This window comes from Lacrimispora sp., assembly GCF_046972725.1.
GTDB lineage: Bacteria > Bacillota > Clostridia > Lachnospirales > Lachnospiraceae > Lacrimispora.
In genome coordinates this window covers 632,274-747,616 of sequence record NZ_JBKVXF010000002.1, presented here as the reverse complement: position 1 = coordinate 747,616, position 115,343 = coordinate 632,274, and the positions used below count along the sequence as shown (strand labels likewise).

Genomic DNA, 115,343 nt, shown 5'->3' with positions numbered 1-115,343 from the left:
TGGATCTGATCCACCGGAATTCCGTGAGTGGATAAAAGCTGGGTCAATGTCAGTATTTCATCAAAGATCCGGCTGTTCTCCACAGGCAGGGGTTGGTGCAGGGCAATATGCCCATACTCCAGCCCCACAATCCACGGAACTCCGGGCAGCTGCCCGCTGGAGCTCTCTACGATGATTCCATCCTTATCAAAATACATATAACTTCCCATATAAGAAACATATCCCACTACGGACTTCTCATATACGATCACTTCCACTTTAACCGGGCTCTGGAATACGATTTTATAGTCTTCCACGAAAGGAATCTGCTCATGCTCTTTCAAACGGTCCTTAAAGAAACAAAAAATCGCATTCCGATCCCAGCTGTCCTTAAACAAGAGATCAACAATCTGTTCGGAAGTATATTTTTTATTGCCGGTCACTGTAATTTCCTTAATTTGAAGTGACATAAAAGCGACTGCTCCCAACAAAACCACCGCTGCCGCGATTGCTATTTTCGTTTTTCTTCTGCTGCTTTTTAGATATCTCATTCCATCCCTCTGATCACCGCACCGAGACTGCTTAAATCCCGGCAGATATCTTCATATCCACGTTCAATGTGATAACATTCATGGATTTCCGTTATTCCTTCACACGCAAGGCCTGCGATCACAAGAGCCGCCCCGCCCCGAAGGTCAGGAGCCGTTACCCGGTTTCCTGATAACGGATAGCGGCCATGAATTATGGCATGCTTTCCTTCAATTTCAATGTCTGCTCCCAGCTTTTTAAGTTCCTGCGCAGTTCCAAACCGTCCTTCAAAAATAGTTTCCGTTAATTTCGCTCTTCCCTGTCCGGATGACATTACCGCCATCATCGGAGACTGCAGGTCTGTAGGAAATCCCGGATATGGTTCTGTTACTGCATCCACGCAGCGGGGTCTCCCTTTCATGGAAACCTCCAGACCGTATTCATAAGATTTAAGCTTTGCTCCCATCTTCTCTGCAAGAGACAGGGCAGCAGCCAAATCCGCCGGCCGGATTCCATTGATAAAGACACTCCCTTCTGCGGCCATTACAGCCGCTAAGTACGTTCCTGCCACAATCCGGTCACCTGCAACAGTAAACTCTGAATCATGAAAATCTGTTACACCTGTGACCGTCAGCTTTGAGGTTCCAATCCCCTCAATTTTGGCACCCATGTTGGTTAAAAATTCGCAGAGAGCAGCGATCTCAGGCTCTTTTGCAGCTCCCTTTATGATCGTGACTCCCCGGGCATTGACGGCGGCCAGCAGTGCATTCTCCGTGGCACCCACACTGGGAAATGGGAATTCGATCTCAGCACCCGTCAGATTCTCAGCTGACACAATCAGCTTTTCATCCTTTTCCTCCACCGCCGCCCCCAGCTTGCGGAATGCAGACAGATGCAGATCAATGGGCCTCTCACCGATGGAGCAGCCTCCCGGAAAACTTGTGACTGCAAGACCGGTCCTTCCAAGAAGCGGTCCTGATAATATAATGGATGAACGCATGCTTTTAATATAATCTTCCGGAATCTCCGCCTGAGTAAGTGTTACTGCGTTGACAATCAATGTGTTGCCCTCCAGCCGGCAAATACAGCCAATACGCTGAAGTATCCCCAGCATACAGAACACATCCTGTATCCTGGGGACATTATGAATCACTGTTGTACCTTTATGGAGAACCGCCGCTGCCATCATTGGCAGAACAGCATTCTTGGAACCCTGAATTTTTATCTCACCTTTTAAGGATCGTAACCCCTGGACCTGTATGACTGACAATCCGGTACCTCCCATGGCTTCTTATATACTATCCTATGTTAAAAGTGAGAGAATGGTATCAAATTTTATCATTTTTCCAGTTTTATCTGGTTAGAAACACTTAAGACCATCCCCATTTCGATCATAAGAAACAGGACCGAAGTACCTCCGTAACTGATAAACGGAAGGGTAATACCGGTATTTGGTATGGTGTTGGTAACTACTGCAATATTAAGAATTACCTGAATGGCAATATGCCCCATGACTCCAACAACCAGCAGAGCACCGAATAAATCAGGCGCATTATCTGCAATCAGCATGAAACGGTAAATCATGAAAAGAAAGATCAGTATCACGGACACCGCTCCAAAAAGGCCAAGTTCTTCACAAATAATCGAAAAAATCATATCATTCTGGGCCTCAGGCACAAATCCCATCTTCTGTATGCTCTCTCCCAGGCCCCTTCCTACAAGGCCCCCGGAACCAATGGCATAAAGTCCCTGAAGAACCTGATATCCTCCGGTAGAAGGATATGCCTCCGGTTCCAGCCAGACCAGAATCCGGCCAAGCTGATAATCATGAAGAATATTCATTTTTTCAAGGATTGTAGCTAAAGGACCTGCAAATGCCAATAGGCCGACTCCCGCAAATCCACAGGCGAAGAAAGGCCATTTCTTTTTGCACGCCACAAACAGCATGACAAAGGCGATTCCGACAATGATAATACCGGAACTTAAATTGTTTGCCGCTACGATTCCTGCAATAGGAAGTGCCGTTACAATTACAAGAACCGCTCCATTTCTGGTATTGATATTTTTACCCATCTGCACAATCATAGCTGCCAGCATGACAATCAGGGCGATCTTAACAAATTCTGTGGGCTGAAAGGAAAGGGCTCCAACTCCCAGCCATCTTTTTTTACCGTTACGCTCAATTCCAAATAAGGAAACGGCAATCATAAGAACATAGGAAAGGATATAAGCAAATAAAGCAAACTTCCCATACCAGTGATAATCCATTTTGGATATCACAATCATTATAACAAAACCTCCCAGCGCTATCTGGGCCTGCCTCATCATAAAATAAGCGGCGTTGCCAAATTTAAGCTGGGCTGCATAGGAACTGGCACTGTATATCATTACCAATCCAAAAACAGTCAGGAATATTACAGTAAATAAAAGGCTGTAATCATAAAAACGGCGCGGCTTATTTTTCTTCCTCACTGGCCTTTTTTCCGCCATATCATTCCTCCTCGCCAACTATACTCCAATGCAATAGCAGCATTACAGATTGCGGACGCACTCTTTAAAGATCTCACCACGCTCCTCATAGCACTTAAACATGCCCCAGCTGGCGCATGCCGGTGAAAGAAGCACATAATCTCCAATATTGGCATAGGAGGCACAGACGCTGACTGCCTCCTGCATGTCTTCCGCATACATGACATTGGTAAAGCCATGCCTGGAAGCGCATTCGGCAATCTTTTCCCTTGTCTGCCCAAGCAAGACCATATAACGGACTTTTCCTTCAAAGGATTCGATCCATTCATCATATTCAGAGTTTTTATCGTATCCTCCCGCAATCAGTATGGTTGGTCCCGGCATAGCCTTGATCGCCTGAATCGCCGCATCAGGATTGGTTCCCTTTGAGTCATTATAATACTTGACCCCTGCTTTTTCAGCTACAAACTCAATCCGGTGCTCCACCGCTTTGAACTCACAGATTACCTTTTTGATAATATCCATAGGTACTCCCATCTCTGAAGAGATGGCCACAGCAGCCATAACGTTCTCATGATTGTGGCGGCCAAGGAGTTTTAAATCTTTTACCGATACAATCTCCTGCCGCTTTCCAAGATGGTTAAAGATAATCATGTCCCCATCCATACAGTAGCCCTCTTCAAGTTTCTCACGGCTGCTGAAGTAAACAACTTTGGGTTTTATTGTTCTGCCAAATTCACGCAGAACAGGATCATCATAGTTTAAAATACAACATTCCTGTTCTCTCTGATTTTGTGTAATGCTTTCTTTTACTTTTATGTAGCAATCCATAGTTTTATGACGATTTAAGTGATCTGGCGTTATATTAAGAATGGCACTGACATCAGGTCTGAAATCGGTAATGGTCTCCAGCTGAAAGCTGCTGATCTCAGCCACTGTCACGGAATCTTTTGTCATCTTTAAGGCTTCTTCCGTATATGGAATTCCAATATTGCCCACAACAAAAACCTGATCATAATAAGCTTTCATGATCTCTCCCGTAAGAGCCGTAGTAGTTGTCTTACCATTGGTTCCCGTGATAGCTGCCAGTTTTCCTTTGGCATAATGATAAGCCAGCTGGACCTCACTCCAGATGGGAATATCCGCCTCCTTGATTATTGAGACAAAAGGCGCATCCAGAGAGATTCCCGGACTGATAACACAAAGATCCACATCCTTTATATCTTCCTTGTGCAATTCTCCCAGCAAAAGGCGAATGGTCCCTTCTCCTTTGAACTGGCTTAACAGCTCATCCGCATTTATGGCATCATTGCTGTCATAAAGAACAACTTCATCCCCTGTTTTAAGTATCAGCCTGGAGGCGGCTGCACCACTTTTTCCACTGCCGGCAACTAAAATTTTCTGACTCATATGGTTTCTCTCCTATAATCCAAGGTATGCAAGCAGACAAAGAACCGCTGTTATAATAGCAAACACTGCGACCACCCGGGTTTCCGACCATCCGCAAAGTTCAAAATGGTGATGGATGGGAGCCATCTTAAAGATTCTTTTCCCGCCTGTTTTTTTAAAATATGTCACCTGAATGATGACCGATAAGACTTCAATCAAATAAATAAAACCGATGATGGCAATAAAGACCGGTATCTGCATCATAAAAGCACTGGATGCAACAAAACCTCCAAGTCCAAGGGAGCCGGTATCCCCCATGAATACTCTCGCCGGATAAACATTAAACAATAAAAAACCAAGAAGGCTTCCGACAACCGCACCGGTAATAGGGCTGATGCCAGTCCTTTCCCCGATCGCCACAACAGTAAGGAATGTCGCAACCAGAATGGTCACACTGGTGCATAGCCCATCAAGACCATCGGTAAAGTTCACACCGTTGTCCGTTCCGATCACAATGAAAAATACTGCGGGAATAAAGAACAGTCCCAAATTCAAATACAGTCCCTTATCAAAACCGCCGGTAAACGGAATTAGCATACCGGTGCCTACATCCTTTGAATGAACCAGATAGTAGGCAAAAATTCCTGTGATGATTAACTGTCCTGCCATTTTCTGAAATGGGGTAAGACCTTCGGACCGTTTCATCACGATCTTGATGTAATCATCAAGAAATCCTACAATTCCAAACCCGACGGTCATAAAGAGCACCGGAATGATCTTTGGATAATCCCTGATATAGAACAAGGACGTGATGATAACGCTGGTTAATATAATGAGTCCTCCCATCGTCGGAGTACCCTGTTTTTTCAAATGACTCTCCGGCCCTTCCTTACGGACCTCCTGGCCAAATTTCAGCCTGTGGAGAAATGGGATTACAATGGGACACAGCATAGCGCTGATGGCAAAAGCTATGATAATAGCCAGAATCGTTTCGTTAATCATGTCACACCTCAATATTTTATGTATTCGTATATCAAAAGTACACAGTAAGTAGTATACGTCTTTTCTTCCGAATAATCAACCACTGATTCGAAACGTAGAAACAGTTTTTTCCTCTGTTGGCTCAATTCCCAGATACGGAAGAATATTCTTAAAAATGTCCGCAATGACCGGTGCTGCAATGGTTCCTCCATAGTAGATACCCTCTGGTTCATCAATGGTAATAAGTGCAATTACCTTGGGATTATCTGCCGGCGCAAAACCTACAAAGGAAGAAATATATTTTTTTAAGCTTCTTGGAAGCTTTTCAGACGTAGCAGTTTTCCCACCGATCCGGTAGCCTTCGAGTTTTGCTCTTTTACCGCTTCCCTCGGACACTACCTGCTCCAGAATATAACGCATGGTTTCACTTGTTTCAGCGGATACGATTCCCTCTTTGACGGGATAAGTAAAGTTGTGGGCAGATTCTCCATCTGCGCTGACTGCTTTTACTCCAAAATGAGGCGTGATCCGGTTGCCGCCGTTTACAATCGATGCGGCAGTTGTGATAAGCTGCATGGGCGTGATCTGAAATGACTGGCCGAAAGACACAGTTGCCAGCTCCACCAGGCCCATATCCTGCTTTTTATGCATGATTGTTGATGCTTCTCCGGGAATGTCGATTCCTGTCTTCCCCTTTAAGCCAAACTGTTCAAAATACTTGTAGTAATTATCCACCCCCAGCCGCTGCCCTACATCGATCAGAACCGGGTTACAGGAATTCATCATTCCCTGAAGAAACGTTTCAGAGCCATGACCGCCCACCTTATGGCAGCGGATCTTCCGGTCCTCAACCACCCGGAATCCGGGGCAGGAAAAATGATCGTCCAGCTTAACCACGCCTGCTTCCAGCCCGGCTGCCGCAGTAATGATTTTAAATGTTGACCCCGGCTCATAAGTATCGTTGATGCTGGGATTTCTCCACATCTGGTTTAAGAGATCCTGCTTTTCTTTGTCCGTGACCGGAACCTCAGCCGTTGTATTTAGTGTAAACGGATCATTCAAATTAAATTCAGGTGCATTGACCATAGCCATTATTTCCCCATTTTGAGGATTCATGACAATAATTGACACCTTTTTTGCACTTTTTTTCTCCATGACCTGATAAGCAGCCTGCTCACAATATCTTTGTATATTCACATCCAGACTGATCTGCAGATCCTGACCTGCAACGGGTTCGATCCGGTCTTCTGCCGCATTTTCAATCTCGATACCTGCTGCATCAGACATGGTTAAAATTTTTCCGTTGGTTCCTTTTAAATACTGTTCGTATTTCACTTCCAGACCAATGATTCCCTGATTATCTCCTCCGGTAAATCCCAATACCTTTGAGGCAAGGGTATCATATGGATAATACCGTTTATAATCTTCATCCACCTTCACGCCTGCCAGATGATACGTACGGATCTGGTCTCCCAACGCCTTGTCTACATTGGTTTTAATTATTTCCCTGGAACTGTACTTCTCTACCTTCTTGCGTACTTCGTCTTCGCTTATCCCAAGTTCCCTGGATAAGACCGCCACAACCTCATCCGGCTGCTTGATCTGATTATGAATGACCGAAATCGTACACACCGTTCGATTGGTGGCAATGACGGTGCCATTGGCATCAATGATATTTCCCCGGGCAGCCTTTATGGTCCTCTCCCGTTCATGGAGATCCTCAGCCATAGCGCTGTAATGCTCGGAACGGAATATCATTAGAAAAATAAGCCGTCCCATAAGTCCTGTCATGGCAAGAAATAACAGGAAAAACAGGAGGGCTATTTTCTCTCTGTGATGTGTTTTGTTTGAATTCATACACTGCTCCACCGCCATTATTGTTACAGTATATGAATATCTGTCTTTTTTATGAGCCCTACACGCATTTTTCTACTGGGCTGCAGTTTCTTCCTCTGACGCCGGCTGGCTTTCAGAGGAATCTCCTGTCTCTCCCGGTACTCCACCAGGTAAAACGGAATCCTCTCCCTCTGGTCTGTTGACGTATTCCTCCGAAGGATTTAAATATTCTTCCGGAACCTGCTGTCCATTTTCCATAGTAGGCGCCGCTTGAGAAGAAGTCTCAGTGCCTGCCTCTTCCGCTGCAGTCTCTCCCTCAGAACCAGCTTCTGTTTCCCTGGTGATTCCTTCCTGCTCCGGAAGCTTTGATGCCTCATCCGAAGGAAGAGCCTGATCAACATCCGTATCAGGGAATACATTTAAATAAGGTAGAATCTCAGTCATGATTTTGCGAAAAACCTCGCTGGCATAAGTGCTGTGAGGCTGGTCTTCCACATGCGGTTCATCAATCACTACATATACCAGAACCTGAGGGTTGTCCGCAGGTGCATATCCGCAAAAAGACACAACATAATTTGTCTTATCACGGGGGAATTTCTCGGCAGTTCCTGTCTTTCCTGCAATTTTATAGCCTGCCACCTTTGCCGCTCCGCCGGTACCGCCTTCTGCGTTGACTGTTTTATACAAAGCTTCGTTAATAAACTTGGTGGTAGATTCAGACACCGTTTCCCGGACGAGCACAGGGTCAACTTTTTTAATGACGGATCCCTGCTCGTTCAGTATCTGCTTTACCACGTGAGGTTCATAATATGAACCGCCGTTAATCACAGAGCAGTAGGCAGCTGCCATCTGAATCATCGTGGAGTTAAAGTTCTGGCCAAATGAGTTCGTAGCCAGGTCTGCATCGCCAGCCGTGTCCGCCTGATATATATTTGTCTTATTATCCGCCTCCCCAGGAAGATCAATTCCGGTTTTCGAGCCAAATCCAAAAATCTGCTGATACTTATAGAACTTTTCTTTTCCCATCTGACTGGCAATGCGCATCATGACAACATTGCAGGACTTCATAAGTCCCTGTTCCACTGTAATAAGACCATGTCCATATCTGCTGACGCAGTGGATCTTATGTCCTCCCACTTCCAAAAAGCGGTTGCACTCATAGGTTTCTTTTCCCGTAATGGCTCCTTCCTCCAGGGCAGCAGACACGGTAAATATCTTCTCCGTAGAGCCGGGCTCAAACCCATCACTAATGGTAAAATTCCGCCAGGTCTGGTTCCATGCCACCTGAGTGCCCAAAGACAGGATCTGTTCATTATTATAATGCTGGAAAACCGTTTCCGCAGTGAGAGGTTCAGCATCTTTATTTTTTCTCTTATAATCATCTATGGCTTCCTGGATTCCCAACTGGCGCAGCACATCTTCCGTATATTCCGGTCTTAAAGCTCTGGGATTATTTAAATCAAATGATTTTCCATCTGCCATAGCCAGTACTTCTGCATTATTTGGATCCATAACAATAACACCGATCTGTTTACTGCCCGTCTGCTGCTGCCATTCATTTATGTACTTTTCCACAATTTTTTGTATGTTGACATCAATGGTAGAAACCACAGTATTTCCGTTAGAAGCAGGCTTAATCACCCGTTCCAGATTAGAATCATCATTCAAATATCCATATTCTCTTCCATTGACTCCCATAAGAGTGGAATTATAAAACTGTTCAATACCGCCGGTGCCGCTCATACTGTCACTGTTTGAAAACCCAATGACTTTGCTGCCCATGGAATTGTACGGATAAACCCTCTTATATTCATCTTCAAACCAGATGCCCCTGATGCCTTTTCCGCTTTTTTTCAGTTCTGTGGCCTTATCAGATTTATATTTTTCATATTTGTCTTTGTCATCATATGTCAGCTGTTTTGCATAGCGTACATATTGCTTATCCTTCTTTTCCTGGATCAGATTCAGGATTTCCGTACGGTCATAACCAAAGCATTCCGTAAGCGCGGTGACGGAAGCCTCCAGGTAGGCATCCGGATCTGACATGATCTGCTTGGGATCAAGGATTAAATTATAGACCTTTTCACTGGCTGCCAGATAAGTTCCGTTGCGGTCCATAATATCGCCCCGTTTAAAGGGAATCACACGGCTGTCATACTCCTGCTGGGACAGCACAATCTGATTATAATCTTCTTTTTTATTGGCCATCAGATTATAAAGGATCATAACTAATGCAAACAAAGCCAGCGTAATTACAAGAACCGTAATCGCCAGCTTTTCCTGCATATAACGTGGGAATACCTTACTTTTTTTATTCCTGTATTTGTTAGTGTTTCGGGATGTCCTCATTCTGTCTTACATACTCACTTTCCGTTTTATCATAGTGAAGGATCTGGTCCTTGTTCGCATAGACCATACCAAGTTCCTCAGTGGCTACTTTATACACATGATCCAAATCAACGGAAGTATTTATACTCATTTCCAGTGCGTTATTTTCAGTTCTTAATTTTTCCAGTTGTGCTTCATGTACCTCTATTCCGTGAATGTTGGTTGTAATAGATGCTTGCAGATGCAGGTATCTTACACATAAGCAGAGAGTGCAGACCACGGCAACCGTCAGCATGAGAACGTAAGGCAGATCCATTTGCAGAGCTTTTTCACGATTCCGCCGCACTCTGTTATTGACAGATGACCGTCGGACTTCGTCTGGCGTATGAACCGGCATACGGGCCGGCATGGCTTTACGGACAGTGTTTCCATGTACATAAGCCGTATTCCTGTAGGAATGCATATTCTTTTTGGCAGCCACTCGAATTTCCTCCCTTATTTAAACTCGTTCAAACACCCGAAGCTTTGAACTCTTTGAACGCTTATTCTCTTTAATCTCTTCTTCTGTCGGAATGACAGGCTTTCTCGTCACAACTTTCCCCTTGCTTTTTCTGCCACATACACAAATAGGGAAATCCGGCGGACAAACACACGGATTCTCATTGGTCTTAAACCTTGTTTTTACAATTCTGTCTTCCAGGGAATGGAACGTAATAACGGATAAGCGGCCGCCTGGATTCAACAGATCGATCATGGCATCAAGGGATTTGCTTAACACTTCCAGTTCCTTATTAAGCTCAATCCTTATGGCCTGAAACGTCTTTTTGGAGGGATGTCCTCCTACTGCTCTCACCTTTGCAGGAATCGCTCCTTTGATGATCTCGGTCAATTCTCCGGTTGTCTCTATCGGTTTTAATTCTCTGGCCTTTACAATATGCTTTGCAATATTCTTTGCGAACTTGTCCTCTCCGTAATCCCGAATGATACGGTAAAGATCAAATTCACTGTAATTGTTGATAATGTCGGCCGCCGTCTGATCATTTCTCTGGTCCATCCTCATATCAAGAGGTGCCTGATCTTCCCGATAGGTAAACCCCCGCTCCGGCGTATCCAGCTGAAAAGAAGATACTCCCAGATCCAGATATATCCCGTCTACTTTTTCAATTCCCAAATCCTTTAATACCGTCTGTATATTCACGTAATTGCTTCTTACGACTGTCACTTTATCCTTGTAATCCTTCAGCCGTTCTGTAGCTGCCAAAATAGCATCTGCATCCTGATCAATTCCGATTAATCTTCCGTATTCTCCAAGGCGCTTACACACTTCCAAAGCGTGTCCGCCGCCTCCCAGTGTTCCGTCCACATAAATTCCGTCCGGCTTTACATTCAGGCTGTCAATGGTCTCATAAAGCAGCACTGACTTGTGTTCAAACATCATATACCAAGTCCTTCCATAGTTTCCGCAATTTCTTCCATATCATCATAGGTATTGGCTGCTGTCCATGCATCCTTGCTCCAAATCTCAATCCGGCTCCCTACACCTACAAGGACTGCATCCTTATCAATGCCCGCATGTTCCCTGAGCACTGCCGGAAGCAGAATTCTTCCCTGCTTGTCCACTTCACAGGAGGTAGCACCCGCCAGAAAAAACCTTGAAAACTTTCTGGCATTGGTATTGGTTAATGGCAGGCTTTTCAGTTTTTCTTCCAGGGCTGTCCACTCATTATTATCATACACAAATAAACAGCCGTCCAAGCCCTTCGTCACGACGAATTCTTCTCCAAGCTGCTCTCTGAATTTTGATGGGACAATGAGACGTCCCTTCGCATCGACTGTATGATTGTATTCACCCATGAACATACCAATCACCTGCTCGTACAATGGCCGGAGGTTTCAACCACCTTCCCTCCATTTTCCACCACTTTGTACCACTTTCCTCCACTTGTAACTTAATTTTAGTACATTTACCAGGAAATAGCAAGGAGATTTTCTATTAATTTTCAATGATTCCGGTTACAAACAGCCGAATACACACGAATTTCCAAAACTTACCATAATTAGACAAACCATGGGGTGTTTTCCACCCCCACAACAGTTACTTCTTATTATAATGAGCATTATCAATAAAATTATTATAGTATTTGGAGAACATAAAAAAACACGGGGAGGTTTTTCCTTCCCGCGTTCTGATAGATTGCTCTGAAATCCATAAAACTTTTGATTTCAATAACCAGCTTCAATATATTGTTCAATTAATTTATCCAGCTCTACACTTCTAAGATAAATAACATCTCCGTCATCATGATCAATACTTTTATTTAATCTTTCCCTTGCTTCTTCGATATTTCTTATTAACTCTTCTTTTGAAATCATCATATCATGTTTCTCCTTTGCTCTTTTTTCTAATCTGTCTGTGTTGGAAGAAGAGCACAAGAGTTGATATCACTACCAGAATAAATGACAGTGCCTGAGACACCGCAATGCCAGTCCCAAAGAATATTAGCTGGTCCGTACGGATCCCTTCGATCCATACCCGTCCCAATCCATAGCCAAGCAGGTAGATAAGAAAAATCTCCCCATCAAATCGTTTGCGTTTCCTGTACCAGAGCAAGAATGCAAGTACACAAAGATTCCAGACTGATTCATAAAAGAAGGTTGGATGTACTTGTATATACTCTATGCCATCTTTCACGATCAAATGGTTCAAAAGTTCCTTCGATATCATATTCTCATTAACCAGCGCCCTTCTGATTCTCATAGCAAACAGGCCGTCGGTGTATCCGCCAAATGCTTCGCAATTAAAGAAGTTTCCCCATCTTCCTATAATTTGCCCGGTTATCAGTCCAAGACATCCTGTGTCCGCCAAAGAAAAGAAGGAAAGTTTCTTTACCTTGGTATAGACGATCAGAGTTATGGCGGCTCCTATAACGCCTCCATATATTGCCAGTCCCCCTGCCCTTAAGTTGAAAATTTGTAACAGGTCATTTTTATAACTAGTCCAGTCAAAAATTACATAATATATTCTGGCACATATAATAGAAACTACGATTGCATACAGGGCAAAATCCAGATAAACTTCCGGGTCTTGTCCTCTTCGTTTTGCATCATTCGTTGCAACCCAGAGGCCTGTTAAAATTCCAATCCCAATGATAATCCCGTAGAATGCAATGCGGAACCCAAATATCGAGATACTGTTTCGCAAATGGTCAATGGTAATTCCCAAATGCACAAAACTAATATCTGCCGTATTTGCCATTCGTCTTCTCCTTTCGATGTTTTCTTTATTTTACCCCGTGAAAACACAAAAATCAAACAGATTCGCCCGACATATTCGACTATATTTCGACATAGAAAATGATTCTTGCGTTTTTCTCTTTTTTTTTTACGGATAATATGATATTCTATATTAGTTGCAAAGAAAAATCAACCATGAATATAAACAATATTAGGAAGGTAATTGCTATGAAATTAGGTATTGTCGGATTACCGAACGTAGGTAAAAGTACTTTGTTCAATTCTCTTACAAAGGCCGGAGCAGAGTCTGCCAACTATCCATTCTGCACCATTGATCCGAACGTAGGAGTCGTTCCTGTTCCGGATGTACGCTTGGGACAACTGGCTGAACTATATAATTCCTCTAAGATCGTTCCAGCTGTCATCGAGTTTGTGGATATTGCAGGTCTTGTAAAAGGCGCATCCAAAGGAGAAGGTCTGGGCAACCAGTTTCTCTCCAACATTCGTGAAGTGGATGCCATTATCCACGTAGTCCGCTGCTTTGAAGATGCCAACGTCATTCATGTAGACGGAAGTGTTGATCCGCTGCGCGACATTGAGACCATTGATCTGGAGCTGATCTTTTCCGATCTTGAAATCCTGGACCGCCGCATCGCTAAGACTGCCAAGGGTGCCATGAACGACAAATCCCTTGCAAAAGAACTGGACATCTTAAAGAGAATCAAATCCCATTTAGAGAACGGCAATCTGGCAAGAAGCATGGATATAGAGGATGCAGACGAAACAGAATTTATAGCCTCCCTCAATCTTCTCACCTACAAACCGGTGATTTTTGCTGCCAACGTATGTGAAGACGATCTTGCTGACGACGGTATGTCTAATGAATATGTAACAAGGGTACGGGAATTTGCCAAAGAAAACAACAGTGAAGTATTCGTTATCTGCGCACAGATCGAACAGGAGATCTCCGAGCTGGAAGAGGATGAGAAAAAGATGTTTTTAGAGGATCTCGGCCTTACCGAATCCGGTCTTGAGAAATTGATCAGTGCCAGCTATCAGCTGCTAGGTCTTATCAGCTACTTAACTGCCGGTCCTATGGAGACAAGAGCCTGGACCATTGAAAGAGGGACAAAGGCCCCACAGGCCGCCGGAAAGATCCACTCCGATTTTGAACGGGGTTTTATCCGGGCGGAAGTTGTAAACTTTCAGGATCTTTTGGACTGCAAAACCTATAATGCAGCAAAAGAAAAAGGCCTGGTTCGTTCCGAAGGCAAAGAATATGTCGTTAAGGATGGGGATGTCATCCTGTTCCGCTTTAATGTATAAGAATACTCGCCGGCGTTTGACAGCGCCGGCGTTTTTTGTCCTGTTTTGGGGGATTATGATAAATTATGTCATTAGTCCGATTGTCCTTGTAAACTCCTTTTCTTATGCTATAATATGACGTGGCGAAAGACAAAAAAACTTTCTTACGCTCTGGCAGAAGGTTTAAAGGAGAAGGAGTATTGGAATGAAAACATTTATAAAAGCAATTGTTGCAGGAGTCTGTATCAGCATGGGCGGAATTATTTATCTGACTCTTGACAATCACATTGCCGGTTCTTTTTTATTTTCCATCGGTCTATTTACGATCTATACATTCGGTTTTAATCTTTATACAGGTAAGGTATGTTCCATCGTCTATGAAAAACCTTCCTACTTATTGAATGTTCTTATCGTATACATAGGGAATCTGGCAGGAACTGTTGGTTCCGGTTTTATTTTCCGTCATACAAAGCTGGCAAAATTAACAGGGCATGCCTCTGAAATCGTGGATTTAAAGCTGACAGATACTATTTTCAGCACTTTTGTTATGGCCTTTATGTGCGGAGTCATGATGTGCATAGCTGTCATCGGCTTCCAGACAATCAAAGACAGTGTCGGAAAGCATCTTGCTCTTACCCTTCCCATCATGGTGTTTATTCTTTCCGGCTTTGAGCACAGCATTGCGGATATGTTCTACTTTACAATGGCAGGTGCCTGGGGAGAAACGGCAGTCCTTTACATGCTCATCATTTCCTTAGGAAACATGGCAGGAGGAAGCATCATTCCCTTGCTGAAAAAATGTTTCAAAGAAGAATTTCCGGTCCTTCATGAATGAATGGTTTATAAGAGCACAGACTAACAATCTTGTGCTCTTTTTCATATTCAAAGACTGAGCTTTGATTTTCTTTGTTAATATTTTGTTATTTTCTCTTATGTTGTGAAGTTATTTGGAAATTCAACTGTTTTTTCGTCGTTTTTATGCTATAATAAATCAAATAATTTCAACCAGATCAGGAGTTCTTATGCAAATAAAAATAGTTGTAGATAACAATACTTTTGTTGACCATTTTTTATGGGAGAACCCGCCTCAAGCTTCTACCTCGAAGTTGATGGTCTTAAAATCTTGTTGGATACCGGATACTCCGATATTCTGCTTTCAAATGCCCGCAAAATGGGAATCGATTTATTTCAGTTAACACATATTGTTTTATCCCTGGGACATAATGATCATTCCAACGGACTTAGATATCTGGATAATACCATACCATTATCCGGCTTAAAGGTAATCTCTCATCCGGGCTGTTTTAATCAAAAAACTGTTGGAAACCAATCCATTGGAGCCCCCTTTTCAGAAGAAGAAATCCGCAGCAAATCCAATTACATCCCCTCGGAGACCCCTTTGTTCCTCTCCGAAAACTGTGTATTTTTAGGTCAGATTCCTCAAAAAAATGACTTTGAAATCCGCAGCCCTTTTGGCCGGGTGAATGTAAACGGAGAATGGCAGGATGACTATTTGTTAGATGATTCCGCAGTTGCCTTAAAAACTCCCAAGGGATTGTTTCTTATCTCAAGCTGTTCCCACAGCGGCATCTGCAACGTAGTGGAATATGCAAAGGAGGTATGCAAAGAAGACAGGATTGCCGGAATACTGGGAGGGTTTCATCTGTTTGATGTGAATGACCGTCTGACCCGGACCATTGAATATCTGGAAAGCTGCCACTTGGAAAGAATTTATCCCTGCCACTGCGTATCTTTGTTGGCTAAGGCCAAGATGATGGAAAAACTTCCCGTATTTGAAACCGGCGTAGGATTGACTATTGACTTATAAGAACTGATTGTCATAAGAAGGGGCTGTTGCAAATTGATCTTGCAACAGCCCCTTCTTTTTACTATTTATGCCAGATTGGAATAACCCATCAGGTTTTTATCCACTTCCTTAGCAACCTCACGCCCTTCCCTAATCGCCCATACCACCAGGGACTGACCTCTGTGCATATCTCCTGCCACAAAGACCTTATCAACGTTGGTTTTATATTTACCCTGTAAGGTTTCCACATTGCTGCGCTCATTTAACTTTACGCCAAATGCTTCGGCAACATACTTCTGTGCTCCAAGGAATCCGGCTGCAATCAGGACAAGGTCAGCAGGAACCTCCTTCTCGCTTCCAGCCACCGGCTCCATGATCATACGTCCGGTTTTTTCATCCCTTTTCGGCTCCAGATTCATTAATACCGCTTTTATCAACTTGCCGGACTTATCTTTGATAAACTCCTTTACCGTTGTCTGATAAAGTCTCGGATCCTTGCCAAATACTGCAATTGCTTCTTCCTGGCCGTAATCGGTTTTTAACACTCTGGGCCATTCCGGCCAGCTGTTGTCCGGAGTTCTTTTTTCCGGAAGTTTAGGCATCATCTCTAACTGAGTCACCGATGCACAGCCGTGGCGGATTGCAGTTCCCACACAGTCATTTCCCGTGTCTCCGCCTCCGATTACTATGACATGTTTTCCTTTTGCAGAAAGGAATAAGTTATCCTGCAAATTAGAATTCAGCAGGCTTTTGGTGGTAGACTTTAAAAAGTCCACGGCAAAGTAAATTCCCTGTGCATCTCTTCCGGGAACTTTTAGATCTCTTGGTTCCGAAGCACCGCAGGCCAAAATAACACGATCGAAATCTTTCAATAAATCTTTGGCTTTCTGGTTTTTACCTACATCAGCCCCAGTTACAAAGCTGATGCCTTCCTGCTGCATGATCCCCACCTTCCGGTCAATCACATGCTTTTCCAGCTTCATATTTGGGATGCCGTACATCAAAAGGCCCCCGATACGGTCTTCCCGCTCAAATACGGTCACACTGTGTCCCCGTTTATTCAGCTGATCTGCGGCCGCCAGCCCCGCCGGACCGGAACCGATAACTGCTATCTTTTTACCGGTGCGGATCTTTGGAGGGTTAGGGCCTGCGATTCCGGCTTCATAAGCCCGTTCTATAATGGCGTATTCATTTTCCTTGATGCTTACCGGATCTCCGTTTAAGCCGCAGGTACAGGCAGCTTCGCAGGGTGCCGGACAAACTCTTGCAGTAAATTCAGGAAAACTATTGGTCTTTTTCAGCCGGTTATAAGCCTGCTGCCATGTACCGCTATAAACAAGCTCGTTCCATTCCGGTATCAAATTGTTAATCGGGCAGCCGGAGACCATCCCCTTGATGATCACTCCGGACTGACAGAAAGGGACACCGCAATCCATACAGCGTGCGCCCTGGCATCTCTGCTCTTTTTCGGAAAGAGGCAGATGAAACTCGTTATAATTCTTGATACGAGTCTTGGGATCTACCGTTTTTCCTGTTTTTCTGTTAAATTCTAAAAATCCTGTTGGCTTTCCCATTGTCTACTCCTCCTACCCTTTCGTATTGGCATAAAATGCTTCGATCTGTGCCTGTTCACTGCTCAATCCCTTTTCTTCCATCTGAACGATAGTATTCATCATTCGTCTGTAATCATGAGGCATGATCTTTTTAAACTTTGGAAGGTATTCCCCGAAATTATCAAGAATCTTCTTTCCTTTTGCGGAGTTGGTATATGCCACATGTTCCTTGATCATTTCCTTTAATTCCAGAACATCATACTTGTTTGTAACTTCTTCAAAGGAAACCATCTCCTTGTTGAGTCTCTTATAAAGATCTCTCTTTTCATCCAATACATAGGCAATTCCGCCGCTCATTCCTGCAGCAAAATTCTTACCTGTGGAACCAAGAACCACGACACGTCCGCCTGTCATGTATTCGCAGCCATGATCGCCTACCCCTTCCACAACTGCAGTCGCACCGGAATTCCGTACACAGAACCGTTCCCCGGCAATTCCGCAGATAAATGCTTTTCCGCTGGTAGCACCATATAAGGCCACGTTACCGATCACGATGTTGTCTTCCGCTTTAAATTTGACGCCCTGAGGCGGATAGACCACCAGCTTTCCTCCGGAAAGGCCCTTACCAAAATAGTCATTGCTGTCGCCTATGAGCTCCAAAGTAAGGCCTTTTGGAATAAAGGCTCCAAAGCTTTGGCCGCCGCTTCCGGTACAACTGATGGTAAAGGTGTCTTCTGCCAGTCCTGACGGATAAAGTTTTGTAATTTCGGAGCCAAAAATGGTTCCAAGCGCGCGGTCCGTATTGGAAACATCGATCTGGAGTCCTTTTTTCTGTCCGGACTGCAAAGCCTGCTTTAATTTCTTTAAAATAGTCTTTTCATCAATGGTCTTTTCCAGTTCAAAATTATAAACCTGTTTTTGATTATATCCGGCAAGCTTCTGTCCGGCATAAGGATTACCTAAAATTGCAGATAAATCCACCTTGCGGGCACGCTCAGAGGGCAGGTTTTCTTTCTTCTTTAAAAGATCGGTTCTTCCCACCATCTCATCCAATGTACGTATTCCCAGTTTCGCCATGTATTCTCTCAGCTCTCTTGCTATAAAATACATAAAATTAACGACATACTCCGGTTTTCCTCTAAAGCGCTTGCGAAGTTCCGGATTCTGGGTGGCAACACCGACCGGACACGTATCCAGATTGCAGACTCTCATCATCACACAGCCTAATGTTACTAAGGGGGCAGTAGCAAACCCGAACTCTTCTGCGCCCAGCATACAGGCAATCGCAACATCACGTCCCGTCATCAGTTTCCCGTCTGTTTCAAGAATTACCTTGTCACGAAGTCCATTCATAATCAAAGTCTGATGAGCTTCCGCTACGCCCAGTTCCCATGGAAGCCCGGCATTATAGATGGAGTTTCTTGGAGCTGCTCCGGTTCCTCCGTCAAATCCTGAGATAAGGATTACCTGGGCGCCTGCCTTTGCAACACCTGCTGCAATCGTACCTACTCCTGCTTCCGAAACCAGCTTTACGGAAATTCTGGCATCTGTATTGGAATTTTTCAGATCGTAAATCAGCTGGGCCAAGTCCTCGATGGAATAAATATCATGATGAGGAGGCGGTGAAATAAGTCCCACACCGGTTGTTGAATGTCTGGTTTTTGCTACCCACGGATAAACCTTCTTTCCCGGGAGCTGGCCGCCTTCTCCTGGTTTTGCACCCTGAGCCATCTTAATCTGTATTTCTTTTGCACTTACCAGATATCTGGAGGTCACGCCAAAACGTCCGGATGCTACCTGCTTAATGGCAGAACAACGGTTGATCCCGTCTGCACCGGTTGTCAGACGTTCCAGACTTTCCCCGCCTTCTCCGCTGTTTGACTTTCCGTGGATCCGGTTCATAGCGATTGCCAGCGTCTCATGAGCTTCCTGAGAAATAGAACCGTAGGACATAGCGCCGGTCTTAAACCGTTTCACAATGGATTCCTCACTTTCCACTTCTTCAAGAGGAATCTCTTTCGTCTTGGAGTAATCAATGTCCAGAAGGCTTCTTAAATTCACCATCTGGCCTTCCTCGGTAAGCGCATGAGTATACTCTTTGAACGTGTCATAACTTCCGGTCCTGGTAGCCTCCTGCAGAAGATGAATGGTTAGAGGATTATAAAGATGCTCCTCCTGTCCCGCCCTCTCCTTATGGCTTCCCACGCTGTCAAGCGTCAGATCCACATCAAGTCCCAGAGGATCAAAAGCTGCAGAATGCAGAGTATCCACATCGCTTGCAATATCCTCAAGAGCGATTCCGCCTACCCGGCTGACCGTATCCGTAAAATATTTATCAATTACATTTTTTGAAATTCCAACTGCCTCAAAAATCTGCGCTCCCTGATAAGACTGTATGGTGGAAATACCCATCTTAGATGCAATCTTAACAATACCATGAAGAACCGCAGAATTATAATCTTCCACTGCCGCATAATAATCTTTGTCTAACATGCCGCTCTCAATTAAGTAGTGAATGGATTCCTGAGCCAGATAAGGATTGATGGCACATGCTCCATAGCCCAGAAGGGTTGCAAAATGATGCACCTCTCTTGGTTCTCCGCTTTCTAAAATAAGAGCTACGGAAGTTCTCTTCTTTGTCTTTACCAGATGCTGCTGCAATGCAGATACGGCAAGCAATGACGGAATCGGCACATGATTTTCATCAATATCACGGTCAGATAAAATAATGATATTTGCCCCATCCCGGTGTGCCCGGTCCGCTTCCAGAAACAGTCTGTCTATGGCCTTTTCAAGGGAAGTATTCTTATAATAGGTAATCGGAATCACTTCCACTTTAAAGCCCGGCTTTTTCATGTGTTTAATTTTCAAAAGATCCGTACAGGTAAGAATCGGATTATTCACTTTCAGGATTTTGCAGTTTTCTGACTTTTCTTCCAGAATATTGCCTTCCTCCCCTACATAAACCGTCGTAGAGGTAACGATCTCCTCACGGATAGAATCAATGGGAGGATTGGTAACCTGTGCAAAAAGCTGTTTGAAATAGTTAAACAGAGGCTGATGCTTTTTACTCAAAACCGCCAGAGGGCTGTCAGCTCCCATTGCGGAAACTGCTTCTGCTCCATTTAACGCCATAGGGAGGATCATGGTCTTATATTCTTCATACGTATAGCCATAGGTCTTCTGCATTTTGGCACGTTCATCTCTGCTCATGACAGGAACACCCTTATTGGGAATCGAAAGATTCTTAAGTTCAATCAGGTTCGAATCCAGCCACTCTCCATAAGGCTTGCGCTGCGCATAATATTCCTTTAGCTGTTCATCCGTAATAAGACAACCTTTTACCGTATCAATCAAAAGCATCTTGCCCGGACGGAGACGCTCTTTTCTCACCACATGGCTCTGCTCAATATCAATGGCACCGACTTCCGAAGCCAGAATCATGTGATCGTCATCGGTAATATAGTATCTGGAGGGACGCAGACCGTTCCTGTCCAGAACCGCGCCAACCAGGTCGCCGTCACTGAACACAATAGAAGCAGGTCCATCCCATGGCTCCATCATGGTAGCGTAGTAACGGTAAAAATCTTTGATTTCCTGGGGCATGGACTTGTCATGCTCCCAGGGAGCCGGAATCGTTACCATCACCGCCAGAGGAAGATCCATACCGCTCATCATCATAAATTCCAGCGCATTATCAAGCATGGCTGAGTCGGAACCTTCCTGGTTAATAATAGGAAGAACTTTATGCATATCGTTCTGAAAAAAAACAGATTCCATGTTCTCTTCCCTTGCCATCATCTTATCCACATTACCGCGAATGGTATTAATCTCCCCGTTATGTACGATGAGGCGGTTTGGATGGGCTCTCATCCAGCTTGGATTTGTATTGGTACTGAACCGGGAATGGACAACTGCAATGGCAGATTCATAATCCTTATCCTGCAGATCCGGGAAAAACTTCCTCAGTTCCTTCACTAAAAACATTCCCTTATAGACAATGGTTCTGCTGCTTAAAGAAACCACATACGTATTATCATTGCTCTGCTCAAAAATTCTTCTGGAAACATACAGCTTCCGGTCAAATTCCAGTCCTTTGCTGACACCTGCCGGTTTTTTAACAAATCCCTGAACAATATAAGGCATGCAATCCACTGCCTTCTTGCCGATTAATTCCGGATGAATGGGTACATCTCTCCAGCCTAAAAATTCAAGTCCTTCCTTCTGAACAATGATCTCGAACATTTTCTTTGCCTGGTTTCTCGCCAGCTCATCCTGAGGAAAGAAAAACATACCGATTCCGTATTCTCTCTCATCTCCAATCTCTATAGAAAGAGATTTTGCCGCCTTTTTAAAAAACTTGTGAGAGATCTGAAGCATAATGCCTACACCGTCACCGGTTTTTCCTTCCGCATCCTTACCTGCCCTGTGTTCCAGATTCTCAACGATATGAAGTGCCTGTTCAACTGTCTTATGGGTCTTTTCGCCTTTCATATTGGCAACCGCTCCAATACCGCAGTTATCATGCTCAAAGCGGGAATCATAAAGTCCCGGAGTCACTGATTTATTCGGGGAGTATAAACTTGTATCCATAATCTCATCCTTTCCTGACTGCCCGTTTTACTTTCAAATGCTAAAGTGTAACAGTAAATTTTAATTGATAATACTACATTTTTCGCGCTTTGTAAATGCGTTTTATTTTTAAATTTTCAGATAATTCGATAATAATATATTTTACTATATATTTATCTGATATCTATTATTTTTTACCCGGTTTTTTTAAGCCTATAGAAACAATTTCAAAGCCATTTTCCTGATTTGGCATAAATTCCTAATTAAATTAAGTTATCGCTTTGTATCATTAAGCAATTATCTTATTTAATAAGATCAACTGGAAAATAAAGGGAATGATTGAACCTTTTGACTTCACAAAAAAAGCACCAGGAAATAAATTCCCAGTGCTTTTTACAGCGTTCTGATATAATTAACGATACGTATTACATCTCTCCAAGACCGCTTTCAATGGCTTCTGACATAGTTTTCATAGCTGCCTCTTCATCTTCTCCGTCACAAATCAAATTAATCTCTGCACCGCTTTTGATTCCGGCTGCCATAACGTTTAATACGCTCTTGGCAACAATCCTTTTCTCCCCATACTCAATTATGATGTCAGATTTAAATTTCATAGCTGTCTGAGACAGAACTCCTGCTGGTCTTAAGTGAAGCCCCGATGGATTTATTACAGTCAGTGTTTTAGATAACATATCGTACTCTCCTTTATCCTCAATTTTAATATACTCCTTGAAGTTAATTTTATTACAATATCCAGTTTGTGTCAAGACAAACCCAGTATGTCTTTCATTTTTAAGTTCCCCTTTAATCCGCTTCTCTCCGGGAAAATATACAGCCGCAGTAATCCTGACGGTAAAGGCCATATTCCTTTGACAGTTCCACGGAACGCTTGTACCCATTTCGCTTTTTAAAATCAGAGGAAAGATAAGAAACACGGTATTCCTTAGCCAGCTTTTCACCGATTTCATTTAATTTATCCGCATTCTTAAGAGGACTGACGGATAAGGTTGTTGTGAAATAGTCAAAGTGCTCTGCCTGGGCAACCTTTGCCGCCTCCTGTAAGCGCAGCTCATAGCATTTAAAGCACCGTTCTCCACCCTCAGGCTCCTTCTCTAAGCCTTTTGCAATCCGGCAAAACTCCTGGGGCTCATAAGCTCCCTGCTCCACCGTAACCGGATGAATAAAATTCATATCGGAAACAAGACGTTCCTGTTCAACGACCCGCCTTCCGTATTCCTCCGGAGGATAGATGTTTGGATTATAAAAATAAATGGTGATTTTAAAATATTGGGACAAATATTCTAACACATAGCTGCTGCAGGGTGCACAACAGCTGTGTAACAGAAGCCTGGGAACCTTTTGCTGTTCCTCTAATCCAACGATGACCTGATCCAGTTCCTTCTGATAATTTCTCCGGTTCATGATGTCTCCCTTTCGCTGTATGAAAAAAACGCAAAAAAGGCGTAGATAACCACTGCTACGCCTATGGTTGCTTATAAGAAATCCCGGATCCGTTTGCTCCGAACTGGGTTTCTTAACTTTCTAAGTGCTTTTGCCTCGATCTGCCTGATTCGTTCGCGGGTGACATTAAACTCCTTGCCCACCTCTTCCAAAGTCCGGGGATGGCCGTCTTCCAATCCGAATCGGAGCACAATAACCTGACGCTCTCTCTCCTTTAAATCACCGAGAAGGGCATCAATATGCTCTCTTAACATCACAGATTCTACATTTCCTTCCGGAGTCACTACATTGTTGTCTGCAACAAAATCCCCAAGGTTTGAATCGTCTTCCTCACCGATCGGCGTCTCCAACGAAGCTGGTTCTCTGGCGATCTGCATAATCTCCATAACCTTGTCCTCAGTCATTTCAAGTGCCTCTGCAAGCTCTGTTACAGATGGCTCATATCCAAGTTCCAGAGTAAGCTTCCTCTGCATCTTGGACATTTTATTAATTGTCTCAACCATATGCACAGGCACACGGATCGTTCTTGCCTGATCTGCAAGAGCACGGGTCACAGACTGACGTATCCACCAAGTAGCATATGTACTTAATTTATAACCTTTGGTATAATCAAATTTTTCAACACCCTTGATAAGGCCTAAATTACCTTCCTGAACCAGGTCAAGAAAGCTCATTCCACGGCCAGTATAACGCTTGGCAATGCTGACCACGAGACGTAAATTTGCTTCGATTAAACGCTCTTTGGCATCATCGTCGCCATCTGCTTTTCTCTTAGCCAGGCGGAGTTCTTCCTCTGCGTTTAAAAGTGGTACTGTACCGATTTCCTTTAAATACATGCGGACAGGGTCCTCTGTGCCGATGCCTTCCAGCAAATCAATAGCGTCAAGATCAATATCCTCTTCGTCCGCATCCTTGATGAATTCTTCTTCAAGATCATCATCCAACAAGAGGTCCTCTGACATGAGCACATCATCAGTTAAAACGGAATCGTCAATGACCGGGATCACGTCTACGCCGCGATTCTCCAGGTACGTATAAATCTGATCCATCTGCTCTGCAGTCAGTTCTTCCCCTATAAAGAAGTTATTAATCTCCGTTACGTCCAAAGCATTATGCTTTGTTTTTGCAAGATCGACAAGCTTACCCAGCTTCTCTAAAAAATTATCCTTTTCCACTTAATAACGTCCTTTCGCTAAGAAGTATACATAAAGCCCACACAACTTTTCATTATATACTACCACAATCCATATTTCAACATATTTCTTATTAAAAAAGAGGATTTATCACTTTTTTTGCGGATTTCTCAAAATCCGGATTTGTTTCTTTAAATTGGTTATTTGAACTTCCCTTCTTGTTCCGCCAAACTCTCCGTCAAGAACCCAGTCAACGGGTTCTTCCGGGAAGATTTTTATGGACCTGGTCCGAAGCTTGTGGACGTATTCGTTAGGTTCTTCCCTGAGAAACATGTAATTAATGATATTCGTAAAATCAAGAGGCGTTTTCGGAGTCCGTATCAGTAAAACCTCAAATTCTCCGTCATTCAGCGCCACGTTCTGGGCCACCAGGCCTTTAAAGCCTCCGACGCTTATGGTATTGGTGACCATGCCAAAGATAAATTCCCCTTCTAAGACTGCAGAGTCACATTCCACCCGTAGTACATAGGATTTTATTGATGCAAGGCTCTTCATTCCCTCCAGCATATAAGCCTGATGCCCCAGAACATTTTTAAAATCCTGGGGTGTTAAATAGGCTACTTCCGTAAAAGCACCAAATGCTGCGATATAAACAAAGTATCTGTCCCCGCAGAAACAGCCGATATCTACCGGATAAGGTACGCCGGTTACAGCTGTCCTGGCCGCAGTTATCATATTCTTCGATATCTTTAAGCTGGAAGCAAAATCATTGGTTGATCCGGAAGGAATGTATCCCAGATCCGGAATGCGGTCCAGCTTCATAAGACCGCTTATGGTCTCATTTAAGGTGCCGTCTCCTCCGCTGCAGACCACTAAATCCGCACCGGCTCCGTAAGTTTCGGCTGCTTTTACAGCATCACCGGGTCCCTGAGTCACATGCACCAAAAGTTCATAGCCTGCCTTTGCAAAAATATCAAGTATCGTAAGTAACTTATTTTTGATCTGCGCTTTCCCTGAACGCGGATTAAATACAAAAAGCATCTTTTTCATTATAATCACCTGATCAACTTTGTATACGCTTTAAATGCGCCTGGCAGAGAATAAGTTTTTTTGATATCTTCCGGAGTGACCCACAGATAATCTTCTTCCAGCCCATCAGTCAAATCAATACGGTAGCCTGTCATATGCCATTCCACGTGGCTGAATATGTGCCTGGAAACAGGCAGGGCCGTGATTTTTGCATCTTTTGCTCCAAGTACAGAAAGGACGTCCTCCTCCGACAAATGCCCCTCCAAATTGGGGAACTCATACAGAGATGCCAAAAGGCCGCTGTCTTCTCTTTTTCTAATGGCAACTCTTCCTTCCCTCCATAAGAGGAGAACTGTTTTATCTTCTGATTTTCTGGGCTTTTTAGGTGTTTTTACCGGTATGATCCCTGTCAGATTTCTGGCTCTTGCAACACAAATCGAAAAAAGGGGACATTGACTGCACAGAGGATTACCGTTGGGAACACAGACTATTGCACCGATTTCTATCAGGCCCTGATTGTAGGAACTTGCGGCATCCTGGGGCATTACCTCTTTTAGTTTTTTTTCCATTGCAGATTTGACCGACTGTTTTAATATATCCTCCATGCTTCCGGTAACTCTTGAGATTACCCGAAGCACATTGCCGTCAACCGCCGGCACAGGTATTCCAAAAGCAATGGAAGCAATGGCTCCGGCCGTATAGGAGCCGATCCCAGGAAGCTTCTTCAGCTCCTCGTAGGACGCTGGAAGTTCACCTCCATACTCTTCTACAAGAAGCTCTGCTGCTTTCTTTAAATTCTTTGCCCTGCTGTAATAGCCAAGACCTTCCCATAGTTTTAAAAGTTTATCTTCCGAAACGGAGGCAAGACTCCGGATGCCGGGCAATTCCTGCATAAAACGTGCAAAATAAGGTTTCACAGCTTCTACTCTTGTCTGTTGAAGCATGATTTCCGATATCCATATCCGATATGGTTCCGGTTTTTCCCGCCACGGAAGAATTCTGGCGTGCTCCCTGTACCAGGAGAGCAGAGGGCGTTCCATGGCCTTTAACCGTTCCAGGTCCTCAAACTCTTTTTCCAACGGTTCAAGAATTTGTAACTTATCATAAAGCGACTGGTTCATTCTTATACATATCCATATAGCCCCCGGACCGAAACTTCTCCGGAGATCACATGTTTTACCTCTCCTGACTGCATTTCAACAAGAAGCTCTCCCTTCTCGTTGATTCCCAAAGCCTTACCCGTATAGTCCCCTTCACGGTCAAGAATCTTTACTTCTCTTCCTGCATTGACCATACAATCATTATAGACACTTATCAGCCCGGATAAATCACCCTGGCTGATAAATTCTTCATAATACCGTTCAAACGCTTCCATTACAGAAGCAATCAAAGAACTTCTCCTTACCTTATTCCCTGTTTCCAACCACAGAGACGTGGCCATAGAGCCTACCTCTTCCGGGAATTCTTCCGTATTGGCATTGATCCCGATTCCCACTACCACGTAATGGATTCCTTCCAGTTCCGCACTCATTTCTGTCAAAATCCCGCACAATTTTCTGCCGTTCGCCACAATGTCATTGGGCCACTTGATGACAGTAGTAAGCCCTGTCTCATGTTTAATGCCATCCCTGACAGCCAAAGCGGCCACCAGAGTCAGCATGGATGCTGACCCTGGTAGTATATCCGGTCTTAAAATCAGACTCATAAAAATATTTTTGCCGGAAGGGGATATCCAGCCTTTTCCTCTTCTGCCCCTGCCTGCATTCTGACAGTCCGCCACAACAAGAGTCCCGGAAGCCGCCCCTTCCTCAGCCAGGCGCTTCGCTTTAATATTAGTGGAATCAACGATATCGTAATATTCCACCCTGCTGCCAAACGACCCTCTGATGCAGCTTTCAATCTCTGTTTTCGTCATTATATCACAAGAATCGATGAAATGGTACCCTTTATTTCGTACCGCTTCAATTTTATATCCATCTTCTTCCAGATGGCGTATCACTTTCCAGATTGCCGTTCGGGAAACCCCAAAACGCTCGCAAAGTTCCTGACCGGATACGTAGCCCTCATGTTCCTTCAACAGTTTTAATATTTCCGTTTTCAATCCCATCACCCCCACCATATGCTTATCGCACTGATGACGGCAAGGGCAGTCAAAACTGACCCGAACAGGATAACAGCTAATGCGGCGGCTTTCTTCTTCTTCTCCCGTCCGCTAAGCCTTACCTTGTAAATTCCATGGATCAGATTAAGCGCTCCTGCAAGGAAAAAGATTGCAGGAAGAAGGAACATATATTCTTCCGCATTCAAAAATGCAACAACTGCCAGCACTACAATCAGAATTCCTACCACGATATGGACAAAATCCACTATCATGGAAGCGTTTCTTAAATTTCTTCCTCGTTCCTGTATATACATTTTACGCTCCTAAGGTAGCAACCATTACTGCCTTAATGGTATGCATTCTGTTTTCTGCTTCATCGAATACTACGGATGCGCCGGATTCAAAAACCTCCTCTGTTACCTCATACCCTTTGACGGCCGGCAGACAGTGCATAAATATCGTAGTATCCTTGCCTGTTTTATTCATAAGTTCCTCGTTGACCTGAAAAGGCTTTAAAAGAGCAATCCGCTCTGCTGCTTTATCTTCTTCTCCCATGGAACACCACACATCGGTGTAGATTACATCCGCATCCTTTACCGCAGCCGTATCCTCTGTAATGGTAATGGTACTTCCGCTTTCCGCCGCAAATCCCTGGCACAAATCCACAAGTTCTTTTCCCGGCCACAGGGACTTTGGCGCAAGGATGGTAAAATGTACTCCCATTTTACTCATCCCCATCATCAGGCTGTTCGCCATGTTGTTACGGCCGTCACCTGCATATACAAAATGCAGTCCCTTTAAATAGCCAAAGTGCTCTTTCATGGTAAGTAAATCAGCCAGAATCTGGGTCGGATGATCATCATCCGTCAATCCGTTCCACACCGGAACACCTGCGTATTTCCCTAAGTCTTCCACAGTCTTATGTTTAAATCCCCGGAATTCAATTCCATCAAACATTCTGCCAAGAACCCTGGCTGTATCTTTCACACTCTCTTTATGTCCAAGCTGAATGTCATCTTTTCCTAAATATTCAGGATGAGCGCCTTCGTCAACGGCTGCTACCACAAAGGAACATCTGGTGCGGGTGGAGGGTTTCTCAAAGATCAGGGCAATATTCTTTCCTTTTAAGGAGTTTCCTGTAATGCCCTGTTTCTTTTTAGATTTCAAATCCGCAGCAAGATCCAGCAGATATCCGATCTCTTCCGGTGAATAGTCTTTTAAAGTAATAAAATTCCTTCCCTTTAAATTCATAGCGCTTCCTCCATTATATCATGTATTTTTATACACCATTATAGTATATCATGCATAAACATGCAACATCTTTTTCCAAAACATCTTTATAACAGTTTCAGCTGATCCTGCAGTTTTATTTTTCTCCGGATTTCCTTTAACAGCTCCTCCACCGTATAGATTTTGAACCGCTTGACTTTTAACCGTTTTGCCAGATCTTCCAGGATTCCCAGATACATATCCTTATAATCCCAGCCTTCTTTTAATTTAAATTCCTCTGCCAATTTAGGAAATATTCCTTCTGTAAATGACCGGTAACCATTCAAAGCCTCCATACCGTCTTCCGTCAGTACATCTTTTAAATAGTATTTCAACAGCTCCATCTCAGACATCATGCGGTCGAAATAATAAGGCTCTGAATTGGGAGCATCGATATAATAGCCCCGTCCGCAAAGGCCGTATAAAAATCTCTGCGCATCAAAATACCCCAGAACCATATTTTTTCTGGCCAGCTTTTTGTCAAATTCCAGAATCCCTCCCAGGTCCTGTCTGGGGGCAATATGAAATACGTTCACTCCCTCCGGGATCTTGACCACCCGTTCCTTGTCAAACCCCCAGCCATAGATACGAATAACAATAATATCCTTATATCCACGCCCTAAAAGCACATCAACCGGGACATTGTTAAAGCCTCCGCCATCCATATAGCGTTTTCCGCCCAGCTTCTGGTTTTTAAATGCCATAAAATAAGCGCTAGCTAAAAGCATATCCTTGATGGAACCTGGTTCCACTGCCCGGATGTCAACTGCCAGTTCTTTCCGGTCGGTTACGGAATAGGTGACTGCATATAATTCCCTTTCTGAATTGCGAATCCTTTCTTCATCTCCTACTACTTCCGAAATAAGATCTTTTAAAGGAGTAACATCAAATCCCCCCTCTTTTACAATCTGCAGACCGCTGTTTATCAGATCAGGCAGAGTAAGGGATTTGAAACCTTTGTTCTTCAGTGTTTTTACGGTTTCATCGCTGACCTTCATGACTTTTGAATAATCGATATTTTTCCAGATCTCCTCTGCCCGTTCCAGATCATCCATACAGATGAGTGCGCCGTTTAATGAACCAACAGACACTCCTGCCACACCTTTTATCTTAAGGCCGGCTTCCCTGAGTGCTTTCCATACACCGATCTGGTAAGCGCCCTTTGCACCTCCGCCTTCCAGTACAAGTCCATACTCCTTCTCTAAATCCAGTTTCAGTTCCATAAGACCTCCTAAAAACGTTCCAGTGACCGAAAAACGCAGCAAGAGACTCTGGCCTCCTGCTGCGATATCTTTAAACTCCGACTATTGGGGATCTTTTGGAATCTCTGTAATGGAGGAAACTAATCCTGCCAATCCCTGAATCTCAGATGGGATGATGATTTTCGTCGCCTTACCGTCAGCAGCTGCCGCAAATGCCTCAAGGCTTTTTAATACCAGAACAGACTGGTCAGCTCCAGCTTCTTTAATCATACGGATACCATCTGCTTTCGCCTGCTGAATCTTAAGAATTGCCTCTGCCTCACCTTCGGCCTCACGGATTCTTTTTTCCTTCTCAGCCTCAGCCCGAAGGATCGCTGCCTGCTTCTCGGCCTCAGCATCCAGAATAGCGGACTCTTTATGGCCCTCTGCCACAAGAACGGTAGACTTTTTCTCACCTTCCGCTCTTAATATGGACTCACGCCGTTCACGCTCTGCCTTCATCTGTTTCTCCATGGCATCCTGAATAGCTGCCGGAGGCATAATATTCTTAAGTTCCACACGGTTTACTTTAATTCCCCATGGATCCGTTGCAATATCAAGGGTTTCTCTCATCTTCGCATTGATGGTCTCTCTGGAGGTCAGGGTCTGATCCAGCTCCAGATCACCGATGATGTTACGAAGAGTAGTGGCTGTTAAGTTCTCAATGGCCATAATGGGATTTTCCACACCGTATGCATAAAGCTTCGGGTCTGTAATCTGGAAAAAGATTACCGTATCAATCCTCATGGTAACATTATCCTTTGTGATTACCGGCTGAGGCGGGAAATCTGCCACCTGTTCCTTTAAATTCACACGTTTTGCCACACGGTCAATGATCGGCATCTTAATATGAATACCTACGGACCATGTTTCCAAAAAGGCTCCCAAACGTTCAACCACCAGTGCCTGAGCCTGTGGCACGATCCTGACACATGACGCCAAAAGTGCCAGAATAATAATCAATATTATAATGACTGCTGTAAATCCAATTGTTCCCATACTATTGTTCCTCCTCTGCCTTGCTTACAATCAATTTCACACCTCGTATATCTTTTACTTCCACCATAGTGCCTGACGGATATATGGTTTCATCTGATAATGCCCTTGCAGTCCATTCCTGTCCGTTAAGCAGAACAGCACCCTTTGCCTCCATATTATTAATTTCGACTGTAACTTTTACACGCTTACCGATCAGACTGTCTAAATTTGTCTTCACAGTATTCTTGTTTACATATCGAAGCGCAAATGGTCTGGTAAAAAATAAAAGAACAAAGGACACGATTACAAAAAACGTCAGCTGTACCTGTACATTGACTCCAAACAAAGCAAGCAAAAATGCAACCAGTGCACCTCCCGCAAACCAGATGGTGGTAAGAGCCATGGTAACCGCTTCAATTCCCAGAAGCACCACGAAGGCAATCAACCAATAGATCGCTTCCATCTTATCATTCCCCTTCCCTGCCGATTACGGCAAATCTGTCTGTAATACTATCATACTATATGTTTGAATATTTCTCAATATTTCTGACTATGAAAAGCCTTACATTTTTCTGACGATTATTGTCTGCGCTGCCTTGCTGTCTCAAACATCAGTACAGAAGCAGCTACTGCCGCATTTAATGACTCAACTTTGCCCATCATTGGAATCTTTACAAAAGCATCTGCCAGAGCAGCAGTCTTATCGGTCAGGCCATTTCCTTCATTTCCGATTAAAAAGCCTGTATCAACAGTATAATCCTCTTTTTCATAATTATTCCTGCCATCAAGATGGGCCGCATATATTCTGACACCATCTGCTTTTAACGACTTTAAAGCGGCAGACAGATCATTTGTATACACAAAAGGAACACGGCAGATAGAACCCATGGTAGAGCGGATCACCTTCGGATTATAAATATCTGCAGTCGTATCATCCATAAGAACCCCTGTAATCCCTGCCCCTTCCCCTGCACGGAGAATGGTTCCAAGATTTCCTGGATCCTGAATATTTTCCAGGATCATGAGAAATGCCGGTTTCTTTTGGCTTCGGAGATCTTCCGTTTTGTAGGCATATTGCCTCACCAGTGCTAAGATTCCCTGCGGTGTCCGGGTATCGGACATGGTGCCAAACACATCATCCGCCACCGTCTCACAGGCCAGACCGGACACAAGCCTTCTGTGGGATTCCTCCTTTAAAAAACTTTCTGAAACAAAAACACTTTCGATCCTGTCCTTTGGTATTTCTTTAAACATGCGCAGGCCTTCTGCTATAAAAAGACCGCTTTGTTTTCTGGCTTTGGACTTCTTTGCCAGGTTCATCACCTGCTTTACCTTTGCATTGGCACTGCTGGTTATCATAATGTACCTCTTTCTATAAATTATCCAGTTCTTCCAGCCACAACCGGCTCACCGCGTCACTTGGCATCCGTAAGTCTCCTCTCGGCGATACGGCAACAGACCCAACTTTTGGTCCGTCAGGCATGCAGGACCGCTTAAACTGCTGGCTGAAAAATCTGCGGTAAAATACCTTTAACCATTTTAAAATAATTTCTTTTTTATAATCATCCTTAAATGCATAGACTGCCATCCGGTATATCTTTTCCGGATGGTATCCAAATCTCAAAATCTGATAAAGGAAAAAATCATGAAGCTCATAAGGGCCTACCAGATCCTCTGTCTTCTGGGATATCTTGCCATCCTTTGGCGGCAGAAGCTCAGGGCTTACGGGAGTATCCAATACATCCATAAGCACCTTTTTCAGTGCTTGTTCCCCGCAGGTGTCCGCATAATACCGGACCAGATGGCGTACCAGGGTTTTGGGAACAGAAGCATTGACTCCATACATTGACATATGATCTCCGTTATAAGTGGCCCATCCAAGAGCCAGCTCTGACATATCTCCGGTTCCGATTACCAATCCGTTCAGGCGGTTTGCAAGATCCATAAGAATCTGAGTCCGTTCCCTTGCCTGGGAATTTTCATAGGTCACATCATGGACATCGGGATCCTGTCCGATATCCCTGAAATGAAGATTCACGGCTTCCTTTATGTTTACCTCGATCAGCTCGGCATTCAATTTATTGGTCAGCAGGCAGGCATTCTGGTAGGTTCTGTCTGTGGTTCCAAAACAGGGCATGGTCACTGCATGGATTTGATTTCTTGGAATCTCAAGCATATCAAAGGCTCTTGCGGTTACAAGAAGAGCCAAAGTGGAATCCAGGCCTCCGGAGATACCGATCACCGCATGTCTGCAGCCCGTATGGGAAAGCCTCTTTTTCAGACCCATAGCCTGAATGGACAGAATCTCTTCACATCTTCTGCTTCTCTCTGCTTCATTATCAGGCACAAAAGGCCTTGGATCTATATAGCGTTTGAGCTCTAGTTCTTCCTTTTTTATATGGAAATGAACCACCGTATAATCATTCATGTCTGCAGCCGGAAAGGTACTCATCCGGCGCCGCTCATGATTGAGGCGTTCTAAATCCATATCTCCGTACACCGTTTCATTGCCAAAGCGCTTGGATTCTGCAAGGAGGGTTCCGTTTTCACAAATAAGGTTCTGCCCTCCAAATACCAGATCCTGGGTCGATTCTCCTTCTCCTGCATTGGCGTAGATATAACCGCATACAAGGCTGGCGGAATGTCCTGTGATCAGGCTTCTGCGGTATAGATCCTTGCCTGTTGTCTCATCACTGGCGGAGCAGTTTACAATTACGGTTGCACCGGCCAGAGTATGACGTATGGATGGAGGATTGGGTACCCATGCATCCTCACAGACTTCTGCAGCTATTACAAGATGAGGAATCTCCTCACAGGCAAACAAAAGGTTGGTGCCCATGGGAATCTCCACGCCATCCCATTTTACGGTCACCGGCCGTTCATTCCCCGGCTGGAAATAACGCAGTTCATAAAACTCCGAATAATTCGGCAGATTGGTCTTCGGTACAATACCAAGGATCCTGCCGTCCTGAACAGCTACCGCACTATTATACAGTTTCCCCTTATTTTCCCATGGCATGCCAATAAAAGCGAGCAGATCATGACCTTCGGTAGCATTTAGAATTTTCTTAAGTTCTTCCTTTGCCTTAAAAAGCAGCGCATCCTGTCCAAAAAGATCCCCGCAGGTATAGGATGTGAGACACAGCTCCGGAAACACCATTATTTTCACATGATTTTTAATTCCTTCTTCAATCAGTTCACAGATTCTCTCCCGGTTGAATTCCGGATCTGCCACTTTCACATCAGGGGTCGCCGCCGCAACCCGGATATATCCATGTTTCATCCTAATTTATCTCCTATCTGTTGATCAATACCGTTCGGTATCCAATTTGCTTTTAACGGGTATACGGAGTCCTTGATCATGGTTGTTATCCATGAAATAGGATAACACCACATAACCGCTTCAAAACTGGAAAAAAGCGGAACAGGCTTACCTGATCTGACTTATGTTTGTTGCTTAAAAATTATCCACCTGCAATTTCCCAATTCTTTCAATGTTTATTAGTATACATCCATTTTCCCAAATTGGGAAGCCGGAGAATTTGAGGTTTACTTTTTAAAGTGTTTCGTGTAGAATATTTTAATATCCTACTAAACAGATAAGAATAATTGGGAAGGAGACTTTTAAGCAATGACATTTTCTACCAAGGGGCGCTACGCTCTTCGTATGATGCTGGAATTTGCACTTCATCCGAATGAGTGTACCAAGATCAATCAGGTGGCGGAGCGTCAGGAGATATCGGACAAATATTTAGAGCAGATCGTTACGATCCTGAGCAGAGCCGGTTACGTGAAAAGCCGCAGGGGCGCAAAAGGCGGCTATTTTCTTACAAAGGACCCTTCTGAGTATACCGTAGGTATGATTCTGCGTCTTGCAGAAGGCAGTCTTGTCCCTGTCGCCTGCATGGAGGATGAGGTGAACCACTGCCACCGTGCAGATATCTGTGCAAGCCTTATGGTATGGAAAAAACTGGATGAGGCTATCTCCGGTGTTATCGATAACATTACGCTTGCCGATTTGGTGGAGGAACAGAAACGGCTGGATGAAGAATACTGCCATTATGAGATATGAGTATCTGTAAAAAAGAGGCTGGCTTAGGGAGTCCTTAGTAAAACAGTATGATTTTAGAAGTATGGCGCAGCGTAAAAGCTACGCCATTTCTTCATGTATGAGGTAATTTAGTTCTGGCAAAATCCACACCAAGTCATAGATGATATGAGTGTTCTGCCGGCATTATCCGTCCGGCTTATCCGGGGATTCTACAAACTGGATCTGGTGACTGAAAGGTTGCCGGCTGCTGGGAGCGCGTCCTCAAAATTACTCATTAACAAAAGACGAGATTTCAATTAAATTTCCATCCGGGTCGGCAACATAGCTTGTCCGTTGCCCCCAAGGTTCATCTGTGGGAGGGAATACTGGCATTGCACCGGCTTTCACGACTTTTGCATATTGGATATCGACTTCCATAAAATTGGCAACATCAAAAGCTAACTCGATTGTGCCGTTTAATCCATTTGGATAGGTATAGGTTCTTGACGTCATATTCTCAAAGTTTTTCCTGCTGAACATGATTAACCGGGCGTTATCAGAATACAATTCCGCATTTGCGTCCCCTGTCCAATCTGTTTTCATGCCCATTACATCTCGATAAAAAGAAACCATTGTTTCCATATCGTTGACAAATAAGCCGATTGCATTTAATTTTAGCATTTTCCTGTTCCTTTCTTTTTTGATTTAGAGGCATGTAAGGCTTTACATGTTGCAAATGCCAACTCGCGAAAAAACTTTTTATCCTCAATATCCGCAATTAAGAAACTTGGCTTAGTTCCTTCATAAGGGGAGCAATTTTAGAATTTTGGAGATTTGCCGACTTTGTTCCTGCCTCTTAATACAATATAACAGCACGAACCAGACAACAGCATGTCCTGTTACTTATAGTGGATTAAAAAAATTTTACGTTTTTCTTTATTACATTCCTTAATTTGAAAGGCGCTATTACTGTAATACAACACGCGAAACGCAAAACCCACTGTACCAAATTTTTCAACACTATAGATTGAAAAAAGTGCATTATCTTTTTGCGTCAGTATTGGTTTTGTAATTCCATTAAGGATATTTCTGCTTTATTAGGAATTAGTAAAAATCGTGTATCTGCAAAATTATCCCGTATTCGGACACATTTAAAAAATAAATTTATTTAGGAGGCTTTAAATTTTGAAAATAAATTACTTACCAGAAGCGCTAAGCGAAGTCAGTAATGAACATATTGAAGAAGCCACATATGTCAAACGGAGTGATTGTAAAACTCATCGGAAACGCTATGGAATTTTTGCTGCTTGCCTAACATTAGCTTTTATAACTTTATTTTTAATTGTCTTTAATAACAATAACAAAATGGAGATTATAACTGGATATAGTGTAAACAATCGCGCGGATAACAGTTATTTTTCATCACCTCAACCCGGGCAATGGTTTTGTTACAATGATGTAATCAAAGCCCGAGAAGATTATGCAATTGTAGTCGGATTATTTACCGGGGCCCAACTTGATGCGTTTAATGCTAATCCAGAATATGGTTATGCTTTCCGTTTTGTTTATAATGGAGATCATTCTAACATAAAATTTAATGAACAAGATGCAATAACACTTTATCCCACTAATCATAGCTGGTTTACGAATATTTTGTCTAATTTTTTATTGGACTATGTCAACAACTCGAAGTTGAAACGAAGTTCAAATCTCCATTTATAACACCTGATTAAGCTTGCTATCAGGTTCTTCACCGTTTTTTATATGCTTAATATTCTTCACAAAGAAATCATATCTTTTTTTATGCAACTTGACTCCATCTGGCATCCCGGCAGTATGGGGAGTAAGTATGACATTATTCAAGTTCCTTAATTCACTGTCCAATGGAAGCGGCTCAGATTCAAACACATCCAAGCATGCGCCCGAAATTTCTCCTTCTTTTAAAGCAGTAATTAAATCACTTTCATTGACAATTCTGCCTCGAGCTGTATTGATAAAAAGAGCTGTATTCTTCATTTTTTTAAATACTCCTTTATCAATCATCTGCGCAGTTTGTGGATTCAATGATACATGTACCGTGACTATATCGGAGGTGCTTATAAGATGATCGAAATCCACCATTTTTACAAAGCTGTCGGTGTGCACGATTGCATGTCTAGTATTAACAAGCACATTCATATCAAAAGTCTTGCAAAATTCAGCTACTTTTTTACCAATAGCACCAAAACCTATAATTCCTACTGTTTTACCCGCTAATTCACTTCCTGAATAATTCAACTGCTTTTCGTCGATCCTGTTTTTCATAAAGCTATTAAGGTAAGGTATGTTTTTATAATAAGACAACATCAGCGCCATTACATGCTCGGACACCGCTTGCGCATTCACTCCCGCTGCATTAGCTACCCAAATACCAAGTTGTGTACAGGCATCAATATCTACATTATCATACCCTGCACCAGTCTGTACCAATTTCAAATTTTTCGCCTTGGAAAGCAGGTCGTGATTTACTTTGATATGTTCGGGTATGATTACCTGACAATCTTCAATATGACTCATCATTTCTTCCCCTGGTGGCACAATTACAACATTCCAATCATTAGGAAAATATCCTTTTATATTCGTTTTTGTAGACTCCGTAAAATAACCTACAATAAGAATTTTCATAGCCTAGTCACCTCCAATTTTTTTAAGACCATAATAGCATTTTTAGTGGTATTTGTAAAATTAATACTTTAATTAAACTCTATAATAATTATTATATACCGCTGAACCTGCTTGACCGTCATTTTGTTGCGCTCGGCTACGACCTCATTAGAACACTGTCCATTGCCGGTTCGTGCGCTCTGCTTTTTTATGGCTTCCAGCTGCATTTGCAACTTGACATTACCTGACTGTTATGAAACAATAGTTATGCAACACTTGTTGCATAATAAAACATTAAAAGTGAGGTGAACTCTTGTGCCACCTAAAGCAAAAGTAACGAAAGACATGATTTTGAAAACTGTTTTGGAAATAACAAGAGAATCAGGATTTGAAACTGTAAACGCAAGGAGTATTGCAAGTAAGCTCCAATGCTCTACCCGACCCATTTTCACTTGTTATGAAAATATGGAGGAATTGAAAACGGAATTTCTTAATTTTGCTTACGAATACTACGAGCAATATGTCACTAATTATAAAAATTCAGTTAATGTCAGTCCATATTTAATCCTTCCTCTTTCTTACATTGAATTTGCTCAAAAAGAGACACAATTATTTAAACTATTGTTTGTAAATAATATGGATCTGAAAATGTCAGAAGCAAAAGACTTTTATAGGGAAATCGATAATGAGAAAAAGGCAAAACTTTTTTCGGAAAGTATTGGAATCGGGTTTGAACAATCAAAAACCATATTTTTAGACTTATTTCTTTACACGCATGGCATAGCAGTTTTGGCTGCAACCCAAAAATTTGTATTGGATAGGGATAAGGCTGAAAAAATGGTAACAAACATTTTAACAGCTTTTGTCAGACAAGAAAAACCGGGTTGGAATCCATCTATTTAATTTTATTATCGACAGAGGGAGTGCACTATGAATACAGACCAATATCTTATTGACCATTACAACAATTATGATGAAGATCGCCGTCTTGTTCCAAAACATGGTTCCGTTGAATTCCTTACTACAATGAAATATATCAAGAAATACATAAAATCTGACGATCGTGTGCTTGAAATCGGTGCTGGAACAGGTCGCTATTCCCATGCACTGGCACGTGAGGGATATGATGTTGATGCAGTGGAGTTAGTTGAACACAATATTGAGGTTTTCAAACAAAATACTCAGCCAAATGAAAATATAACCATTACAAAAGGCAATGCTATGGATTTATCTGCGTTCCCAGACAACACGTATCATATAACTCTGCTGTTAGGACCGTTGTATCATCTTTACACCAAAAAGGATAAACAAAAAGCTTTAAGCGAGGCAATTCGTGTAACAAGACCTGGAGGCATAATTTTTGCAGCATATGTTATATCCGATGGCTGTCTACTTGATGAGGGGTTCCATCGTGGTAACATCAATGTTGCTGAATATATTGAAAAGGGATTGATTGACTCCAAAACATTTGTTGCCAAGTCCCAGCCAAAGGATTTGTTTGAACTTGTCCGTAAAGAAAACATCGACGATTTGATGTCTGTGTTTTCCGTATCACGACTGAACTACGTTGCATCAGACGGTTGTGCCTTATTTATGCGTGAAGCGGTGGATGCTATGGACGATATAACATTTGAATTGTATCTGAAATATCACTTTGCAACTTGCGAGCGAGAAGATTTATTGGGGATTTCGAGCCATGCAATTGACATATTTAGAAAATAAGTGCTTTAATTCCTGTTTTCCAAACGAAAAGGAACACAAAAATTTCCCTTAGTATTCTCCAAAGGATAAACTGGCAACACCAATAAGTATAAAACAACTAAATATGTCTTATCAAAGATCCAGACGCAAAGATGAAGAGCCGATAATCAATGAGTACCTATCTCTTGATTACCGGCTTTTTTCACTTGGCAGATGCCTATTAGTGGTTTCAGCTTTATCAGACTTTTTTTGTTAATCAGCAAAAACAGCAGAACTTAAAATCCATTTTCAAAAATCCTTATACCCCTGCACTTTCCGCATATCTTCTGATGTCAGAAGTATTGGTGATTTTTTGAATCAGGCCATTCTTTACGACAACAAGAGTTGGTGCCTGCAGGATTCCAAGCTTTGCTGCCAGTTCTGCATTCTCTTCCGCATCTACGGTTTCATATTTTACATGCTGTAAAAATTCCTTTGCCGTACGGCAGTTGGGACAGGTCTTCGTGGTGAAGAGATAAGCACCGGAAGAAATCTCTGTTTTTTTAACGGCAGTCTTCTCCGGCTGAACCTTAGTTTCTGCCTTTTTTGGAGCAGAACCGGCAAGCTCATACGTGGTTCTGTTTTTATATTCCTGAGTCTTTCCCTCATTCCAGTTCTGTACAGGCCGGTAATATCCGGTAATCCGGCTGTATACCTCTGCGCCTTTTCCACAGATCGGGCAGGTGCTGTGCTCTCCTGCAAGATATCCGTGCTCGGAGCAGATAGAATAGGTCGGAGACAAGGTATAATATGGCAGCTTGTAATGATCCGCAATGGTTTTTACAAGCTTGGCCGCTGCCGCCCAGTCCGGAAGTTTTTCACCAAGGAATGCATGAAATACCGTTCCGGAAGTATAAAGGGTCTGCAGCTCATCCTGAATATCCAGAGCATCAAAGACATCAGCGGTAAAGTCTACAGGAAGATGGGAACTGTTGGTGTAATAGGGAGTATCGCCTTCCTTGCCGGCAGTTTTAATTGCAGGGAAACGTTCCTTATCATGCTTTGCCAGACGGTATGCGGTGGATTCTGCCGGAGTAGCTTCCAGGTTGTAGAGGTCTCCATACTGCTCCTGATAGTCTGACAGCCTCTCCCGCATGTGATTTAACACATCCTTTGTAAACATCTGAGTCTTAGCTTTGGATAAATCCTCTCTTAACCATCTTGCATTCAGCCCGACTTCATTCATTCCAATGAGACCAATGGTTGAGAAATGGTTTTCAAAGGTCCCAAGATACCGTTTCGTATAAGGATAAAGCCCCTGATTCAAAAGCTTTGTAATAACCTCTCTCTTGACCTTTAAAGACCTTGCGGAAATATCCATCATATGATCCAGGCGGCTGTAAAAATCATCTTCATCTTTGGCAAGATAGGCAATTCTCGGCATATTAATGGTCACAACGCCAACAGAGCCGGTGCTTTCCCCAGAACCAAAGAATCCGCCGGTCTTTCTTCTCAATTCCCGGAGATCAAGTCTTAACCGGCAGCACATGCTTCTTACATCGCCTGGCTCCATGTCACTGTTGATATAATTTGAAAAATAAGGGGTCCCGTATTTGGAGGTCATCTCAAAAAGCAGCCGGTTATTTTCCGTATCAGACCAGTCAAAGTCCTTTGTAATGGAATAGGTCGGAATGGGATATTGGAATCCCCGTCCATTGGCATCGCCTTCGATCATGGTCTCAATAAATGCTTTATTGACCATGTCCATCTCTTTTTTACAGTCTTTATACTTAAAATCCATCTCTTTTCCGCCTACAATGGCATTTAACTCTGCCATATCCGATGGAACGGTCCAGTCAAGCGTAATATTGGAAAAGGGCGCCTGTGTTCCCCAGCGGCTTGGCGTATTTACGCCAAAAATAAAGGTCTCAATGGACTTTTTTACTTCTTCATAGGATAAGTTGTCAGCCTTTACAAACGGTGCAAGATATGTATCAAAGGAGGAAAAGGCCTGGGCGCCTGCCCATTCGTTCTGCATGATGCCGAGGAAATTCACCATCTGGTTACAGAGTACGGATAAATGTTTTGCCGGGGATGAGGTGATTTTACCCGGTATTCCGCCAAGTCCCTCAAGGAGCAGCTGTTTCAATGACCAGCCGGCACAATACCCGGTCAGCATGGATAAATCGTGGATGTGCACATCTGCATTTCTATGAGCGTCTGCAATCTCCTGGTCATAGATCTCTGAAAGCCAGTAATTTGCAGTAACAGCTCCGGAATTGCTTAGGATCAGTCCGCCTACGGAATAGGTGACGGTGGAATTCTCTTTTACGCGCCAGTCTTCCACCTTGACATAACTGTTCACTACATCCTTGTAATCCAGGATGGTGTTTTTCATATTCCGTATCTTTTCTCTCTGTTTCCTGTATAAAATATAAGCCTTAGCAACATCCGTATATCCTGCCTGTTCCAGAACATGCTCGACGCTGTCCTGAATATCTTCTACCGATATCTCTCCCTCCGTCATCTTTTTCTGAAAATCAGCCGTTACCCGCAGGGATAATAATTCAAGTATTTCCTCATTGTACTCTTTTTGGGTCGCTTTTAATGCTTTTCTAATCGCCTCTGTAATCTTATTCAGGCTGAATTCAGCATGTTCCCCGTCTCTTTTTACCACTTGGATCATTAGAACCAAACTCCTTTCCTCTGAGAACCCCTTAATGACTTCATTTTTTCAATACATTGGTATTATAACAGAGCGAAAACAAAAACACAATATGTAGAATAATTTTTAACATTATTCTACATATTGTGTTTTTTAGTCACTAATATCATCGGTGCTGTCTGCCAGACTGGCAAACAGTTCCGACGGCACATAAGCACTTACAAAAATACCCTCATCCCGGTATTCTTCCGTTAAGAGTTGACCGTATTTACGGATCAGCTGGATCTTGCCTGCTTCTTTGTAGGAATAGGTTTTTTCCAGATATATCTTCTGGTTTCTTAAGATGGTTTCTAACAGACTTAACAGTTCTAAAAGTCCTTCTCCGGTCTTTGCAGATATCTTTATCTGGTAATCCGATGTTATATCGCGGAGGGAAACCTCCGGGTCTGCGGCATCCATCTTATTAAACACAGTAACCACAATCTTATCGCTGACGCCTAAATCACGGAGCGTTTCATAAACCACATACATCTGCATGTCCATCTGGGGATTGGATGCATCCACTACATGAAGGATCACATCGCTGTACTTGGCTTCTTCCAGAGTGCTTTTGAATGCTTCAATCAGATGATGGGGTAATTTCCTTATAAATCCTACCGTATCCGTCAAAAGTATCTGCTGGCCTCCGGGAAGATTTAAATTCCTTGTCGTCGGGTCCAACGTGGCAAACAGCTTATCTTCTGCAAGTATTCCTGCATCCGTTAAGCGGTTGAGCAGCGTAGATTTTCCTGCATTGGTATATCCAACAATGGCTGCAACCGGAACATGGTTTTTATCCCTCTGCTGCCTTGCCACTTCCCGGTGACGCTTCACATCCTCAAGTTCCGATTTTAATATGCTGATCCGGTCGTGGATCAGACGGCGGTCCATCTCAAGCTTTTTCTCTCCAGGTCCCCGGGTCCCTATTCCGCCTCCAAGACGGGATAAGGAACTGCGAAGTCCCACCAGCCTGGCGGAACGGTATCGTAACTGCGCCAGCTCCACCTGGATCTTTCCTTCTCTGGTGGTAGCTCTGGAAGCAAAAATATCCAGAATTACCATGGTGCGGTCCATCACCTTGATATCCAGTGCCTGTTCTAAATTTCTCATCTGGGCCGGAGACAGTTCATCGTCGCAGACAACACCGGTCGCATCAAGCTCCCAGACACGTTCCCTGATTTCCTGGATCTTTCCTTTTCCCAGATAAGTGCCCGGATGGATCCGTTCCCTGTTCTGGATCATCTTATCTGCGGTGGCCGCTCCTGCAGTCTTCACAAGCTCCTCCAGTTCATCAAGCGAGGCGGCGGCATCTGCACCGTCCCCGGTGCTGACTGCAACCAGGATGACTCTCTCTTCTATATCTTTTAAATCAATCAGTTCTGCCATAGATTCTTCCAACCTATCTCGTTTCTAAAAATGTGATCTCCCGTTCTGCCGCTTCATCCGGGCCGTGAACGGAGACATACTTCTGCATCAAATCAAGGGCCTCTTTAAACTCCCCTTTATACTCTTTGGCAACTGCCTGATTAAACAGCAGTTCCGGTACCTTTGCACTGTCCTCTGCAGAAAGCCCCTGTTCAAAGTAATTGACCGCTGAATCATAATCCTTTTTTGATATACTGCACAGTCCCATACGGTTAAACAGCCGGGCACTCGTTTCTCCTGCCTGCAACGCTTCCTGATAAAGAGACATGGCCTCATCTGCAGACCCCTTTTCTTCCAGAAAAGCTCCTGCAGTAAGAAGCGCATGCAGCCTTCCGGGTGCCTTCCCCTCCTTATCAAGCTCCCCACTTTTCCGGTAATCCTCCAAGGCTCCGTTTAAATCTCCGTTTTCCGCTTTGGAAACGGAACGCATATTCAAATATTCCGGCTTTTGCCCATCCGCTTTGATAAGCTTGTCGTAAGTATCCACAGCCTCCGCATAATTGCCGGATAAATACTCTGCTTCCGCCCGGTACTTGAGTATATCCATATCCACTTTTCCTACCAGACCTTTGGAAGAGTGGATGGCTTTATCAAAGGATTCGATTGCTTCCTTGTAATTTCCTTCATTCAGTGCCGTAATTCCGGCTTCCCGGTATGAATACTGGCTGCCCCTGTCTTTGCAGCCTGCAGCCAGAGGAAGCATCAGGCTTAGCAAAAGGACAGCTGCTGCATATCCAGTTTTATTTCTCATGCTATTATCTCCAACTTTATAAAAGCTATGAATGTTATTGTTTTCCCGTACTTCCGTGTCCGCCCCGGTCTTCATGAACCAGCTTGTCCACCTCCTGAAATTCGATTGCCGGCTGGTGTTTCATAATGCGGAACTGGCAGATTCTGTCATTGATGTGGATCACAGTGTCACGAAGCGCATAAGCAGGAAAGAACCACTGATCATTGTCTCCGCAGTAAGTTTCGTCAATGACACCCATGCTGTTGGTCTGAATCACTCCGTAATTTTTAAATGTACTGCTTCTTGGAACCACGTGAGCCTCATATCCCTCCGGGAGCTCCATGGCAATGCCCAAAGGAATGAGTTTAAACTCTCCTGCTTTTATCTCCACCTCTTTTGCTGCCCGCAGATCAATCCAGTCAGATTTTCCTCCCACATAGCAAAGGCGTTCAATCTCATCGGTAAAATACTTTATCTTTATGGCTTCTGTCACGTCATTCCTCCTGAAATTCATCTTCATTCTTTTTTTCTTTCGGCAATAGCTCACCGGCATCAGACAGTTCCTCTTCTACCTCCATGCGGATCTCAGCCGCAACCATGGGATCTGCAACCGGCAGGTTCTGTGTCGAGCCAATACCAAATCTTCTTAAAAATTCTTCTGTTGTTGCAAATAATGCGGGACGCCCGGGTGCGTCAAGCCTTCCCACCTCATAGACCAGATTATATTCCACAAGTTTATTCACGGCATGGTCAGACTTTACACCACGGATCTTCTCGATCTCAAGCTTTGTTACCGGCTGCTTGTAAGCAATAATGGACAGCGTCTCCAAAACAACATCTGATAATACCTGCTTTTTAGGTGCCGCAGCCACCCGGATTAAATTCTCATAGTATTCGGAACGGGTACACATCTGATAACTGTTCTCCAGTTCAATGATCTGCATTCCCCGCTTCCCTGTATCGTAACGTTTTTTTAATCGGCCCACAATTTCCTTTGCGGTATTCTCATCCTGGCCGATGGCTGCCGCCAGACGGCTAAGCTCCACGGAATGGCCCATGGTAAAAAGGACGGCTTCTATGGCAGCTTCCCAGATTTTTTCCTCTTTTGTGATCTTTTTGGGCCCTTCTTCTAAAAGAGTTTCTTTATCCATCTGTATCCTCTCCCCCGAATCCTGCTCCATCTTCCATAATATCCGTTAAATCAAGCTCCCCTTCTTCGCCTTCCGCCTCCAGGGTTTCAATCAACATATCATCAAACAAATGCTCCTGGGTCAAACGGATCTTTCCGATCTTCATAAGCTCCAGAAGCGCTAAAAATGTTACAACGACCTCGATCTTGTCCGCCTGCCTCTCAAGCATCCGGCGGAATGAAAATCTCCGGTGCTCTCTGGCATATTGCATGACCGACTGTATTTTATCCTCCAGACTGACGGATTCCTTTCGGATATTGCCAAAACGGCTCCTGATAGGATCCACACGGTCCGACTTACGCTTTGTGACCGCCCGGAAAATCTCCTGGAGCTTCGCCAGGGTAAGCCCGTCAAGAAGCTTATCAAGATCCACCGGAGGCTCGTATTTTGCCACTTCCGGCGGCACCGTAGAATCTTTAAAAAACAGCCGCTCCGCCCCTACCTCCCGGTCCTTCAGTTCCAGAGACATGTATTTATAATATTTATATTCAAGAAGACGTGCCACCAGTTCTGCTCTGGGGTCCTCTTCCTCTCCCTCCTCATTCACTTCCTTGGGAAGAAGCATGCGCGCCTTAATATCAATCAGTGTTGCAGCCATAACCAGAAACTCACTGACAATATTCAAATCCTCTGTCTCCATATGGCTGACATAGTCTAAGTACTGCTGGGTAATGGTCACGATGGGAATATCATAAATATTCACTTTATTCTTTTCAATCAAATGGAGCAGCAGATCCAGCGGCCCCTCGAAATTATCCAGTTTATAAGAGATTCCCATAATTTCCTCCAAAGCAAAAGTAACGCACTATGGACTAGTATAGCAAATCCCGCTTCATCTGTAAATATATGCCAGGCCCAAAATCATGTTTTTGCTTTTAAATCCACTACTGCCAGTTGGGGTTTGTTGTTCAGACGGATATTAATAGAATGAGTACCCAATCCTCTGCTGACGATCATGTACTTTTCATTCATTTCAAAAAAGCCGGCACAATACGGGTGAAAGAACTGAAACTGGGGAGTCATTACGCCTCCAAGCAGAGGAAGCCTTATGGTACCCCCATGAAAGTGGCCGGAAAGAGTCAAATCGGCTCCCCAGTCCACGCATCCGCGAAAATAAAGGGGGGAATGGCAAAGAAGAATCTGAAACCGTTCTTTGTCTGCCTTTCCCACCTTTTTTTCTATCTCTTCCTTTGTCAATATCTGGCGGCTGAACTTTTGGTAAAAACGTGGCTCCAGATCCATACCGGTCACTGCCAGATCATCACCAAATGGTTCTGTCCCATCTTCCAGAACTGTCACCCCAAGACTTTTTAAACTGTTTGTGTACGCTTCATACTGGAGGCCATAGACGGACCGCTCCAAACGCATCCTGTTTTCATGATTTCCATTCCCGCAAATCACAGGGTACTTGGCTGCAAGTGCTTCCATCAGCGTTAAAGGAACGGATGTCTCTGCCGTTCCCTTACTGACTAACATATCGCCTCCAACCAGAATAAGATCCGGATTTATCCGGTCCACCGCATCAAGAAGCCTGCAGTTGTCCTCACCGAACTGATGGTTATGAAGATCAGAAAGAAAAAGTATCCTTTGATCTTTCCCTATCTTATGGCTCTTAATAACCATCCGCTCCTCGGACAGCTGTTCTTTTTCATATTCGGAACGAAGCAGGAAACCTGCTGCAATTACAAGACAAAAAGCTCCAACAGCCAACAACATCTGTTTTCCTCAACTTCCATCATTTATTTTCTGCTGTTTTTTCATCATACAATGAAGAGCCTGTCTGCGTCAAGCCTAAGAAAACCAGTCACCGGCCAGATATTCAATGACCAGATTCGGCAGTATCACCATCAATCCGATGCCAATACTCATGATAAGAGTGCTGAACAAATACTCTTTATATCCCGGCGTTCCTGGCTGGGGCGGAACCGTAAATGCAAGCCGGTATATAGAACAGCAGATAATAAAAAAACAAGTCAGATAAAAGATTGCATTAAAAACATTTCTTTTCATTCGTGTATTCCTCCTTTTTTCATAATATATACCAATTATGGATAATATGCAATACCAGATGCTCACGGTTTAATAAAGATTAGAGGTGACACATATGATTGTTTATGACAGACTGTGGGAGACCATGAAAAAGAAAAATGTCAGCCAGTATCATCTGATCAAATATTATAAGGTCAGTGCAGGACAAATCGGGCGGCTTAAGAAAAATAATTTTGTATCCACTCACACCATTGATATGCTCTGCAGAATTCTCGATTGCAGTGTAGAAGAAATTATGGAATACCGGGCTGATATCTGTGAAGTATCTGAAGGACCCGATGAGAATGAGGCAAAAAAGGAGTAACTGCACCAAGGCATAATCTGACATAGAAAAAAGAGCCATTCAGGCTCTTTTTTTCTATACCGGAACATCTTCTATTGAATCCATACTCCGGCGGCATCTACCTGATATCCGTCAGGCGTGGCGGCATCTTTCAGCATCTTGCCATCTCCACCCATATAATACCACTTGCCGCTGCTTTCCACCCAGTAATTACGGGCCATAGCGCCGCTTGACCGGAAGTAATACCACACATTACCGGGAAATTCCCGCCATCCGGTAGCCATAGTACCGTCAGAATCGAAATAATAGTCGATTCCATCCACCTTCAGCCATTCGTTACCGGCTTTCCTGCCATCCTGTTTTTTATAATACCATTTGAGACCGTTCTTTTCCCAGCCGTAGGAAGCATTGGCGGAAATGCCGTTTCCTCCCGTCTTAACGGCAAATCCGTAATCCAGCAGGGCTTTAGTATCCGAATAATGGGTGGATTTGCTCTTCATAACCACCGCCACCAGACGGACTCCGTTCTTTTCCGCACAGGTAACCAGAGTATTCCCTGCAAGGGACGTGTAACCTGTCTTTCCTCCGATCACACCAGGATAATAGCGTGAATCCGAAGAATTGATCATCTTATGCCCCATGGTAACGGTTCTGGCCCCGGCTTTTTTTGTAGCAGGTATCTGGTATCTTACTGTGGAAGCTACCTTTCTTACCGTATCATTCTGGAACGCGGCCCGGGCAATCAGTGCCATGTCATGGGGAGTGGTATAATGACTGGAATTATTAAGGCCATTGGGATTGACAAAATTGGTGTTGGTACAGCCAAGTTCCTTTGCCCTGGCATTCATCAGCGCAGAAAAAGCACTTACACTGCCTGAAACATGCTCCGCCAGACCATTGGCTACTTCATTGGCCGATTTTAACATCAGGCCGTAAAGGGATTGTTCCACAGTCAGCGTATCCCCTTCTACAAGCCCAAGAGTAACGGCCCCGGACTCCAGATTGGTTGTAGCAGTTTTTGAATATGTAACCGTATCGGAAAGGTTGGCCTTTTCTGCAACAAGAAGAGCTGTCATAAGCTTTGTAATGCTGGCAGGATAATATCTGGTTTCCGCATTCTTTCCATAAAGGACCTCTCCGGTGGAAGCATCCAAAACAACAGCTCCCTCAGATAAAATATCAGGCTGCGCCACATCGGCCGCCCCGCTGCCTTCCTTTGTCTGGGAAGATGTCTCAGCCGGATTTTGATTTGTCAGCGATGCACCTGGTCCTGTAGCGGTTCCGGCTGCATGTTCCGTTGTCTGACCGGTGGAGCCTGGGAAGGGTTGTACTACGGGGATATTCCCATAAGCGGGGATTGACGCGATTATACTGAAACTGATTGCCAGACTCCACAGCCTGTGTGATTTCTTAGTCATTTCCATTCATCTCCTGTATCTTTATCACTGCATGTAACAATTCTTCCAACAGTATAGCATATAATCCAGAATTTTCCGATTAAGTTTTTCTTACAAACAGCCAAAAGCGCATCACCCTTATGAGATGATGCGCTTTTATTAAAAGTCCTGTTCCCTATATTCTTTTTCCAACTCTTCCAGACGGTCCATTGCCACATTCAGAATTTCTGCATGGTCAAATGCCAGCTTCTCCTGGTCAAGCATATCAATTGCCGGCAAAAGTTCAATGTCCGTCTCCTTCTTCCACATAAGACCCTGACGTTCATAGGTTTCCGTGATCCGGTATGTCATGTAAATATGATCTTCGTCATTCTCAACCGTCAGAGAATAGGTGGAACCGTTTTCCAAATCGGACAGCTTCTTTTTCTTTACCTTAAACCAGCCCGCCATTTCCGCATCATCGCCTGCCACGGGATTTAGCTGGTTCTTTGGAACTGCAGCAAGGTAAGATACGGAGATCACTCTTGTCCGCGGGTCTCTTTTTACTGCTCCCCATGTATAGAGCTGTTCCAGGCAGATTCCCTTTAATCCGGTCTCTTCAAACAACTCTCTGGACGCTGCTTCTTCCAGTGACTCATCAATGCCTGCAAAGCCTCCCGGTATGGCCCACTGGCCAATGCAGGGGTGATCTTTCCGTCGGATAAGCAGCACCTCTGTTTCCGCCTCTGCATCTTCCTCGTCCACCGCAAAAATCAGCACATCAACTGTCACCGACGGACGTTCGTAGTCTCCGGGACGGTACTGTAAAAGAAACTCTTTCTCTGTCAATCCCGCTTCATTCTTTCGTTCCATTCTGTCCTTCTTCCTACCAGAATCTTAGAATGCCATGAACAAAGACCTACAAAAGCACGCCTCCCGCCACAGCTAGAATACTGGATTTCCTATCAATATCAAACAGGCACACTGAAAAAACCATCAAAAAGCTTCCGCCTGCAATTTTTACCGTTATGTTTTCCTGATTTCATTGTCTGCTCACAAAAGTCTGCTTATATACTATACACAAAGATTGTCTCTCTATCAACCATTTTATAAAAAGATTATATTTTTGTACCGCCATTACGCTCTGTCTGCCCGATAGATGCAATCTGTTTTTCTGCCATGGTTTGTCCCGGAAATTAATCTTCTCCGAATAAAATATTAACATTTCTGAAATACTATTGTACAGTTAAAACGAGTATGATATAATCCTCAAAAGTTGATCAAATGAATCCTGACCACAAGAACGGAGAAGGGTGACTGAAATGAATAATATAATAAAGAAATACGGGCATGTCTGGATATTGGGCTACGCTTTTATTTATCTTCCATGGTTTCTTTACCTGGAAAAAACAGTAACGAGTAATTACCATATCATGCACATTTCCCTGGATGACTTTATTCCTTTTAATGAATATTTCATCATTCCATACCTTTTATGGTTTGTTTATGTAGCCGGTGCTGTGGGATATTTCTTTTTTACGGATGTGAAAAATTATTACCGGTTATGTACCATGCTTTTTACGGGTATGACCATCAGCCTGATGATCTGTACTGTGTTTCCAAACGGAACCGATTTCAGACCTGTCATTGATCCCGGTAAGAACATTTTTACAAAAATCGTTTCCATGCTTTATTCCGCGGATACCTGTACCAACGTATTTCCCAGTATTCACGTTTACAATTCCATCTGTGTCCACCTTGCCGTCTTAAGAAGTGAGCGGCTGAGCAGACACCGCCTGATAAAAGCAGCTTCATTTGTCCTTATGGTTTCCATCTGTCTTGCCACTGTTTTCTTAAAACAGCATTCTGCATTTGACGGCCTGGGATCCATGGTAATGGCTTATATCATGTACCAGTTCGTATATGCAGGAAGTTATGAACCAAAGAGAAATAAGGTTACGGAAAAAGCAATCAGTTGATTTTAAGAAATCCCCGGCGGTATGATTCCCGCCGGGGATTTTTTTAATTGAAACCAAAGAATTTCTGGGTCATTTTATAAATTGCTATAGGGAATTTCCTGCCGCTTTTTCCCGGAAGATTGACTCCCTGGCCTAAAAATCCCCATCGAAGTCTTAAATACAGCTTTAGATTCTCTTTCCTTAAGTACTGCCATAATTCCTTTTTCTTCTCCAGGTTCTCCTCAGAACCGGATTTGATGGCAAGAATAGAGGAAACGATCATCATGATCTCCAGATACCTTACCATATAGTGGCGCAGCTTCCACTGCCTGATCTTTGTCACATCATAGTAGCCAAGCATCAGTTTGGTCACCAGGATCTGCTGGTCGATCCGTCCAATCATTACGGTTTCATTGACAGACTGATCTTCTCTTCCGATGAAATACCGGTAAAAATTCACATTAAGGTAATACATGGTCTTAACATGGGGCAGCGGCTGATACACAAAGATGTTGTCCACATAAAAGGTATGTTTGGGAAGTTCCAGCCCGCACTGCCTTAAAAGCTCTGTCCGGTAAATGACCGAATGCATAAGAATATACTGTCCAAGCATAAATACCTTTACATCATCCCAGTCAAACAATTCATTCTGAGGAAGTGCCGTACGGTAATGCATTACCTTTTTTCTCTTGGCTCCCTGCTTTTCATAAACGAAATTGCTCACCAGCATATCCAGCGTCTTTTCTCCGTATACAAAGCCTCTTAATGTATCCAAAATCTCCATATAGGAAGATTGATCCACCCAGTCATCACTGTCCACTACCTTAAAGTAGATTCCAGTCGCATTCATAAGTCCCGCATTGACCGCAGCTCCATGGCCACCATTCTCCTGATGGATCGCACGGCATATATTGGGATATTTGCTTTCGTATTCATCTGCAATCATCGCAGTGCGGTCTTTGGTAGAACCGTCATCTACAATGAGAATCTCAACTTCATCTCCTCCCGGCAGAAGCGAGTCAATGCAGTGCCTCATATAAGATTCAGAATTATAGCAAGGAATTGCCACAGATAAGAGTTTCACACCATATCCTCCTTTAATTTGTTTTTGCTGTAAATCCGGATTGCACATACGATCGATACAGCAAAAGACAGGGCCGCCGCAGCTGCCACAGCTGTCTTTTTTTCCGTTTCAAACAGCATCCCCGCAAATACGGTATTCGTCACAAGCAGTGACAATAAATTGGCTGACATATGAAGCAGTATGGCTGCCAGTAACGTTTTTGTAATCTCGTACAGCCAGGCAGCTGTCATGCCAATCAAAAAAGCATACACTCCCTGAGGGAGATTTCCATGATAAATACCAAACAGAGCAGCTGATAAAACTGCAGAAGGCAAAAAAGAAAGCCTGTCCCGAAGCGCCGGAAAACAAAGTCCTCTGAAAATCAGTTCTTCTGTGACAGGAATCAAAAAGCCAGAGGCCAGAATCTGAACCGGCACAGGCGGCGTGTAGAGTGCAGCTCTCACCTCATCATAGGTCTGTGAGCTGTCTGTCAGCTTTAAAAGTGCAATGAGCTCATTGCCGCACACACAAAGGGCTGCCCCAAATAAAAGAATAAGGAAAAAGCAGCCGTGAAGCTTCAGGCTGATTGCTTTACCTATTCCCCGTTTCTTCTGATCCATGCCGTATATGCCGTAAAATAAGGGAGCGCAGACCACCGCAGCGAATGCCGTAGCAGCCAGAGCATCCATCTTTAAGCCCAGAAACAAAAAGCTGGTCACTCCTGAATAAAAAAACATTGGAACGATCAGATGCAGGATCAATGATAACATGTCTATGCAGTCCTTTCATATTCTGTTGCTACCTAAACATTATACCACCTGATCTTAAGATATCCATAAATATTTTTTAAATTCTTTTGAAAAAATATAAGATAATTTACCGCATATTTCCTGAATACGGAAAACCAGTTGCTTTTTTTTCTGCCTGATAATATAATATCCTTATCTTTTTTAATAAAATTACAACGAACTGAGAGGGAACAGATATGGCAAAAAAACGTATTGTTATGGCTTTGGGACATAACGCTTTAGGAACGAACCTTCCCGAACAAAAAGAAGCTGTCAGCAAAACTGCCAGGGTGATCGCAGATTTTATTGAAGCCGGCTGGCAGGTTGCTGTCACTCACAGCAATGCCCCCCAGGTTGGCATGATCCATACAGCTATGAATGAATTTGGAAAACAGCATGACGGCTATACCTCTGCTCCCATGTCCGTTTGTTCTGCCATGAGCCAGGGCTATATCGGATATGATCTGCAGAATGGAATCCGTGCGGAGCTTATGAAGCGCGGCATTTATAAATCCGTTGCTACTATTTTGACCCAGATGATGGTAAATCCTTATGACGAAGCTTTTTATACTCCCTTAAAGCCCATCGGCCGTTTTATGTCTGCGGAGGATGCAAAAGAGGAGGAGGAAAAAGGGAATTTTGTGGAAGAAGTTCCAGGAAAGGGCTTTCGCCGAGTGGTGGCTTCTCCAAAGCCTGTTTCCATCGTGGAAATCGATATTATCAAAGCAGTTTTAGATGCGGACCAGATCGTCATCGCCTGCGGCGGCGGCGGGATTCCGGTCATTGAACAGGGCTATGTGTTAAAAGGGGCCAGCGCGGTCATTGAAAAAGACCGGGCTGCCGGGCTGCTGGCAAAAGAGATCGATGCCGATGTGCTTATGATCCTGACAAACGTGGATAACGTGGAACTGAATTACGGCAAACCGGATGAAAAGCCGATTGCCCATATGAATTTGAAAGAGGCCGTTTCCTACATTACGGAAGGCCAGTTTGAGTCTTCTTCCATGCTTCCAAAGATCGAAGCCTCTGTGGATTTCATTGAACACGGAAGAAACAGAAAAGCGATCATTACTTCTATGGAAAAGGCGAAAGCAAGCCTTGAGGAAAAAGCGGGTACCATTATCAGCGAATAACAGCCGGGACAATAATCTCTCCGAATAGTGACAGGCTAAACCTTCATATATTGAAACAAACGTACGTAACGGAGCTTATTCAATATGAAGTTTTTGCAGAATCTAAAGATAGCGGAAACGATCAGGCGAATTCCTGTTTCGCCTGAAACCGGCAAACGATCAGCCAAAATATTCCTGCTCTTTCTCTGCGCATTCCTTGCAGGGCAGATGGGCGCTATGTTTACAGAACATCAGAAGGCAGTCACTGCTGCGGCCGATGGGAACTGGGGATTAAGTTTCCAGCAGGAGGGGCAGCCTCCGGTGGCCAATGCCACAATGGATTATCTAAAGCAGTTTGACTCCTATTACGCTCAGAAAACCCCGGATAAGGTTCTCTATCTCACCTTTGACGCCGGATATGAGAACGGCAACACCCCTGCTATTTTGGATGCTTTAAAAAAACATCATGCACCGGCTACCTTTTTTGTGGTAGGAAATTACATAGAAACGGCTCCGGAGCTGGTAAAACGGATGCTTGATGAAGGCCATACCGTTGGGAACCATACCTACCATCATCCGGATATGTCAAAGATGGCAACAAAGGAAGCCTTTGAAAAAGAGCTGAAGGATTTAGAAAGTCTTTATGAAAAAACCACCGGACAGCCCATGAAGAAATATTACCGCCCGCCTCAGGGTAAATACAGTGAGACCAATCTTCAGATGGCAAAAGATATGGGATACAAAACCTTTTTCTGGAGCCTGGCTTATGTGGACTGGTATCAGGATAAACAGCCGTCCAGGGAAGAGGCCTTTAAAAAGCTGCTGGGAAGGATTCATCCGGGCGCTATTGTTTTGCTTCACAGCACTTCCAGTACCAATGCCCAGATTCTTGATGAACTGCTGACAAAATGGGAGGAAATGGGATACCAGTTCAAATCCCTTGACCAGCTCGTATCTGAGCAGTAACGACTGGTCTGTTACAACAATGAAAACCATAAAAATGGCCATTCCCGAAAGAGGGAATGGCCGTTTTTATTGCTGGCTGCCGCATGGTTCTGTGAGATCAATGAAAATCAAACAGATTAAGGCCAACGCTTTCACTAAACGTTCTTCCAACGGTACCGTCTATAATATGAATCACCATTTCACAGGTCGCACTCACCATTGCACGGTTTAAATGTCCGCCGAATACCTTTCCGCTTCTGTCGCCTGCACTCATGTGCAGATGGAAATAGCTTTTTCCATCCATCTCTGTCACAGTTCCTGTCAGAGATACAATTTCAAAGTCTCCTTTGAATGAATTGGAGTGATATTTCTTTTGCTTTGTATCAAAAACACCTACTACAAATTCATTGACTGCTCCCAGTGCACTTACATCAGCCAGTCTGATCTTTTCTTTCGTTACAACATCTAAAAGAAGCTCAAGAATCTCTTCTCCTGGATCGATCCGTACAATTACCGTGTTCTGAAATCTCTTATATTCCATATTTTTATTCCTTCCATCAATAATACATGCCGTTTATTTTTTATCTGAATATTCCAAGAGCAAGCCCTGATACCAGCCAGAGAATATTGAGAATCCACAACGGTTTAAATGAAAATTTTACATAGTCAGACAGCTTTACATCTGCCAGATCACAGGCCAGATAAATCTGTGGCTGTGCCACCGGTGAAACCATAGCTCCCATATTCATAAGCAGGGTAAACACGACTACATCATTTGCAATGCCGTATTTTGCTCCCACGCCTGCTACGATGGGAATAAACGTATATATCCAGATATCATTGGTAAATATAAGCATCAAAGGCATACTGAGCACTGCAACAATCAGATACAGCCAGGGACCAAGGGCAGAAGGTATGATATTGACCAAAAAACTTACCATAGCATCCATCATCCCGCTTTCTGACAAAACTCCGACCACTACACCGGCCAAAAATACAGCACATGCGACGGAATACAGCTGTCTTCCATACGATTTAAGCAGTTCCTCCTGTAACTTTAAATCCGGATAATTAACAGTCAGGGCAATGACCAGTCCAATGGCGAATACAAAGTAATCTTCACAGGGTACAAAAGCCAAAGCCAGAATAATTGCAAAAGTCAGAAGCAGGTTGAACAAAAACAGCTTTGGCCGTGCCAGTTCCTTATATTCCATCTTTACTTCCTGGGAGGCTTCATCGTTCACAGCCAAAGCCCCCTTTTTGATCTGTATTTTTGCCATGACAACAGCCGTTATAATGCAAAAAATTATGTATAGCACCATCAGCGGAAACATCTTTGTAAAGATATAGTTATTGGCACCATCAATTCCGTTAAGCAATGTGGAAGCCCGTAAGTTTCTCGAATTCCACGGTGTCACAAACAGCGCACACATGGACGCAGAGCATAAGAACAGCAATACTCTGGGGTCTACCTTTAATTTCTTATACAACGGAAGCATCATGGGGATTGTTACCAGATATGTGGCGGTTACACTGCCGTCTATCTCTGCGATCAGAGCTACCAGAACCGTAATTACACAGATGGTCACTGCACCGAGCTTGATGTGCTTTAACAATATCTCCACGATCCGGTTAAACATCCCGGCATCTGACATAACTGAAAAATACGGCAGAGAAAAGAACATAATAAGCATCAATCCTTTTGTTTTATTAAGTCCGGTTTCCAGATAGCCGCTCACATCAGATACACTTGCCCCTATAAGAAATGCTGCTGCGATCGGAATGACTGTAAACGCAAACATTGGGCTCACTTTCTTTTTTAACAAAAGCACTGTAATTAATATCATTGTTGCAAAACCCACAATTGCGGTAAAACTCATAAGAATACCTCCTCCTTAACCTGTTTATCCCCTGTATTTTCCCATTAACGCACCATACATGGCTTTTTGGAATCAAATTTCCAGCCGGGAATCAAATACTGCATTCCGACGGAATCATCCCTTCCTCCCAGACAATGCTTCTTATACAGCTCATTGGCTTTTAATATCTGCTCCATATCCGCATCAATTCCCAAGCCAGGCTTCTTTGGCACTTCAACACAGCCGTCCTTGATCTGAAGCGGCTCTTTGGTAAGCCTCTCCAGCCCTTCCTGCCATATCCAGTGAGTGTCTAATGCATTGTATTCTCCGGGCACTGCGGCACCGACCTGAGCGCACATGGCAAGGGAAATGTCAAAATGGTTATTGGAATGAGATCCCCAGGTATAGCCAAAGTCATGGCACATCTGTGCGATTCTGACAGAACCGTTCATGGTCCAGAAGTGAGGGTCTGCAAGAATAATATCAACCGCCTGCAGCTCTAAGGCGTGCCCAACTTCTCTCCAGTCCGTTGCAATCATATTTGTAGCTGTCGGAAATCCTGTTCTTCTCCGGAACTCACTCATAATTTCCCTGCCGGAATAAACCCCTTCTCTTCCGCAGGGATCTTCGCAATAAGTCAAAATCCCCTGCATTCCTTTTACATATTCCACTGCTTCCTCAAGCTTCCAGCCGCCGTTTGGGTCCAGATCGATGCGGGCATCAGGAAATGCTTTTTTCAGTTCCCTGACCACCTTCATTTCCTCCTTTCCCTCTAAAACGCCTCCTTTCAACTTAAAATCTTGAAATCCATACTTATCCTTTACTGCCTTTGCCATGGCAACAATTTTTTCTGCCGTCATATTTTCTTCATGCCGGATCCGGTACCAATCGCATTTGGAATCTTTTTCTCTTTCATAAGGCAGGTCTGTTTTATCCGGATCTCCCACAAAAAACAAATATCCCAGCATCCGGACCTTATCCCTCTGCTTCCCATCTCCCAGCAAAGCACAGACCGGAACGTCTAACAGCTTCCCCAATAAATCCAGACAGGGAGCTTCAATTGCCGTCAGAACATGGACTCCGGTACGCTGGTCAAAGGTCTGTGCCCCTCTCACATCTTCCTCTCCTTTGGAATCCAGAAATTGCTTTATCTTTAAAAGTGTGTTTTTATATTCGGCAACTCTTGTTCCCTCTACCATAGGAATGCATTCCAGCAATGCCTTTGTAATCTTTTCTCCTCCGGGAACTTCTCCTACTCCCATATCTCCGTTATCCCCATGCAAAATAACTACATTTCGGGTAAAGAAGGGGGCATGGGCTCCGCTTAAATTTAATTCCATGCAATCTCTCCCTGCAACCGGATAAACTTCCATTTTTGTAATCACTGACATAATTTACCTCCTGATGATTTTCATTTTTCTTTCGTCATTTTCAATATTAGACTTGATTTTTTATCATTTTTATTGTACATAATAGATAGATATAAGTCTAATTACTTAAATTTATTATTTGACTAAGTAAAACTTAGTATAAAATGAAAAGGGGCTTACATATGGATTTGCGTCAAATAGAATATATTATAAAAATAGCAGATGAGCACAGTATTACACGGGCTGCGGAACAGTTATACATTTCTCAGTCCGGTCTGAATCAACAACTCTTAAAGCTGGAAAAAGAACTGGGGCAGCCTCTGTTTCACCGCAACAAATATGACCTGCGGTTGACAGAAGCCGGCAGCATCTACGTAGAATGCGGCAGAAAAATATTACAGCTAAAGAAAGAGGCTTATAGTAGAATCTATGACATTGCAGGCAATCATTCAGGAACCCTGCGTATCGGCCTGGCACCGGAGCGGGGGACTACCATGTTTTTAAATATCTACTCAGATTTTCACACCATGTTCCCTGGAATCACCATCGAGCCTTCTGAAATCAATGTAAAAAAACAGCTGGCCATGTTATCCAAGGATTATCTGGATCTGGGATTTTCCACTGTGTCTGAGGAAGACAAAGTCCCTAACATTGAATTTGTCCATGTCGGATATGAAAATATCCTTCTTGGCATCCCCCGGTCCCATCCCCTTGCAGCATATGCAAACCCGCCGTATGAGGCCTATGCAACCATTGATCTTTCTCTTTTTAAAGACGATGCTTTTATCCTGATGTCCAAAGACTCTACTCTGCGCAGAGTCATAGACCCTCTATTCCACAAAGCAGGCTTTGTTCCAAAAATTCTTTTTGAAACAGCCAATAACCGAACGCTTTATACAATGGTAAAAACTAACATGGGATGCACGCTCATTCCCGAAACCCACGCAAAGGAACAGGAAGATGTGGCATATTTTCTCCTTCCTGATAGACCTCAATGGGAAATGACAATTACATATCACAAAGATCATTATATTTCAAAGCCTATAGAATACTTTATAAAACTTGTACAAAATTATTGGAGCAGATGATTGGTTAAAATCATCTGCTCCAATAACCCATTATAGAATAAAATTATTATCCGTGTCTGCCCGGCCCGTTTTATCACAAAAAGGCGAATATTGTACCACGAGAAAAATGGCTGTTGCAGATTTTGCAGCAGCCATTTTTCTCAATTATGTAGATTATAGCCCTGCCGCACGAAGCAAAGCGTCATCAATGCATCCCGCAATATTCTCTTTGCCAATGACATCTGTAAAGCCTGCCTTTTCCATAATAGACATAGGCTGTTCATTGACATGGGATAAAACCATAATCACATTTTTCTTTTTTAGATTCTGGTGGAGCTTTTGCAGACTCTTTAAGGCAGTGGCATCCATTGCCGGAACGCTGCGCATACGAAGAATCAGCACTCTCTTGCCTTCTTCCAAAACCACTTTTGATATTTTATCTGCGGCACCAAAGAACATGGGGCCGTTGACTTCAAATACGGATACATGCCCTGGCACCGGCTTTAGATCGATCGGGTCCTTATCCTGGGTCTCTTTCTGGTCTTCCAGATATCTCCATCCACTGACATCTGCCACATCTGCCATCCGTTTCATAAACAGCATGGAAGCAAATACCAGGCCTATTCCGATGGCCACAACAAGATCAAATGCCACCGTTAACCCAAAGGTAACAAGAAGCACAAACCAGTCGCTCTTTGGTGCTGTTTTTACAATGGAAACAAATTCTCTCCATTCGCTCATATTATAAGCCACCATAAAGAGGATAGCCGCAATTGCAGGCATGGGAATCAGCGCGGCATAAGGCATAAGGAGAATGAGTATCAACAGCAAAAGTCCTGCATGGACCATGCCTGATACCGGCGTCCGTCCGCCGTTTTTTATATTGGCTGCGGTCCGGGCAATGGCTCCGGTAGCCGGAATTCCGCCAAACAAGGCAGAACAGGTGTTACCTACTCCCTGAGCGACCAGTTCCATGTTGGAATTATGTCTGCTGCCTGCCATTCCGTCTGCCACCACACAGGAAAGCAGAGATTCCACCGCCGCCAGCACCGCAATGGTAGCCGCATCCGGCAGGACCTTCATCGCCATGGCAAAGGAAAATTCAGGCAGGTGAAACGACGGCAGATCGGAAGAAATGGTATACAGATCTCCGATGGTATTGACCGGAAGCTTAAACAGCCGGACTGCCAGTGCCGTTACAATGACGGCAATCAACGACGGCGGAATTTTCTTGAAAAATTTGGGCCAGACAATTAAAATCATAAGAGCCGCAAGACCGGTCACCAATGTCATGGGATTTAAGGTATTAAAACAGAGTATGACCTGTTTTAACTTTTCCATAGTCTCCACAGGTGCCTCCTGAAAGGTCAGACCGAGAAAGTCCTTGATCTGCCCGATGAAAATGGTGACTGCAATCCCTGTGGTAAATCCTGTGGTAATGGTGTAAGGAATAAAACGGATAAGACTTCCAAGGCGCAAAAGTCCCATAAGAATCAGAATGATTCCTGCCATGATGGTGGCCAGGGCCAGGCCATCCATGCCATTCTTTATGACAATTCCTGCCACAATGGAAGCAAACGCTGCTGTGGGACCTGCGATCTGTACCTTACTTCCGCCCAAAAGAGATATCACAAAGCCTGCCACAATGGCAGTGTAGAGTCCTTGTTCCGGAGTCACACCGGAGGCCAGAGCAAGGGCGATGGAAAGAGGAAGGGCAATGATTGCTACAATGATACCGGATATAAAATCCTTAACAAACTGCTCTTTGGTGTAATGCTTCATTGATAAAAAAAACTGGGGTACCATATCTTTCATTTTTCCTGATCCTTTGTATATTATAAAATTTTTATAAACATTTTAAAATATAATGATGTAATCGGAAGAATGCAAGCGATTTTTCAATGTTTCTTAATAAGTACACGATTTTCAGCAAAAATCTCCCGAGGGAAGCGAAAACGGAAACGAAATTTCACCGTTGCTTTCAAAAAGCCGGAAGCATTCCTCATAGCCAAGTCTTCCTGCTTTTAACTCCTCCGCCAGCAGAAGAAGGTTTACGGAATTGATTGCAGCTCCATGAATTCCCGACCGGGCAGATATAAGGTTTATCCGGTCCTTGAATCCTCCTGTAAAGGAGCCGGAAATAAATGCAAAGGAAAAGCGCGTCACAGATTCATCAAAGATTTTCCACCACCGGTTAGGATTAAGCAAATCCTTTCGCTCTTTATTCTCTTCGATGTAACGGTACATCTCGTCTGCCTGTTTTATGGGAAGAGAATATCCTTTCCCATACGCTTTATTATCGATGATCAGCCCGTGGTCGCCGTAATACACGCACACATCTGGCTTTCTGGTATCCCCAAGCCTGGCCCCTTTAAACATAAGCTCCGAGGTCAGAAGCTCTGCGGTCTTAATCTCATAATCCCGGTCAGAGCTGCCGTCAAAGCCCAGATCCACAAGAATCAGATATTTATGATCTACATGGGTCATATGGGTCCTTAAATAATCCTTATACACAGATACCTCTGACTTTACCGGTATGCCGGACCGGCCTTCATCGGGCAGCTTAAGCCCCTTAATCTCATCCATCACCCGGTAGGTGTCCCCGTTTTTTTTCACCTGCAGCCCAATCCTTACAAAGCTTTGGAGGTCATCGAGAATGGTTTCTGTCTCTTCCTTTATTCCCCTGCTGTTTAAATATTCCTGTATCTGCAAAGGAGAACGGTAACCGCCCTCTAAATATTTGATGATATGGGTTCTCCGGTTTCTTAAATACTCCCGGTCCGCCGCCTTGGTTGCCAGCATGTCCCACATCACCCTTTTGGGAATTCTGGCAAATCTGGAAACTCCGGTGGTGTGTTTTAATACGGTCCGTCCCTTTAATGTAAGTTTATAAGACTGGGGAATGACTGCAGAAGATACCCGGTTTCCTCTACGGCCTGTCACTTCCTTTGGAACCTTACTGATAAAACCCATCTGGATCAGCCAGCTGCAGATGGTGCGCACGTACTTATCACTGGTCCCCTCCGTATCCTGCAAAAGTTTGGTTCTCTCTTCCTTTGTCTTTGCCTCCAAAAGCCCTTCTAAGATCATATATTGGGGAATGGAGGTGAAGCCAGCCTCTCCGAGAAATCCAAGCCTTGCTCCGATCTCAAACTTTGTTAAGTGTTCTTCTTCTGCAAGCAAAGACAGAACTCTGCAAACCGGAGGATAAGATAAAAATGCTGTCATAAGCACGTTTGCCTCCTCTTCACTTCCTTCTTTCGCATCTGCATACTGACGGCCAAGCTCTGAGAGAGAGCAGACATCTTCCCCCCTGTCATAATCAAGAAATCCCACGCTGACCGCCCACCGGAGAAAAGAATCCGCCGGCCAGTCACTCTGGTATTCTTTCCGCTGGCCCGGAAGCACCGCCTGGATAATGCCGGAGCAGGGCGCATTGCTTCTTGTAAAGCCTGCGGGCGTTCCTTTTCCCTTCAGATGGGTATAAGGAATGCGGATGTTTTCTTCTTCCAGCTCTTTTATAAAAATATCTCTTCCATCTTTTTCTGCTATAAGCCTGGGGATCTTATCCGTACGAAGAATCCGGTTCACCGGTGATTCCGGCACAAATACGGATACCACATTCTTTAAATTTCTCAGGATATAGGCCTCCTGTACCCAGCCAAATGTTCTGTCTGCCACTGTTATTTCCTCTTCGTTTTTCTTAAAGTATAGCATAGCATAAAAGGATGCGCAAAGCGTTTTGATTTGTTCCATGGCCGCTCCTGTGCTATAATGGGGAGAACTGATTGATACAGAACGGAAAGGAACAAAAGAACATGGGAAAATTACAGCTGATGTTTCTGGCTTTTATCCTCATATCTCTTTTTCTCCATGGAAATGCAGGGAGAAAGGACAGAAATCATTTTAAAAACCTGTTTCCGGGGAAAGCAGAGAGTAAAAACCGGATTCTCTACCTGGATTACATACGCCTGATTGCCACTGTTTTTGTCATACTGGTCCATTGCCTGGATTCTTCGTCCTTAAGTCTTTTAAAAAACCGGGGCACCTGGGTCGCTGTACAATCTCTGATTGCCATTTTATTTGTCTGCAATACCCTGTTTATCATGAACAGCGGAGCGCTGATATTAAACCGGAAGGAAGGCCCTCTGGCAAGCTTTTATTATAAACGCTTTATCCAGGTGGCCATCCCCTTTTTCTGTTACTATGGCATTTACATCCTTTTATCCTCTCAGTACTTTACTTCCGGATTCTTAAACGGGATCATAAGAGCAGGAAAGGACATGCTGGCAGGTCCTATTGACTGGGCGCCCCACTTGTGGGTCATTTACGTAATCCTGTCCCTTTATATTCTGGCGCCGTTTTTTTCCATACTCTTAAAGCATTTACCCGATGCTCTGCTTCACGGACTGGCGGCCCTGATCCTGATTTTCAGGTGCCTTGCGGTCTATCTGCCTGCAGCCGGCCTGCCGGTCAATGTCCAGCTTATGATCAGTCCATGGGAAGGAGTGTTTTTGCTTGGGTATTACTTTGCCCATCCGGCTTCTTTTTCCCGCAGACGTCTGTTTTTGGGCCTTGGGGGAGTATCTTTGATCGGTACGGTCCTTTGCGTCATCTATCGAGAGGACTACAAGGCCATTTTATTAGCAGACGGCGCTCCCATGATGATTCTTCTGGCAGGTTCCATATTCCTTCTGCTGCGTTTAGCAGAAGCCCGGCTCCCGGTACCAGGCAGGGTCATGGGATTTCTAATCCGGTACAGCTACTCTGTTCTGCTGGTCCACTGGGCTGTGCTTTACTTTGTCCGGGAACGGCTTGCAGTTACTCAGAATCCGGTCCTGACCTTTGGACTGGTTCTCATTTTTTCAGCTCCTGCTGCATTCTTCTTTGACCAGACAGTGGTCTACTGCGTACAAAGCCTCTTTCAGGCCCTGGCCCGCCTTGTCCGGAAAAGGTAGCCGGTTATTCCAGCTCCTCCAGTTCCATTCCCCCGGCAGCCTTTTCTGCTGCAATGGGCCTTACAGTGATTCCGTTGATCTCCACATGTTCGCTGATTCCGATTACAATGCATGGCCTTCCGTCGATCATCCGGTTCTCCACCAGATGGGTCTTGTCCGGGGCAACCTTTATGCTCACATCGGCTGTCTTAATCTCAAAGCTTCTGGTATTGACCACATTGGCAGCCATAAAGCTGGTACTTTTTCCTTCCGGGCCTTCTTCAAAGCGCTTGTCAAATTCCTCCAGCTTTTCCTGGCTGGCGCCGTTAGTTTCCAGCAGTTTTTTCATCTGATATTTGTCAAGAGTAAACGGTGCCGGTTCATCCTTTGTCTCTTCCAATATCTCATTTAAACTTTCATGAATGTTCTTTACCGTTTCAAAATCACAGTTTTCTCCAAGAGTTTCCTCTACAATGGCCTGAAAAGTCTCCTTCTGATCCTTTGCAGTCATGGGGATCACACAGCCCAGCAGTTCATCAATCAGACGTTCCGGCATCTGCTCAGGGTTCTTTACATAATAAAGAAGACCATGGATATCCGTATTCCGGTCAGTAAATGCAGGGAACAAAAAGCCGGTATCCGGAGCTTCCACAAGCCAGTCCCGGCTCCTGTTTTCTATTGCATTTGATTCTGAATTATAGCAAAGGCCTGCTTTTGATAATTTTACCGGACAGATGGCACACTGAATGAATTCATATACATAATCAGAAGCATCGTACATTTCCAGACCGTCCGAGGATTTTGCCGGAATATCGTAAGCACAGTGAATGAGGATTATGTAATAATTCTCGCCGTAATCATAGCTTGCGATCACTTTGTCATAAAACTCTTCGATAAGCCCATCATCCTTTAACTGGCTGTCCCGAAGTTTTAATAAAAAATTCTGGGTTCCGCCCTCTTCTTCCGTATGAAGAGGGAATTCCATGTTCACCATATTTTTTCCGATGGAGCCGGATAATACGCTTCTGAAAATGGTAAAATATTTAAACGCTTCCTCTTCCGGAAGGGACAAAAAGGCTTCCTTTAATTCCGTCCGCTTGTTTTTTTCTGCATCCACATAGCATCCGCAGATCCTGCTGATGGCACAATTGGCAGGGGTGAAAAGTTTCTTTAATTCATTGGCTTCTTTCTTATTCATATTACGGTTTCTCCTATCTGTGAGCTTAAAGCACTGACTGAATCCAGGTACAGGCAGGACTTCTCAAAAAAAGCCCACAAACCATGTGGCCTGTGAGCTTTTTCCACTCTTTTTTTATCTTTGCTTTCCATAAACCATGAAGGGTACGGTCTTTTCATGACGCAGCCACTTCATCGCCTTCGCTCCGCATCATTGAAACTGCCAGCTTCTTTAGCATACCATAAAATTTTCCCTTTTACAATATGTGCCAAATCCAAACACAAGGAAAACCCGTGATTTCTTTTCCGTAATCTTTATACATACTGAGTGGGATTTTCATGCTTTTCATAGATCAGACTATGGCCGTTACACTGAAGCTCTGAACGTGTCTTATCATACACCGGGTTCATCTTCCTGCAGCTATTTAAAAAGCCGTCAAGACTATGAAACTCTTCTTTGCTGCCGCAGACACAGACATAAGCACTGTCCCGGCTGTCAGACCGGTATTCGCAATCAAAAAGCTGATCCTCATAAGGCTTTAATTCATTGCTGCACCAGATTGCCACATATCCGTTTCCCGCCTTTCCGGCCAGCCACCCGTCTTCCATCTTCTGCTCCTCAAATCTGCTCTGAGGCCAGTAAACATGGGTAAATGGAATCGGATGACTGAGCGGAATCCGGTAAATACCATAAAGCACACGGCCCACCTGTTTTAAGGCAGGCATGATTCCATTCCCATACCAGTATCCCGGTCTTACGGAACAGGCCTCACAGCTTCCTCCCGGATGGTTTACAAATACCACTGCCGCCGGACTTAAGGCTGCATACCACATATGCTGCTGATAACCGAATACTCCAGGTTCAAACTGGGTCGTTCCATGAAAACACTCATTCAGCGATTTCACGTACGCAAAGCTGCCCATATCAGCCCCTTCTTTCCCATAGATGTTTTCCCAGCTTCTCGGCTTTCCATCCCCTTTGGACTGAACGGACGTCAGCATATAATCTTTGGTCTTTTCCACGCAGATGCATGCATTGCTTTCGTCATAGAAAAGAGAAGCCGGCTCATCCATAAGAGCTTTAAGACCTTTTGGAATCTGATAGCTGCTTGTTGCAAGAACGATGACCCATTCACTGAACCGGTCCGGAGCTTTGGGATCAATCAGATTGATGAGGCACTGGATATCCTGGGCAAAGGGATAAAGGACTTCACGGTATACTCGTCCCATAGGAGCCACGGATACTCCCTGAAAGGTCTGGAGCGCCAGGTCATGGAGCAGCCGGTCTGCCGCTTTAACAGCCAAAGCAGAGAGCTCCTCATCTCCAAAATCAACCACATTCAATATGGCCGAAAAGGTAATGGGTGTATATCCGCCGCTGTGAAACTCGTCAAAGCCTTCGTTAAGTGTCTCCTTTAACCAGTCATAGATTCGGACTCTGGCCGTTTTCTCCATCTCTTTTCCGGTCTTTCCGGAACGGGTGAACACATCCTCCGGATAAAATCCTCCTGCAATATAAGCGCTGACAAAGAACATAAGGGAATGGTTTTCACTCCAGAAACACATGCCGTCATTTCCCGCTTCATCCATCCAGTACCTGTAATTTAACATTACTTCCTTTAGACGGGCTGCCAAAGCCTCATTCATGGGATATAACTTCATATAGCGAACCATTGCGCAGGTGAGAAAATCAGAGCAGTCCCTCCGGCTTTCGATCTGGTCCAGAGACCTGTAAATCTCTTTTTCATCATCCGGATGAACGTTACCGGAATAACGGCGCGCAAGGATGGGATACATGGAAAAGCTGTCACCATCCCCTCTGGGAATCTGCAGCACAGAAGCGATTCTTTCATAGACCCGCTGCTTATTCTCCTCTGTCCCCATTTCCCCACTCCAGACCGGCTGTATCAGCTCCTGACGTTCAAAGCTTCTGGACAATACCTGGCCTTTTGTCTTAACCTGTGCCCGGAAAAATGGCTGTTTACGTTCAAGTATTACCTCCTTCTGTCCCGAAACATCGTTATAAGTATAACGGTCTTTATAAAGAGCAAAATCCAACGGTCTGGAATCATACACGATGCCACTGCCTTCCGGGGCCTTTGAAGGGAATAGAAGTCTGCCTTCCTTTAAGCGGATCCCGGAAAGCCACTGCCCTGCGGCTGCCAGTTCACCTGCTGACTCCATATGAGGCAGCCTGACTTTGATGCTGTTTTGTTCTTCTCCAGGTATCTGTATTGCAAATAAGGTCCTTGTGTCCCTGACTCCCAGATTCTGGAGCCTTACAAAAACAAGATTATCTCCCTTTTTTAAATCAAGAGAAAGGACCTCTCTGGAAATGGGCTTATAGACCGGGCTTTTGATTCCTCCTGCCGGAAGATGATTGACCCACACATCTACGGCACCGTAGCTCCACAGCCAGGCTTCTGCCTGTAAATCCCCGGGCACATTTAAGAGGACCGCCGCATGAAGTTCGATCTTTTTCAGAAGCGGATAAAAATCCGACCGGTCCACAAACCAGCTTCCGTATGTATAATAATATTCCCATGGCATATCAAGAGAGCTGAGAGCACCTAACCGGATGTCCTCTTCCGGCAATTGAAACTCATGGTCTACCGCTTCCATCCTCATAAGTTTTTCACAGGCCAGCTGATCCTTTCCCGTTATCGAACTTAAGTATGGGGTCTCCTTACATCCGCTTACCAGATAATCAGTAATGAAACCGTATTCATTCAGTACTAAATCCATATGTAAATTCCTCTTTTCCTTTTCTTTTTCAGCCCTTTACTGCACCGGCTGTCATTCCGCCCATGAACTGTCTGCTTGCAGCTATATAAACAAGCACAATGGGAACGATCGCAATGGCGGAACCTGCAAACAGGATGTTCCAGGCGGCGGCTCCATCCCCTGCATTCTGGAGTGCTACCACTCCTACGGTCAAAGGCCGGAGCTTCTCATTGGTCATGGTAAAAATGAGAGGCAGGATATACTCATTCCAGCCTCCCCGGAAGGATAAGAGAGCCACGCTTGCAAGAGCGGGCTTTAACACGGGAAGAATGACTCTAAAGTAGATGGAGAAGAAACTGCAGCCATCCATTTTCGCCGCCTCATCCAATTCTTTTGGCACGCTGTTCATGAACCCGTGGATCAAAAATACATAGGTAGCCTGGCCGCTTCCTGCAGAGATCAGGATAATGGCGAGCAGCGATTGATTCAAATGCAGCTTTACTGCCAGTTCAAACAAAGGGCGCAGCGCAGCACTTCCCACATTGATGAACATAAACATGACCATTGCATTGTAAATCAGGCTTTTTAACCGGAATTCTTTTCTGGAAAATACATAACCTGCCATGCTGCTGACAAAAAGCGAGATTGCCATGACTCCAAAGCTGATGATCAGACTGTTTCCCGTATATCTGGAGAAATTGGCAATCTCCCATGCCTTTTTATAATTGTCCAGAACAAAGGTTCTTGGAAGCAGCTTTAAACCGCCGCCTACCAGCTCACTGTTGGTTTTAAAGGAGCCGAATGCAATGTATACCACCGGATAAACCGTAAGAACTGCCAGTATAAAAAGGAGCAGAAAAATGATTCCGTTGACCGTCCTGGTTTTTTTTGATTCTACGGAGTGACCCGCTCTTTCCTTTGCCATTTTTCTCCTTTCTACCATATCTCATCCATTTTTTTGCTGAACTTCAAATAAATAACGGTAACGGCACCAACGATGACGGCCGACATGATGCTGAGTACGGAGCCATAACCGATCTGAAGCTGGGCTGCTGCCTGGGAAGTGCCGAATACCATTTGAAAAATATAGGAAAACATAACATGGGTACGGTTGTTTGGTCCTCCGCCGGTCAATACCAGAATGGACTGGTAATCTTTAAATGCAGTTGTCACTGCCAGCATAATGACCACTTTCAGCACAGGGCCCAGCATGGGAAGGGTGATCTTAAAGAAGGTCTGGATTCCGCCTGCCCCATCGATCTGGGCGCTTTCATATACATCCGAAGGGATTCCCGTAAGCCCTGAAATCAACAGGATCATATAATTACCAAAAGCTCCCCATACGGCAACAATAACAACTGCGATCATGGCTGTCTTTCCGCTTCCCAGCCAGTCAATTGGTGCATCAATGATTCCGGCCGCCTGTAAAAACCCGTTCAATACTCCGTTATAGGTGGCAAAAATAAAATACCAGATCAGGCTGTATACCGCAGAGCTGATGACCGTAGGGAGAAAATAAATTCCCTGCAAAAGCCCGCTTCCAAACCTTTTTCTCTGCAGAAGAACCGCAGTTATAAGAGAAAGGGGAAGGACAAACAACAGCTTTAAAAAAGCATATTCAAAGGTGTGGAGAACACTTTTCCAATACACGGCATCCGTAAACATGCGTTCAAAGTTTGCAAGTCCTACAAAGTATGCCTTAAACCCGTTATAGTCATAAAACACATACCGGATCAGCCAGGCAAAGGGATAAACAGACATGACCAGAATAAAAAATATGGTTGGAAAAAGCATGAGCCACATGGGAATATCTCCGTTATTCCAGCTTTTTTTCAGCCGCTGTCCGATTGATTTTTCAGTATTCATTTCCTTCACTCCTTACATGTGCCAGTCTTATTTGTCCAGATACTCTACCGTACCGGCACCGGGATTAAGGGGATCATAATCCTTGATGACCAGACGTTTTGTTTTCCCCATCTTTACTTCCTTGTCCAGCGCATCATTATACGTTTTATTTAAGGCTGCAATGGTTTCGTCAATGGAACCGCCCTCGGGAAGGCAGGCGTTCCATAGAGCATCCCGGTAGTTTTCTCCTTCCGGTGTCACTGACGGGGCCACAGGAAGCACTGCCTCATAGTCTGCTCCGGCAAAATCCGCCATTCTTCCGGTTTTGGTCTTGTCAATCTTTTCAGCCATGTAACTGGACAGAGGCAGAGTATAGCCGCCTTCCAGATAACCTTTTAAAACGGTTTCAGAGCCAAAATATTCAATGACTTCCCACGCTTCCTTTGGATGCCCGGTAAATGCGCTCATCATCCAGCCATTGTTGGGAGAGCAGGCTTCGCTTCCCTTAATTTCTCCATCCAGTGTGGGTAGCTGGGCAACGCCCCATTCCACCTTTGAAGGGAACTGTTCCGTTAAAACGGTTGCTTCCTGGGAAGCATTTGCATGAATGCCTATATGGCCTTCTGAAAACTGTACGCGGACAGGGTCGATTTTCATGGAAGAGGAACCAGGGAATACACTGTTTTCCGTAAACATCTGGCGGACGGTCTCCAGATAGGGTTTAAATCCCGTAAAGTCAAATCTGCCTTCCCTGTAATTGTAAGGTGTGATGCCGCTCATTTCTGCAGAATGCTCCAGCCAGCGTTCAAAGGGACCGCTTGCTCCCGGAAAAGCAATGCCGTAAAACTCTCCGGCACCTGCGTCTGTGATGGTCTTTGCCACTTTCGGAAGATCACTGAGCTTTTTGGGAACCTCAAGCCCTAATTTATCAAAGATCTCTTTGTTGTAGATGATTCTGGAACCGCTCCGCTTTCCGCACGGAACAAAGTAGATTTTATCTCCCTGTACATTGTAGCCTTCGTATAAATGCTTATCTGCTTCATTGACTTTCTTAAACTCATCGGTCAGATAATCATTCAAAGGCTCTATAATGCCGCTATCTGCAAAATTCTTAAAATCTGCCGGATTGACCTGGGTAAACACATCCGGAGACTGGCCGGAATTGGCTGCCATAGTAAGTAAATTCACATAGTTTTCGGTCTGCACCACGTATTCAATCTCAATGTGGTCATTGGTCTTATTAAATTCATCTACGATCTTATTCATGTACTCCAAATCATGTCTGTTCTCGGTCCAAACCGTAATCTTTACCTTATCCCCGGAAGATGTTTCTTTTTGCGCCTCACTTCCCGGGGCCTTACTCTCAGTAGAATTCCCGGACGAACAGCCTGCCAGTGCAGACACTGCCATTATTCCGGCCAACCCCAATGCAGCCAGTTTTTTTGTTCTTTTCATCGTTCTTGCTCCCTCTCACTATATTTTTATGGATTCCATAGTTTCATAGGTTCATAATAATGCATTTTACCGAATATATACACCACATTTTTTACTGTTTTTGTCACATTTCTTTGGAAGTTCCTATATAAGTCTCTCAGAACTTGATTTTCATTGTGCACAATGCTATAATTTTGTTTATTTCGCTAACAAAATTTACAAAGGAGGCTTATATGAACCCATGTGCAATCATAACCCTGCTGATCGTAGACGATGAAGCACAGATCCGTTCCGGTCTGCGTTCCATCATTCCGTGGGAAGACTATTTTGTCTCGGTCATCGGCACAGCAGCAAACGGCGCCGAGGCATTGGATAAAATCCGCTACTATGAACCGGATATCGTCATCACAGATATCCAAATGCCGGGCATGAGCGGCCTTGAACTGATCCGGCGGGTGAAAAAGGAGCAGTTTGACTGTTCGTTCGTCCTGTTAAGCGGCTACGATGAATTTGAATATGCGAGAACAGCCATCAGGTATGGTGTGAAGGAATATTTACTAAAGCCCATTTCCATCAAGGACTTAACAGAACTGATCTGCAATCTCAAGGAAGACATCTTAAGCAGACGGGGGATGCACAGTGACCGGCTCTCCACCCTTCACAAGCTGAGAACGGCCCAGATCTCCATCCGCAAATTCAATCTCATTCCGCAGCTTCTACGGGGAGAACTGACCCGGCCCGAGCTTGATAAGGTCATTAAGGATTACTCCCTTCCCATACGGGATACGGAAAGCTGCACCGTATTGATACAGGCATTTTCTCCCACATCAAATGCGGAGGATAAAGCAGACTCCAATCTGGCCCTTGCCCCCCTAAAGGAGTCTTTGGAACAGTCTTTCAAAGACTCTAATGTCCTTGTATCGGAATATCCCCCTGCCGGTCTCCTTCTTATTGTAAACCTTCCCTTTGCTTCCCCGGACGGCAGCACACTAAAGGAAATACTTGCCGGACACCTGAAATCCGCCGGAAGCCAAACCGTCTTAATGGCAGCCGCCATAGGCAGACCCGTTCTATCCCTTTTAAGCATTCCTGCTTCTTTTAAGGACGCAAGGCAGGTCATTACCTGGCACATCTATCCGGAAGCAGGTCCGGTGCTGGAAGCAAGCGTATTAAATGGGGAGCAGCCTCCCATCATCATGCCGGGAAATGAGATGTTAGAGGCAGTACTTAAAAACAAACCGGAAGAAATCCAAAACCAGTTTCACACTTACTTCGACAGGCTCCTGACAACGGCTCCTCCGCCTTCTTATATTTACAGCATGTGTAATTATCTGGTGATCACCCTTCAAAGCCAGTTATCCAGGTATCTGGAGGGAGTTCCAAAAAGCTATATTGGAAATTCCTATGCTACCTTACAGAGCCTGAACTCTCTGGAAGAAATCCGCAGCTTTATGTGTAAAATCCTATGGGTGTTTGCAGAGGAGCTGTCCGTAAGCCGGGCGGTAAAAAGCGATCCCCTCATTGAAAAAGCCATTGATTATATCAATAAAAATTTATTAAAAAATCCAAGAACAGAGGATGTATGCAGCTATCTTGGTTTAAGCAAAAGTTACTTCAGCACTTATTTTAAAAATAAGACCCAGCTGAATTTCCGGGATTATACCCTGGATCTAAAAATCAACTATGCCCAGGAGCAGCTGAAATTCGCAGAACACACGCCGGGAGAGGTGTCTGTACTTCTGGGCTATGAGGATTACCGTTCTTTCAGCCGGGCATTTAAAGCCAGAACCGGCCTTACCCCTACGGATTTTCAAAAACAGTACAACAGCGAAGAAAGGAGCTTCCAATGATCAAATGGTTCTCCAACTTAAAAGTCCGCTACCAACTGCTGATTGGAATGATATTCATTACTTTTGCAGCACTCATACTTATCAGCCAGCTTTCCTATACCTACTTTTACAGGCGGAATACCAGCGAAGTACTGAAAAAAGCGGAAAGCTCTGTCCACATGGCTGGAGCTTCTCTCTCCTCCCAGTTCAATTCTCTTTCCACCGCCACGAACCATCTTCTGGTCAACGAACCATTTCCCCAGATGATATCCGATATCAACAACCGGAATTTTACAGGTTATGCAAAGTACTTTTCCGAAATTACGTCACTGACAGAGCCCTTTTTGCAAAACCACGATCTGGTAAGCAATGTTCTGATCTGCGGAGAAGATAAGATCGTATTCAGCCCTTCCTCCTTAGGGATTTCCAATTACTTTGACAAGCTGTTTCCCGAGGATATCTGGTCTTATCCCCAAATCAATGTATTGCCCACCCGTCACAGCTCTTCCTTCCGACAGGGAGATGTTATTCCCATCGCTTATCCGGTTTCCAGCAATCTGACCACCAGCAGCCTGATCTACCGGGACCAGCCCGGCGGCCGCAAGGCACGTTTTCTTCTTCTCATCGATACGGCACAGATCCGGGCCTATTTTGAGCGAATGTCAAACCGCTATACGTATTGCATGTATCTGGCCGATGAAAACGGGAACCCTCTGGATCTGTCAAAGGACCAATACCCGGATTTCTTTCTGCCGGAAATAAAGACCTGGATATCAAGAGAAGAAAGTACTGCAGCCGGAACCGTCCGGCAAGGCCCTGAGGAACTCTTTCTTACCATGGAGCCGGTTTCCTTCTGTAATTTAAAGGTCGTTCATGTAACCAGAAAATCGGCGTTATTGGGAGATACAAAGGAGCTTCGTTCCTTTTTCATACTGGTGTGGTTCGCCTGCTTTCTGGCTTCGGTCCTTCTTTCTCTGGCTCTCTCCAATCTGCTGACCAGAAACTTAAAGACTCTGAGTAAAATCATAGAAAAAATCAATGACAGCACCTATCAGAAACGGACAGAATTTCCCCACACCGATGAAATCAGCCTTTTGGGCATTCAGTTAAACCGGATGTATGACACCATTCAGCTGCAGCTGGAACAGATCAAAGAAGAAGAAAGGAAAAAGGCCAGAGCTGAAATCCAGATGATGTCCGAACAGATAAATCCCCATTTTTTATACAATACTCTGGAATGCATACACTTTCAGGTATTGAACGGACACGGACAGACGGCCGGAGAAATGCTCGAAAGCCTTGGGCGGTACCTTCGGACTACGCTGAATGTGGGAAAGACCTTTGTCTCCGTGGAAAAGGAAGTGGAACACGTGACTCTGTATATGGAAATCATGAACCGGCACTCTGCCTCCGGCATCCAGTTCAAGGCCGACGTTGATCCGTCCTTAAAAGACTTGCTGGTCATGAAGGTCCTTTTGCAGCCTCTGGCAGAAAACTGTATCAAACATGGGTTTTCAGGCATGGTAACAGGATTTGAACCTGTGCCCCCTCAGATAATCATATCCGTCACCTCTGCCGGAAACGGCAGAATACGGATCCAGGTTTCAGACAACGGAAAAGGAATCGATATAAAAAAGGCCTCCGCCCTCATGAGAGCGGAAAGCCCTGAATCAAAAAACCATTTTGGCCTTCATAACATTTACAAACGGCTCCAGACCTGTTACGGAGGACAGGCTATAATATCTTTTACCAGCATCCCCTATCTAGAGAACAGTATAATCATAGAAATTCCGGTAAATCCCACAGGGTCCTGAATCAGGACCCTGTTTTTTCAGACACTTCCCGGGATAAGGTCCAGTTCTGGCTTTGCTGCTGCAATTGGGTCATATGGCGGTAAATTCCCCCTCTTTCATAGAGTTCCTCCGGGCTGCCCTGTTCCGCCACGATTCCATCTTTTAATACTACGATTTGGTCTGCATTTGCAACCGTTCTCATCCGGTGGGCAATGATCAGTACGGTCTTATTGCGTACCAGATTGGAAATGGCCCCCTGTACCATAGATTCATTTTCCACATCAAGAGAAGCGGTTGCCTCGTCAAGAAGAATGATCGGTGCATCCTTTAAAAGGGCTCTGGCAATGGACAGACGCTGTCTTTCTCCTCCCGAAAGAACGGAGCCGTTTTCCCCGATCATGGTTTCATATCCTTTTGGCAGGCGGTTAATGAATTCCGTACACTGAGCCGCTTGCGCCGCAGCCATGACTTCCTGGTCCGTAGCGTTCTTTCTGCCGAGACGGATGTTTTCCATAACCGTATGATTAAACAGCACCACATCCTGAAAGACAACAGAGAAATTCTTAAGCAGATTTTCCGGGTCCACAGTGCTTACATCCACACCGCCGATGGTAATCCTGCCCTTATTGATATCCCAGAAACGTGCTGCAAGCCTTGCTGCTGTGCTTTTTCCGCCTCCGGAAGGACCTACCAGTGCCGTAACCTGCCCCTGTCTGGCCTGAAATGATACATCTTTTAAAACGGTCTCTCCCTTGTTATAGGCAAAGCCTACGTGATCAAACACAATATCATACCCCTGATAATCTGCGTCTTCCCTTCCTGTCTGTACCGGCTGTTCTTCAATGGAACGCATCCGTTCCACATGCAGCATGGTGGAAAATACTGCGGACAGATTGCTAAGACTGCCGGTAAGAGGACCATAGATCCGGGTCGCTGCAATCATAAAGATCAAAAATATCATAAAGTCGATCTGCTGCCGGGACAGGAGAATTGCACCGCATAAAACCGTAGTCGCCATCCCGATCTTTAATATCATTTGGGAAGCGGTGACCAGCATTCCGTTCAGTACCTCCAATTTTACGGCAAAGGCTTCGATGCTCACCAGCTTCCGGTTCAGTCCGGAAAGGTATTCTTCCCTCTGGTTATTGGACTTGATGTCCTGAATATTTTCAATGCATTCCTGGATTCTATCTGAGCCCTCCAGTATCTTGCTCTTTTGTTTTCTTTCCAGCTTATCAATCCATGGTCTGGTTCCTGCAGAAAGAAAAAAGGCCGCCGGAACCACCCAAAGCATGGATATTCCCATTCTCCAGTCCATGGCCAGAAGACTTATTCCAATGAGGAACGTAGAAATTACGGCTCCTATAAGCTCCGGGATATAATGGGAAAGCGCAGTCTCCATCCAGGCACAGTCCCCCATGATGGAGGTAGTCAGATCCGCCAGATCCCGTTTTCCGAAAAAGGATAGGGGAATCTTTCGCAGCTTCTCCGCAAGATTGATACGCATATTTGCACTTTCCTTATAAGATGCCAGAAACGTGGCATTGTATTGACGGTACATAAAGAGGAATATAAGGATAAGACAGACAATGGATAATCCCACGTATCCTGCCATTCCCATGTCCGGGCCTGTTCTGCCAAGGAACGGACCAAGCAGCTGTTCCAGAAGCAGAACAAAAAGCCCCACAGGAAAGATATACCCCAAATTGGTAAGGGTACATGCAATCACTGCCTTCCATAAGTCTTTGCCTCCCTGTTGGCTTAAGGCAAACAGTTTCTGTAAATATTTACTCATGATTTTTCACCAACCTTCCAGGAAACCGATGTCTGGTAATCGTTCCACATATTTGCATAGAGGCCCTGCTTTTCCAGTAATTCCTGATGGGTCCCGGCTTCCTCCACCTGCCCCCGGTTCATTACAAGAATCTTATCCGCCTTGCTGACCGTGGATAAGCGGTGGGCGATCATTAAAACGGTTTTGCCCTTTACCAGCTTCTCAAATGCCTTTTGGATCTGGTATTCATTATCCGGATCTGCAAATGCTGTCGCTTCATCAAGGACCACTATAGGCGCATCTTTTAAAATGGCTCTTGCAAGTGCAATTCTCTGGCATTCTCCTCCGGATAAATAAACGCCTTTTGTGCCAACTACCGTATGAAGGCCTTCCGGAAATTTCTGAATGATATCTTCACAGCATGCTGCCTTCACTGCCTGTTCCACTTCCTTTGGGGAAGCCTCTGGCCTGGCCGCCCGGATGTTATCCAAAAGGCTGGCTTTAAATAAATGGCTGTCCTGGAATACAAAACTGACTCTGCGCATCAGTTCCTCTGTTCCAATTTCTCTTACATCTGCACCTCCTATCAGAATGCTTCCCTGATCCACATCATAAAACCGGGAAATCAGACTGGCAGTGGTCGTCTTTCCCCCGCCTGACGGCCCTACCAAAGCATAAGTGGCCCCTTCCGGCAGCTGAAAAGAAACATTATGAACTGCCGGTATTGTATGATTTTCATAAGAGAAGGTTACACCCCTGAATTCTATGGAGCTGCCTTTTGGAACCTTAGGAACCGCCGGCTCTTTTAAAGGCTGCTGCTTCATGATTCCCATGATTCTTGTAAGAGCTTCCTTTGCCTGCAGCGTATTTTCACTGGTAAACATGATTTTATCCATCATGGTCACACAAACAGGGGTAAAGAGAATGTAAAAAATCAGATCCAGCACTACCTTCATGCCGGAAGCTTTCGCCGCTGTCTCTCCGGCCAGAAGAAGTCCGGCTGGCAGCAGAAATGCAAATATTCCATTAATGCTCACGGTATAGGCACACATGGGAATCCTTAAGGACAGCGTGTATTTCACCGCCCAGTCCCGATACCGCAAAATGGATTCATGAAAATTCTTAAAGGAAAAGATGCTCTGCTGGAACGTCTTTACCACCGGTATGCCTCTTACATACTCCACGGCTTCGTTATTCATATCTTCCAGAGCATCTTGATACTGTTTCATGGATTCTTCCATGTTTGGCCCCATCATTCGGGACAGGAAATAAATTCCCACCGCCATTGGCAGAAGACTGATCAGGCCAAATCTCCAGTCAAAGAAAAAAAGAAGAAACAGAACCGCAAAAGGAGTAACAACGGCGCCTGCAAAATCCGGCAGCTGATGGGCCAGATAGGATTCCGTCTGACCGACTCCGTCATCAATGATCCTGCGGATCTTTCCGCTTCCCAGACCCTTAATATACCCCACAGGCAATTTTGTCAAATGATGCAGGGAGACAGTCTTCATATTTCTGGCTGTGCGGAATGCGGATAAGTGGGTGCACAGCAACGCCCCGAAATAAATCAGCATAGAAAGCAGAGAGGTTCCTACTGCCATCCAGCCATAGCGGATCAGTTGTCCTGCCTGATTTACTTCCGGCCACGCTGTAAGCGCAGCCTTTACCGCCAGCCACATAAATATGTATGGCAGCAGCCCAACCACTGCACTGATTCCCGACAGAACACAGCCAAGCCCTGTTAAATACCGGAAGTTTCCAGCAAAGGTCATCAGCGTAACCTTGCCTGTCTCAGGAAGTTCCGTCATTATCTTATTTTTATCATTCACCTTTTTTCCTCCTGTCTTGTGATCAGTCTGCCGCTTTAAAGTTAGCCAAAACTAATCACAAGTGTTAATAATAAGGGGCCTTAAAGCCCCATGATCTTCTTCCAGCCCGCATGCTGGAACCTTCCAAGGACCATAGAATAGGAAATGGCCTTTTCCCTGGGAACGTCATGTGCCACAAACTCCAACAGCTGCCGGAAAAAGGAACGGGAAATGATGTGGATCAATGTGTTGTCAATATCCATCACCTCGTGCCCTAATTCTTTCATGGCATTGATAAAATCCCAGCTTGATCTTTCCTCGATCTCAGCCAGCTGATCCAGGTAGCTGTCACAGTATCCGGCAGCACTCTTTAAAAACAGCAGCTGAAATAATTCAAACCGGTCATAAACATAATTAACCATATCCGGTACGGAATGGTCCGTAATTCCCTCCAGAACCTCTGCCTGCTTCTCCGGGGGCAGACTGGCAAATTCCACATGGACCTGCTTATACATGTCCAAAAGTCCGTCAGCTGCCTCACCGGTCAGTGCATCAAACAACGCTTCTTTGCTGGGAAAATATCCGTATATGGCTCCCGTCGTTACCATCGCCTCCTTTGCAATTCTCCTTAAAGAAGCTCCTTCATAGCCATATTTCATAAATTCCTGCAGCCCTGCCTGTAAAATCGCCTGGCGTGTTCCATTGATCTGAGCGCTCATAACCCGTTTTCTCCTTTTTATAACACCGTTATATAACAGTGTTATTATGATACAAAAAAAGCAGGACGTCAATACGTCCTGCCGGTTATTTTTCTCAATTACCTTATATTTTTACTTTTTTATACCTGACCGCCTTCAACTACCAGGTTTTCCGGATCAATTTCATCACCGTATACCGGTTTTAAAGTCTCTTCAAAATTTTTATGGAAGAACTGTTCTTCCCCAAGAGTTTTGATTTCGCTGTTGATCCACTCCAAAAGCTCTGTATTTCCCTTCTGAACAGCTGCTGCGATAGTATCTGTATTGCCAATGGATTCAATACCTACATGGAAGCCCTTGTTCTGAAGAGCCCATGCGAGCACCTCTGTGTTATCTGTAGAGAAAGCATCCCCTCTGCCATCTGCCAGTGCATCATAAGCCTCCTGATACTCATCAAACTTTAACAGCTTTATCTCCGGATGGTTTTCAGAAAAATAAGTTTCTGCAGTGGTTCCTTTTACAACGATTAAAGTCTTATCTTTTAATTCAGCCACATCCGTGATCAGCTTATCATCAGGAGAAACGACGCCAAGTGCCACTTTCATATAGGGAAGGGCAAAATCCACCTGCTCTTTTCTTTCATCGGTGACTGTAAAGTTGGCAAGGATCACATCTACTTTTGCAGATTTTAAGTATTCCACACGGCTTGCTGCCTCTACATAGACGAATTCCACCTTATCTTCGCTTCCAAATAAGTCTTTTGCCAGGCGCTTTGCAAAGTAAACATCATACCCCTGGATATTACCGTTGGCGTCCACATAACCAAATGGATTCTTGTCACTGAATACACCGATTTTAATGGTTCCGGATTCCTTGATCTCAGACAGGGTCCTTGCTTTCGCAGACCCGCTTTCTGTTCCTCCTGCACTTTCCTTTGCCGGAGCACTGCAGCCTGCAATCAGCCCCGCTGCCATGGTAATTCCTAATAATGCGCCTAATAATTTCTTTTTCATAATGATTTCCTCCTTTTTTATTTAAATCGCTTCATAATGAAACGTATTTAAAAACTGCTTTGCCCGGTCTGTCTTCGGAGCAGCAAAAAACTCCTCCGGCCTGCTCTCTTCCACGACCAGTCCCTGGTCCATGAACAGAACACGGTCTGACACGGCTTTGGCAAACTCCATCTCATGGGTGACGATGACCATGGTCATTCCGTCTTTTGCCAGTTCCAGCACCACCTGTAACACTTCTCTTACCATCTCCGGATCCAGCGCTGCTGTGATCTCATCTAAGAGAAGGATCTCCGGATGCATCATAAGTGCTCTTACAATTGCCACCCTTTGCTTCTGACCGCCGGACAGCTGTCTTGGATAGGAATCCTTTTTATCCAGAAGTCCCACTCGTTCCAGTAACTGTTCAGCCTCTTTTGTCACTTCCTGCCGGTCCCTTTTCTGAACCTTGCAAGGTGCCAGAAGGATATTGCCTAAAATAGTCATATGAGGAAAGAGATCATAGCTCTGGAACACCATACCGATCTTCTGTCTGATCTCATAAGCATCTTTTCTGTCCCGTTCAATGACCTGGTCTTTGAACCGGATGGTGCCGGAGTCTATGGGTTCCAGCATGTTAAGACATCGTAAAAAGGTACTCTTTCCGCAGCCGGAAGGCCCTACGATCACCACCACTTCTCCCTTTTCCAGTGAAAAGTTTAAATCCTTTAAAACAGGATTTCCATTTTCATAGGATTTTTTTAAATGTTCCGTTTTTAGAATTACTTCCTGCTTCATTATAATCAATCCTTTATTTTTTTATCTAGCAGAGCCGCTGCTCTGGAAAATGGAAAACAAATCGCAAAATACAGAATAAAAATAACCCCGTATACCCAAAGGGCTGCATCAGGAACCGTATACCTGGCTGCATCAATGACCTGTTTTCCCACCTTAACTACCTCGATGACACCAATCAGTACCACCAGAGAGGTGGTCTTGATCATTCTAGTCAGCAGATTCATTACCGATGGAAGAAGTCTTCGTACGGTCTGCGGAATGATGATATAACGGTAAACCTGCAGCTTTGTCATTCCTAATCCAAACCCGCTTTGATATTGATGGACCGGAATGGACTGCAGAGCGCTTCTTACCAGATCTCCCATCTCTGCCGCTCCCCAGAAGGTAAATACGATCACAGCCGCTGCGGACCCTGAAAGATTTACATTCAGATGCTTTGCTGCTCCAAAATACACAAGAAACAAAAGCACCAGCTGCGGCATGATCCGGACAATCTCCAGATAAATCCTGCAGATAAAGCGTATGGGCTTTTTGGGACTGGTCATCACCATACCAAGAAGCAACCCCAATACAATGGACAAGGCCATAGAAATTACTGCAATTCGAAGAGATACCCACAAGCCTCCCAAAAGCCGAAGGAAGTTATTTCCCTGGAACAGCACTTGAATTCCCAAATTCTGCATAACGCACCCTCCTTTCTATATAAGAACAAAGTAAGGATATGGGAAGCAATATGATTAAATATGCCGTTACCAGCATAAAAAGAGCCTCATCGGTCTTATAATAGATGCCGATTAAATCCTTTGCCACAAACATCAAATCTGCAAGGGCTACGGCACTGAACACGGAAGTCTCTTTAATGAGGAAGATAATATTGGCACAAAATACAGGTACCGAAGTGGCAACTGCCTGAGGCAGAATGATGTATTGAAATACCTGCCCTCTGGTAAGTCCAAGGCTGAGTCCCGATTCAGACTGAATGGCCGGAACCTGGTCGATTCCTGTTCGGAACGCCTCTGCCATATAACTTCCTCCCAGAAATGCCAGGCCCGTAACAGCACAGCCCTCACTGCTTAAAACAATTCCAAGCTTTGGAAGACCAAAGTATAAAAAGAACAACTGTATCAGTAACGGGGTATTTCTCGATATCTCTATGTAACCGCTTACCACCTGCCGGAGAACCGGCACATGAAAAACCTTGATAAGACTGCACAAAAGCCCAATAACTGCGGAAAGCACAATCCCCAGAAAGGATATGCGGAGCGTGATGCCTGCCGCTTCCACATATAGCGGCACATTCGCGCGTATAAATTCAAAATCCATGACTTTTGTCTCCCTCCCCTTTCTTATGATTCTGATTCATGAATCTCCTTCCTTTCCTACCCTTATTCAAAAAAGGAAGCCGGCATACAAATATACCTGCTTCCTTCCTTTTATTTTCTCTTCTACAAGATAAATTCCGGATTTCAGATATTTGAACGCATACATAAATAAGCTGTATCTCTTCCCAGGAAGCATCTACAGCAGCAACAGCACCTCATGATTTGATTCATGTTCTGCATGCAGCCCGTCTTCATATCCATAATCTCCTTATTCATACCATATATATATGTTTACTATACTGTGACCTTTTCTATTTGTCAATCTTTTTTTATCAGATATCCCATCCGGCAATTTCTGGTATGCTTGCTTTCGCATATTAAGTGTTCACTTTCAAATGTTCATTAGTAACAGATTTCTCATGCCCTTACTGCTATGAGATTCAGACAGATTCTTTCATGCGAAATTCCATTACAAGTTCTTTTAACATCTGCATCTGGTTCAGCAAATCCTCACTGGTAGCCGCACTTTCCTGAGCAGTCGCAGAATTAGACTGTGTAACCATGGAAATTCTCTGCATGCCTTCTTCCAGGTCAGTAACCCTGTCAGACTGGTTCTCCAGAGACTGGGAGATCTTACCAACAAGGCTGTTGATCTTCTGTGTCTGCTCGACGATTGTTTTGAACACGCCTGCTGTCTGTTCCGTATTCTTCTTTCCCTGAGCAACCGAATCTATGGTGCTGTGGATCAAATCTGTGGTCTGCTTGGCTGCATCCGCACTCTTTGAAGCAAGCTGACGGACTTCATCTGCCACGACGGAGAAGCCTTTTCCAGCCTCACCGGCACGTGCCGCTTCTACCGCCGCATTCAAGGCGAGAATGTTGGTTTGAAAAGCGATATCATCAATAATCTTTACGATATTCTGGATCTTCTTGGAAGAGTCATCAATGTTGGTCATTGACTGGAGAAGCCGTTTCATCTCCTCATTGCCCCTCTGAGTCTCTAAAAGAGCCGATTCTGTAATCTCCTTCATGGAAAGGGAATACTCTGCATTATCTTTAATGTAACTGGAAACCATATCCAGAGAATTGGTAAGGTTTTCTGTGGTAGCTGCCTGCTCGGAGGAATTTTCTGCCAGGTTCCTTCCCGTCAGTGCCACCTGCTCAGAGCTGGAACGCACCTGGTCCGTTGATTCTGCTATATGGAGAAGGGTACCGTTAAGAGAAGAAACAATCTTTTCCAAAGCTGCCTGAATAGGTACAAAGTCCCCTTTATACTCCACAGTGCTTTTTGCTGTTAAATCTTTTGAAGCAACTGCACTCAGCACGTTTGAAATATCGGAAATATATGCACGAAATCCCCATATGGTATTTTGCAGCGCCAGAATCAGGCGGGCGCTTTCATCCTTTCCATTTACCGGTTCCAGCTCTTCCTGCAGATCTCCTTCGGCCAGCCGTTCAATCCGCTGTGTCGCAGCAACGATCGGAGCGGTAAGCCTGCGGGCAAAGACACGGGTAATCAGGATAGCGAATAATAAAAGACCAATTCCGGTTACTGCACACATGGCAATGGTAAACCGTACCGTCCTTTCAACCTGAGTCAGGGGAGTGGTGACGGCAACGGTCCAGCCTTCCGGCCCGCTTAAGGGCGTATATCCCACCAGACGGCGCTGCCCATTATAGAAGCTGAAGCCTGTTCCGGTAGCACCACTCATCATCTTCTGAAAGATCTTTGCCGTAGGAGCGTAGGAAGGGTCTTTTTTTGCCAGTTCTATGTAGTTCTTCGGGTTTGCCACATTATCCTCTGTGGGATGAATGACCGTGGTTCCATTTTTATTGATTACAAATGCGTAGCCGCTTTCACCGATCTTAATCTTTGTCAGATCATCGCTGATCGTCTTATAAGGCAATGCACCATATAAGACCTTGCCGGTGTTTCCAATGGGCGCACCGATATAGAGAGCCAGCTTTTTATCTCCGTCCAGAAACGGGTTGGAAATATAGGTAACTCCGTTCTTTGCCTGGTTAAAAAATTCCTGACCGGCAATCTGATCATTCTTATCATTGGCTCCCTGAGCATCTGCAATGGTTATGTAATCAAAGCCTGCTGCCTGGGCTTCTTCCTGCAGCAATGCCTTTTGTTCCGATACGGAAGTCTTTCCATCGGTCAGGAAGTTCTTGGAAGCGGTTATACTCAATTCGTTGCGGTAGATATTAAGGACTGAATCAATGCCCTGCTGATATGCGGCTGCAAGATATAAGGAATTGTTTTTGGATTCTTTCATGGAACTGTTATAGTAAAGAATCGAAGAAATAGTGGTTAAAAATATTACAGTAAAGCCTAACAGCAGTGAAACAAATAGTAACAGCTTATTTTTTAAGTATCTCATGTTCTTATGCCCCCTTATCACTTATCTTTCGAAAAGCATCCCGTCTTTTTATATTCAGGTCACAACTGCCGGACGTGACCTGATGATAATATGCATCTTATGTGCTGCTTTTTAAATCCAATGCACAGAATCGCTTAATTCATACTATCACAAATGATCGTACTATGATTTTCGACATATTTAGCACATTATACCACAACTTCCAAAAACCAGCAACTACCCGTCCTTATTTTTCGACATCCCCATCGACTCCTTTTAAAGGTTCCATAACGGACAAAAAGCCTGTAAATACAAAGGAAACGCCGGTTTTCACAGGGATATCCGGCGTTTCCTTTTGATACATTTATTCAATTTCCTATACAATCTGTATTTACGGCAGATTATGACAGCTTAAACTTACTAACTTCATTCTTTAGCATTTGAGCCTGCGCCGCCAGTTCTTCACTGGAAGCGGAGCTTTCCTCTGCAGTCGCCGCATTGGTCTGAACAACTGCTGAAACCTGTGTCAGCCCCTGATTGACTTCTCCAATGGAAGCTGCCTGTTCCGAGGAAGCCATATCAATCTCATGAATTACATCTACGATAAGCTGTGATTTTACCGCCACATCCTTAAGTGTCAATGCGGTTTCATCTGCCATTTTTTCACCATCTGCTACGGTTACTGCCGAATGTCCGATAAGTTCAGAGGTCTGTTTTGCCGCTTCTGCTGATTTAGCTGCAAGATTTCTTACTTCATCAGCAACCACTGCAAAACCTTTACCTGACTCTCCTGCCCTGGCCGCTTCCACTGCCGCATTTAATGCGAGAATATTAGTCTGAAATGCAATGTCTTCGATTACCTTTGTTATGTTTGAGATCTTTTCAGATGCCGCACTGATTTCATCCATGGCAGCATTAAGTTTATCCATACGCTCATTGCTTTCTTCCAGTCCATTTCCGACCTGACGCACATATTCGGAAGCTTTTTTTACATTTTCCGCATTCTGCTCCGCCTGCTTGGAAATATTGAGGATAGACGCACTTAATTCCTCCACGGTTGCCGCCTGCTCCGTGGAACCTGATGCAAGTGCCTGAGCCGCTGAAGAAACCTGTTCCGCACCTGTGTTTACCTGGTCAGCCGTTGCACGAATGGAAGACAACGTATCATTTAAGGAAGAGGAAATCTGCAGCAATGCTTCTTTAATAGGCCGAAATTCTCCTGCATAATCCTGCTCCAGTTTTATGTTAATATTCCCTTCTGCCATGGTCTGAAGAACTTGAGTGATTTCACGGATATAGCCGATATAACGGTTGAGCTGCACCACTGTCCGGTTCAGGGCAGACGCCAGCTGACCGGTCTCATCGTTCGTATTGACCTTGGCGGAGATATCAAGCCTTCCGTCAGCGATCTGATTGGCCGTTGTGGTAAGTTTCTTAAGCGGTGCTATAATGCTTTTTGCAATCACTATAATCGTAGCCGCCACCAAAAGAACTGCCAAAGCAAACACCAGAGTCATAGCCGCAGTTATCTTATTATATTCCTGGTAAAACTCATTTAAAGGCAGACCAGTCGCTACCATCCAGCCTGTATCTCCAATTCTGCATACATCTCCATGCACATCCGTTCCATTAGAGGTATACTCAATATTTCCTTCTGCGGAAGACAAAAATGCCTGTTTTATATTCTCAGACATATTTAGTTCACTGACATTTTTATTGATCATCTCTCCTACCGGATGATAGATAATCTGACCTTTTTCTGATGCCAGAATATAAAATCCGGTTTCTCCAAGCTGATATGCGCCAATCGTCTGTTTCAGCCCTTCTAAGGAAAAGTCAATACCAACGGCCCCAACCAGCTGTTTGCCGCTGCCGGAATATACAGGAGCCACGATACTTACGATCTGGGATTTTGAGGCAAAATCTTCGTATGGCTCTGTCATAACTACTTTTTGCTCCTCCATGATTTTCTTGTACCATGGACGTTCTGTAACCTTATAAGTATTATCAGATAAAAATCCGTCGGACTGAGCAAGCTGACTGGTGTCAACATCAGCGACCCAGATGGATAAGATAGAACTCTGGTCCGTACCGGCGGTATTGATTAGCGTCTGCAGAATATCAGAAAATTCTTTCCCGTCTGTTATTTTTGTACCTGGTTTTAAATCCGTAAAAAATTGTTGGAACTGAACACTTTTAGACAGCTGGTCCACCCGATTGCGGTACTGGTTAAAGTACCCTTCGATCTCAGCCGCAGCGGCCTCTGATTTTGCCTCCAGCTTCTCTACTGTCATCTGTTCAATATTCACCCGCATCAGATATAACATGACTACTGCGACAACACAATAAGACAGAACCACCGGAACTCCTATAAAAACCAGAATCTTTGCCAATAGACTTTTTAAACCGGCTGATTTTGTTCTTAAATCGGATGAACTGGTTACTACACTACTTTTCCTCTTTTTCTTTCGTTCAGACATGGCCTTTTCTCCTTTGATCATATTCCCTTTTCCATGGAGCTCTTAATTTGGCAGATTAACATTTTTTCATTTTGATTTTACAGAATGAACGCTTACGGAGATGTTAATTTTATTTACCGGCTCCGGGAGACGCAGTATACTTGATACTGTGTTTCTCAATTTTTGCATATTACATCTAATTTTATTATACAATATCTGTCATAATTTGTCAAATTACTGCAATAAATGGAAATAAATAAATGAAACAACAAATTATGTGATATTTAAACAAAAGATACGTTGTATGAACCGTGTTTATTTGCTGATTCGCCGTCAAAGGAAACGTCATGGATATTTAGTGCATCAAAGAAAGGAGATTTGAAGTGGCAAGAAGAGGAGAGAATATATACAAGCGAAAAGATGGACGTTGGGAAGGGCGAAGCCTAAAGCAAGATGGGAAATATCATTATTTTTACGCAAAAACTTATAGGGAAGTAAAAGAAAAAATGAAAGAATATAAAGAAGACAGTCTTGAAAATATAACAAAGTCTGCGGTTGACAAGGAGCTTGCCTCAGATCAATTTATAACCTGGCTCAATGGAGAAGTCTTTGCCCGTGTAAAACCGTCTACCTATGAAAGCTATTACCAGTGTGTTTATAAACACATACTTCCATTTTTTCAAAGAAAAGAAAACCTTGTCATAAGGGAAGACTCTGTTTCCGGCTTTGTTAAATATATAAGAGAAGACGGTACCATTGCGGAAACCTCCAAAAAAAAGATATTTTCAATATTTAAAATTGCAATCAAAGAGATATTTAAAAACTCTTCTGAACTAAATATGTTGTTGGAGCTTGTAAAACTTCCCCCGACAGAATGCAGTGAAGTGCAGATATTTGGTATAAAGGAGCAGCAAAAGATAGAGGATGCCGCAGGTAAAATAAACGATATATTAGCGATTGGCATAATTATATGTTTTTATACCGGAATAAGATTAGGAGAACTTTGCGCACTGAAATGGTGTGATATAGATTTTGAATCAGGGACAATGACAATTATGAGGACAGTATCCAGAATCAGAACATTTGACGTTGAAGGAAATAAAACAGAATTACATATAGGTACGCCGAAAAGCCGTAAATCTATAAGAAAGATTCCGCTTCCGGAATTTTTAATAAAGCTTGTGGAAAAATACAAATCAAAGGAAAATAATAACTGTTTTATATTTACAGGGACCGAAGAACCTTTAAATCCAAGAAGGATTCAAAAGCTTTTTAAAAAGATTCTAAAAGACTGCCAGATACCGGATCGGAAATTTCATGCAATAAGACACACGTTTGCCACCAGAGCGCTGGAACTTGGGGTAGATATTAAAACGGTCAGCGAATTACTGGGGCACTCCGGGGTTTCTATCACCTTAAATGTATATGCACACTCTCTTATGGAGCATAAGAAAGCAGCAATAAATAAGTTTAATGATCTCTATGTGATGAATTCAGGAAAAAAATCATACGCCGTCAGTTCTGCCGTCTTTTCTTTGGAAAGTGTTTATTAATATAGGCTTAAAACTGAGAAACACAGTATCAAGTATACTGCGTTCCTTTTTTGCATATTTTTATTACAAACCTGTGCATAAGTTATAAATTTATAATATATATAAGATGCGTATTTAGTACTTATGATCTTGAAACGAAGAAAAAAGAAAATTGATTTTTTTAGAATTTGCTGTCCATTTGCAAGGTCATCGGATAAGATTCTTTAAACAATGCCAGCAATATGATATAACATCTATTTGGTTACGTCAATATTTCGCACTTATTATTTTAATGTAACCAAGATATTATAAAGAATAAAAATAGTAATATAAAAAGAAATGAAATATTTTACAATGCCCGTTTATATCTCCTTACGTAATAAAAAATTCACTGGAAGCCAAGCCTTCTTTCGCGGGCAATTTCCATGGCTACAGATAAATTCATGGCTGCCAGGAACAACCAAAAGAACAAAGTAATCCCGCAGTCTCTTAATATACTGCGGGATTTACATCAGGTAAATATGAACAGTCAGCCTGTCATGAATAAGGCTGATTATCTGTATTTAATGAATGTACCTCTGCGAAGTTCGTCAAATGCCAGGGACAACTCTTGCTGGGTATTCATTGCTATGGGGCCGCCCCACGCAATGGGTTCGTGCAAAGGCTTTCCCGAAAAGAAAATAAACCGGAGATCTCTCTTAGGTGAAGCAGTAACGGTAACAGAATCCCCCTGACCAAACAAAACAGCAGTCTTTTCCGGTATATTCTGGTTGTCTGTCATTCCTTCTCCCTCGATCAGAAAGATATATACTGTTTCATCCGATTTCGTTGGAATGGTAATTTCTTCTCCCGCCGGAAGCTCTACATCATAGATGCTGGCCGGAATATGCTTTGGTGTGACACCTTTTGCATCCTTAAAACTTCCGGATAAAACACCGACTGAGCCATTGCCGCTTTTGATTCTCGGAATCATATCATTCGTTATGGCAAGATATTCTGGTTCAGTCATCTTCTCTTCCCTCGGAAGATTCAACCATAGCTGAAAGCCCAGCATCTTTTTTGACGCTTTTGGCATTTCCTCATGAAGAATTCCGCTGCCGGCTGTCATCCACTGGCATTCTCCGGAAGAAATAGTGCCTTTATTACCCAGACTGTCTTCATGGTCAATCTGACCTGAGATCAGATAAGTAACGGTTTCTATCCCCCTGTGCGGATGCATCGGGAACCCTGCCACGTAATCTGCCGGGTCCGTGGAATCAAAGGAATCCATCATTAAGAATGGATCAAAATCCTTCACATCATTAGAGCCAAGTACACGTACCAGCCGGACACCTGCACCGTCAACGGCTCTCTGCCCCCGGATTTGCTTTGCAATTTTTCGTTCACTCATTTTAAACGCTCCTTATGAATTCCAGTCCCTTAGGAAGCAGAAACCTGATTCACCCACTGGGAGAAAGCCTCCAGATAGTCTTTTAAATGTCCAAGAGTACGTTCTGCCGTCAGTTCTCCTTTTTCGTTCAAAGATTCCGCAACATTGCTGATATATGCTTCCGGCTGCTGCAGCATAAGGACATTTAAAAAGACCATAGGCTGTCTTAAATGATGATTGGCACCGAATCCTCCCAGGCTTCCTGGTGATACACTGATAATGCCGCCTGCTTTTCCATCCCAGGCATTGCTTCCATATGGTCTGGAGCCAATGTCAATCGCATTTTTAATAACTGCAGGTATGGAACGGTTATATTCGGGAGTGATAAAGATAAATCCGTCAAGTTCTTTGATTTCGTTACGGAATCTAGTCCAGGACTCCGGAGTGTTTCCATCGTCATCAAAATCCTGATTAAACATGGGTAAATCACCAATTTCAATAAAACGCAGGGAAAGATTTTCAGGAGCCAGGGAAGTTAAAGCGTTGGCCACTGCACGGCAAAAGGAATTCCTTCTAAGACTACCTACGATAATACCAATTTGTTTTGTACTCATAACAGCATCTCCCATCTTATTTATATTATTATCCAAACCGCAAAGCCGTCTGGTATTCCTTTCTCAAACTTCCAAAAGGAGTTAAAACCATTATAGATTTACAATAAAACCATTGTCAAGTATCCTATTTGATCGTGGTCTGTCAAAACCGGTCATTCGGCAAACAAACTGGTAGATAAATACCGGTCTCCGGTATCCGGTAAAAGGACCACAATGGTCTTTCCTTCATTCTCCGTCCGTTTGGCCAGTTCGATGGCTGCCCATACTGCTGCACCGGAAGAAATTCCAACCAGGATTCCTTCCAGTTTACCAATTGTCTTACCAATATCAAAAGCATCCCCATCGAGAACCGGAATTATTTCATCGTAAATTTCTGTGTTTAACACATTGGGTACAAACCCGGCTCCGAGTCCCTGAATCTTATGGGGCCCTGCAGTCCCTTTGGATAATACCGGAGACGCAGCCGGCTCCACCGCTACGATTTTTATATCCGGCTTCCTGGATTTTAGATATTCTCCAACTCCGGTCACGGTACCGCCAGTTCCTACACCGGCAACAAACACATCTACTTCTCCATCCGTATCTTCGTAAATCTCCGGTCCTGTAGTTTCCCGGTGGACTTTTGGATTTGAAGTGTTATTAAACTGACTTGGAATAAAGCTGTTGGGGATTTCTTTTGATAATTCCTCTGCCTTTGCAATGGCACCTTTCATCCCTTTTGACCCTTCCGTGAGCACCAGCTCTGCGCCGTAAGCTTTCATAAGGGTACGCCGTTCCAAAGACATGGTTTCCGGCATCACGATCATAACGCGATACCCTCTGGCTGCTGCAACAGAAGAGAGTCCAATCCCAGTATTCCCGGAAGTGGGCTCAATAATTACAGAATCCGGTTTTAAAATCCCCGCTGCCTCCGCATCATCGATCATAGCTTTTGCAATCCGGTCTTTTACGGAACCTGCCGGATTAAAATATTCAAGTTTTCCCAGAATTCTGGCCTTTAAGCCCAATGCTCTTTCTATATTTGATAATTCAAGAAGGGGTGTCCTTCCAATAAGCTGGTCTGCTGAAGTATAAATATTCGCCATATGTTCATCTCCTTTTTTTACCTGCATTCGATATTGCATGTGGTATTTTAATATTACTTTGCAAAACATACTTTGTCAACGGGTTTATATGTGCATTTAGCAATCGTCCCCTGATACCAACGGTTCACTGTCAACATCTTATGCGGTTAGATGTTATTTTTTCTCATAAAAAAGGCTTAATGCGAAAATAAATCATTTCTCCCCCGCAGGGGGCCGGATGATAAAAAAAGTCATTTTGTTTTTCTCCCTTTATTTGATGCCGTGCAGATCATGTATCAGCGCTGCCGCTTATATGGCCTTATATTATTTCATACAGGCAAGTATTGATTTCCCGCGTTCTTAAAAGTCTCGGTTTATATATATGGAAAACAGCGGCAATCATTTAACAACATCACAATAATTGTTGTCAAATGGTTGCCGCCGTTTATGTATTATGGTTTTGTTTATTTATAACGATCTGCTTTCCTGCTATCTACAGGATATTGACGGAATTAATAGGTAAATAACTGTACCCAGTACTGTGTTCCGCTTCCATTCTGTGTGTTACCTACTCCGATATGGGTGAAGCTCTTGTTCATGATGTTTGCACGATGTCCTGCGCTGTTCATCCATGCAGTTACCACCTCTTCCGGAGTTCTCTGTCCCCAGGCAATGTTCTCACCTGCTCCGCGGTAATTCACACCCTGCTCTTTTAATGCGCTTGAGAATGAACTTCCGTTTGGACGGGTATGGTCAAATTTTGACTGGATTTCATTGGCTCTAACAGTTGCAGCTTTCTCAACGCTTGGGTCAATGGTAAGAGGAGCAAGTCCTTCTTTGGCTCTTTCCGTATTCACCAGATCTACTACCTGCTGGGTATAGGTCTTATTGGAGGTATTATCGCTGCCATTGTTGCCGTTATTGTTGCTTCCACCATTATTGTTGTTATTGTTACCGCTGTTGCCGTTATTGTTGTTACCGTTGTTGCCGTTATTGTTATTGCCGTTATTGTTGCCATTATTGCCATTGTTATTATTGCCGTTATTATTATTGCCGTTATTTCCCTGGCCCTGGTTTCTGCAATTATTTAAATATTCATTGATATCGTTAATGTTTGTATAATATCCATTAATTCCCAACTGCTGCAGTTTTGCTTTTAAATCATCGGAATTGCAATACCCATTGATAGATACCACATTTCTTCCACCAAAAGACGGGATGTTACACCTTACCGCTGCGTTTGCTGTTAATGGGATCATACTTGTTAAAGTCAGTGTCATCAATCCAAGTGCTGTTAATTTTCTCAATTCATTTGCCTCCTTTGAATTATTACGTTTGTTTTACATTTGTGTTTCATTTGTGTTACATTCATATGATAGCACTCTTATTACCATTTTACCAGTGGAAAGAAATGGAATTTTCCTGTTAAGTAAAATTCTGTTATATTTTTGGAAAAAACAAGCACTGATTCAGGGTTTTAGCAATTATCTGGCTGATATATCCATATAACAAAGAATTTATTACAACTATACCACCTTATACCAGGAGTTGGGCATCCAGTTTCTTACATTCCTGCAAATAAAATCAAAAGAATGCAGATTTTAATGCCAAGTGGAAAATGGTAAAAGAAGCAAATCAAACAGAATAATCATTAAATGGGAGAATCCAACATGCAGACAGGGCCGGATGAGTGTCATCCGGCCCTGAATTGCATTTCAAGTTCAAATTTTTATATGATGTAATTGTCAGCATAATCACTTTTCCGTACCAGATCCGCAATGGTGATCCCGTCAAAGTAATCATTGATCAGTTTGTTCAAGCCTTCCCACATCTCAAGCGTCTGGCAATGGGAGGCCCGATTGCAGCTATTGTTCTCCCCTTCCATGCAGGAAACAGGAGCAAGAGAACCTTCTGTAAGCCTTAAGATGCTGCCTACCGTATAAAATTCCGGATCTTTGGCCAGCTTATATCCGCCTCCTTTTCCTCTTAAGGAAATAAGAAGGCCGTTCTTGCTGAGAATAGATACAATGGATTCCAGATACTTCTCGGATATCTCCTGTCTTTCTGCAATATCCATGAGCGTAATAAATTCTCCATTGTTATGTTCTGCAAGATCTATCATAAGTCTGATCGCATAGCGGCCTTTGGTTGAAATTTTCATAAGACATAACCTCCATATTCATAATTTACCACAAGGTTAGTATGTATTTCAAGTGCGACTTTCAAGAAATGACTAAAATCACTGATTCAGATCATATTCATCAAGAAAATGATGGACTGTTCCATTTTTCTTATATGCGATTATGGTATTCAAGTTCACGTTTTCCACACTTTTAAATATATTTCCCTCAATATAAGGATTGACCTCTTTCAGCTGTTTAATCAGATTTTTTATCTCAACCCTCTTAGAGCCGGTGCTTCCGTCTGTCCGGCAGGTCGTGCAGGTATCCGTAAAATGACATGCGCACTGAATAAAATGCAGACCATTATAGTCTCTCCAGCTTTTAATGTCATCCTCCCGGATCAAATACATGGGACGAATCAATTCCATCCCTTCAAAATTGGTGCTGTGAAGCTTAGGCATCATGGTCTGAACCTGTCCTCCATACATCATGCCCATGAGTATGGTTTCAATCACATCATCATAGTGATGGCCCAGTGCAATCTTATTGCAGCCAAGTTCCTTTGCTTTGCTGTATAAGTATCCCCTTCTCATTCTGGCACACAAATAGCACGGGGACTTCTCCACATCATAAACTGCATCAAAAATCCGGGTTTCAAATACGGTAACAGGAATTTGAAGCAGTCTGGCATTGTTTTCAATCACCTGACGGTTCATCTCATTATAGCCAGGGTCCATCACAAGGAAAACAAGCTCAAAAGGAAACTTGTTATGCCGCCTCAATTCCTGAAACAGCTTGGCCATAAGCATAGAATCTTTCCCTCCGGAAATGCAGACCGCGATTTTATCGTTTTCCTTTACCAGTTCATACTCATTAATGGCCTTTGCAAATTTGCTGAAAATATTTTTATGGAATTTTTTACGCAGGCTTCTTTCAATGTCATCGATGCGGGTATCCTGGTCCGTTTCCTTTTCGATTTCCATGGAACGGATCAGCCATTGTCCATAGCCGCCCTCCAGACTGTATGCTTCGTAACCTTTTTCCGTAAGATATGCTGCCGCATCTACGCTGATAATTCCTTTTAAACAATAGAGAATTATTTTTTTACCGGCCGGAGGAATATAATCCCCTTCAAGGATGCGGTTCATCTCAACATGGATAGCACCTGGTATAAAACCATGATTGTATGCGGTCTGATCCCTGACATCAATGAGCACGCACTCTTTTTCATCTAATTGTTTCAACTGGTCCAGGGACAGAAACAGATCCTGAACCTCCGTGCTCTTATCAAGCATGTGATTTCCTCCTCACTTAATCATCCACTCTTTTTGCCAGATCCTTGATCACTTCTCCGGCGATAATAAGACCTGCCACAGAAGGAACAAATGCCACACTGCCGGGAATATCCCTGCGCTCCGTACATTTATGCTTTGCTCCCGGCGGGCAGATACAGTTTGTCCTGCAGCTGATGGACATATCTTCAATGGGCCTGGTCGGTTTCTCCCTGGAGTAAACCACCTTAAGCTTTTTCACTCCCCTTTTTTTCAATTCCCTTCTCATGACCTTTGCAAGCGGACACATGGTGGTTTTATAGATGTCAGCCACTTCAAATCTGGTTGGATCCAGTTTATTGCCTGCTCCCATACAGCTTATAATGGGAACGCCTGCAGCCTTTGCCTGCATAATCAGTTCCAGCTTCGCTGTTACCGTATCCACGGCATCCACTACGTAATCATAGTCCTTAAAGTCAAAATCAGCCGCCGTCTCCGGTAAATAAAAACATTTATGCATCTCCACTTCAGCATCCGGATTGATCTCCAAAATCCGGTCTTTCATAACTTCTACTTTATATTTACCTACTGTTTTTCTCGTAGCAATGATCTGTCTGTTGATATTGGTCAGACATACCTTATCGTCATCTACAAGAACAAAGGAACGGACACCGCTTCTGACCAGTGCTTCCACAACATATCCTCCAACTCCTCCGATTCCAAAAACAGCAACCTTTGCCCCCATCAATTGGCCCATAGCTTCTTCGCCAAAGAGAAGCTGGGTTCTTGAAAATTGATTCAACAACTGATTCTACCTCTTTCTTATAATATTATATCTTTTTCGTAGGAACAAGAAAGAGTCTGACTTGTCAGACTCTGGCGCTGATGCGCTGTCACTTCAGTGACATCTTCCTCTTAAGCATCATGTGCATCCCGCACGGAGTGCTTTTTTTAATAAAAAAACACACTTCAAATAATTATACTTCGAAATGTGCATTTGGGCAATTGATTTTTACTGGATAGGAAGAGAATCTTATTTTACCACTATTACAGAAAACATGGGGGTAGAGCCATAATTGGCCTTTTCTTCCTCAGACCACACCTGTTTCCATATTTCTGTGTCAGTCCTGACACTGGATACTTTGTATTGTTCCAATACAGAAACATCCCACTGAGGTCTCAATTCCCGGCTCAAAGGCAGCTTTTTTGCGATTGCCTCCATGCGGTCAATATCGGTGCAGGTATAATGGTCCTCAAAATGCATCTCCTTTACCCGTTTCCGGTCCTTTAAATATCCCTGCCGTTTCGTTTCATCAAATAAATATCGATACCAGTTCGCATCAAAATTAAGCAGAATACCGCCTTTTTTCAGGATCCGCAGCCATTCTTTATATGCAAGTTCCGGCTTTTCTAAATTCCAGGTCACATTTCTGCTGACAACCACATCAAAGGCTTCCTCCTTCAATTCTGTTTTATGAGCATCGGAAAGCACCCATGAGATCTGGTCCTTATATACTCCTGCATTCACTTTTGCACGTTCCAGCATGGAAGCAGTACAGTCTGCAGCAGTTACATCAAAACCGGCCTGAGCCAGGATAATGGCAAAAAAACCCGGCCCTGTTCCCATGTCCAGAATCTTTAAGCTCTCTTTTTTTTCAGGGAAATGGCTGGTAATCGCATTCAGCCATTTATTTTTTTGTTCCGTGGAGAGCTCCTCTTCATTTACCCTGGAATATCCTATGGTCCGGCTGGTCCAGTATTCCTTATTTTCCTCTGACAGCTTCATTTGATTTCCTCCTGATACGAAGTGGGAACACACTGCTAATATAGTATTCCTATCATATCATCCTGCTTGCAAACTAACAACAAATACTTGCGAAAAAACAGCGCCTGCCGGTTGACAAACACAACCTGGGGGCACTGCTTTTATTTCTAATTAACTGCTGATACAAGGACTGGATTACACCGGGAATACTGCTTATTTTACATATATGGTAACAAACTTACAATGGGAAAGTTCCTTCACCTTTATGGTATTATTGTGAATCTCTATTTCTTCTTTCTTTTCTTCTCTCAAGTTTGTATAATATGCCTCTGAAATATCATAATTAAACCGGATTTCGTCCTTTAATGCTTCATGATCCTTACCGTTAAAGAGGCGGATGATTATGCCCCCGCCCTTCTCTGCCTTTTTTACGGCAGATACCACCAGGTTCCCATCTGTCTCAAAAAGCGAATCGGAAACAGGCTTGTTCCCCTCAATTTCCCTCTGGGAAAAAATAAGCCTGCCGTTTAAAAATTCTCCATAGGTATAGACCTGGATCGGCGTATGATAGGCTTTTGCCAAAATATCAATATTGGCCCGGTTAATATCTGAATTGTAAATGGTAAACCCAAAGGAAAAATCCATCTTCTTTAAAAGCTGCGCATCCGGTGTCTCTATCGTCCGCTCGCCGCTGGCTCTGCCCGGACGGTATAACAGATTCTCCTTTCCCATAAACCCATAGGTACGGAACAACGTAAGGCATATTCTCCGATCATCAAGAATCTCATATTCCCTCACTCCCTGAGGAATGACTGCGATTCCCCGGCTCCCGTCTGTCAGGGAAACATAAGACTGAGTGGGTTCAATGGATATGGGCGGTTCCTGCCAGGCGGATTGGTCATTTGCCCAGTTGGCAGGGCTTTGAGTTCCAGTTTTCCTCCCTTCACAGTTTTTCTGCCCCTTTAAATATAAGTCCATCTCTTTTTCATGAGTATTTTCTCTTTTAATAATTCCAAACTGCTGGTCTGCATAATTAAATTTGCTGGTAAGCTGGCTGTCAAAGATCACACAGAGCCGATGGGAAAGTCCCTTATTATCCACATGAACGTTAAAATCTATGACCTTCTCTCCCTGCCTTAAACCTACGGTCATAGTGACAGGAAGTATGGTGTCCGCCACCTTCTGACTTCTGGCTTCCAAATCAGCCGGCACCCGCATTCTATAAGAAATAATTGCCCTTTCGTAGATGCCGCTGCCTTCCAGTGAAACTTCAAAGGGGCTGTCCGTGGAGAATACCTTCATATCCTGTCGTGGCGGGGAATAGTTGAAGCTGTCGCCGTCATCCCCGTTTTCCACCAGAACCGCCTGATTTTCATACCGTATCATACTATCCTTATCCAGAATCGTAAGGGAGCCGTCTGCCGCTACAGAAACGGAATAATATTCATTTTCCAGAGTGTCCTTTTTCACCATAGGGCAAGCGCTAGAATCGTCAGGTGCAAGCCGGTACTGGGCATACCCAAGAGCCGGAAGTTCTGACGCTTTGATAGCCGCCACTGCCTCAAACACCTGCTTTGGAATATAAAATTCCCTGGAAGGGTCCAGCCGGATGGTCTGGGATAGAACGTAATCTGTCATATCCCTGGTGGATATGAGGGTATAGGGAATCTTACTTCCCTTTTCATCCAATATGGCGAAGTTTTCCCCCGGAACATATGTCTTTATCAGCACCACACCGCTCCGCTTCTGCAAAAGAGTGTTGATCATCGTAAATGTCATACTTCCATCATTCTTTATGCTGGTAGCGATCAGCCGGGCATGGAGCTCCACCAGGTTGACAGAGATATCTCTGACCTGTTTGTAACGCATGTAAACATCCTCATTCGCTGTATCGGAAATGCAGGAACCAATGGAATCATGAGCGGCATTTTCAAAGAGGAGCTTCCAAACCTCCTCCACAGCCTTAGATGGATATTCATTACCCATACGGTCAGATAATGTAAGCAATGGCTCCAGGACATTGGTCACGTAATTCTGAACCTGTGTATTAAGAACCTTCAAATCCGACCGCGAGGAAAATATGGATTTGTGTATCCGCATGTGTTTTGCAATCAGCAATTCTCCGGAAACCTCTTCTAATTCAGGTTTTTCCTGCTTCACATCCCTGATATAATCCTCAATGCAGCTGATCACATATTTATTTTCCGGATCCTTCTCATTCCTTTCCTTTATAAGCTCCGGAAGATTGGTACGGATAGGTGCCTGATCAAATCCGTTAGGGAAATAAATGTTCTTTGTGGTACTGCCCTTTCCGGCTTTCTCAAAGCACTCCTTCTGCCAAAATTCCCTGCTCTGCTCCGGTTTCTCCGGTATGTTCCCCCCAATATAGTAGCCAAACGGAATCTGTGTGGCAAAAACAACACTGCCGTCATCACCTCTCCAGTTAAAATCCGTATGCTTTACCATATCATCACTGACTCCCCTCCAGAACAAGGTATCTTCCATACCAAATTCCAGATAGATCTGGGGCATATTTCCAGCCTGTCCAAAGGAATCAGGAACATATCCCACGTTCATGAAACCGCCAAATCTTTCACAGCATTTCATCCCGTAAAATAAATTTCTGACAATGCTTTCCCCTGAAATCACCAACTGGTCGCTCTGGGTATACCAGGGGCCCACGATCAAACGTCTCTCCGTTACAAGCTTTGTAATCCTCTCCTGATCCTGAGGCATCCATTTCAAATAATCTTCCAAAAGGGCCGCCTGTGCGTCCAGCGTAAAATATTTAAATTCCGGATCCTGTTCCAAAGTGTCCAGAACATCCTTTAAATCCTTCATCAGATAGACCTTTGACCGGGAGGTGGTAAAATACCACTCTCTGTCCCAGTGGGAATGGGGGATAACGTGTATTTTTTTCATTATTTTATATCCTCAAATGAGATCTCAATCTCGTCAATATCCACATCAACTGCATTGTCAACCGTATTCTGGTTAAAGTCAACCAACGCAGTGGAAAGCACCGCTATGACAAGAGCACCTGCAAGAATGCCAATCAGATAGGCCCAGCCATTTGTGATGGACACAAAGCCGTAGATTCCTCCTACCGGAGGGATGTCGCCTTTTGCTCCTAACAGACTGCATATTGCTGCTCCTATGGCGCCGCCGAGCATATTAACAGGAATCAGTATCTGGGGCTTTACGAGAGTGAACGGAATTGCACCTTCCGTAATGCCAATAAAGCCCATGACCCAGTTGCCTTTTCCCGTTTCCCGAAAAGATGGGGAGAAACGGCTTTTTCTTATAACCGTTGCAATCGCATATGCCAAAGGGGGAATACATATTGCACAGTTGATAAATACATTGGCCTGGTACACGCCCTCAGCCAGCAATACATTGCCTGCCATCCAGGCGGACTTGTTGATTGGACCTCCCATATCAGAGGCTATCATAGCGCCCAGGAGAACGGCCATTACAAGCTGTGAGGTTCCGCTGGTACTCATATCCCTCAGCCAATTGACCAGGGCAATGTTAATCGCTGCCAGCGGACCTGCCAGAACAGCACCCATAATGATGGCAACGCTGCCTGTGGCCAGGAATGGAAGGATTACAAGAGGCATCACATTACTCATAGACTCCGGAAGACGGATATGCTCCTTGCCCCATTTTACCGTATAACCTGCAATAAAAGCTGCAATCACGGCACCTAAAAATCCTGCCTGTGTGCTGGATGCCAGTGCACCGCCCACAAAGCCGGCACCAATCGCAGGCTTGTCTGCAATGCTGTAAGCAATAAATCCTGCAAGCACCGTATTGATAAGACCAATCCCTGTCCAGCCTACATTTTCAATCAACTTTAAGATATGTAAAAATCCGGTTCCGTCTGCATACGGGTCCAGAGATGTGATCCCCATACACAAAGCGATTATCTTTGGAATTGCCACAACCAGGGAAGCTCCGATGATTAAGGGAAGCATGTAGCCGATGCCTGTCATCAGATGACCTTTTGCCTCTTTCAGAAACTTTTTCATGTTCTTATTCTCCTTTTTCACTAGCCTTCTTCTATTGTTATTAAATCCCCTTAACTGCTTACTGCAGCCACACATTTTTTAATCACTGCCTCCGGGGCTTTGATGCATATATTGATGTCAACGCGGAGGACTTTCTTCCCGGAAAAGCGTTCCATACCGGTGATCTTCTGGTCGGAGGCAATGATCACCAGATCGGCTTCTTTTGCCTCTTCAGCCGTAATTGTATTGATCTGTCCCATACTTCCCTGCTGCTCAATCTTAATATCGTATCCCATACTTTTTCCCGCCTTTTCCAGTGCCTTGGCAGCCATCGGCGTGTGTGCAAGCCCTGCGGGACAGGCCGAAACTCCTACTATCTTCATCTTAATTGTCCTCCTTTATATATTTTTTTAAATATTTCACCAATTCTGACTTATCGGAGACTGTCTTAACGGTCTTCTTAAAATCTTCCTCCAAAAGGCCGGCAGCAAGCTTTGATATCATCATCAAATGTTCCTTGTCGGCGCTGTCCTTTGGCACAATCAGGGCAAACAGATCCGTCACATGTTTATCATCCATGGTCTCCCACTCCGGTATGCCGTTTTTACATCTGACATAGAAGATGCCCATCTTTTTGGCATGGTCAGATTTTGCATGGGGAATGGCAAAACCATCCTGCAGCCCGGTAGAAAATTCTTCTTCCCGTTTAAGGAAATCCGCCTTAAGCCCCTCCTCGTTGTCTGTCAGTCCCAGCTTTAAAGCGTTATGGCTGATGAACTTTAAGGCATCTTCCTTGGTACTGATGTCAACATCATAAAATAAATACTCTTCCCTAAGCATTACAACCTCCTTTCGGCCGCCTGTGTCGTTTTTCTATCTATACTATAATTGCAGCAGCCCAATATGGCAATTGATTCAATTTCCCTTATGAAGTGGAAAATCATTGCCGTTTTACTAACCTGCTTCCAGATAAAAGTGGAAATGACATATCTATATTTTATTCATAGAATCTATTATAATATATATAAAAGCCGGGACAAAAAAGGCCTGGAGATAATAAAAACAGGGAGGTAAGTGATCGATGTTCCCATACGGAAGATTAAATGAAATATTGAATTATATAGAAAAACATGACTATGTTTCATCGGACCGGGTAGCCGGCAAGTTTCATGTCACTCCCCGGACCATACGAGGCGATATTCAGGAAATCAACAAAGTCCTGAATACTCATGGCGCCTCCATTAAACTCAAACGAAAATTCGGTTATTACATTGATGTGACGGACCCGCCCGCATACGGGCAGTTTAAGGAAAGTCTGGAAGCTGCATCGGCAGATACCATGGAACTGGAGTCCTCCCATGACAGGATCCGCTATATCCTAAGTACGCTTTTATTTGCTGCAGACTATATATCTCCTGATCAGATTATGGAGACCGTATTTATTTCAAAATATACGCTCAATAATTATTTAAAGACCATCAAGCGGATTCTGGACCGGTATGATCTGGAATGTATCTCAAAGCTCAGCTCCGGAATAAAAATCATCGGTAAGGAGGAGGACAAACGCCGATGCATCATGGCACATGTGATCACATCTGATAATGATATTTACATTACAGGCTTTACCAGGGACGAGCGCCTTCTCTTTCAGGAAGTAAATCTGGATGACCTAAAGCAGATCACTTTGGATGTGCTGAAAAAACGCAGCATTGATATCAGCGATTACAATCTGAAAAACCTGATTATCCATCTGGCTCTTATGATTACCAGAGTCAGGAGCAACCACTATGTAACAGTAGCCGACATTGAAACGGACTTTTCCATTATGGCCATTATCAACAGTCTGTGCGGAGAAATTGAGTCCCATTATGATATCGCCGTATCCAAAGGGGAAAAGCTGTATATGTATCTGCACATGGTGTCCAATACTCATATGGAGGCCACGGATATCGATGATGTATGGCTCAAGCATTGCATTGACGAATCTCTGGAAATCATTTATAAAAATTACAGCTTTGACCTGCGCCAGGATGATGTCCTTCTTACCAATCTCTTTCGGCACATGAAATCCATCTTTATAAGCAAGTCTTTAGGGCTGAATATCCGCAATCCTTTGCTTAATACCATTAAGAACAACTACTCTCTGGCCTTTGAGATCACCCTGACCGCCTTTTCCCAGGTCTTTGACACCCCTCCTTTTACGCTGAATGAGGAGGATGTTGGCTATGTGGCGGTACACATCTGTGCGGCCATGGAAATATTTATCTCAAAGGGGCTGAAAAAGAAGAATGTCATTCTTGTATGCGGCAACGGTCAGGCTGCCTTACGAATGCTGGAAGCAAGACTTATGATGTCTTTTGAGGGGCATATCCAAATTGTCAGGACTGTCTCTTACAATGAATATATCAATCTGGACAAAGAAAGCTTAAGCCATGCGGACTGTGCCATATCCACCAGTCCGTTAAATGACGGAATCCTTCCAAACATCACTGTGGATTTTGCATTGAAGAATAAAGACATAGAAGCCATTGCCAGATTCCTGACTACCATAGACGTGACAGAAAAAGAAAAGAAATCAGGATTTTTCCAGAAAGAACTGTTTATTAAGCTGTCCCACGTTTCAGACAAAGAAGAACTGCTGGCCATGCTTTGTGAAAGGCTGGCGGAAAAAGACATTGTGGAAGAAGACTTTATCGCTTCTGTTCTGGAACGGGAAAAGCTGGGCAGAACAAATATGAATGAGTTATTTGCACTTGCCCATCCGATGAGCCTCTGCGCAAAAGATACAAAGGTGGCTGTGGCCATCCTTAAAAAGCCTCTGGTATGGGGCTATGACGAGTGGGGACAGGCAGAAACCGTACAGATCGTCTTTCTGCTGGCCATCAAGCAGGAGATGCAGAAGGATCTGGTACACCTCTACGACAGTATGATCGAAATTGTCAACAATACAAAATTACAACAGCGGCTCATCTCCGCTGATAGCTTTGAGGAATTTATCTCGGAGCTTCATACCATTCTGCCTGCTTAAAGGTAAGCCTTCATTCGTCAATCCCTTTTTGCACAGTGATCAGGAACGTCGGCGCCGCTTTGCCATTTTGCTCCCGCAGGATACGGTCCCCTGCCTCCACATCACATTTACAGTTTTTAAATCCCATGTCACGTAGTACCAAAAGGTCCCACTCCGGCCTCCGATTCTGACTGATCTCCATTGCTTTGGTTATCTGATTGGACTCTGTAAGCAGTTCTTCTGTCATTCCCTTATGACAACCGGAACTGCTCCAAGCATTTTCCTTCTCCCCTGACTCCATCTGAGATACTTCATGCCCGTAATCCGCATCAAAGTTCAATAAGACTCCGCCATTAGTAAGTACCCTCAGCCATTCCCGGTATGCCTGCTCTGGCCGGAGCAATGTCCATGTTAAATTTCTGGCAATGACTGCGTCAAACATTCCATCGGGAAAATCCAGCTTCTGTGCATCCATCACCTGAAAGCAGACAGATTCCTGACAGTCCGCCGCCAGCTTCTTTGCCTCTTCGATCATAGCAGGGGTTATATCGACGCCCCAGACTTCATGTCCTTCCTTTGCAAGGAGTATCGCAAAATATCCGGCACCAGTCCCCACATCAAGAATCTTTAAGGGCCTGTCTTTTGGAAGGTATCGCCTGATCTCTGCAAGCCAGCGGTCACTGATCTCATCTTCCAGCTCCGTTCTGCGTACGGCAGAAAAATCACGGGCGCGCCTGGTCCAATATTGCTTTACTCGTTCTTCAATCCGTTCCAATTAACATACTCCTCCCGATTCCTGCAGATGCAAGCAGCCGTTTTGTACAATCCTCTATGGGATTTTCTATTAAGGCTTCTGCTGCTTTCGCCTCCACACATTTTCCCTGATGAAGCACCATGATCTTTTCACAAAAGCTGCTCACAAGCACCAGGTCATGGGAAACGAAAACAACCGCCATTTCCGTTTCCTCCACCAGTTTTTTCAGCAGCTGTATGATATCTGCCTGAATGGGAGCATCCAGCGCACTTGTGATCTCATCACACAGGAGCAGCCCTGGTTCCACACTAATGGCTCTGGCTATTGCTGCTCTCTGACACTGTCCTCCGCTCAGCTGCCACGGATACCTGTCTGCCAATTCAGGCGTTAAACCGACACGCTCCATCAGTTCATCAATTTTTTTATTCCGTTCTTCTCTTTTTTTTATGCCGCAGAGATTTTTCAGTGCTCCGCTGATGGAGTGGCGGATGGGATATTTGGGATCAAAGGATTCTGCTGCGTTCTGAAAGACCATCTGGATCCTTTTTAAATCCGGTCTGGTCCTTTCGCTTCCCATACATCTGTTTTGAAAAAACACCGCCCCCCTGGTCGGATTCCATAGCCCGGCAATAACTCCCAAAAGTGTGCTCTTCCCACTTCCGCTTTCCCCAACCACTCCAAGTATTTCTCCTGCTCTTACTTCCAGACTGATCTTTGAAAGGGCCGGGAACTGAGTCTTTCTTCTTCTGTATTCCTTACTCACTGCTTCCAGTTTCAGTAAAGTTTCTGAGGTCCTCTTAGGAGTAACTCCCTGCCGCAAACGAAGCTCTGGCACTGCGGCTAAAAGCCTTTTGGTATAGGAATGCTTTGGTGAATGAAGCACCTCTTTTGCATCCCCCCATTCTACCAGACGCCCCTGATACATGACTCCTGCCTTATCCGCTATGCCTGAAAGAAGTCCGATGTTGTGGGTGACTAAGATTATGGCTGTATTTGTATAGTCTCTTATACGAAGGAGTTCTTCTATTACAAGAGCCTGAGCCGTAACATCAAGAGCACTGGTCGGTTCATCCGCTAAAAGAAGCTTTGGCTTTAATAAAAGTGAGAGGGCAATGGCAATCCTCTGGTTCATCCCTCCGCTCATTTCACAGGGACAGCTGTCCAAAATCTCTGAGCCGTTAGAAAGATTCAGCTTGTTCAATGCATCAAGTACCTGTTTTTCAAAATCCGCTTTTGAATATAACCCGTGACTCTTTAATGTCTCCATAAACTGATTCCGGTATGTGCGGATGGGATTAAAGGAGCCCTTGGGATTTTGCATTATCATACCGATTTCTTTCCCGCACACTCCCTTTACTGCTTCCTGGTCTCCAGAAACCAGATTTCTATGTTCAAAGATCATACTTCCGGAGGAAATGGTAAGACCGGAGGACCTTTTTGGAACTATGGCTTTTAAAAGAGTACTTTTCCCGCATCCGCTCTCTCCCGCGATGCCAAGAATCTCTCCTGGCTTTACATCAAAGGAAACATCCGACAAAATCTGCTGTTCTCCGTAATTAACGGATAAGTTCTTTATGGACAGAACCAATTCATCCATAGTGCTCTCTCCTCACTCCAAAATAATCCCTTAGAGAATCTCCAAGCAGTTGAAATACCAAAACGGTTACAAAAAGTGCAGCTCCCGGAGCCAGAACCGCCCACGGTGCCTGCTGCATATAGCCCATGGCTTCATTGATCATGGATCCCCACTCAGCCTCCGGAGCAGAAACTCCCAGTCCCAGATAGGACAGCCCTGCAAACCCGATCATCACCGTTCCAATCTGCAAAGACCCATTGACAATCAGCTCTCCTGCAATTCCAGGAAGAATATGCACTGCCATGATCCGCAAAGCCCCATCACCGCTCAGTCTCGCCGCGCTTATATAGGCTTCCTTTTTTATGCCCATTACAAGGCCTCTGGCAAGCCTTGCATAAGAAGTCCAGCCAGTAAGACCAAGAGCAATCATGGCATTGACCATATTTCCGCCAAGAAGCCCTGTAACCGCAATTGCCAGAACCATCTGAGGAAATGCAAGAAAAACATCACAGATGCGCATCACCAGCCGGTCAAACATCCCTCCGTAAAATCCGGCAGCCAAGCCAAGGCCAGTTCCTGCTGCCATGGACGCCATGACCACGAAAAGCGCTGAAAAAACGGAAGTCCTTGTGCCCATCAAAACTCTGGAAAAGATACAGCGCCCCAGCTTATCCGTGCCAAAGGGAAATTCCATGACAGGAGCGCCTTTTCGGTAGAATGCCTGGATCGCATAAGGATCATTGGGAACAAGGGAAGGGGCCAGAACACTGATTCCAATGAAAAGGAATACAAAAAACAGGGAAAAGACGATTCGCCTTCTGACACTTCTCATCTACAGTTCCTCCAATCTGGGGTCTAAGAAATGATAGCTGATATCAACCAGAAGATTGATGACCACATATATCAAAGTCATAATCAAAACAAACCCCAAAACCACAGGATAATCTCTTGCAGTGATGGAATCCATCACCAGTTTTCCAATCCCCGGCCACATAAAAATGCTCTCAATCACCACACTTCCCCCCATGAAGGCACCCACTGACATTCCAAGGACTGTAAGTATGGAAATCATGGCATTGCGAAGGACGTTGAAAACCAGGATATACATTTCTGACACCCCTCTCGCCTTTGCGCCATCCACATATTCCATCTCCATCTGGTTCAGAACCGCCGCACGTACCTGTCGGATAAGACGGCTGGCAAGTGGAAGGGAAAGGGTAAGTGCAGGCAGAAACAGCCCCTGAATACTGCTTTTTGCTATGACTGGAAAAAGCCTTATGCGAATGCAAAAAAAGTACATGAATAAAGCGGCCAGAAGAAATCCCGGAATGGCATTACCTGCAAAGCAGAAGAGACGGATGGTGTGGTCCAGGAATCCATTCTTCCTCACTCCGCAGAAAATGCCAAGCGGCAGGGAAATCACCAGTGCCAGTAAAAATGCACTGACCGTTAAGATCAACGTGTAATTCAAGGCTTTTGAAAGTTTATCTGCCACCGGTGTTCCGTCTTTATAAGAGACTCCAAGATCCCCACGCAAAAGCCCTGACAGCCAGCCTCCGTATTGGAGGATAAAGGGGCGGTCAAGCCCCATATCCTTTCTGGTCTGGTCAAGGACCTCTCTGGTCACAGCGATTCCCTGGGCACTCAGTTTTCTTTGTGCCGGATCTCCCGGAGCAAGAAAAAGCAGGGCAAATGTTAAAAAGGTTATCCCAAATAAAACCGGAATCAATTGTAAAAACCGGCTCACCACATATTTTTTCATAATCTTATCCTAGTCCATATCTGTCTTAGCGTTTAAAAAGTAAAAGTCAAACGGATTATTCTCTGAAACACCGGTCACCCCGTTTCTCATGACCGTGATCTTATTAAATAATGCCACGTATCCAAACCCATCGTCATCCATCGCCGCCTGAATGATCTGATTGGCCAGCTGCGCGCGTTTTTTTATATCCGGTTCTTTTTCCAGAGTAAGGATCTTCTCCTGTACCTCCGGATTTGAAAAGCCGCCGCAGTTATAAGGCGCTCCCTCTAAAAGGGTGCAGCTGATAAAATAATAAGGATCTCCTGCCTTATCTGCGATCATGCAATAAAGAGCAATATCAAAATCTCCTGTTGCAATATAGGTTCCATCCGGGTCTTCTTCACAGGTCAGCACTGTCTGTATGCCTGCGGCCTTTAACTGTTCCTGCATCAAAACCGCCAGAGTGTCCAGACTTCTTGCTGCATAATAAGATAAATTCAATGTCAGTACCTTTCCATCCTTCTCATAAAAGCCATCTGCATTTAAGGTATAACCGTCTTCTTCCAGCAGGGCTTTGGCTGCATTCACATCCGTTTTCTTCTTCTTGACATTTCCATAAGGCGCTGATGGATGAAAAGGACCGTCTGTTTTGGTTACGGTTCCGTTTAAAAAAATCTCAATAGCTTCGGAATCCACGGTTAGATTCACCGCTTTTCTCAATCTGGAATTCATTCTGTTTTCATTTAATATGTAAAACTGCAGCCTGGTGGCCGGGATTGTTGTCAGATGATAGGTCTCCGGGTCTTTCCGGTACAGCTCGGCCGCATCGGAAGTCACACTGGTATAGCTGTCGATCTCTCCGTTCTGCATGGCCATAAGCGCAGTATCTTCATCCGGCATATAATAAAAGACTGCACCGTCCAGCTGAACCTCCCCATTCCAGTAATGCTCATTTCTTACGACCTCCACCGTTCCTTCCGGTTCAAAGGAAGAAATGATAAACGGTCCGGTAGCAACCAATTCTGTTTTCATATCTTCGCTGCTGTCAAGATCCACAATGGCAAGCTCCGGACTTGCCAGATCGTTAAGAAGCGTGGGATAAACCGTTCCTGTGTCAATGGTAAATGTCTTATCGTCCAGAACCTTATACGTATAACCGGACAGATATGCAAAACGGGAGTTGACTTCTCCGGCTGCCTTTAAATTCCGAATGACCATATCCGAAGTTACGGGATTCCCATTGGAAAAAGCAGCATTCTCTTTCAGCCTGATGGTCCATAAGGCTCCGTCCCCATCTGCACGTTCTGCAAGAAGCGGTTCTACTAAAGACTGGTCATTCATGAAAAACAGAGCTTCCGTTACCCCATAGACCGAGGTATACCAGCCCTGGTAATTCCGATGGGGGTCCAGGGTCTGAGGGGCAAAGGATTCCGATATCTTTAGCCATTTCTTTCCCATAGCTTCATTTCCGGCAGCTGTAACAGCGCTTCTGTTACAGCCAATCAAAGAAACTGCCGCAAATACGGCAGCGAAAAAAATAGTCAAACGTTTTCTCATGTTCCGCACCTCTGTCCCTAAAAATACTTTTCCATTAAGTATAGTAGAAACGGCGCTTATGCAACAAGCCTCCCCAGGGGATATTTTTATTTTATAAACCTGTCTATGGCATGATTCAGATCGTCTATGGCCTTTCTGTCTCCGGATTCAACGGCTTCGACGATGCAATTTTCAATATGATCCTTTATAATGACCTTTCCGGTACTGTTAAGCGCTGAGATCACCGCAGACAGCTGAACCAGCACTTCACTGCAGTCTCTTCCTTCACTCACCATGCGTTTCACGGATTCCAAATGCCCGATGGCACGGGACAAACGGTTTAAAACTACTTTTGTATTCTTATGAGCATGAGGTTGTCCCTCCTCATGACAATGGGTAAATTCTGCCCCATCTGCCGATGTATGCGCATGATATTTGTTATCTTCTTCCATAACTTCCACCTCACTCCTGTCCTTTCTTTATTGTACTCTAAATCACTGTTTTTCACAAGAACAGGAGAATTGAAACTTCTTTGCAAATAGAAAAAGCCCCCGAAAAGGAGCTTTTTCTCACGACTCTTTCTTTATTTCACCTGCTGATATAACCCTTTTTCTTCTTTCTGCATCCGTTTTTCAATGGCCTGAAGGATTTTATTTGCCTCTCCATAAAAGCCTGCTTTCTCAGAAAGAATTTTAAACTTGGTATTGTATTTCTCTTTAAATTCTGTAAATACAGCCAGTAAATCACCCATTTCCTTCTGATACTCCCCGGCCATAGCGACCAGCCTTGAATCATTGGAATGAAGAAAAGACGGATAGAGATACTTGTCTTCGGAAGACAAATGTATCTTTAACTTTCCGGCCAGACTGTTGATATGCAGCGCGATCTCGGATGCTGTCTGCTCCAGATCCGGCTTTTTGCACAGCATGTTCAATATGTTAAGTTCCTCCTTGATCCGTTCGTGCTGTTCCATGTAATGTTTTAGCTCCATATCTGAATGCTCCCTTCTTTTGTACGGTTCTCTAACAGAGAAAACGGCCTGTTTTACAGACCGTCTCCTGATGACTGTTACTTTATTTTTTCATGAAGCCAGGTCAGGTAATGGTCCTGCACCCCCTGCTCCTCTGCCTGTTTTTCAAAGGTCTCTGTTTCCTCATCCACAGCCTTTTTATGCTCTTCGGTCAATGCACGGACTGCAAATGTATAGACAACTTCATCTTCTTTATCAATATGCCGCTTTAGTAAAGCACCGTATCCCACTGCGTTGGATATAATATCCAGCTTATGATCATCCACCGGATCTTTCTCATATTCCTCTACGGCTTTTTCCAGCTCGGAAAGATATAATCTTCCAAGATCATGTTCCACCAGCATACCATTTTTAATCAGTTTTTCTGCAACAGGGCCCATATGATCAAGCATGAACTGAAACAGAATCTTTTCTTCTTTTCCATGGTGATGTTTATCTGCATAGTTTCTTCCAAACTCAACGCATTCCCGCAGCAGTTTCCCGTCTACCGGTTCCCCATTTAAAATACCGGCAGATATCTTTCTCAAAAAAGCGGTAAAGTCCAGAATATTCTCATGCTCCTTCATTAACAAATCTATTCCGTACATGATGTTCATCTCCTTAACTCATATACCTGATCCTCTAACTGACAAAACTCAATTCCGGAACCATCAAGCATTCCCTTCATCAGTGATTCTCTTAAGGCATAGTAATGTTTTACATCTCCTTGAATCATGGACCAGTAAGCACCGTGGATATCCTGAGCCTGTCTCCAGACCAGCCTGTCTTCGGAATTCTCCACCAGCTCATTGACATGATCACAGGGCATTCCGTTTAACAGCTTGCTGTCTAAATAATCAAATGCAGCTTTGGCTGTGGAACCGCTCTCTACCGGATTCTCTTTCCCGAACCGGCGGATGGCTTCCTCCATAAGAGGCAGACTATCGGGAGCCTTTGCCAGCAGTTCCGTCACTGCATAAGCCAGCCGGTTCTCTACCAGGCTTACTTTTTCCTGAAGCCAGCCGTGAATATTACCGGTATCGACCAGGTCTTCCAAGTTTCCTTCCGGCAGCTTTCCGTATCTGCTGTCTGTTTTTTCTCTAAGTTCTCCAAAGCCTTTGTCCTTTGCAAGGTCTAAAATCACATCTGCCATTGCATCCTGAAATTTAATCTTATTGTATAACCAAACATGAATCGGTCCTAAAAATGCGCTCATACCGTTCCTCTTTCCTCTCTGTAATTAGTTGTTAAGTCTTTCAAGGACTCCTTCTATGTCAAGTCCGTGTACCATACATGCTTCTTCCAAAGACTCCATCTGAGAAGAAGGGCAGCCAAGACAGTGCATGCCGCATCCCATTAAGATTTCTGCTGCTTCCGGATTGCTTCTTAAAATTTCTCCAATATACATGTCTTTCGTTATCATCATTCATTCCTCCTGATATCATTCTATCATTTTTCAATTCTCTTACGGGTTATTCACCGGGGACATTCCATATAGTCAAACCAGGAGCTTAAGTGCTCCAGGGGATAAAAACGCAGGCAGGGAGGTCCCTAAATTAATATTTTTAATTCCAAGGTACCACAGGGTCAAAAGAATGGAGACCGTCTTTTGTTCGTACCTTGACAATAACACGGACAAAGAAAGTTCCTTATCTTTGGTCTCTTTTAAAAGCTGTTTTAAATCATAGAGATCATTATTCTCCTTATCAAGCAGCTCCATACATTTTAAATTCATTTCGCCAGCTTCCAAAACCACCGGAAGAAGCTGTTCCACGGTCAGATCATAACTAATGACAGACAAAGCCTTGTAAAAGAAATGGTTGACTGCCTCCTCTTCATTCCCAAGGACCATTGCAGGATACGTATACACTGCCATACCCCTGATTCCAAATAAAATCAGGGACTTGAAAGAACGGATATCTTCCTCCGCCTCCCAGATTTCTTTCATATCGTAATCGGAAGTATTGCCGCAGACGGAAAGACAGCTGCTGCAGTTGGGTGCCACTCTGCTTTTTTCCTCCCGTACCTTTTTGATCATCTCCACTAAGACCTGATCATTATATTTCTCCCTGGTCATGGTGGTAAATAACCCTTCCGCAATGATTTTTGTGGTGGTTGGAAGCATCTGATGATTCCCACAGGACTTTGCCAGACCGATCAAAGCCCCCGTCAGCTCATCCTGCAAGTCTGCAATAACTTCCAAATCGCCCCATACCTCCTCATTCCCCGTACAGACGCTGCTGCCCCCTGCCGGTTCACACTGAAACCAAAACCTCTTGCTGTCCATCTATTTTTCTGACCTCTCTTAAAAAACCACAACTAATAACATCTTAAAACATTCCTCTGCGTAAACTGCATGAGGTTTTTGGGCCGGCATAACAAGGGTCTGGCCAGCATCGAGAAAATACTCTTTTCCATCTACGGTAAACTTCCCTCTGCCTTCCAAAACAGTTACCATAGCATCACCATTTGAATCATGGGAACTGATTTCTTCTCCCTTATCAAAAGCAAACAAAGTAATGCTCACCGCTCCATTCTGGGAGAGAGTCTTGCTTACGATCTGCCCCTCCTGAACATGAACCAGATCAGACAATGCCACAATTTCTTCATGCTCTATATTCTTCAAGATTTTTTCTGCCATAGGGTTTCCTCCTTATTTTCTCCTTGCCTTTCTATGGAGATTATAATATAATATCTACATCATTTCAGTTGTAATTACAACATAAAAAAATTATTTGAAAGGGTGGGACAAATGCAGGAATATCTCCCTGTTTTAAAAAAATCAAATCTCTTCCAAGGGGTTACGCCAGAAGAAATTCAGTCCATGTTAAAATGTCTGTCCGCCCATGTGAAACACTACAAAAAAGATGAATTCATTATCCGGAGCGGAGATTACATACATTTTGTAGGAATGATCGTATCCGGTGCTGCACTTATTATACAGGAGGATTTCTGGGGAAAGCGGACCATTATTTCTGAGCTGCTTCCAGGCAATCTGTTTGCGGAGACTTACGCCTGCATTTCTTCTATTCCCATTGAGATGAGTGTGATCTGTGACAGCGAGTGCGATGTGGTTTTTATGGATATGAACCGGATTATGACCGTATGCAGTTCCAACTGTACCTTTCATACCCGCCTGATCCAGAATCTGTTATCTTCCCTTGCACGGAAAAATATGATTCTGACAAAGAAGATGCAGCATATGTCCAAAAAGACTATCCGGGAAAAACTGCTTTCCTATCTTTCTGCGGAATCCTTAAAAAGCAATTCCTCTACATTTTATATTCCTTTTAACAGACAGCAGCTTGCAGATTATCTCTCCATTGACCGGAGTGCCCTTTCCAACGAGCTGAGCAAATTACAGGCGGAAGGAATTTTGACTTATAACAAAAGCCGTTTTACATTGATTGACGATATCCATGTTCATAATCGCAGTGCGGAAAATAATTAGATATATGCATCTGGACATACCAATAGAACTGCCGGGAGTTATAAGGGCAGATGCGAAAGATCCGGTGGAGTTTCCATAGCAATAATAAGGAAACTCCACCGGATCTTTCGCTTTTAACGACACTTGCAAAAAAGAGTGCTGCACAGAAAGGATCAGCCTTATTTTCTATTTTCAAACATACGTCCATCATCGTTATTGACTGCTTTCCAATGTCAAAGCAGCCCTTTACTATTTAAAAAATGATACAATGCACCAACCAAATTGGAATCATCGAAAAAATAACAGGTTGTGACAACCGGCATAGGAATGAATGGAGACAGCTTACGGTACGGATGGTTCTCACACAAATCCCTTATGTTTTTTTTCACATATTCCAGTAACAGCGGCTGCCGGCTAATACCGCCTCCAATGGTAACTGCCTCTACATCAAGCAGCGCCTGTAAATTATAGATCTGCACCGCAAGTTTTTTTGTATAGACATTCAAGGCTTTTAGCACTCGTTCATCACCTTTGCCCGCCATTTCAAAAATCTTTATCCCATCAAGTTCCTTTTGTGGGATTCCCGTTTCTATGGATGTGTACTTTGCCAAAGCATCGGCTCCATTTGTTGATCCCCAGTATCCCTCCTCCTGATCGATACGTTTTTCCTCCACGGCCATATAACTGAATTCCCCTGCTGAAAAATGCCTACCCTTGTAAAGACTTCCATTTATGATCAAACCGCCTCCAACTGCCGTCCCCAGCACAAGTGCGATGCCATTCTTTACATCTTTCAGGCTTCCTTTCCACATTTCTGCCAGAGCAACACATTTTCCATCATTTTCAATGGTAACAGGCACTTTGCAGCGTGCTTTTAAAAGTTCCGCCATATTCTGTCCGGAAACATAGGTCAGAGACCCGCCCGAATAACAATATCCCGTATCACTGTCTATAATTCCGGGGGAACTCATGGCAATGCCTTTCACATTTCTGCCATACTGTTGAAAAATCGAATACAAAATCTCCAGATAATCTTCCAATGTATGTTTACTATGATCCGGGGTCTTCACCTTGCCTTTTTCAAGAATATCCGCATTTTCATTCATGACCGCATATTTAATAAAG

General features: G+C 44.0%; 104 protein-coding genes (2 of these 104 cut by a window edge). 19 read left to right on the top strand and 85 right to left on the bottom strand.

What is annotated here, in order from left to right:
- The 12 genes from ACLTWA_RS11775 to lgt all read right to left on the bottom strand — a co-directional run.
- Positions 1-530 carry the 5' portion of a cell division protein FtsQ/DivIB gene (locus ACLTWA_RS11775; RefSeq protein ID WP_412327926.1) on the bottom strand. The gene continues 199 nt to the left of window position 1, outside the view, so 530 of the gene's 729 nt are visible here — the first part of the coding sequence; its start codon is at positions 528-530; the stop codon falls past the left edge of the window.
- Positions 527-1,777, bottom strand: coding sequence for a UDP-N-acetylglucosamine 1-carboxyvinyltransferase (gene murA, locus ACLTWA_RS11770; RefSeq protein ID WP_412327925.1), 1,251 nt, complete (start codon positions 1,775-1,777; stop codon positions 527-529). The genes ACLTWA_RS11775 and murA overlap by 4 nt, the downstream gene beginning before the upstream one ends.
- A gap of 68 nt (positions 1,778-1,845) precedes the next feature.
- Complete coding sequence (locus ACLTWA_RS11765) at positions 1,846-2,997, bottom strand: FtsW/RodA/SpoVE family cell cycle protein (RefSeq protein WP_412327924.1); 1,152 nt, start codon at positions 2,995-2,997, stop codon at positions 1,846-1,848.
- Between the two features lie 42 nt (positions 2,998-3,039).
- Positions 3,040-4,386, bottom strand: coding sequence for a UDP-N-acetylmuramoyl-L-alanine--D-glutamate ligase (gene murD, locus ACLTWA_RS11760; protein ID WP_412327923.1), 1,347 nt, complete (start codon positions 4,384-4,386; stop codon positions 3,040-3,042).
- Positions 4,387-4,398: 12 nt separating this feature from the next.
- Positions 4,399-5,367 carry a phospho-N-acetylmuramoyl-pentapeptide-transferase gene (gene mraY / locus ACLTWA_RS11755; RefSeq protein ID WP_412327922.1) on the bottom strand — a complete coding sequence of 323 codons (969 nt, stop codon included), beginning with the start codon at positions 5,365-5,367 and terminating at the stop codon, positions 4,399-4,401.
- Between the two features lie 75 nt (positions 5,368-5,442).
- Complete coding sequence (locus ACLTWA_RS11750) at positions 5,443-7,203, bottom strand: peptidoglycan D,D-transpeptidase FtsI family protein (protein WP_412327921.1); 1,761 nt, start codon at positions 7,201-7,203, stop codon at positions 5,443-5,445.
- A 72-nt stretch (positions 7,204-7,275) separates the two neighbouring features.
- Positions 7,276-9,531 carry a peptidoglycan D,D-transpeptidase FtsI family protein gene (locus ACLTWA_RS11745; protein WP_412327919.1) on the bottom strand — a complete coding sequence of 752 codons (2,256 nt, stop codon included), beginning with the start codon at positions 9,529-9,531 and terminating at the stop codon, positions 7,276-7,278.
- Entirely contained in the window at positions 9,509-9,991 is a 483-nt protein-coding gene (locus tag ACLTWA_RS11740) for a cell division protein FtsL (protein WP_412327917.1), read from the bottom strand. Before ACLTWA_RS11740 ends, ACLTWA_RS11745 begins: the two co-directional genes overlap by 23 nt.
- Positions 9,992-10,009: 18 nt before the next feature.
- Positions 10,010-10,948: a 16S rRNA (cytosine(1402)-N(4))-methyltransferase RsmH gene (gene rsmH / locus ACLTWA_RS11735; RefSeq protein ID WP_412327916.1), complete on the bottom strand. Its 939-nt coding sequence runs from the start codon at positions 10,946-10,948 to the stop codon at positions 10,010-10,012.
- Entirely contained in the window at positions 10,945-11,370 is a 426-nt protein-coding gene (gene mraZ, locus ACLTWA_RS11730; protein ID WP_412327914.1) for a division/cell wall cluster transcriptional repressor MraZ, read from the bottom strand. Before mraZ ends, rsmH begins: the two co-directional genes overlap by 4 nt.
- 363 nt (positions 11,371-11,733) lie before the next feature.
- Positions 11,734-11,886: a Spo0E family sporulation regulatory protein-aspartic acid phosphatase gene (locus ACLTWA_RS11725; protein WP_242842191.1), complete on the bottom strand. Its 153-nt coding sequence runs from the start codon at positions 11,884-11,886 to the stop codon at positions 11,734-11,736.
- Between the two features lies 1 nt (position 11,887).
- Positions 11,888-12,766 (bottom strand): prolipoprotein diacylglyceryl transferase, encoded by an 879-nt coding sequence (gene lgt, locus ACLTWA_RS11720; RefSeq protein WP_412327913.1) that lies wholly within the window; start codon positions 12,764-12,766, stop codon positions 11,888-11,890.
- A 206-nt stretch (positions 12,767-12,972) separates the two neighbouring features.
- On the opposite strand from lgt, the gene ychF reads away from it, so the two are divergent.
- The 3 genes from ychF to ACLTWA_RS11705 all read left to right on the top strand — a co-directional run bounded on the left by ychF (position 12,973) and on the right by ACLTWA_RS11705 (position 15,877).
- A complete protein-coding gene (gene ychF / locus ACLTWA_RS11715) occupies positions 12,973-14,070 on the top strand; it encodes a redox-regulated ATPase YchF (protein ID WP_412327911.1) in 1,098 nt (365 codons plus the stop codon).
- A 184-nt stretch (positions 14,071-14,254) separates the two neighbouring features.
- Complete coding sequence (locus ACLTWA_RS11710; protein ID WP_412327910.1) at positions 14,255-14,884, top strand: formate/nitrite transporter family protein; 630 nt, start codon at positions 14,255-14,257, stop codon at positions 14,882-14,884.
- 288 nt (positions 14,885-15,172) lie between these two features.
- A complete protein-coding gene (locus tag ACLTWA_RS11705) occupies positions 15,173-15,877 on the top strand; it encodes an MBL fold metallo-hydrolase (protein ID WP_412327909.1) in 705 nt (234 codons plus the stop codon).
- Between the two features lie 65 nt (positions 15,878-15,942).
- On the opposite strand, the gene ACLTWA_RS11700 is transcribed toward ACLTWA_RS11705, so the two are convergent.
- From ACLTWA_RS11700 to ACLTWA_RS11630, 15 genes are all read right to left on the bottom strand, one after another.
- Positions 15,943-17,430, bottom strand: coding sequence for a glutamate synthase subunit beta (locus ACLTWA_RS11700; RefSeq protein WP_412327908.1), 1,488 nt, complete (start codon positions 17,428-17,430; stop codon positions 15,943-15,945).
- A gap of 12 nt (positions 17,431-17,442) precedes the next feature.
- Complete coding sequence (gene gltB, locus ACLTWA_RS11695) at positions 17,443-22,002, bottom strand: glutamate synthase large subunit (protein WP_412327907.1); 4,560 nt, start codon at positions 22,000-22,002, stop codon at positions 17,443-17,445.
- A 404-nt stretch (positions 22,003-22,406) separates the two neighbouring features.
- Positions 22,407-22,673 carry an HPr family phosphocarrier protein gene (locus tag ACLTWA_RS11690; protein ID WP_412327905.1) on the bottom strand — a complete coding sequence of 89 codons (267 nt, stop codon included), beginning with the start codon at positions 22,671-22,673 and terminating at the stop codon, positions 22,407-22,409.
- A gap of 112 nt (positions 22,674-22,785) precedes the next feature.
- Positions 22,786-23,403 carry an epoxyqueuosine reductase QueH gene (locus tag ACLTWA_RS11685; RefSeq protein ID WP_412327903.1) on the bottom strand — a complete coding sequence of 206 codons (618 nt, stop codon included), beginning with the start codon at positions 23,401-23,403 and terminating at the stop codon, positions 22,786-22,788.
- A 71-nt stretch (positions 23,404-23,474) separates the two neighbouring features.
- On the bottom strand, positions 23,475-24,617 hold the full coding sequence (gene rpoD, locus ACLTWA_RS11680; RefSeq protein WP_412327902.1) for an RNA polymerase sigma factor RpoD: 1,143 nt from the start codon (positions 24,615-24,617) through the stop codon (positions 23,475-23,477).
- 108 nt (positions 24,618-24,725) lie between these two features.
- Entirely contained in the window at positions 24,726-25,625 is a 900-nt protein-coding gene (locus ACLTWA_RS11675) for a diacylglycerol/lipid kinase family protein (protein ID WP_412327901.1), read from the bottom strand.
- A 5-nt stretch (positions 25,626-25,630) separates the two neighbouring features.
- Complete coding sequence (gene mutY, locus ACLTWA_RS11670; protein ID WP_412327900.1) at positions 25,631-26,725, bottom strand: A/G-specific adenine glycosylase; 1,095 nt, start codon at positions 26,723-26,725, stop codon at positions 25,631-25,633.
- 2 nt (positions 26,726-26,727) lie between these two features.
- Positions 26,728-27,705 carry a biotin--[acetyl-CoA-carboxylase] ligase gene (locus tag ACLTWA_RS11665; RefSeq protein WP_412328129.1) on the bottom strand — a complete coding sequence of 326 codons (978 nt, stop codon included), beginning with the start codon at positions 27,703-27,705 and terminating at the stop codon, positions 26,728-26,730.
- 5 nt (positions 27,706-27,710) lie between these two features.
- Complete coding sequence (locus tag ACLTWA_RS11660) at positions 27,711-28,019, bottom strand: DUF6637 family protein (RefSeq protein WP_412327899.1); 309 nt, start codon at positions 28,017-28,019, stop codon at positions 27,711-27,713.
- Between the two features lies 1 nt (position 28,020).
- Positions 28,021-28,956 (bottom strand): ornithine carbamoyltransferase, encoded by a 936-nt coding sequence (gene argF, locus ACLTWA_RS11655; protein ID WP_412327898.1) that lies wholly within the window; start codon positions 28,954-28,956, stop codon positions 28,021-28,023.
- Positions 28,957-29,042: 86 nt separating this feature from the next.
- Positions 29,043-30,197, bottom strand: coding sequence for a patatin-like phospholipase family protein (locus ACLTWA_RS11650; protein ID WP_412327896.1), 1,155 nt, complete (start codon positions 30,195-30,197; stop codon positions 29,043-29,045).
- A gap of 81 nt (positions 30,198-30,278) precedes the next feature.
- Positions 30,279-31,214: an SPFH domain-containing protein gene (locus ACLTWA_RS11645; protein ID WP_412327895.1), complete on the bottom strand. Its 936-nt coding sequence runs from the start codon at positions 31,212-31,214 to the stop codon at positions 30,279-30,281.
- A gap of 1 nt (position 31,215) precedes the next feature.
- The gene (locus tag ACLTWA_RS11640; RefSeq protein WP_412327894.1) at positions 31,216-31,656 is read right to left on the bottom strand and encodes an NfeD family protein; all 441 of its coding nucleotides are present in this window, start codon (positions 31,654-31,656) and stop codon (positions 31,216-31,218) included.
- Positions 31,657-31,772: 116 nt separating this feature from the next.
- Positions 31,773-32,552 (bottom strand): TrmH family RNA methyltransferase, encoded by a 780-nt coding sequence (locus ACLTWA_RS11635; RefSeq protein ID WP_412327892.1) that lies wholly within the window; start codon positions 32,550-32,552, stop codon positions 31,773-31,775.
- A gap of 13 nt (positions 32,553-32,565) precedes the next feature.
- A complete protein-coding gene (locus ACLTWA_RS11630; protein ID WP_412327891.1) occupies positions 32,566-34,476 on the bottom strand; it encodes an NAD(+) synthase in 1,911 nt (636 codons plus the stop codon).
- Positions 34,477-34,824: 348 nt separating this feature from the next.
- On the opposite strand from ACLTWA_RS11630, the gene ACLTWA_RS11625 reads away from it, so the two are divergent.
- Positions 34,825-35,265, top strand: coding sequence for an RrF2 family transcriptional regulator (locus ACLTWA_RS11625; protein ID WP_412327890.1), 441 nt, complete (start codon positions 34,825-34,827; stop codon positions 35,263-35,265).
- A 246-nt stretch (positions 35,266-35,511) separates the two neighbouring features.
- On the opposite strand, the gene ACLTWA_RS11620 is transcribed toward ACLTWA_RS11625, so the two are convergent.
- Complete coding sequence (locus ACLTWA_RS11620; RefSeq protein WP_412327889.1) at positions 35,512-35,904, bottom strand: VOC family protein; 393 nt, start codon at positions 35,902-35,904, stop codon at positions 35,512-35,514.
- A gap of 368 nt (positions 35,905-36,272) precedes the next feature.
- Here ACLTWA_RS11620 and ACLTWA_RS11615 point away from each other — a divergent pair, with 368 nt between their 5' ends.
- Together ACLTWA_RS11615 and ACLTWA_RS11610 are read left to right on the top strand one after the other, a co-directional pair.
- Entirely contained in the window at positions 36,273-36,395 is a 123-nt protein-coding gene (locus ACLTWA_RS11615) for a hypothetical protein (protein WP_412327887.1), read from the top strand.
- A 13-nt stretch (positions 36,396-36,408) separates the two neighbouring features.
- Positions 36,409-36,945 carry a hypothetical protein gene (locus tag ACLTWA_RS11610; protein WP_412327886.1) on the top strand — a complete coding sequence of 179 codons (537 nt, stop codon included), beginning with the start codon at positions 36,409-36,411 and terminating at the stop codon, positions 36,943-36,945.
- Here ACLTWA_RS11610 and ACLTWA_RS11605 read toward each other — a convergent pair.
- Positions 36,940-37,887 carry an NAD(P)-dependent oxidoreductase gene (locus ACLTWA_RS11605; RefSeq protein ID WP_412327885.1) on the bottom strand — a complete coding sequence of 316 codons (948 nt, stop codon included), beginning with the start codon at positions 37,885-37,887 and terminating at the stop codon, positions 36,940-36,942. The two genes, ACLTWA_RS11610 and ACLTWA_RS11605, sit on opposite strands and share 6 nt — an antisense overlap.
- A 294-nt stretch (positions 37,888-38,181) precedes the next feature.
- On the opposite strand from ACLTWA_RS11605, the gene ACLTWA_RS11600 reads away from it, so the two are divergent.
- Positions 38,182-38,769: a TetR/AcrR family transcriptional regulator gene (locus ACLTWA_RS11600; protein WP_412327884.1), complete on the top strand. Its 588-nt coding sequence runs from the start codon at positions 38,182-38,184 to the stop codon at positions 38,767-38,769.
- Between the two features lie 27 nt (positions 38,770-38,796).
- Positions 38,797-39,588: a class I SAM-dependent methyltransferase gene (locus tag ACLTWA_RS11595; RefSeq protein WP_412327883.1), complete on the top strand. Its 792-nt coding sequence runs from the start codon at positions 38,797-38,799 to the stop codon at positions 39,586-39,588.
- Between the two features lie 277 nt (positions 39,589-39,865).
- On the opposite strand, the gene ACLTWA_RS11590 is transcribed toward ACLTWA_RS11595, so the two are convergent.
- The 8 genes from ACLTWA_RS11590 to ACLTWA_RS11555 form a co-directional block, all read right to left on the bottom strand.
- A complete protein-coding gene (locus ACLTWA_RS11590) occupies positions 39,866-42,232 on the bottom strand; it encodes a ribonucleoside triphosphate reductase (RefSeq protein ID WP_412327881.1) in 2,367 nt (788 codons plus the stop codon).
- A 132-nt stretch (positions 42,233-42,364) separates the two neighbouring features.
- Positions 42,365-43,636 (bottom strand): GTPase HflX, encoded by a 1,272-nt coding sequence (gene hflX, locus ACLTWA_RS11585; protein ID WP_412327880.1) that lies wholly within the window; start codon positions 43,634-43,636, stop codon positions 42,365-42,367.
- A 13-nt stretch (positions 43,637-43,649) separates the two neighbouring features.
- Positions 43,650-44,426, bottom strand: a complete 777-nt coding sequence (locus tag ACLTWA_RS11580; RefSeq protein WP_412327879.1) for a tetratricopeptide repeat protein — start codon at positions 44,424-44,426, stop codon at positions 43,650-43,652.
- A gap of 34 nt (positions 44,427-44,460) precedes the next feature.
- Positions 44,461-44,919, bottom strand: coding sequence for a dUTP diphosphatase (locus ACLTWA_RS11575; protein WP_412328128.1), 459 nt, complete (start codon positions 44,917-44,919; stop codon positions 44,461-44,463).
- The gene (scpB, locus tag ACLTWA_RS11570) at positions 44,900-45,556 is read right to left on the bottom strand and encodes an SMC-Scp complex subunit ScpB (RefSeq protein WP_412327878.1); all 657 of its coding nucleotides are present in this window, start codon (positions 45,554-45,556) and stop codon (positions 44,900-44,902) included. The genes ACLTWA_RS11575 and scpB overlap by 20 nt, the downstream gene beginning before the upstream one ends.
- A complete protein-coding gene (locus ACLTWA_RS11565) occupies positions 45,549-46,376 on the bottom strand; it encodes a segregation and condensation protein A (protein ID WP_412328126.1) in 828 nt (275 codons plus the stop codon). Before ACLTWA_RS11565 ends, scpB begins: the two co-directional genes overlap by 8 nt.
- A gap of 80 nt (positions 46,377-46,456) precedes the next feature.
- Positions 46,457-47,311, bottom strand: a complete 855-nt coding sequence (locus tag ACLTWA_RS11560) for a metallophosphoesterase (protein WP_412327877.1) — start codon at positions 47,309-47,311, stop codon at positions 46,457-46,459.
- Between the two features lie 75 nt (positions 47,312-47,386).
- Complete coding sequence (locus ACLTWA_RS11555) at positions 47,387-47,605, bottom strand: hypothetical protein (RefSeq protein ID WP_412327876.1); 219 nt, start codon at positions 47,603-47,605, stop codon at positions 47,387-47,389.
- Positions 47,606-47,699: 94 nt separating this feature from the next.
- Here ACLTWA_RS11555 and ACLTWA_RS11550 point away from each other — a divergent pair, with 94 nt between their 5' ends.
- A complete protein-coding gene (locus ACLTWA_RS11550) occupies positions 47,700-47,948 on the top strand; it encodes a helix-turn-helix domain-containing protein (RefSeq protein WP_412327875.1) in 249 nt (82 codons plus the stop codon).
- 71 nt (positions 47,949-48,019) lie between these two features.
- On the opposite strand, the gene ACLTWA_RS11545 is transcribed toward ACLTWA_RS11550, so the two are convergent.
- The gene (locus ACLTWA_RS11545) at positions 48,020-49,345 is read right to left on the bottom strand and encodes a serine hydrolase (RefSeq protein WP_412327873.1); all 1,326 of its coding nucleotides are present in this window, start codon (positions 49,343-49,345) and stop codon (positions 48,020-48,022) included.
- A 138-nt stretch (positions 49,346-49,483) separates the two neighbouring features.
- Positions 49,484-50,176 (bottom strand): NUDIX domain-containing protein, encoded by a 693-nt coding sequence (locus ACLTWA_RS11540; RefSeq protein WP_412327872.1) that lies wholly within the window; start codon positions 50,174-50,176, stop codon positions 49,484-49,486.
- A gap of 449 nt (positions 50,177-50,625) precedes the next feature.
- Between ACLTWA_RS11540 and ACLTWA_RS11535 the strand changes: the two genes are divergently transcribed.
- Positions 50,626-51,282 carry a phosphoesterase gene (locus ACLTWA_RS11535; RefSeq protein ID WP_412327871.1) on the top strand — a complete coding sequence of 219 codons (657 nt, stop codon included), beginning with the start codon at positions 50,626-50,628 and terminating at the stop codon, positions 51,280-51,282.
- 43 nt (positions 51,283-51,325) lie between these two features.
- Here ACLTWA_RS11535 and ACLTWA_RS11530 read toward each other — a convergent pair whose 3' ends face one another.
- Both ACLTWA_RS11530 and ACLTWA_RS11525 read right to left on the bottom strand, forming a co-directional pair.
- Positions 51,326-52,345 carry a glycosyltransferase family 2 protein gene (locus ACLTWA_RS11530; RefSeq protein ID WP_412327870.1) on the bottom strand — a complete coding sequence of 340 codons (1,020 nt, stop codon included), beginning with the start codon at positions 52,343-52,345 and terminating at the stop codon, positions 51,326-51,328.
- On the bottom strand, positions 52,342-53,094 hold the full coding sequence (locus ACLTWA_RS11525; protein ID WP_412327869.1) for a CPBP family intramembrane glutamic endopeptidase: 753 nt from the start codon (positions 53,092-53,094) through the stop codon (positions 52,342-52,344). Before ACLTWA_RS11525 ends, ACLTWA_RS11530 begins: the two co-directional genes overlap by 4 nt.
- 215 nt (positions 53,095-53,309) lie before the next feature.
- On the opposite strand from ACLTWA_RS11525, the gene arcC reads away from it, so the two are divergent.
- Both arcC and pdaA read left to right on the top strand, forming a co-directional pair.
- A complete protein-coding gene (gene arcC, locus ACLTWA_RS11520; RefSeq protein ID WP_412327868.1) occupies positions 53,310-54,245 on the top strand; it encodes a carbamate kinase in 936 nt (311 codons plus the stop codon).
- 84 nt (positions 54,246-54,329) lie between these two features.
- The gene (gene pdaA / locus ACLTWA_RS11515; protein ID WP_412327867.1) at positions 54,330-55,190 is read left to right on the top strand and encodes a delta-lactam-biosynthetic de-N-acetylase; all 861 of its coding nucleotides are present in this window, start codon (positions 54,330-54,332) and stop codon (positions 55,188-55,190) included.
- A gap of 97 nt (positions 55,191-55,287) precedes the next feature.
- Here the strand turns inward: pdaA and ACLTWA_RS11510 are convergent, their stop codons facing one another.
- The 3 genes from ACLTWA_RS11510 to ACLTWA_RS11500 are packed head-to-tail and all read right to left on the bottom strand — an operon-like array spanning position 55,288 to position 58,419.
- Entirely contained in the window at positions 55,288-55,710 is a 423-nt protein-coding gene (locus ACLTWA_RS11510) for a PPC domain-containing DNA-binding protein (RefSeq protein WP_412327866.1), read from the bottom strand.
- A 40-nt stretch (positions 55,711-55,750) separates the two neighbouring features.
- Positions 55,751-57,049: an SLC13 family permease gene (locus ACLTWA_RS11505; RefSeq protein WP_412327865.1), complete on the bottom strand. Its 1,299-nt coding sequence runs from the start codon at positions 57,047-57,049 to the stop codon at positions 55,751-55,753.
- A gap of 44 nt (positions 57,050-57,093) precedes the next feature.
- The gene (locus ACLTWA_RS11500; protein ID WP_412327863.1) at positions 57,094-58,419 is read right to left on the bottom strand and encodes an enolase C-terminal domain-like protein; all 1,326 of its coding nucleotides are present in this window, start codon (positions 58,417-58,419) and stop codon (positions 57,094-57,096) included.
- Positions 58,420-58,580: 161 nt separating this feature from the next.
- On the opposite strand from ACLTWA_RS11500, the gene ACLTWA_RS11495 reads away from it, so the two are divergent.
- Positions 58,581-59,486, top strand: a complete 906-nt coding sequence (locus ACLTWA_RS11495; RefSeq protein WP_412327862.1) for a LysR family transcriptional regulator — start codon at positions 58,581-58,583, stop codon at positions 59,484-59,486.
- Positions 59,487-59,639: 153 nt separating this feature from the next.
- Here the strand turns inward: ACLTWA_RS11495 and ACLTWA_RS11490 are convergent, their stop codons facing one another.
- Entirely contained in the window at positions 59,640-61,280 is a 1,641-nt protein-coding gene (locus tag ACLTWA_RS11490; protein ID WP_412327860.1) for a SulP family inorganic anion transporter, read from the bottom strand.
- A 111-nt stretch (positions 61,281-61,391) separates the two neighbouring features.
- Entirely contained in the window at positions 61,392-63,221 is a 1,830-nt protein-coding gene (locus ACLTWA_RS11485) for a restriction endonuclease FokI C-terminal domain-containing protein (protein WP_412327858.1), read from the bottom strand.
- Positions 63,222-63,253: 32 nt separating this feature from the next.
- On the opposite strand from ACLTWA_RS11485, the gene ACLTWA_RS11480 reads away from it, so the two are divergent.
- Positions 63,254-64,423, top strand: coding sequence for an acyltransferase (locus ACLTWA_RS11480; protein ID WP_412327857.1), 1,170 nt, complete (start codon positions 63,254-63,256; stop codon positions 64,421-64,423).
- Positions 64,424-64,427: 4 nt separating this feature from the next.
- On the opposite strand, the gene ACLTWA_RS11475 is transcribed toward ACLTWA_RS11480, so the two are convergent.
- The 5 genes from ACLTWA_RS11475 to ACLTWA_RS11455 form a co-directional block, all read right to left on the bottom strand.
- A complete protein-coding gene (locus tag ACLTWA_RS11475) occupies positions 64,428-65,600 on the bottom strand; it encodes a DUF4317 domain-containing protein (RefSeq protein WP_412327855.1) in 1,173 nt (390 codons plus the stop codon).
- A 293-nt stretch (positions 65,601-65,893) separates the two neighbouring features.
- Entirely contained in the window at positions 65,894-68,323 is a 2,430-nt protein-coding gene (locus tag ACLTWA_RS11470) for a hypothetical protein (RefSeq protein ID WP_412327853.1), read from the bottom strand.
- A gap of 28 nt (positions 68,324-68,351) precedes the next feature.
- The gene (locus ACLTWA_RS11465) at positions 68,352-69,227 is read right to left on the bottom strand and encodes a carbohydrate ABC transporter permease (RefSeq protein ID WP_412327852.1); all 876 of its coding nucleotides are present in this window, start codon (positions 69,225-69,227) and stop codon (positions 68,352-68,354) included.
- An 11-nt stretch (positions 69,228-69,238) separates the two neighbouring features.
- Positions 69,239-70,168, bottom strand: a complete 930-nt coding sequence (locus ACLTWA_RS11460; protein ID WP_412327851.1) for a carbohydrate ABC transporter permease — start codon at positions 70,166-70,168, stop codon at positions 69,239-69,241.
- A 27-nt stretch (positions 70,169-70,195) separates the two neighbouring features.
- A complete protein-coding gene (locus tag ACLTWA_RS11455) occupies positions 70,196-71,602 on the bottom strand; it encodes an ABC transporter substrate-binding protein (protein WP_412327849.1) in 1,407 nt (468 codons plus the stop codon).
- Positions 71,603-71,814: 212 nt separating this feature from the next.
- Between ACLTWA_RS11455 and ACLTWA_RS11450 the strand changes: the two genes are divergently transcribed.
- The gene (locus ACLTWA_RS11450; protein ID WP_412327847.1) at positions 71,815-73,431 is read left to right on the top strand and encodes a response regulator; all 1,617 of its coding nucleotides are present in this window, start codon (positions 71,815-71,817) and stop codon (positions 73,429-73,431) included.
- Positions 73,428-75,224: a histidine kinase gene (locus tag ACLTWA_RS11445; protein ID WP_412327845.1), complete on the top strand. Its 1,797-nt coding sequence runs from the start codon at positions 73,428-73,430 to the stop codon at positions 75,222-75,224. The genes ACLTWA_RS11450 and ACLTWA_RS11445 overlap by 4 nt, the downstream gene beginning before the upstream one ends.
- Position 75,225: 1 nt before the next feature.
- Here the strand turns inward: ACLTWA_RS11445 and ACLTWA_RS11440 are convergent, their stop codons facing one another.
- From ACLTWA_RS11440 to ACLTWA_RS11400, 9 genes are all read right to left on the bottom strand, one after another.
- A complete protein-coding gene (locus ACLTWA_RS11440; protein WP_412327844.1) occupies positions 75,226-76,998 on the bottom strand; it encodes an ABC transporter ATP-binding protein in 1,773 nt (590 codons plus the stop codon).
- Entirely contained in the window at positions 76,995-78,785 is a 1,791-nt protein-coding gene (locus tag ACLTWA_RS11435) for an ABC transporter ATP-binding protein (protein ID WP_412328125.1), read from the bottom strand. Before ACLTWA_RS11435 ends, ACLTWA_RS11440 begins: the two co-directional genes overlap by 4 nt.
- A 101-nt stretch (positions 78,786-78,886) precedes the next feature.
- Positions 78,887-79,504: a TetR/AcrR family transcriptional regulator gene (locus ACLTWA_RS11430; RefSeq protein WP_412327843.1), complete on the bottom strand. Its 618-nt coding sequence runs from the start codon at positions 79,502-79,504 to the stop codon at positions 78,887-78,889.
- A 119-nt stretch (positions 79,505-79,623) separates the two neighbouring features.
- Positions 79,624-80,496 (bottom strand): cysteine ABC transporter substrate-binding protein, encoded by an 873-nt coding sequence (locus ACLTWA_RS11425; RefSeq protein WP_412327842.1) that lies wholly within the window; start codon positions 80,494-80,496, stop codon positions 79,624-79,626.
- 21 nt (positions 80,497-80,517) lie between these two features.
- The gene (locus ACLTWA_RS11420) at positions 80,518-81,270 is read right to left on the bottom strand and encodes an amino acid ABC transporter ATP-binding protein (RefSeq protein ID WP_412327841.1); all 753 of its coding nucleotides are present in this window, start codon (positions 81,268-81,270) and stop codon (positions 80,518-80,520) included.
- Between the two features lie 5 nt (positions 81,271-81,275).
- Positions 81,276-81,953, bottom strand: coding sequence for an amino acid ABC transporter permease (locus ACLTWA_RS11415; protein ID WP_412327839.1), 678 nt, complete (start codon positions 81,951-81,953; stop codon positions 81,276-81,278).
- On the bottom strand, positions 81,913-82,593 hold the full coding sequence (locus ACLTWA_RS11410) for an amino acid ABC transporter permease (protein ID WP_412327837.1): 681 nt from the start codon (positions 82,591-82,593) through the stop codon (positions 81,913-81,915). The genes ACLTWA_RS11415 and ACLTWA_RS11410 overlap by 41 nt, the downstream gene beginning before the upstream one ends.
- Before the next feature lie 439 nt (positions 82,594-83,032).
- Positions 83,033-84,979, bottom strand: coding sequence for a methyl-accepting chemotaxis protein (locus tag ACLTWA_RS11405; protein ID WP_412327836.1), 1,947 nt, complete (start codon positions 84,977-84,979; stop codon positions 83,033-83,035).
- A 380-nt stretch (positions 84,980-85,359) separates the two neighbouring features.
- Complete coding sequence (locus ACLTWA_RS11400; RefSeq protein WP_412327835.1) at positions 85,360-87,438, bottom strand: methyl-accepting chemotaxis protein; 2,079 nt, start codon at positions 87,436-87,438, stop codon at positions 85,360-85,362.
- Positions 87,439-87,800: 362 nt separating this feature from the next.
- Between ACLTWA_RS11400 and ACLTWA_RS11395 the strand changes: the two genes are divergently transcribed.
- A complete protein-coding gene (locus ACLTWA_RS11395; protein WP_412327834.1) occupies positions 87,801-88,970 on the top strand; it encodes a tyrosine-type recombinase/integrase in 1,170 nt (389 codons plus the stop codon).
- A gap of 532 nt (positions 88,971-89,502) precedes the next feature.
- Here ACLTWA_RS11395 and ACLTWA_RS11390 read toward each other — a convergent pair.
- The 12 genes from ACLTWA_RS11390 to ACLTWA_RS11335 form a co-directional block, all read right to left on the bottom strand.
- Positions 89,503-90,339: a pirin family protein gene (locus tag ACLTWA_RS11390; protein WP_412327832.1), complete on the bottom strand. Its 837-nt coding sequence runs from the start codon at positions 90,337-90,339 to the stop codon at positions 89,503-89,505.
- Between the two features lie 29 nt (positions 90,340-90,368).
- Entirely contained in the window at positions 90,369-90,932 is a 564-nt protein-coding gene (locus tag ACLTWA_RS11385; RefSeq protein WP_412327831.1) for an NADPH-dependent FMN reductase, read from the bottom strand.
- 152 nt (positions 90,933-91,084) lie between these two features.
- Complete coding sequence (cysK, locus tag ACLTWA_RS11380) at positions 91,085-92,017, bottom strand: cysteine synthase A (RefSeq protein ID WP_412327830.1); 933 nt, start codon at positions 92,015-92,017, stop codon at positions 91,085-91,087.
- A gap of 491 nt (positions 92,018-92,508) precedes the next feature.
- A complete protein-coding gene (locus ACLTWA_RS11375; RefSeq protein WP_412327829.1) occupies positions 92,509-93,303 on the bottom strand; it encodes a CAP domain-containing protein in 795 nt (264 codons plus the stop codon).
- 422 nt (positions 93,304-93,725) lie between these two features.
- On the bottom strand, positions 93,726-94,157 hold the full coding sequence (locus ACLTWA_RS11370) for an RrF2 family transcriptional regulator (RefSeq protein WP_412327828.1): 432 nt from the start codon (positions 94,155-94,157) through the stop codon (positions 93,726-93,728).
- A gap of 78 nt (positions 94,158-94,235) precedes the next feature.
- Positions 94,236-95,414 (bottom strand): rhodanese-like domain-containing protein, encoded by a 1,179-nt coding sequence (locus ACLTWA_RS11365; RefSeq protein WP_412327826.1) that lies wholly within the window; start codon positions 95,412-95,414, stop codon positions 94,236-94,238.
- Positions 95,415-95,430: 16 nt separating this feature from the next.
- Positions 95,431-96,195 (bottom strand): ThiF family adenylyltransferase, encoded by a 765-nt coding sequence (locus ACLTWA_RS11360; RefSeq protein WP_412327825.1) that lies wholly within the window; start codon positions 96,193-96,195, stop codon positions 95,431-95,433.
- A gap of 228 nt (positions 96,196-96,423) precedes the next feature.
- Positions 96,424-97,176, bottom strand: a complete 753-nt coding sequence (locus ACLTWA_RS11355; RefSeq protein WP_412327824.1) for a class I SAM-dependent methyltransferase — start codon at positions 97,174-97,176, stop codon at positions 96,424-96,426.
- A 192-nt stretch (positions 97,177-97,368) separates the two neighbouring features.
- Positions 97,369-100,077 (bottom strand): glycoside hydrolase family 38 C-terminal domain-containing protein, encoded by a 2,709-nt coding sequence (locus ACLTWA_RS11350; protein WP_412327823.1) that lies wholly within the window; start codon positions 100,075-100,077, stop codon positions 97,369-97,371.
- Positions 100,077-101,186 carry a PTS fructose transporter subunit IIC gene (locus tag ACLTWA_RS11345; RefSeq protein WP_412327822.1) on the bottom strand — a complete coding sequence of 370 codons (1,110 nt, stop codon included), beginning with the start codon at positions 101,184-101,186 and terminating at the stop codon, positions 100,077-100,079. The genes ACLTWA_RS11350 and ACLTWA_RS11345 overlap by 1 nt, the downstream gene beginning before the upstream one ends.
- Before the next feature lie 50 nt (positions 101,187-101,236).
- A complete protein-coding gene (locus ACLTWA_RS11340) occupies positions 101,237-101,548 on the bottom strand; it encodes a PTS fructose transporter subunit IIB (RefSeq protein ID WP_412327820.1) in 312 nt (103 codons plus the stop codon).
- 1 nt (position 101,549) lies between these two features.
- Positions 101,550-102,005, bottom strand: coding sequence for a PTS sugar transporter subunit IIA (locus tag ACLTWA_RS11335; protein ID WP_412327818.1), 456 nt, complete (start codon positions 102,003-102,005; stop codon positions 101,550-101,552).
- A gap of 241 nt (positions 102,006-102,246) precedes the next feature.
- Between ACLTWA_RS11335 and ACLTWA_RS11330 the strand changes: the two genes are divergently transcribed.
- Positions 102,247-104,193, top strand: coding sequence for a BglG family transcription antiterminator (locus ACLTWA_RS11330; protein WP_412327817.1), 1,947 nt, complete (start codon positions 102,247-102,249; stop codon positions 104,191-104,193).
- Between the two features lie 10 nt (positions 104,194-104,203).
- Here the strand turns inward: ACLTWA_RS11330 and ACLTWA_RS11325 are convergent, their stop codons facing one another.
- The 12 genes from ACLTWA_RS11325 to ACLTWA_RS11270 all read right to left on the bottom strand — a co-directional run bounded on the left by ACLTWA_RS11325 (position 104,204) and on the right by ACLTWA_RS11270 (position 113,429).
- On the bottom strand, positions 104,204-104,947 hold the full coding sequence (locus ACLTWA_RS11325) for a class I SAM-dependent methyltransferase (RefSeq protein WP_412327815.1): 744 nt from the start codon (positions 104,945-104,947) through the stop codon (positions 104,204-104,206).
- Entirely contained in the window at positions 104,934-106,523 is a 1,590-nt protein-coding gene (locus ACLTWA_RS11320; RefSeq protein WP_412327814.1) for an ABC transporter ATP-binding protein, read from the bottom strand. The genes ACLTWA_RS11325 and ACLTWA_RS11320 overlap by 14 nt, the downstream gene beginning before the upstream one ends.
- Positions 106,516-107,334 carry an ABC transporter permease gene (locus ACLTWA_RS11315; RefSeq protein WP_412327813.1) on the bottom strand — a complete coding sequence of 273 codons (819 nt, stop codon included), beginning with the start codon at positions 107,332-107,334 and terminating at the stop codon, positions 106,516-106,518. The genes ACLTWA_RS11320 and ACLTWA_RS11315 overlap by 8 nt, the downstream gene beginning before the upstream one ends.
- On the bottom strand, positions 107,335-108,264 hold the full coding sequence (gene nikB / locus ACLTWA_RS11310) for a nickel ABC transporter permease (RefSeq protein ID WP_412327811.1): 930 nt from the start codon (positions 108,262-108,264) through the stop codon (positions 107,335-107,337).
- A 9-nt stretch (positions 108,265-108,273) separates the two neighbouring features.
- Complete coding sequence (locus ACLTWA_RS11305; protein ID WP_412327810.1) at positions 108,274-109,800, bottom strand: ABC transporter substrate-binding protein; 1,527 nt, start codon at positions 109,798-109,800, stop codon at positions 108,274-108,276.
- Between the two features lie 86 nt (positions 109,801-109,886).
- A complete protein-coding gene (locus tag ACLTWA_RS11300; RefSeq protein WP_412327808.1) occupies positions 109,887-110,231 on the bottom strand; it encodes a metal-sensing transcriptional repressor in 345 nt (114 codons plus the stop codon).
- A gap of 131 nt (positions 110,232-110,362) precedes the next feature.
- A complete protein-coding gene (locus ACLTWA_RS11295; RefSeq protein ID WP_412327806.1) occupies positions 110,363-110,770 on the bottom strand; it encodes a hemerythrin domain-containing protein in 408 nt (135 codons plus the stop codon).
- 77 nt (positions 110,771-110,847) lie between these two features.
- Positions 110,848-111,396 (bottom strand): hemerythrin domain-containing protein, encoded by a 549-nt coding sequence (locus ACLTWA_RS11290; RefSeq protein WP_412327805.1) that lies wholly within the window; start codon positions 111,394-111,396, stop codon positions 110,848-110,850.
- A 5-nt stretch (positions 111,397-111,401) separates the two neighbouring features.
- On the bottom strand, positions 111,402-112,004 hold the full coding sequence (locus tag ACLTWA_RS11285; RefSeq protein ID WP_412327803.1) for a hypothetical protein: 603 nt from the start codon (positions 112,002-112,004) through the stop codon (positions 111,402-111,404).
- Between the two features lie 24 nt (positions 112,005-112,028).
- Positions 112,029-112,214, bottom strand: coding sequence for a DUF1858 domain-containing protein (locus ACLTWA_RS11280; RefSeq protein ID WP_412327802.1), 186 nt, complete (start codon positions 112,212-112,214; stop codon positions 112,029-112,031).
- Between the two features lie 72 nt (positions 112,215-112,286).
- Positions 112,287-113,075 (bottom strand): hypothetical protein, encoded by a 789-nt coding sequence (locus tag ACLTWA_RS11275; protein ID WP_412327801.1) that lies wholly within the window; start codon positions 113,073-113,075, stop codon positions 112,287-112,289.
- 18 nt (positions 113,076-113,093) lie between these two features.
- Complete coding sequence (locus ACLTWA_RS11270) at positions 113,094-113,429, bottom strand: cupin domain-containing protein (RefSeq protein WP_412327800.1); 336 nt, start codon at positions 113,427-113,429, stop codon at positions 113,094-113,096.
- A 111-nt stretch (positions 113,430-113,540) separates the two neighbouring features.
- Here ACLTWA_RS11270 and ACLTWA_RS11265 point away from each other — a divergent pair, with 111 nt between their 5' ends.
- The gene (locus ACLTWA_RS11265) at positions 113,541-114,239 is read left to right on the top strand and encodes a Crp/Fnr family transcriptional regulator (protein ID WP_412327798.1); all 699 of its coding nucleotides are present in this window, start codon (positions 113,541-113,543) and stop codon (positions 114,237-114,239) included.
- A 212-nt stretch (positions 114,240-114,451) separates the two neighbouring features.
- Here ACLTWA_RS11265 and ACLTWA_RS11260 read toward each other — a convergent pair whose 3' ends face one another.
- Positions 114,452-115,343, bottom strand: partial view of an ROK family protein gene (locus ACLTWA_RS11260; RefSeq protein ID WP_412327796.1) — the 3' portion only. Its footprint extends 32 nt past the window's final position; only the last 892 of its 924 coding nucleotides appear in the window; its start codon lies beyond the right edge, outside the window; the stop codon is at positions 114,452-114,454.

Coding starts and splice junctions, on each gene's coding strand:
- ACLTWA_RS11765 (WP_412327924.1), bottom strand. CDS start 2,997: ATGGCGGAAAAAAGGCCAGTGAGGAAGAAAAATAAGCCGCGCCGTTTT.
- murD (WP_412327923.1), bottom strand. CDS start 4,386: ATGAGTCAGAAAATTTTAGTTGCCGGCAGTGGAAAAAGTGGTGCAGCC.
- mraY (WP_412327922.1), bottom strand. CDS start 5,367: ATGATTAACGAAACGATTCTGGCTATTATCATAGCTTTTGCCATCAGC.
- ACLTWA_RS11750 (WP_412327921.1), bottom strand. CDS start 7,203: ATGAATTCAAACAAAACACATCACAGAGAGAAAATAGCCCTCCTGTTT.
- ACLTWA_RS11745 (WP_412327919.1), bottom strand. CDS start 9,531: ATGAGGACATCCCGAAACACTAACAAATACAGGAATAAAAAAAGTAAG.
- rsmH (WP_412327916.1), bottom strand. CDS start 10,948: ATGATGTTTGAACACAAGTCAGTGCTGCTTTATGAGACCATTGACAGC.
- mraZ (WP_412327914.1), bottom strand. CDS start 11,370: ATGTTCATGGGTGAATACAATCATACAGTCGATGCGAAGGGACGTCTC.
- ACLTWA_RS11725 (WP_242842191.1), bottom strand. CDS start 11,886: ATGATGATTTCAAAAGAAGAGTTAATAAGAAATATCGAAGAAGCAAGG.
- lgt (WP_412327913.1), bottom strand. CDS start 12,766: ATGGCAAATACGGCAGATATTAGTTTTGTGCATTTGGGAATTACCATT.
- ychF (WP_412327911.1), top strand. CDS start 12,973: ATGAAATTAGGTATTGTCGGATTACCGAACGTAGGTAAAAGTACTTTG.
- ACLTWA_RS11710 (WP_412327910.1), top strand. CDS start 14,255: ATGAAAACATTTATAAAAGCAATTGTTGCAGGAGTCTGTATCAGCATG.
- ACLTWA_RS11700 (WP_412327908.1), bottom strand. CDS start 17,430: ATGGGAAAGCCAACAGGATTTTTAGAATTTAACAGAAAAACAGGAAAA.
- gltB (WP_412327907.1), bottom strand. CDS start 22,002: ATGGATACAAGTTTATACTCCCCGAATAAATCAGTGACTCCGGGACTT.
- ACLTWA_RS11690 (WP_412327905.1), bottom strand. CDS start 22,673: ATGTTATCTAAAACACTGACTGTAATAAATCCATCGGGGCTTCACTTA.
- ACLTWA_RS11685 (WP_412327903.1), bottom strand. CDS start 23,403: ATGAACCGGAGAAATTATCAGAAGGAACTGGATCAGGTCATCGTTGGA.
- ACLTWA_RS11675 (WP_412327901.1), bottom strand. CDS start 25,625: ATGAAAAAGATGCTTTTTGTATTTAATCCGCGTTCAGGGAAAGCGCAG.
- mutY (WP_412327900.1), bottom strand. CDS start 26,725: ATGAACCAGTCGCTTTATGATAAGTTACAAATTCTTGAACCGTTGGAA.
- ACLTWA_RS11660 (WP_412327899.1), bottom strand. CDS start 28,019: ATGTATATACAGGAACGAGGAAGAAATTTAAGAAACGCTTCCATGATA.
- argF (WP_412327898.1), bottom strand. CDS start 28,956: ATGAATTTAAAGGGAAGGAATTTTATTACTTTAAAAGACTATTCACCG.
- ACLTWA_RS11650 (WP_412327896.1), bottom strand. CDS start 30,197: ATGGAACTGAAACTGGATTTAGAGAAGGAGTATGGACTTGTACTGGAA.
- ACLTWA_RS11645 (WP_412327895.1), bottom strand. CDS start 31,214: ATGGGAACAATTGGATTTACAGCAGTCATTATAATATTGATTATTATT.
- ACLTWA_RS11640 (WP_412327894.1), bottom strand. CDS start 31,656: ATGGAAGCGATCTATTGGTTGATTGCCTTCGTGGTGCTTCTGGGAATT.
- ACLTWA_RS11635 (WP_412327892.1), bottom strand. CDS start 32,552: ATGATAACCAGCAGTGCCAATGCAAAGGTAAAGCAGGTGATGAACCTG.
- ACLTWA_RS11630 (WP_412327891.1), bottom strand. CDS start 34,476: ATGAAACATGGATATATCCGGGTTGCGGCGGCGACCCCTGATGTGAAA.
- ACLTWA_RS11625 (WP_412327890.1), top strand. CDS start 34,825: ATGACATTTTCTACCAAGGGGCGCTACGCTCTTCGTATGATGCTGGAA.
- ACLTWA_RS11620 (WP_412327889.1), bottom strand. CDS start 35,904: ATGCTAAAATTAAATGCAATCGGCTTATTTGTCAACGATATGGAAACA.
- ACLTWA_RS11605 (WP_412327885.1), bottom strand. CDS start 37,887: ATGAAAATTCTTATTGTAGGTTATTTTACGGAGTCTACAAAAACGAAT.
- ACLTWA_RS11595 (WP_412327883.1), top strand. CDS start 38,797: ATGAATACAGACCAATATCTTATTGACCATTACAACAATTATGATGAA.
- ACLTWA_RS11590 (WP_412327881.1), bottom strand. CDS start 42,232: ATGATCCAAGTGGTAAAAAGAGACGGGGAACATGCTGAATTCAGCCTG.
- hflX (WP_412327880.1), bottom strand. CDS start 43,636: ATGGCAGAACTGATTGATTTAAAAGATATAGAAGAGAGAGTCATCCTG.
- ACLTWA_RS11580 (WP_412327879.1), bottom strand. CDS start 44,426: ATGAGAAATAAAACTGGATATGCAGCAGCTGTCCTTTTGCTAAGCCTG.
- ACLTWA_RS11575 (WP_412328128.1), bottom strand. CDS start 44,919: ATGAATTTCAGGAGGAATGACGTGACAGAAGCCATAAAGATAAAGTAT.
- scpB (WP_412327878.1), bottom strand. CDS start 45,556: ATGGATAAAGAAACTCTTTTAGAAGAAGGGCCCAAAAAGATCACAAAA.
- ACLTWA_RS11560 (WP_412327877.1), bottom strand. CDS start 47,311: ATGTTGTTGGCTGTTGGAGCTTTTTGTCTTGTAATTGCAGCAGGTTTC.
- ACLTWA_RS11555 (WP_412327876.1), bottom strand. CDS start 47,605: ATGAAAAGAAATGTTTTTAATGCAATCTTTTATCTGACTTGTTTTTTT.
- ACLTWA_RS11550 (WP_412327875.1), top strand. CDS start 47,700: ATGATTGTTTATGACAGACTGTGGGAGACCATGAAAAAGAAAAATGTC.
- ACLTWA_RS11545 (WP_412327873.1), bottom strand. CDS start 49,345: ATGACTAAGAAATCACACAGGCTGTGGAGTCTGGCAATCAGTTTCAGT.
- ACLTWA_RS11540 (WP_412327872.1), bottom strand. CDS start 50,176: ATGGAACGAAAGAATGAAGCGGGATTGACAGAGAAAGAGTTTCTTTTA.
- ACLTWA_RS11535 (WP_412327871.1), top strand. CDS start 50,626: ATGAATAATATAATAAAGAAATACGGGCATGTCTGGATATTGGGCTAC.
- ACLTWA_RS11525 (WP_412327869.1), bottom strand. CDS start 53,094: ATGTTATCATTGATCCTGCATCTGATCGTTCCAATGTTTTTTTATTCA.
- arcC (WP_412327868.1), top strand. CDS start 53,310: ATGGCAAAAAAACGTATTGTTATGGCTTTGGGACATAACGCTTTAGGA.
- pdaA (WP_412327867.1), top strand. CDS start 54,330: ATGAAGTTTTTGCAGAATCTAAAGATAGCGGAAACGATCAGGCGAATT.
- ACLTWA_RS11510 (WP_412327866.1), bottom strand. CDS start 55,710: ATGGAATATAAGAGATTTCAGAACACGGTAATTGTACGGATCGATCCA.
- ACLTWA_RS11505 (WP_412327865.1), bottom strand. CDS start 57,049: ATGAGTTTTACCGCAATTGTGGGTTTTGCAACAATGATATTAATTACA.
- ACLTWA_RS11500 (WP_412327863.1), bottom strand. CDS start 58,419: ATGTCAGTGATTACAAAAATGGAAGTTTATCCGGTTGCAGGGAGAGAT.
- ACLTWA_RS11495 (WP_412327862.1), top strand. CDS start 58,581: ATGGATTTGCGTCAAATAGAATATATTATAAAAATAGCAGATGAGCAC.
- ACLTWA_RS11490 (WP_412327860.1), bottom strand. CDS start 61,280: ATGAAAGATATGGTACCCCAGTTTTTTTTATCAATGAAGCATTACACC.
- ACLTWA_RS11485 (WP_412327858.1), bottom strand. CDS start 63,221: ATGGAACAAATCAAAACGCTTTGCGCATCCTTTTATGCTATGCTATAC.
- ACLTWA_RS11475 (WP_412327855.1), bottom strand. CDS start 65,600: ATGAATAAGAAAGAAGCCAATGAATTAAAGAAACTTTTCACCCCTGCC.
- ACLTWA_RS11470 (WP_412327853.1), bottom strand. CDS start 68,323: ATGGATTTAGTACTGAATGAATACGGTTTCATTACTGATTATCTGGTA.
- ACLTWA_RS11465 (WP_412327852.1), bottom strand. CDS start 69,227: ATGGCAAAGGAAAGAGCGGGTCACTCCGTAGAATCAAAAAAAACCAGG.
- ACLTWA_RS11460 (WP_412327851.1), bottom strand. CDS start 70,168: ATGAATACTGAAAAATCAATCGGACAGCGGCTGAAAAAAAGCTGGAAT.
- ACLTWA_RS11455 (WP_412327849.1), bottom strand. CDS start 71,602: ATGAAAAGAACAAAAAAACTGGCTGCATTGGGGTTGGCCGGAATAATG.
- ACLTWA_RS11450 (WP_412327847.1), top strand. CDS start 71,815: ATGAACCCATGTGCAATCATAACCCTGCTGATCGTAGACGATGAAGCA.
- ACLTWA_RS11445 (WP_412327845.1), top strand. CDS start 73,428: ATGATCAAATGGTTCTCCAACTTAAAAGTCCGCTACCAACTGCTGATT.
- ACLTWA_RS11440 (WP_412327844.1), bottom strand. CDS start 76,998: ATGAGTAAATATTTACAGAAACTGTTTGCCTTAAGCCAACAGGGAGGC.
- ACLTWA_RS11435 (WP_412328125.1), bottom strand. CDS start 78,785: ATGACGGAACTTCCTGAGACAGGCAAGGTTACGCTGATGACCTTTGCT.
- ACLTWA_RS11430 (WP_412327843.1), bottom strand. CDS start 79,504: ATGAGCGCTCAGATCAATGGAACACGCCAGGCGATTTTACAGGCAGGG.
- ACLTWA_RS11425 (WP_412327842.1), bottom strand. CDS start 80,496: ATGAAAAAGAAATTATTAGGCGCATTATTAGGAATTACCATGGCAGCG.
- ACLTWA_RS11420 (WP_412327841.1), bottom strand. CDS start 81,270: ATGAAGCAGGAAGTAATTCTAAAAACGGAACATTTAAAAAAATCCTAT.
- ACLTWA_RS11415 (WP_412327839.1), bottom strand. CDS start 81,953: ATGCAGAATTTGGGAATTCAAGTGCTGTTCCAGGGAAATAACTTCCTT.
- ACLTWA_RS11410 (WP_412327837.1), bottom strand. CDS start 82,593: ATGGATTTTGAATTTATACGCGCGAATGTGCCGCTATATGTGGAAGCG.
- ACLTWA_RS11405 (WP_412327836.1), bottom strand. CDS start 84,979: ATGAGATACTTAAAAAATAAGCTGTTACTATTTGTTTCACTGCTGTTA.
- ACLTWA_RS11400 (WP_412327835.1), bottom strand. CDS start 87,438: ATGTCTGAACGAAAGAAAAAGAGGAAAAGTAGTGTAGTAACCAGTTCA.
- ACLTWA_RS11390 (WP_412327832.1), bottom strand. CDS start 90,339: ATGAGTGAACGAAAAATTGCAAAGCAAATCCGGGGGCAGAGAGCCGTT.
- ACLTWA_RS11385 (WP_412327831.1), bottom strand. CDS start 90,932: ATGAGTACAAAACAAATTGGTATTATCGTAGGTAGTCTTAGAAGGAAT.
- cysK (WP_412327830.1), bottom strand. CDS start 92,017: ATGGCGAATATTTATACTTCAGCAGACCAGCTTATTGGAAGGACACCC.
- ACLTWA_RS11370 (WP_412327828.1), bottom strand. CDS start 94,157: ATGAAAATTTCAACCAAAGGCCGCTATGCGATCAGACTTATGATAGAT.
- ACLTWA_RS11365 (WP_412327826.1), bottom strand. CDS start 95,414: ATGCTTGATAAGAGCACGGAGGTTCAGGATCTGTTTCTGTCCCTGGAC.
- ACLTWA_RS11355 (WP_412327824.1), bottom strand. CDS start 97,176: ATGAAGCTGTCAGAGGAAAATAAGGAATACTGGACCAGCCGGACCATA.
- ACLTWA_RS11350 (WP_412327823.1), bottom strand. CDS start 100,077: ATGAAAAAAATACACGTTATCCCCCATTCCCACTGGGACAGAGAGTGG.
- ACLTWA_RS11345 (WP_412327822.1), bottom strand. CDS start 101,186: ATGAAAAAGTTTCTGAAAGAGGCAAAAGGTCATCTGATGACAGGCATC.
- ACLTWA_RS11340 (WP_412327820.1), bottom strand. CDS start 101,548: ATGAAGATAGTAGGAGTTTCGGCCTGTCCCGCAGGGCTTGCACACACG.
- ACLTWA_RS11335 (WP_412327818.1), bottom strand. CDS start 102,005: ATGCTTAGGGAAGAGTATTTATTTTATGATGTTGACATCAGTACCAAG.
- ACLTWA_RS11330 (WP_412327817.1), top strand. CDS start 102,247: ATGTTCCCATACGGAAGATTAAATGAAATATTGAATTATATAGAAAAA.
- ACLTWA_RS11320 (WP_412327814.1), bottom strand. CDS start 106,523: ATGGATGAATTGGTTCTGTCCATAAAGAACTTATCCGTTAATTACGGA.
- ACLTWA_RS11315 (WP_412327813.1), bottom strand. CDS start 107,334: ATGAGAAGTGTCAGAAGGCGAATCGTCTTTTCCCTGTTTTTTGTATTC.
- nikB (WP_412327811.1), bottom strand. CDS start 108,264: ATGAAAAAATATGTGGTGAGCCGGTTTTTACAATTGATTCCGGTTTTA.
- ACLTWA_RS11305 (WP_412327810.1), bottom strand. CDS start 109,800: ATGAGAAAACGTTTGACTATTTTTTTCGCTGCCGTATTTGCGGCAGTT.
- ACLTWA_RS11300 (WP_412327808.1), bottom strand. CDS start 110,231: ATGGAAGAAGATAACAAATATCATGCGCATACATCGGCAGATGGGGCA.
- ACLTWA_RS11295 (WP_412327806.1), bottom strand. CDS start 110,770: ATGGAGCTAAAACATTACATGGAACAGCACGAACGGATCAAGGAGGAA.
- ACLTWA_RS11290 (WP_412327805.1), bottom strand. CDS start 111,396: ATGTACGGAATAGATTTGTTAATGAAGGAGCATGAGAATATTCTGGAC.
- ACLTWA_RS11285 (WP_412327803.1), bottom strand. CDS start 112,004: ATGAGCGCATTTTTAGGACCGATTCATGTTTGGTTATACAATAAGATT.
- ACLTWA_RS11280 (WP_412327802.1), bottom strand. CDS start 112,214: ATGATGATAACGAAAGACATGTATATTGGAGAAATTTTAAGAAGCAAT.
- ACLTWA_RS11275 (WP_412327801.1), bottom strand. CDS start 113,075: ATGGACAGCAAGAGGTTTTGGTTTCAGTGTGAACCGGCAGGGGGCAGC.
- ACLTWA_RS11270 (WP_412327800.1), bottom strand. CDS start 113,429: ATGGCAGAAAAAATCTTGAAGAATATAGAGCATGAAGAAATTGTGGCA.
- ACLTWA_RS11265 (WP_412327798.1), top strand. CDS start 113,541: ATGCAGGAATATCTCCCTGTTTTAAAAAAATCAAATCTCTTCCAAGGG.